83 protein-coding genes, 1 pseudogene and 1 CRISPR repeat array are annotated in these 88365 nt (G+C 59.8%); of the genes and pseudogenes, 33 read left to right on the top strand and 51 right to left on the bottom strand.

Going from position 1 to position 88365, the window contains the following annotated elements; genetic code table 11:
• Positions 1–40: 40 nt before the first annotated feature.
• Positions 41–3830: a CRISPR direct-repeat array (repeat unit 29 nt; unit sequence ATTTCAATTCCTACTGGTCCGATTGAAGG).
• Between the two features lie 193 nt (positions 3831–4023).
• From cas2 to J4D99_RS20580, 7 genes are all read right to left on the bottom strand, one after another.
• Entirely contained in the window at positions 4024–4287 is a 264-nt protein-coding gene (cas2, locus tag J4D99_RS20610; protein ID WP_208133638.1) for a CRISPR-associated endonuclease Cas2, read from the bottom strand.
• Position 4288: 1 nt separating this feature from the next.
• Positions 4289–5299, bottom strand: coding sequence for a type I-B CRISPR-associated endonuclease Cas1b (gene cas1b / locus J4D99_RS20605; protein WP_208133637.1), 1011 nt, complete (start codon positions 5297–5299; stop codon positions 4289–4291).
• Positions 5300–5422: 123 nt separating this feature from the next.
• Positions 5423–5926 (bottom strand): CRISPR-associated protein Cas4, encoded by a 504-nt coding sequence (cas4, locus tag J4D99_RS20600; protein ID WP_208133636.1) that lies wholly within the window; start codon positions 5924–5926, stop codon positions 5423–5425.
• 29 nt (positions 5927–5955) lie between these two features.
• Positions 5956–8268 (bottom strand): CRISPR-associated helicase Cas3', encoded by a 2313-nt coding sequence (gene cas3 / locus J4D99_RS20595; protein ID WP_236018776.1) that lies wholly within the window; start codon positions 8266–8268, stop codon positions 5956–5958.
• Between the two features lie 29 nt (positions 8269–8297).
• Entirely contained in the window at positions 8298–9242 is a 945-nt protein-coding gene (gene cas7p, locus J4D99_RS20590) for a type I-PGING CRISPR-associated protein Cas7/Csp1 (protein WP_208133634.1), read from the bottom strand.
• A 25-nt stretch (positions 9243–9267) separates the two neighbouring features.
• Positions 9268–11058: a hypothetical protein gene (locus tag J4D99_RS20585; RefSeq protein WP_208133633.1), complete on the bottom strand. Its 1791-nt coding sequence runs from the start codon at positions 11056–11058 to the stop codon at positions 9268–9270.
• Positions 10988–11707: a hypothetical protein gene (locus tag J4D99_RS20580; RefSeq protein ID WP_208133632.1), complete on the bottom strand. Its 720-nt coding sequence runs from the start codon at positions 11705–11707 to the stop codon at positions 10988–10990. Before J4D99_RS20580 ends, J4D99_RS20585 begins: the two co-directional genes overlap by 71 nt.
• A gap of 32 nt (positions 11708–11739) precedes the next feature.
• Here J4D99_RS20580 and J4D99_RS20575 point away from each other — a divergent pair, with 32 nt between their 5' ends.
• Positions 11740–11952, top strand: coding sequence for a helix-turn-helix domain-containing protein (locus tag J4D99_RS20575; protein ID WP_208133631.1), 213 nt, complete (start codon positions 11740–11742; stop codon positions 11950–11952).
• Here J4D99_RS20575 and cas6 read toward each other — a convergent pair whose 3' ends face one another.
• The gene (gene cas6 / locus J4D99_RS20570) at positions 11953–12519 is read right to left on the bottom strand and encodes a CRISPR-associated endoribonuclease Cas6 (protein WP_236018775.1); all 567 of its coding nucleotides are present in this window, start codon (positions 12517–12519) and stop codon (positions 11953–11955) included. It abuts the gene before it with no gap.
• Between the two features lie 775 nt (positions 12520–13294).
• Between cas6 and J4D99_RS20565 the strand changes: the two genes are divergently transcribed.
• From J4D99_RS20565 to J4D99_RS20540, 6 genes are all read left to right on the top strand, one after another.
• The gene (locus J4D99_RS20565; RefSeq protein ID WP_208133629.1) at positions 13295–14749 is read left to right on the top strand and encodes an ATP-binding protein; all 1455 of its coding nucleotides are present in this window, start codon (positions 13295–13297) and stop codon (positions 14747–14749) included.
• A gap of 185 nt (positions 14750–14934) precedes the next feature.
• Positions 14935–16383, top strand: a complete 1449-nt coding sequence (locus tag J4D99_RS20560) for an IS1182 family transposase (RefSeq protein WP_208133628.1) — start codon at positions 14935–14937, stop codon at positions 16381–16383.
• 469 nt (positions 16384–16852) lie between these two features.
• Positions 16853–17902, top strand: coding sequence for a Fic family protein (locus J4D99_RS20555; protein ID WP_236018773.1), 1050 nt, complete (start codon positions 16853–16855; stop codon positions 17900–17902).
• A 214-nt stretch (positions 17903–18116) separates the two neighbouring features.
• Positions 18117–18329, top strand: a complete 213-nt coding sequence (locus tag J4D99_RS20550) for a hypothetical protein (RefSeq protein ID WP_208133626.1) — start codon at positions 18117–18119, stop codon at positions 18327–18329.
• A 115-nt stretch (positions 18330–18444) separates the two neighbouring features.
• Positions 18445–18759 (top strand): antitoxin VbhA family protein, encoded by a 315-nt coding sequence (locus tag J4D99_RS20545; RefSeq protein ID WP_208133625.1) that lies wholly within the window; start codon positions 18445–18447, stop codon positions 18757–18759.
• A 90-nt stretch (positions 18760–18849) separates the two neighbouring features.
• Positions 18850–20034: a Fic/DOC family protein gene (locus J4D99_RS20540; RefSeq protein ID WP_208133624.1), complete on the top strand. Its 1185-nt coding sequence runs from the start codon at positions 18850–18852 to the stop codon at positions 20032–20034.
• Positions 20035–20285: 251 nt separating this feature from the next.
• On the opposite strand, the gene J4D99_RS20535 is transcribed toward J4D99_RS20540, so the two are convergent.
• A complete protein-coding gene (locus tag J4D99_RS20535) occupies positions 20286–20504 on the bottom strand; it encodes a hypothetical protein (RefSeq protein WP_208133623.1) in 219 nt (72 codons plus the stop codon).
• Positions 20505–20634: 130 nt separating this feature from the next.
• Between J4D99_RS20535 and J4D99_RS20530 the strand changes: the two genes are divergently transcribed.
• Positions 20635–21660 carry a replication initiation protein gene (locus J4D99_RS20530; RefSeq protein ID WP_208133622.1) on the top strand — a complete coding sequence of 342 codons (1026 nt, stop codon included), beginning with the start codon at positions 20635–20637 and terminating at the stop codon, positions 21658–21660.
• Positions 21661–21763: 103 nt separating this feature from the next.
• Here J4D99_RS20530 and traN read toward each other — a convergent pair whose 3' ends face one another.
• From traN to J4D99_RS20475, 11 genes are read right to left on the bottom strand one after another with little or no spacing between them, the layout of a single operon-like run.
• Positions 21764–22627, bottom strand: a complete 864-nt coding sequence (traN, locus tag J4D99_RS20525; RefSeq protein ID WP_208133621.1) for a conjugative transposon protein TraN — start codon at positions 22625–22627, stop codon at positions 21764–21766.
• 12 nt (positions 22628–22639) lie between these two features.
• Positions 22640–23833, bottom strand: coding sequence for a conjugative transposon protein TraM (gene traM / locus J4D99_RS20520; RefSeq protein WP_208133620.1), 1194 nt, complete (start codon positions 23831–23833; stop codon positions 22640–22642).
• A 9-nt stretch (positions 23834–23842) separates the two neighbouring features.
• Positions 23843–24457, bottom strand: a complete 615-nt coding sequence (traK, locus tag J4D99_RS20515) for a conjugative transposon protein TraK (protein WP_208133619.1) — start codon at positions 24455–24457, stop codon at positions 23843–23845.
• A 39-nt stretch (positions 24458–24496) separates the two neighbouring features.
• Entirely contained in the window at positions 24497–25609 is a 1113-nt protein-coding gene (locus tag J4D99_RS20510) for a TraJ family protein (protein WP_208133618.1), read from the bottom strand.
• Between the two features lie 44 nt (positions 25610–25653).
• A complete protein-coding gene (locus tag J4D99_RS20505) occupies positions 25654–26094 on the bottom strand; it encodes a hypothetical protein (RefSeq protein ID WP_208133617.1) in 441 nt (146 codons plus the stop codon).
• Between the two features lie 44 nt (positions 26095–26138).
• Positions 26139–26786 carry a hypothetical protein gene (locus J4D99_RS20500; protein ID WP_208133616.1) on the bottom strand — a complete coding sequence of 216 codons (648 nt, stop codon included), beginning with the start codon at positions 26784–26786 and terminating at the stop codon, positions 26139–26141.
• A 31-nt stretch (positions 26787–26817) separates the two neighbouring features.
• On the bottom strand, positions 26818–27465 hold the full coding sequence (locus J4D99_RS20495) for a hypothetical protein (protein WP_208133615.1): 648 nt from the start codon (positions 27463–27465) through the stop codon (positions 26818–26820).
• 30 nt (positions 27466–27495) lie between these two features.
• Entirely contained in the window at positions 27496–29982 is a 2487-nt protein-coding gene (locus tag J4D99_RS20490) for a TraG family conjugative transposon ATPase (RefSeq protein ID WP_208133614.1), read from the bottom strand.
• 27 nt (positions 29983–30009) lie between these two features.
• Positions 30010–30342 carry a DUF4133 domain-containing protein gene (locus tag J4D99_RS20485; protein ID WP_208133613.1) on the bottom strand — a complete coding sequence of 111 codons (333 nt, stop codon included), beginning with the start codon at positions 30340–30342 and terminating at the stop codon, positions 30010–30012.
• A 10-nt stretch (positions 30343–30352) separates the two neighbouring features.
• Entirely contained in the window at positions 30353–30670 is a 318-nt protein-coding gene (locus J4D99_RS20480; RefSeq protein WP_208133612.1) for a DUF4134 domain-containing protein, read from the bottom strand.
• A gap of 51 nt (positions 30671–30721) precedes the next feature.
• Complete coding sequence (locus tag J4D99_RS20475) at positions 30722–31501, bottom strand: hypothetical protein (RefSeq protein ID WP_208133611.1); 780 nt, start codon at positions 31499–31501, stop codon at positions 30722–30724.
• Positions 31502–31774: 273 nt separating this feature from the next.
• Between J4D99_RS20475 and J4D99_RS20470 the strand changes: the two genes are divergently transcribed.
• Entirely contained in the window at positions 31775–32779 is a 1005-nt protein-coding gene (locus tag J4D99_RS20470; RefSeq protein ID WP_309509642.1) for an alpha/beta fold hydrolase, read from the top strand.
• 109 nt (positions 32780–32888) lie between these two features.
• Here the strand turns inward: J4D99_RS20470 and J4D99_RS20465 are convergent, their stop codons facing one another.
• From J4D99_RS20465 to J4D99_RS20425, 9 genes are all read right to left on the bottom strand, one after another.
• Positions 32889–33749 carry an alpha/beta fold hydrolase gene (locus J4D99_RS20465; protein WP_208133610.1) on the bottom strand — a complete coding sequence of 287 codons (861 nt, stop codon included), beginning with the start codon at positions 33747–33749 and terminating at the stop codon, positions 32889–32891.
• A gap of 108 nt (positions 33750–33857) precedes the next feature.
• Positions 33858–35405, bottom strand: coding sequence for a c-type cytochrome (locus J4D99_RS20460; RefSeq protein WP_236018772.1), 1548 nt, complete (start codon positions 35403–35405; stop codon positions 33858–33860).
• Between the two features lie 122 nt (positions 35406–35527).
• On the bottom strand, positions 35528–36175 hold the full coding sequence (locus J4D99_RS20455; protein WP_208133609.1) for an RNA polymerase sigma factor: 648 nt from the start codon (positions 36173–36175) through the stop codon (positions 35528–35530).
• Positions 36176–36355: 180 nt separating this feature from the next.
• A complete protein-coding gene (locus J4D99_RS20450; protein ID WP_208133608.1) occupies positions 36356–37141 on the bottom strand; it encodes a LytR/AlgR family response regulator transcription factor in 786 nt (261 codons plus the stop codon).
• 14 nt (positions 37142–37155) lie between these two features.
• Positions 37156–38208: a sensor histidine kinase gene (locus J4D99_RS20445; RefSeq protein WP_208133607.1), complete on the bottom strand. Its 1053-nt coding sequence runs from the start codon at positions 38206–38208 to the stop codon at positions 37156–37158.
• Positions 38209–38351: 143 nt separating this feature from the next.
• On the bottom strand, positions 38352–39113 hold the full coding sequence (locus tag J4D99_RS20440; RefSeq protein ID WP_208133606.1) for a LytTR family transcriptional regulator DNA-binding domain-containing protein: 762 nt from the start codon (positions 39111–39113) through the stop codon (positions 38352–38354).
• Between the two features lie 32 nt (positions 39114–39145).
• Positions 39146–40747: a sensor histidine kinase gene (locus tag J4D99_RS22290; protein ID WP_208133605.1), complete on the bottom strand. Its 1602-nt coding sequence runs from the start codon at positions 40745–40747 to the stop codon at positions 39146–39148.
• 429 nt (positions 40748–41176) lie between these two features.
• Positions 41177–41878 (bottom strand): hypothetical protein, encoded by a 702-nt coding sequence (locus J4D99_RS22100; protein ID WP_208133604.1) that lies wholly within the window; start codon positions 41876–41878, stop codon positions 41177–41179.
• Between the two features lie 62 nt (positions 41879–41940).
• A complete protein-coding gene (locus J4D99_RS20425) occupies positions 41941–42726 on the bottom strand; it encodes a ParA family protein (protein WP_169533839.1) in 786 nt (261 codons plus the stop codon).
• Between the two features lie 696 nt (positions 42727–43422).
• On the opposite strand from J4D99_RS20425, the gene J4D99_RS20420 reads away from it, so the two are divergent.
• From J4D99_RS20420 to mobC, 3 genes are all read left to right on the top strand, one after another.
• Entirely contained in the window at positions 43423–43746 is a 324-nt protein-coding gene (locus J4D99_RS20420) for a plasmid mobilization protein (protein ID WP_208133603.1), read from the top strand.
• Positions 43743–44165, top strand: a complete 423-nt coding sequence (locus tag J4D99_RS20415; protein ID WP_208133602.1) for a relaxase/mobilization nuclease domain-containing protein — start codon at positions 43743–43745, stop codon at positions 44163–44165. The genes J4D99_RS20420 and J4D99_RS20415 overlap by 4 nt, the downstream gene beginning before the upstream one ends.
• A 585-nt stretch (positions 44166–44750) precedes the next feature.
• A complete protein-coding gene (gene mobC / locus J4D99_RS20410; protein ID WP_208133601.1) occupies positions 44751–46760 on the top strand; it encodes a conjugal transfer protein MobC in 2010 nt (669 codons plus the stop codon).
• 11 nt (positions 46761–46771) lie between these two features.
• Here the strand turns inward: mobC and J4D99_RS20405 are convergent, their stop codons facing one another.
• Genes J4D99_RS20405 through J4D99_RS20395 form a run of 3 tightly spaced genes read right to left on the bottom strand, consistent with a single transcriptional unit; the run spans position 46772 to position 48007 of the window.
• Positions 46772–47005, bottom strand: a complete 234-nt coding sequence (locus J4D99_RS20405) for a GDCCVxC domain-containing (seleno)protein (RefSeq protein WP_208133600.1) — start codon at positions 47003–47005, stop codon at positions 46772–46774.
• A 7-nt stretch (positions 47006–47012) separates the two neighbouring features.
• A complete protein-coding gene (gene merTP, locus J4D99_RS20400) occupies positions 47013–47633 on the bottom strand; it encodes a mercuric transport protein MerTP (RefSeq protein WP_208133599.1) in 621 nt (206 codons plus the stop codon).
• Complete coding sequence (locus J4D99_RS20395; RefSeq protein ID WP_208133598.1) at positions 47630–48007, bottom strand: ArsR/SmtB family transcription factor; 378 nt, start codon at positions 48005–48007, stop codon at positions 47630–47632. Before J4D99_RS20395 ends, merTP begins: the two co-directional genes overlap by 4 nt.
• A gap of 242 nt (positions 48008–48249) precedes the next feature.
• Here J4D99_RS20395 and J4D99_RS20390 point away from each other — a divergent pair, with 242 nt between their 5' ends.
• The 3 genes from J4D99_RS20390 to J4D99_RS22060 all read left to right on the top strand — a co-directional run bounded on the left by J4D99_RS20390 (position 48250) and on the right by J4D99_RS22060 (position 51092).
• Positions 48250–50460, top strand: a complete 2211-nt coding sequence (locus tag J4D99_RS20390; protein WP_208133597.1) for a DUF3945 domain-containing protein — start codon at positions 48250–48252, stop codon at positions 50458–50460.
• Positions 50461–50563: 103 nt separating this feature from the next.
• Complete coding sequence (locus J4D99_RS20385; protein WP_208133596.1) at positions 50564–50977, top strand: hypothetical protein; 414 nt, start codon at positions 50564–50566, stop codon at positions 50975–50977.
• Positions 50958–51092, top strand: coding sequence for a hypothetical protein (locus J4D99_RS22060; protein ID WP_255555168.1), 135 nt, complete (start codon positions 50958–50960; stop codon positions 51090–51092). Before J4D99_RS20385 ends, J4D99_RS22060 begins: the two co-directional genes overlap by 20 nt.
• Positions 51093–51133: 41 nt before the next feature.
• Here the strand turns inward: J4D99_RS22060 and J4D99_RS20380 are convergent, their stop codons facing one another.
• From J4D99_RS20380 to J4D99_RS20370, 3 genes are all read right to left on the bottom strand, one after another.
• Entirely contained in the window at positions 51134–51400 is a 267-nt protein-coding gene (locus J4D99_RS20380; protein WP_208133595.1) for a hypothetical protein, read from the bottom strand.
• 68 nt (positions 51401–51468) lie between these two features.
• Positions 51469–52584: a nucleotidyl transferase AbiEii/AbiGii toxin family protein gene (locus J4D99_RS20375; RefSeq protein ID WP_208133594.1), complete on the bottom strand. Its 1116-nt coding sequence runs from the start codon at positions 52582–52584 to the stop codon at positions 51469–51471.
• The gene (locus tag J4D99_RS20370) at positions 52581–53357 is read right to left on the bottom strand and encodes a DUF6577 family protein (RefSeq protein ID WP_208133593.1); all 777 of its coding nucleotides are present in this window, start codon (positions 53355–53357) and stop codon (positions 52581–52583) included. The genes J4D99_RS20375 and J4D99_RS20370 overlap by 4 nt, the downstream gene beginning before the upstream one ends.
• A 488-nt stretch (positions 53358–53845) precedes the next feature.
• On the opposite strand from J4D99_RS20370, the gene J4D99_RS20365 reads away from it, so the two are divergent.
• The 7 genes from J4D99_RS20365 (at position 53846) to J4D99_RS20335 (ending at position 59547) form a co-directional block, all read left to right on the top strand.
• Entirely contained in the window at positions 53846–54757 is a 912-nt protein-coding gene (locus J4D99_RS20365; RefSeq protein ID WP_208133592.1) for an ArdC family protein, read from the top strand.
• Positions 54758–55004: 247 nt separating this feature from the next.
• Positions 55005–55577 (top strand): Crp/Fnr family transcriptional regulator, encoded by a 573-nt coding sequence (locus J4D99_RS20360; protein WP_208133591.1) that lies wholly within the window; start codon positions 55005–55007, stop codon positions 55575–55577.
• A 137-nt stretch (positions 55578–55714) separates the two neighbouring features.
• Positions 55715–56086, top strand: a complete 372-nt coding sequence (locus J4D99_RS20355; protein WP_208133590.1) for a nuclear transport factor 2 family protein — start codon at positions 55715–55717, stop codon at positions 56084–56086.
• Between the two features lie 188 nt (positions 56087–56274).
• Positions 56275–57120, top strand: a complete 846-nt coding sequence (gene ygiD, locus J4D99_RS20350; RefSeq protein WP_309509645.1) for a 4,5-DOPA-extradiol-dioxygenase — start codon at positions 56275–56277, stop codon at positions 57118–57120.
• A 358-nt stretch (positions 57121–57478) separates the two neighbouring features.
• Positions 57479–57661, top strand: a complete 183-nt coding sequence (locus tag J4D99_RS20345) for a hypothetical protein (protein ID WP_208133589.1) — start codon at positions 57479–57481, stop codon at positions 57659–57661.
• A gap of 785 nt (positions 57662–58446) precedes the next feature.
• Positions 58447–58863: an STAS/SEC14 domain-containing protein gene (locus J4D99_RS20340; protein ID WP_208133588.1), complete on the top strand. Its 417-nt coding sequence runs from the start codon at positions 58447–58449 to the stop codon at positions 58861–58863.
• A 513-nt stretch (positions 58864–59376) separates the two neighbouring features.
• On the top strand, positions 59377–59547 hold the full coding sequence (locus J4D99_RS20335; RefSeq protein WP_208133587.1) for a hypothetical protein: 171 nt from the start codon (positions 59377–59379) through the stop codon (positions 59545–59547).
• A gap of 279 nt (positions 59548–59826) precedes the next feature.
• Here J4D99_RS20335 and J4D99_RS20330 read toward each other — a convergent pair whose 3' ends face one another.
• The 11 genes and pseudogenes from J4D99_RS20330 to J4D99_RS20280 form a co-directional block, all read right to left on the bottom strand.
• Positions 59827–60519: a GAF domain-containing protein gene (locus J4D99_RS20330; RefSeq protein ID WP_208133586.1), complete on the bottom strand. Its 693-nt coding sequence runs from the start codon at positions 60517–60519 to the stop codon at positions 59827–59829.
• A gap of 303 nt (positions 60520–60822) precedes the next feature.
• A complete protein-coding gene (locus tag J4D99_RS20325) occupies positions 60823–61968 on the bottom strand; it encodes a TlpA disulfide reductase family protein (RefSeq protein ID WP_208133585.1) in 1146 nt (381 codons plus the stop codon).
• A gap of 115 nt (positions 61969–62083) precedes the next feature.
• A complete protein-coding gene (locus J4D99_RS20320; protein ID WP_208133584.1) occupies positions 62084–62374 on the bottom strand; it encodes a DUF3861 domain-containing protein in 291 nt (96 codons plus the stop codon).
• 21 nt (positions 62375–62395) lie between these two features.
• Entirely contained in the window at positions 62396–63070 is a 675-nt protein-coding gene (locus tag J4D99_RS20315; protein WP_208133583.1) for an SDR family NAD(P)-dependent oxidoreductase, read from the bottom strand.
• 31 nt (positions 63071–63101) lie between these two features.
• Complete coding sequence (locus tag J4D99_RS20310) at positions 63102–63557, bottom strand: ester cyclase (RefSeq protein WP_208133582.1); 456 nt, start codon at positions 63555–63557, stop codon at positions 63102–63104.
• A 230-nt stretch (positions 63558–63787) separates the two neighbouring features.
• Positions 63788–64642 carry an alpha/beta fold hydrolase gene (locus J4D99_RS21935; protein ID WP_309509644.1) on the bottom strand — a complete coding sequence of 285 codons (855 nt, stop codon included), beginning with the start codon at positions 64640–64642 and terminating at the stop codon, positions 63788–63790.
• A gap of 49 nt (positions 64643–64691) precedes the next feature.
• Positions 64692–64931: pseudogene (locus J4D99_RS22285) on the bottom strand (epoxide hydrolase N-terminal domain-containing protein); the annotation flags it as partial.
• A 285-nt stretch (positions 64932–65216) separates the two neighbouring features.
• Positions 65217–66782 carry a M61 family metallopeptidase gene (locus J4D99_RS20295; RefSeq protein WP_208133579.1) on the bottom strand — a complete coding sequence of 522 codons (1566 nt, stop codon included), beginning with the start codon at positions 66780–66782 and terminating at the stop codon, positions 65217–65219.
• Between the two features lie 79 nt (positions 66783–66861).
• The gene (locus tag J4D99_RS20290; RefSeq protein ID WP_208133578.1) at positions 66862–68832 is read right to left on the bottom strand and encodes a M1 family metallopeptidase; all 1971 of its coding nucleotides are present in this window, start codon (positions 68830–68832) and stop codon (positions 66862–66864) included.
• Positions 68833–69143: 311 nt separating this feature from the next.
• The gene (locus J4D99_RS20285; protein ID WP_208133577.1) at positions 69144–69572 is read right to left on the bottom strand and encodes a helix-turn-helix domain-containing protein; all 429 of its coding nucleotides are present in this window, start codon (positions 69570–69572) and stop codon (positions 69144–69146) included.
• 187 nt (positions 69573–69759) lie between these two features.
• The gene (locus tag J4D99_RS20280) at positions 69760–70692 is read right to left on the bottom strand and encodes an alpha/beta hydrolase (RefSeq protein WP_208133576.1); all 933 of its coding nucleotides are present in this window, start codon (positions 70690–70692) and stop codon (positions 69760–69762) included.
• Between the two features lie 173 nt (positions 70693–70865).
• Between J4D99_RS20280 and J4D99_RS20275 the strand changes: the two genes are divergently transcribed.
• Positions 70866–71183: a winged helix-turn-helix transcriptional regulator gene (locus J4D99_RS20275; RefSeq protein ID WP_208133575.1), complete on the top strand. Its 318-nt coding sequence runs from the start codon at positions 70866–70868 to the stop codon at positions 71181–71183.
• A 16-nt stretch (positions 71184–71199) separates the two neighbouring features.
• On the opposite strand, the gene J4D99_RS20270 is transcribed toward J4D99_RS20275, so the two are convergent.
• Genes J4D99_RS20270 through J4D99_RS20260 form a run of 3 tightly spaced genes read right to left on the bottom strand, consistent with a single transcriptional unit; the run spans position 71200 to position 74953 of the window.
• Complete coding sequence (locus tag J4D99_RS20270; RefSeq protein ID WP_208133574.1) at positions 71200–71493, bottom strand: hypothetical protein; 294 nt, start codon at positions 71491–71493, stop codon at positions 71200–71202.
• Positions 71494–71534: 41 nt separating this feature from the next.
• Positions 71535–72545: a zinc-binding dehydrogenase gene (locus J4D99_RS20265; protein WP_208133573.1), complete on the bottom strand. Its 1011-nt coding sequence runs from the start codon at positions 72543–72545 to the stop codon at positions 71535–71537.
• Between the two features lie 11 nt (positions 72546–72556).
• Positions 72557–74953, bottom strand: a complete 2397-nt coding sequence (locus J4D99_RS20260) for a TonB-dependent receptor (protein WP_208133572.1) — start codon at positions 74951–74953, stop codon at positions 72557–72559.
• Positions 74954–75754: 801 nt separating this feature from the next.
• Between J4D99_RS20260 and J4D99_RS20255 the strand changes: the two genes are divergently transcribed.
• The 5 genes from J4D99_RS20255 (at position 75755) to J4D99_RS20235 (ending at position 79076) form a co-directional block, all read left to right on the top strand.
• Positions 75755–76396: a sensor histidine kinase gene (locus J4D99_RS20255; RefSeq protein ID WP_208133571.1), complete on the top strand. Its 642-nt coding sequence runs from the start codon at positions 75755–75757 to the stop codon at positions 76394–76396.
• Positions 76393–77175 (top strand): LytR/AlgR family response regulator transcription factor, encoded by a 783-nt coding sequence (locus tag J4D99_RS20250; protein ID WP_208133570.1) that lies wholly within the window; start codon positions 76393–76395, stop codon positions 77173–77175. Before J4D99_RS20255 ends, J4D99_RS20250 begins: the two co-directional genes overlap by 4 nt.
• Positions 77176–77575: 400 nt before the next feature.
• Complete coding sequence (locus tag J4D99_RS20245) at positions 77576–77800, top strand: helix-turn-helix transcriptional regulator (RefSeq protein ID WP_208133569.1); 225 nt, start codon at positions 77576–77578, stop codon at positions 77798–77800.
• Positions 77797–78126, top strand: a complete 330-nt coding sequence (locus J4D99_RS20240) for a HipA N-terminal domain-containing protein (RefSeq protein ID WP_208133568.1) — start codon at positions 77797–77799, stop codon at positions 78124–78126. The genes J4D99_RS20245 and J4D99_RS20240 overlap by 4 nt, the downstream gene beginning before the upstream one ends.
• 89 nt (positions 78127–78215) lie before the next feature.
• The gene (locus tag J4D99_RS20235) at positions 78216–79076 is read left to right on the top strand and encodes a HipA domain-containing protein (RefSeq protein ID WP_370551486.1); all 861 of its coding nucleotides are present in this window, start codon (positions 78216–78218) and stop codon (positions 79074–79076) included.
• Positions 79077–79304: 228 nt separating this feature from the next.
• Here J4D99_RS20235 and J4D99_RS20230 read toward each other — a convergent pair whose 3' ends face one another.
• Positions 79305–80288 (bottom strand): replication initiation protein, encoded by a 984-nt coding sequence (locus tag J4D99_RS20230; RefSeq protein ID WP_208133566.1) that lies wholly within the window; start codon positions 80286–80288, stop codon positions 79305–79307.
• A gap of 1087 nt (positions 80289–81375) precedes the next feature.
• On the opposite strand from J4D99_RS20230, the gene J4D99_RS20225 reads away from it, so the two are divergent.
• From J4D99_RS20225 to J4D99_RS20210, 4 genes are all read left to right on the top strand, one after another.
• On the top strand, positions 81376–81690 hold the full coding sequence (locus tag J4D99_RS20225; RefSeq protein ID WP_208133565.1) for a hypothetical protein: 315 nt from the start codon (positions 81376–81378) through the stop codon (positions 81688–81690).
• 151 nt (positions 81691–81841) lie between these two features.
• On the top strand, positions 81842–84166 hold the full coding sequence (gene topA / locus J4D99_RS20220) for a type I DNA topoisomerase (RefSeq protein WP_208133564.1): 2325 nt from the start codon (positions 81842–81844) through the stop codon (positions 84164–84166).
• Positions 84136–84546, top strand: a complete 411-nt coding sequence (locus tag J4D99_RS20215) for a hypothetical protein (RefSeq protein ID WP_208133563.1) — start codon at positions 84136–84138, stop codon at positions 84544–84546. The genes topA and J4D99_RS20215 overlap by 31 nt, the downstream gene beginning before the upstream one ends.
• A 280-nt stretch (positions 84547–84826) precedes the next feature.
• Positions 84827–85807 carry an aldo/keto reductase gene (locus tag J4D99_RS20210; RefSeq protein WP_208133562.1) on the top strand — a complete coding sequence of 327 codons (981 nt, stop codon included), beginning with the start codon at positions 84827–84829 and terminating at the stop codon, positions 85805–85807.
• On the opposite strand, the gene J4D99_RS20205 is transcribed toward J4D99_RS20210, so the two are convergent.
• Positions 85804–85971 (bottom strand): hypothetical protein, encoded by a 168-nt coding sequence (locus J4D99_RS20205; protein WP_208133561.1) that lies wholly within the window; start codon positions 85969–85971, stop codon positions 85804–85806. The two genes, J4D99_RS20210 and J4D99_RS20205, sit on opposite strands and share 4 nt — an antisense overlap.
• 511 nt (positions 85972–86482) lie before the next feature.
• Between J4D99_RS20205 and J4D99_RS20200 the strand changes: the two genes are divergently transcribed.
• Positions 86483–87595, top strand: coding sequence for an oxidoreductase (locus J4D99_RS20200; protein ID WP_208133560.1), 1113 nt, complete (start codon positions 86483–86485; stop codon positions 87593–87595).
• The last annotated feature ends 770 nt before the right edge of the window (positions 87596–88365 follow it).

Here is an 88365-nt window from a genome sequence, read left to right as displayed (position 1 = left end):
GGACGTTTAGATAATGACTATAGCCCAGCTTTTGCCGGCAATTTCAATTCCTACTGGTCCGATTGAAGGATTGAAGGCGGCGCGGGTTTCGGCTTCCTTGCCTACATTTCAATTCCTACTGGTCCGATTGAAGGCACCAGAGGAAGGCAACGAGAAGCCGCCCCCACCGATTTCAATTCCTACTGGTCCGATTGAAGGCGAGTTTTGAAAGCGGATAGAATAGCACCTTTCAAAATTTCAATTCCTACTGGTCCGATTGAAGGGGTACGGGCGCAGCTGGCCGACGTGGCCGCGCGCGTATTTCAATTCCTACTGGTCCGATTGAAGGCAGCCGCTTCAGCTTGGCGAATAGCGTCCCGTAGTTATTTCAATTCCTACTGGTCCGATTGAAGGACTGACCGCGCCTTGCAGTGGCTAGCCCTGCGGGTAATTTCAATTCCTACTGGTCCGATTGAAGGTGGCGAGCTGGGCGCGTAGGCTCTCAATTTCCTGCAATTTCAATTCCTACTGGTCCGATTGAAGGAGGTGGCCGCTACCTGGGGAAAGGCGCTGAGCACGCATTTCAATTCCTACTGGTCCGATTGAAGGGCGAGTTTCTGGCCAGCGGCACCGACTTCCACACGTATTTCAATTCCTACTGGTCCGATTGAAGGGAGGTGCGCCAGCCCAGGTAGGCCGGCGTGGGGCTCATTTCAATTCCTACTGGTCCGATTGAAGGCCTGCCAGCCCCAGGCGGTAGCGGGGCGGCTCAGCGATTTCAATTCCTACTGGTCCGATTGAAGGGGGTGGCGGTGTGAGCGGTTTGCTCATTTTCCCACTATTTCAATTCCTACTGGTCCGATTGAAGGGGCCCCCCTGAGCACGCAGCTGGCCTGCGTATTTCAATTTCAATTCCTACTGGTCCGATTGAAGGCCTGTTGCTGAATTTCCTGAGTGAGTTGCTGCTTCAATTTCAATTCCTACTGGTCCGATTGAAGGCATGAGCTGGCCACCGATTGCCGCCGCGTCGTGCTATTTCAATTCCTACTGGTCCGATTGAAGGGCCTACTGGCCACTAGCCGTGGTGCTCATGGCCCTAATTTCAATTCCTACTGGTCCGATTGAAGGATGATTGATACCATAGTACTGCGGTTTCACAAAATCATTTCAATTCCTACTGGTCCGATTGAAGGTTTGCTGCACCGACACCGGCACCACGTCGCCCGAGTCATTTCAATTCCTACTGGTCCGATTGAAGGAGGTACTCCGCAGCCTCGATTAGCTGCGGATAAATGATTTCAATTCCTACTGGTCCGATTGAAGGCCCGCCGCCGCCGTAGCCGCTACTAGTTATGGCTCATTTCAATTCCTACTGGTCCGATTGAAGGGCCTAAATCTGTACTCGTACTGCTAGCTATACTCCTATTTCAATTCCTACTGGTCCGATTGAAGGGACGGTGACTGGCCGTATCGGCTCCTCGATGAAAACATTTCAATTCCTACTGGTCCGATTGAAGGGCGTCTGGCGGGGCCGGGGGCGGGGCGTAGGCTTCGATTTCAATTCCTACTGGTCCGATTGAAGGGGGTAAGCTGGGCCTGCACGTCGGCTAGCTGGGCCTATTTCAATTCCTACTGGTCCGATTGAAGGGCTGGCCAGCGAGTAGGTGCCTGTTTTGCGCAGCGTATTTCAATTCCTACTGGTCCGATTGAAGGCACTAGCGCCGCCAGCAGACCCGGCGCCGTAAAGATTTCAATTCCTACTGGTCCGATTGAAGGCGCTACCATAGCGTGTAGCTTCTTAATGTCGATGTGATTTCAATTCCTACTGGTCCGATTGAAGGTTATTGAAGTCCTTGGTAGAAGGACGGCAATCAGCAATTTCAATTCCTACTGGTCCGATTGAAGGGCCGCCGGCGATGTGCAAACCACCGACCTCGAAAACATTTCAATTCCTACTGGTCCGATTGAAGGTAGGCCGCTCATCCTGCTGGCGCTGCTGGCCTGGCAATTTCAATTCCTACTGGTCCGATTGAAGGAACTGCTCAGCTCGATGGGACCACTTATAGCTAAGTATTTCAATTCCTACTGGTCCGATTGAAGGCCTGCAGCTGCAGCTCATGCAGATGCAGCTGCGCCTATTTCAATTCCTACTGGTCCGATTGAAGGGCACAGGCAGGATTTCCCAGGGTATTCATCACTGAATTTCAATTCCTACTGGTCCGATTGAAGGCCCGTTAATTCGAAATTGTTGCCAGCAACCAACAGCATTTCAATTCCTACTGGTCCGATTGAAGGCTCTATGCCTTATCGACGCCCCTACGCTTTATGTTCATTTCAATTCCTACTGGTCCGATTGAAGGCATTGGCGTAGCCCTGGGCCTGCGCTTCAACTACGCATTTCAATTCCTACTGGTCCGATTGAAGGCCAACGAATGGCAATTCTTATAGCCAAAAAAAGCCGATTTCAATTCCTACTGGTCCGATTGAAGGGTCACCGAATAGGCCGCCAGCTCGGGCAGCTCGGCGATTTCAATTCCTACTGGTCCGATTGAAGGCCGCTACTGGTCAGCTGTCACAGCTGAATACGGCATTTCAATTCCTACTGGTCCGATTGAAGGGACGGCCACCGGCCAAACCACGAACCCCGGTGACCAATTTCAATTCCTACTGGTCCGATTGAAGGGCTGAAACGCTTGCTAATATGCTCGGCCGTGGAAAAATTTCAATTCCTACTGGTCCGATTGAAGGTGGTGCCGCCCCAAGCAGCGTAGACCCTGAGCAGCTATTTCAATTCCTACTGGTCCGATTGAAGGGGCCGACGAAAAGCCGCAAGTTGACTGGGTAGACAAATTTCAATTCCTACTGGTCCGATTGAAGGGCAGCCCAGCGGGCAGCGGATAGTGAGTGCCCACCAATTTCAATTCCTACTGGTCCGATTGAAGGCCAGGCTTCGGCCCACCACGCGGCCCAATCGAGGCCATTTCAATTCCTACTGGTCCGATTGAAGGATGACCTGCGCGCCGATGGCTAGCCCGAAGGAGCTAAATTTCAATTCCTACTGGTCCGATTGAAGGGCGCGGCACGTTATCCCCCAAAGTATGTCGCCCTGATTTCAATTCCTACTGGTCCGATTGAAGGTCGTACTGACAGATACTCTTTTAAAGTGTATCACAAATTTCAATTCCTACTGGTCCGATTGAAGGTGCTAAGCAAGGCTAACGGCCTGCCTTGGCTATTAATTTCAATTCCTACTGGTCCGATTGAAGGCTGGCCTATTTCCCGAACTACGCCGCAACGGGCACATTTCAATTCCTACTGGTCCGATTGAAGGTCCGGCCGGCCGATGCGCCTGCCTGGGATAAAACGATTTCAATTCCTACTGGTCCGATTGAAGGAATGCCGTCCGCATCGGGCGCCACGGGGTCTAAGATATTTCAATTCCTACTGGTCCGATTGAAGGGATGTCGGTGCCGATGTCCTTGTTGCTGAGGAAGTCATTTCAATTCCTACTGGTCCGATTGAAGGTGAAGGTGTCCACTGCGCCATTGGCCCCAGCCAGCAATTTCAATTCCTACTGGTCCGATTGAAGGTTGGCGCCGCTTTCGCTGGACGTGGCCCCGGTCGGGTATTTCAATTCCTACTGGTCCGATTGAAGGTAAGCTCCGCGACTTCACGGCTGCTCATGCGGTTGGATTTCAATTCCTACTGGTCCGATTGAAGGAATAAGTGCGACCACAGCGGCCTACTGGCCGCAGGCATTTCAATTCCTACTGGTCCGATTGAAGGCGCCGCAGGTGACCCCGCGCCGGGGCGAAGAGGGCCATTTCAATTCCTACTGGTCCGATTGAAGGCCGTGCGCTTGGGCCCAAAAATATGTCTTAGCGCAGCAGAAACGCATTTTAAAAAACACCTTAAGTCGTCGGTCAGCGATAGGAGGAAAACCCTGTACGTGCGACGACTCTGTAAATCAGGTGCTTGCGCTGCAAGATTGATTAGTAGAGCCGAAGTTTAGGTGCTGAATTTTCCATCGACGCCTATACCATCCTACAGAAACGAGCCCAGCGGGCTACGCTCGCGGCCCCATACCTGCTTTTCCAGCCACTGTTCTGTGCGGCTTTTAAAGAGAAGAATGCTGTCCTCCTCCTTGTCCAAAAAAGAAGCCGCCTGCAGCAGCAACTCCTGCAGCTTCACGTCGCTGATTTCGCCCTCAAAGACGGAATTCTGTATCCAGTGCAGGTAGCGACGGCAGAGTTTGAGCAGCTTTCCTACGCGTTGCTGCTTCACGTCGTACACCAAAATTACGTACATTTTACCACCAGGCTTTGAAGGGTTTATATTCTTCTACATTCAGCAGATGCTTGGTCAGCTTGTAGCACTCCAGCTTCACTAAATGCTGGTAGCTCACCGGTCGTCCCAGGCCTCGGTGCAGGATTGTTTCTTTTAGGCGCTCTTCGAAAACGCGCACAAACGTCTTACGGCCAGACTCCTTTAATAAACAACCGCCTACGGCCACCTCAAAATCCTTGGGTTGAATTTCCTTCTTGTTGACCAGTCGGAAAATGGTGCGGTCCACCAGCAGGGGCTTGAAAATCTCAGCCAAGTCCAGCGCCAGTGAGAAGCGGCGGTGGCCCGGCTCGTGCAGGAAAGAAATCGTGGGGTTGAGCTGCGTATGATAAATCTGCGACAGACAGGCCGCGTAGCAGAGCATATTGCCGAAGCTCAGCAGCGCGTTCAACTCATTTTGCGGCGGCTGTGTGCTACGCGTGCCAAAGGCGAAGCCCGGTACATTCACCAGTTGCTCGAAGCAAGTATAGTACGTCTGCCGGATATTGCCCTCGTAGCCCATTATTTCGGGCACTGTGGTAGCGTGCGGCAGCGCCGATACGTACAGTTCCATCTGCGCAATCTGGGTGCCCACGTCGCGGCCCCGACCCTGGTAGTAGCGTAGGTTCTTGAGCAGGTTAAAGGCCGCCCCCTCCACCAGCCTGCGCGCCAGCACCAAACGCTTCTTGCGGCTGGTATAGTGCGAAGTTTGCGCCACCTGCACCTTGCCGGCCAGCAGGTACTCCTTGGCCATAAACGAGCCGGTGTAGTGCTCGTAGTAGTCAAAGAAATGCACCGACACTCCGTTTTTGCCCAGGAAATTATACAGCGCCGAGTTGGCATCAAGCGAGCCGAACACGTATAAATCGGCTACGTCGGCCACGGGTAGAAAGCGCGTCTGTCCCTCCCCGCCTTCCTCATCGTAGGCTGTGTACTTAAGCGTATTATCCTGCCGGCTCAGCCGGCCCGGATTGAACAGGTAGTACGTCTTCTTCACTGCAGATACAAATAGATTTTACGGATACGCCCGCCGGCTGACTACGCTTTTAGGTAGATTACTCAGCTTCGGAAGGCAAATCGGATAGAGGTAGGTAAGCAGCAGCTTACTCCTCCAAACCTGTTACTCGTGCACGTAGCAGAACTCGTAGTAAGCGCACTGCTTACAAAAGGGCTTGTCAATAATCGGGGGACACTGCGCATAGGCTACAACCTCAGCTACGCCGGCTTCCCAAGTCTCTATGTCGGCACGGTCTTGCTCCGTCAGCGTTACGTCTTGAGTGCGGCGCAGCTTCGGGTATTCCAGCACGCCCGTGGGACCTGCCACGCCGTGCCGCTCCAGCACCCGCAGATAGTATTTAAGCTGCGCCACACTGGCTTCCTCCAGTTTCTGACTCCGCTTTATTTCGTGCACCACCCTATCCACTGGGTCGTAAAAGTCAATCTTGATGCCGCCCAGCTGCACCTCCCGAAACCGCCGCGCCCGCTGCGGGTAGGCAGACAAGTGCAGTAGGGTACCGTCCTGCACGTGCTCATTATCCTGCTGAAAACTCAGCCCGCTGCCAAATAGCCACAGCTTGCGGTGGCAGATGTGGTAGTAGTTGATGTGCTTGCCGGTAATGTGCATGGGTAGGTAGTTACGGCTGTTTAAGAAGTCTATTCATCTTCTGGACTCGGCGCTTTATCAAAGCGTAATCCCTGAAATCCGTCATAATACTCGGCTTTTACTATCCAGATTACTTCTCGCTCTTGGCTAATGTGAATCACTACTTCTACCAGTTTGCCGGCTTCCAGTGCCCGTCGAAAATCGTAAACCGGTATTGTGATAGCATGAGGAAGCGCCCATTCTCGGAAGGCGAACGAGTTAGCGAAGCCCACCGGGTCGCCCTCACCCAAAAGCGCGGAGAAGTTAGTGGACGCATATACTACTTTCTGAGGCCCAATATCACGGCTCTTCCAAGTGTGCGTTTCTTCGTCGTCCTGCTCAGTTTCGGCTTTTGGTAGCAGAAGCCAGTTGGCTACTGCAGCAGTTTCCAGCGCCCTACGGTTAGCCCAGATTTCGGTGGTTTCTTCGGCTACTTTAGGATATAGTTCGTTTACTAAATCCACCAAGCGACGGGCTGAATACTCACCCGCTGCCAGTTGAATATCTGCCTGGTCGAGTACTGCGCTGCTTAACCAGCCCTGACCTTGCCGATAGTGCCCATAGGGCGCGGGATAAAAGTCTGTTATACCTTTTTTGTCGGTTTTCTGAGGCGTTACCAAGTGCAGTTCGCCCACTACATTTTGCTTCTTGTCGAATCGGTCCCGAAACCTTGATAAACGGCCTGCTCGTTGGGCCAGTCGGTCGGTCGGGCATAAGTCAGCCACCATCAGGTCAGTACTGATATTGACGCTCAACTCCCCAATTTGGGTTAGAATGGCTATGCCTGTCGGGTTGCCGTTTTTCCAAGCTTTAGGGCCAAGCATGGCCAGTAATCGACCCTCGACTTCTTTTTTATCCGGCTCGGTGAAGCGCGAGTGGTAAAGTACCACAGGATGCTTCATATCGGGCCGTTGAAACCAGTCCCAGTAGGCTTGCGCCCGCCCCACGGTATTTGCATAAATGATAAGCGGCTCGCCGTTCAGGCCCCGTTCCAACAGAACTGTAATGTCAGTTGGGTATTCGGCCGGCCCGGCCCGATGAAGCCCAAAACGAGTGCGGTCGTAGTCGGTCTGGTCTTCCCATATTTTCGTGGCCCGTAGGCCTGAAAGTGCATATAGTTCCAGGGCCGATGCGGGAAGCGTAGCACTCATAAGCAGCACTGGTACTCCCAATAGCCGCAGCACCCGCAGCAGCACCACCATATTTCGCTGCGTAAAATCATCGTAGAAATCGGCTTCATCAATCACGACGCACGCATGGGCGAGGTTCCAAAAAGTTGCGTGGTGGTCTTCGCGGGTAGCCGTCAGCGCCAGGCAAAGCTGGTCAATCGTCGTGACTGTGGTGGGTGTTTCGAGTAGGCGTGCGTAGTCGAGTTCCTGCTTCCACGCCGCCGCTGGCAGGCCTTGCCCGCGCTGTTCCTGCTCGCGTTGCTGAGCCACAAACCAGGCGCTGGAGTGGTACAGGCCGGTACTGCTCAAGTTTTCAGTTGTACTGATGTATAAGGCATTGGCTGTGAAGCGTGTGGGCATAGCCCATACCAGCCGGTCGGCGCGGCCCGTTGTAATTTGACGCCGTGCCCACAACAGGGCCGCGTCGGTTTTGCCCGCGCCGGTGGGTGCCCGCAACAGTGCAAACGGCTCGTCCCAAAAATGTGGAATAAGGGTTTGCACACCGGTTTGGCTGACCCAGGGAAATTTGTAGTGAAAAGCACTCAGCTGTGGCACAGCTGGCGTAGCCATACTCCGATGCGCTTCCCGGGCACTGGCGCGGTGGTCAGCCAGCCGCAGTACTGCCCGCAGGCCGCCGTATTCGTAGCGCCGGGCAATGGCCTGGTCAAAGTCAGCGGGGCGGTCTGGCCTCAACTCGGCGCTGAGCGGTAAAAAACGCTCGTACCAGAAAGGCTTAAACGCTGGGTCGTCGGCCCACCGCTTTTGGTAGCGAAAGCCGAGCTTGCCGTGGTGCGCCGCCACGGCGACGTACGTAAGTTTGGGCGGCCACTCATTGCGCGCAGCCTTACGCATTTTTACTAACGAAGCAAATTCGTGGCGCACCCCACTTTTTTGTAGGTGCAGGCCCTGTACTTTCCCAGTTCGCTGCGCCTGCTCAAAATCCTGACGGCAAGCCTGCTGCCAGGCCGGGTGTGCTTTTCCTGAGTCGTGCCAGCGGGCGCACGCATCAGCTAGCGCCAATAGATTGTGCCCCGTCCGAACGGCATACTTATAAATCAGAAACGGCCGGGCCGCCAGCACATGCGCGGTTTCGTCGCGCACGTGCTGCGTATGGTCAGCCAGGGTAGTTCCGTCGGGTTTAGCTAGCAGTTCCATAGGGCCAACGGTCAAGAGTAATTAGCCTGCTACTTGGCCGTTTTTTCGGGCTTCGTGCTTTTTTCAAAGTCGGCCGTGGTCTGCACCGCGGCGCCGGGAGCGGGGTCGTAGAGGTCATTGCTGGCCAAGAACTCCTGCGCTTTCTGGTAGGCCATAGCGGTGCTGTCGCCGCTTTCAGCGGTGTCGTCGCCTAGAAAGTACATGGCTCCCCGTGCTGCTAGCTCGGCCAGAATATTGCGCTGTTCAGCGGCCGTTGCTTTAAAGTAGCGGCTCGCCTTGCGCGACAAGCGCGTATCGAACACCAGCAGTACTTGCTGTGGCTCTCCACTAGTAGCATTGCGTGCTTGGTTGGCGTAGTCGGTCAGGGCGGCGGTGGCTTCCAGCGCCAGCCGGATGCGGCGCTTGCGCTCGGTTTCACTAATGTGGCGCACATATTCTGTGCGCACGTGCAATTCCTTTTCGTAGCTGAACCGCTTGCGGATGCCTACGGCGCTCACATCCACAAAAAAACTCATTAGCATCGTGTCGTTTTGCGAGAACTCGCGGGTGGCCACAGCTTGCCCACGGGAGTCGCCCTCTGCTTCCATTTTAAGGCGAATCAGCAGGTCGCGGCCAATGCTACTCGACTCCAGCGCCACCGCTGGTGTGGCCGAAACCGGCGCGGTACGCCGCCCCGAATAGGTTTCCTTCGACGTTTGCAGGAAGCCTCCTAGGTCGGCCCGTAGGTCGGTTTCTACGACGTTGGTGACGCCGTCGCCGTTCGAAACGTAGGTTTGGCCCCGACCTTCGTCGTCGGCATTGAGGCGGTCAAGGGCAGAAAACAGCGCGTGGCGCTGCATTTGGCCCGAAATGTACACGCGCCCGTCGGGCCGCCGCTTAATAGATGACGCATTGCCTAGCAGCTTTTCGCCCGCATTGGCGATGTGGTCGCTCATAGGGGCCAGCATCGTGACGAGAATGCCTTTAATAATCATGGGAAAGAAAGCAGAGGGTGAATTATTAGTTGTCAATTGAATGGTCGTAGTCTTCGGTGGCCGGCAGTTCGCTGTCGGCACTATTAGCTGCTTCTACTTTTTCCGCAACAGCTTTGCTTTTGCCCACGCTACGCAACCGCATGTAGGCAATCAGCAGGTGCTTAGCCTGCTCATGGGTAATTTCCCCGGTGTTCGCGGCATCGACAAAGCGGCGAGCCTCGTCGGGCGCTTCGTCCAGCGACATTCGCCCGGCCTGGGTAAGCACCTGCGAAATCATGGCTTCGGGCGATTTGGCGCTCAGGGCCGCACTTTCCAGCACAACTAGGATTTTTGCTTTACCTTCCTTGATTTGCTGGTCTTTACCTTTTTTCTTAGATGGAAAGTCTTCGGCCTCGGCCTTGGCCTCAAAATAGGCCGTGCGGTTCAGCCAGCGCCCAAGCTCGCCGGCCGACGCTACAATTTCAGGTTTCATGGTGCGGAAATATTCAGTAAAAAGTGGTTCAATATCAGCGGCGTATTCGGCCCGGAAGGCTATAAAATCAGTGAAGGCCGCCGTAGTGAAGCTTTGCAGAAAGCGGCCTGCCATCAGACAGAAGGTTTTGAATTCGGGTTTGCCAAACGGGGTTCCAGGATTACCCGCTTCCGAATAAAACTGGGTGCCTAAGTACAACGAATCCACGATTCTGGTCAGGTCATGGTCCAACGCTAGGCGCGTAGTGTGGTGGTCGAAGCGCACTTGATTTATCTGCTCGTAGGAAATAACGTGCAGCGGCTGTCCGGCTAGGGTAGCCAACACCTCCCGGCCCCGGCCCTGCTGCTTGGTGCGCCGCGCCCAGCGCCCGATGGCTCCCAGTAGTCCCACCGGCCCAAACGCGCCTGCATCGCGGGGCGCGTCGGGATAGTTGCCCGAGTGCAGGCGCGGCCGGCGAAACTCCGGCGCGGCAGGTTTCGCTGCTTTACCGGTCGCCTTAGGAGCGACCTCTACGGCAAGTGGCCGCTCCTTTGTGCACATCAAATCGATAGTTTCCTGCCCAAGCATTCCCTCAAAAACCGCTATAAATTCCCGTAGCTGTGGTAGGGGCAAATCGGGAATAATAACTGTATTTACCCCCGGCCATGAGGCAGGCTTTAGGTGCGTGACAGTAGCAATAACGGCGCAGGCTGCTTCCAGTAAGGTACCCGGCGGCGGGCTTTGCGAGGCCGTTCCATTATTGATTTTGGCAGTAGTCGGCGCGAAAGAGCGGCTGAGGGTAAACGTGGCCGATAGAGGTGTGCTTCCTTGCAGTAGCGTACTGACTTCCTGGGCATTGCGAAACGTGTCCTTTGCGCCGCCATCAGTCGTTACTAGAGTGGGAAACAAGTAAATGCCTTGCGCTGCTAGCCCCGCTGACTGCACTAGTTGCGGCTTGTCAGCTAGTTCACCCAATTTAATTGGCTCAAAACACAGAGTTTTATCATGCAACGAGTTATTCCAAGTACGCATCCTAAACTTTCCCAAGCCAGCTTCGATAGCCCGCACCAAAGCGGTACGTAAGGCAGCTTCAGTTATCGTTTCGGGCAATTGAGCTAAGTAGGTAGCCACTGCCAATCCGTAGCGAGGATAAGGGTGCAGTAGTTGCGCGCTCAGTTCCTCTACTACTAAACCATTGGTTTCCGCAATGGGGGCCGATAGCGTCGGGGTAAGCTTCGTTTGGTCAGGGCTGCCAAACAGTTCTGTTTGGCCCGCCGGTGCAACAGTAGATTTCTTAGTCATGCCAATCAAGTTCAATCCAGCCATCATTAGAGCCCAGATAAAGCGGTGCCGCTGGGTCAGCAATGGCCGCCCGCAAGGCTTTGGACAGCGCTGGAGATGTTTCGATGCCCACCTTATAAGGCCCCTGCGGCTCTACATAGCCGCGTAGCGTCGGGCTGGAATAGTATTGCGGAAAATAGGGTCGCAGCACAGTAATGCTTACATCATCACCTTCTTGAAAATCAGCTAGAACTTCCGCACCCTTGCGGGCCTTTGCCGCGTCGGAGGTAGTGACTAGTCCGCCCCGCTTGGCATTCATAAAGGGAATAACCTGCGCATCATAGTTGCGGCTGCCATCTACAAACGTTTTTCCTTTCAGATGCTGCGTCCATAGGTCGTCGTAGTGCAACAGCGGTGGCACCACTAGCACACCAAACCGCACGTGCCACTGCAGCAGGCTGCGAAAGCCTACGCCTGAAGACTGGGCTTTACGCTTGTGCTTTTTCTCCAGGGTCTTGATAAGCTGATTGCGCTCCACCTCACCTAAATGCCAACCCAAGGCATTTTCCAACGCACCTAAAAGCATTGCCTGCGTTGGTTCGGATTGGCTGACGTAGTACTTACCCGGCATTTTTGCCACCATTGACAAGGGTGCCAGAGCGCTAATTTCTAGTATCCCGCGAGCCGTATAATCAGGTGGAGGCAGCAGTAAGTCAAGTGGCAGATTATCCATAAATAGTCGGTTTATTATTGTAAATTCAGGGTATGACGACCTCACCGGAAAATTCGCAGCCCTCGGCATCAAAGTCGCCGACACCGTCGCCGAAGTCCGGCACTACCTCTGCCACGCTTAATCCCTTTCAGGGGCCAGGAGCCGAAGAGGCCTGGAAGCGGTTGCTGGCTCAACCCGGCCGGGTAGTCAGCCGCGAGGAGATGATACGCCGGGTGCAGGAGCAAGCCGTCGCCAGGAAGCCGTAGCTACTCCAGGCATCCGCAGCCGATGCCCGTGGAGTGGCCTACCCCCACGCACCAGGCGAATTTTAGTTGTTCTATCGTGCCTAACACCAGTACTGGGCACACACTGGCGCGGCAGCGGATGGCCTTGTATTGGAACGTCTTGGTTTTGGCCGTGGCGATATAGGCTGGGTCGAAGCGCACGGTTGCCCCCGCATCGTCTAGGCCTGCTTGGCGGAGCTTGTGGCGCAGGGTTTCGGTGAGTAGCTCGTCGGCGCGGGGGGCGCCGGGGAGCAGGTGGTGGGCGGGCTTGCCCTTTTCTACTTCGTCCTTGATAAACACCGGGCTCAGGACGCGGAAGTGTTGCTCGCCGGCCTCAAAGTCGGGCACCGTTTGGATGCGGGCATCGCGCACTATCAGGCCATGGTCGAGGCCGGGCTTACTGATAACCCCGGAAATGATTTCGTGAATGACCGTTGGGTCGTGGGCCGCAATGCTCCAGTGCGCTCCTTGCTCAAAGCGCAGGCCGCCGCGGGTGCCCCGGCCGCCGCGTAGCCACGAAAAGGAATATAGGGAAAGGCCGTCATGCAAACCAGGATTATGGCCCGTCCAGCGATGAAAAGCCCCTTTTAAGGCCGGTAAATGGTCGAAGGGGACCACTGAAGGAATATCTAGGTATAAATGGAGTCGCAAGGGAAATTAGCTAAAGGAGTTAGGGGGCAACTTGCTAGCCTGATTAGCGTCACAAGGTAGTGGGCCGGCCGCAGTATTCTATATTCTCAATCAAAAATATTTTCTGTCCATTACCGAACCCTTCCGCAATAGGGTCTGACCTTGCAATGAACTGGGGTAGAAGTCAAGGATATGAGGTGCGTTTTGCTGCATAAGCAGCTTGGTAGGGTACGCCAGATTGGCCGAGGGCGAAGACTTGCTCGAGTGGCTTGCTGCAGACGGCCATCAGGATCTTCTTCCCTTTCGCGACAAGTCCATCATACAAGCCTTGGCAAGCCGGGTACTTTAATCTTCGCCGCAATGCGGTACCAGAAGAGTTTACGGTGCAGGAAGTCCCCCTCCTCGTGCTACGCACCTGACCGCGTAAAGCACTTCTGCTACGGGCCCCCTACCCTTTTACCAGACGCGCACTGGCAGCCTCAAGCCGTAAGTCTGGTTAGCCAGGATTCTCGCAACTACGCCCAAGCTACTGCGCTGGAGCAGCAGCAGCTTTATGTAGTGCTTATGTAACAGAACAAGACACTTAACAGACACAACCCGCCTCAACAGCTCAAAATCGCCCTTTCTTATGTAGCGCTTATGTAACAGTCGCGTTGCGAATTGACTATATTTGTCAGTGATTTCCTCTTACCCCGTGACAACTATTGACCTTATTGCCCTGCTGGACCGCCTGCTGGCGCTACCGGCCGAAACCGAACTGCTGGAGTTTAAAACGGCCGGCACTAGCTTTGGCATTGACGACCTAGGCCGGTACTTCAGCGCCCTCAGCAACGAGGCCAACCTGCACCGGCAGGATCAGGCGTGGCTGGTATTCGGGGTGAACGACAAACGGCAGGTGGTGGGCACGCAATACCGGCCCAGCCGCCCCGGACTCGACAGCCTTAAGGGCGAAGTGGCAGCCAAGACCAGTAACAACCTCTCCTTCATCGATATCCACGAAGTGGCGTACGCAGGGCAGCGGCTGGTGCTGTTTGAGATTCCGCCCGCGCTGCAAGGCGTGCCTACTGCCTGGCAGGGACACTACTACGGGCGCAACGGCGAGCGCCTGACGGCCCTAAGTTTAGAGAAGCTGGAGCGCATCCGGGCGCAGGCCGCGGCTACCCGTTTTGAGCGAGAAATTGCGCTAAAAGGGCAGTCCGCCGCACGGGTGCTCGAGTTGCTTGACTACTCCGCCTTCTTCCGCCTGTTCAAGCTACCGCTGCCCACGACCCAGACTGGGCTGCTGGAAAAGCTGGCGCAGCGCGATATGATTCAGCTACGAGACGCGGCTTACGACATCACCAATCTTGGTGCCTTGCTCTTCGCGCAGCACCTGGGGGACTTTGAGCGCCTGGGCCGCAAGGCCATTCGCCTCATTTTCTACCAAGGGCGCAGCAAGGTGCGTACCCTGCGGGAAGTGCCGGCCCTGCGGGGCTACGCGCTCGAATTCGAAGGTTTGGTGCGGACCATCGGCCATCTGCTGCCGGGTAATGTCGAAACCAAAGTGATCCTGCGCGAACAGACGGCCCCCTCCTACCCGCCTCTGGTGCTGAGCGAGCTTATTGCCAATGCGCTGATTCACCAGGATTTCTTGGCTCAAGGAGCTTCGCCCCAGATAGACGTGTTCGAAAATCGCATCGAAATCACCAATCCGGGCCAACCCCTAATTGACGAGCGCCGCTTCCTCGACCACGCCCCGCGCAGCCGCAATGAACTGCTGGCCGGGGCCATGCGGCAGCTGGACATGTGCGAGGAGCGCGGCAGCGGCATCGACAAAGTGGTGCAGGAATGCGAAGAGCACCATTTGCCGGCACCCCGCTTCGAGTCTTCCGAGCAGTTTACCCGCGTGGTGTTGTTCAGTGCTCGGTCTTTCGGGGAGATGGACCGACAAGATAAAGTCCGGGCCTGCTACCAGCACGCCTGCCTCAAACAAGTATCTGGGGAAAGCATGACCAACCAGTCCTTGCGCGAGCGACTGGGCATTGCCGAATCCAACTACCCCGCTGCTTCCCGCATTATCACGGACACCATAGCGGCCGGTTTACTCAAACCGGTTGACCCAACCAGCAAATCCAGGAAGCATGCGCGCTACTTGCCCTATTGGGCCTAAGCCAACAGTCATACTCCATGAAGGGTCAGCCAGAAACGTCCAAAAAAAGTGCTTCTACGCGCCGTAAAGGGCCTATACAAAAGCATCCACTAAGGGCGCGTGGCTGTTGCAGAAGTGACCTAGCGACTAGGGATGTGCGTAGAGGCTAGATGCAAGGCCAAAAGCAGTTTACCGATAAAGTTGTCGTGCGCTTTCGCTTGTCCGAGCGCGTGCCGCGGCACAATCTCTACCGCCGCCTCGACGAGGTGCTTGACCTGCGCTTCCTATATGAGGAGACGCAGGCCCTCTATAGCCACACCGGTCAGCCCTCGCTGGACCCCGTCGTCTTTTTCAAGCTGCTGCTCGTGGGGCGGTTGGAAAACATTGCCAGTGATCGCCGCTTGCTGGACCACTGCGCCATGCGCTTGGATATTCTGCTCTTTCTGGGCTACGAACTGGATGAGGAGTTGCCCTGGCACTCGACCGTGAGCCGCACCCGTCAGCTCTACCCCGCTACCCTATTTGAGCACCTCTTCGACCGCGTATTTCACCTGTGCGTGGCCCAGGGACTCGTGGCAGGCGAGACGCAAGCCATCGATTCGGCCCCAGTTAAAGCGAATGCCTCGCTCGACAGCCTCTGCGAAAAACAAGAAGTTGCTCCGCCCGTCCTAACGGTAGCTGGCCAGCCCGCGCAAACGCCTACTTTGCCCGCCGCGGCCCCGCTCTCAGCTCCGGCCCATCAGTTGCGCCGGGAAGCGGCACGCAAAGCCAAGCATGGTCCCGAGACTGGAGCCTTAGGTGGAAAACGCCCCAACGCACGCCTAGTAAGCAACAAAACGCATTATAGTCCCAGCGACCCGGAAGCGCGCATCTCGATTAAACCCGGTAAAGCGCGGGCGCTCAATTACCTCTGTAGCTTAGCAGTGGACCCGGCGAAAGGCGTTATTAGCCACATCCAGGCTGATTTAGCTGACAGCCGCGACAGCTTACATCTACCCGGCTTAATCGAGCGTTTACAGAGCAGACTGCTAACTAACGAGGTGCCGCTGCGCGAAGTAGTGGCTGACACCAACTACTCGAACGGCTTCAACTACGCCTTTTTAGAACAGCGCGGCCTTACAGGCTGGATTCCAACTTCCAAGCTCTATAAACCCAGCATTGAGGGCTTTACCTACTTGCCTGAAGAGAATGCGTATCAGTGCCGAGCGGGTAAGCTACGGCCCTTTCGCAACTACGGCAGTACCCCTGATGGTGGCTGGCAGCGAAACTACCGGGCCGACTATAAGGACTGCACGCGCTGTCCGCTCAAAAGCTTCTGCACGCCTGGCGCGCCTCAACGCAAAATAACCCGCACCGCGTTTGACGTCCCTTATTCTCGGGCCTGGCAGCGGCAACATAGTCGACAGGGCCGGTATATGCGCCGCGTGCGTCAAAGCACGGTCGAGCCTGCTCTGGGCCAATTGCTGCCGCATTATGGTCTGCGGCGACTCGGCACCAAGGGCCAGGCGGGCGCGCACAAAACGATGTTGCTGGCCGCTACGGCTTACAACCTCAAGAAGCTGCTCAAACATCGGGTGAAACAGCCCCAGAGCATGGCTTTGGTTATTCAGCCAGACCACTTACAGGCAACAAATAGCCTGTTTTGGCGCGCTTAAAAGCGGTGCACAGGGCGTCATCAGGTTTGCGTAGCAACAAGGGAAGCGATTAATTACGGTGTCCTGAGTTCTGCAACAGCCACGCCCCATTAGTGGAAAATCAGCTTGTTACAATGATAGATATTACACAATGAGGTCCGATAAGGTCTTACAAGAGAAGGTTATCGGACCTTATTAATAAAAAAGCAAGGTTGCTTTTCTAAAGGCTGATTAAAGCAGGTTACTCCATCGTAGACATTAAAACAAGCTTGGTTATGATGTCTAGTTAACAAAACGGCCAGCTGGTGAGGCCTAAAACTAAGTAAACATCAAAATGAGGGCTGTATTAATGTTTGCTTGCCGAGCAGTAGGTTTGTGCTCCCTAATCGGTGCCAACCTATCTCTATACCAAGCCCTGATGAGCTACCCAATCAACCCGGACCGGAATAAGCCTTGGAATGCGTTGCCGGAATTACCCTTGGCGCCGGACTTGGTTGAGACGGTTGAAATTCTGAGCCAGCTGGTGAAGGCCCGGGCCGCGCTGGGAAGGCTGCAGGGCCGCAGCGCGGTGATTCCCAACCAAGGCTTGCTCATCAACAGCATCAGCCTGCAGGAGGCCAAAGCCTCCAGTGCCATCGAAAACATCTTTACCACCGACGACGAACTCTACAAGGCTTATAGTGAGCAGGCCACAACGGCCACTGAAGGTGCGCCGAAGGAAGTACTGTGCTACCGCGAAGCCTTGTGGCACGGGCACGAGTACCTGCGGGACCGGCCGGCCTTTGACCTGGAGTACTTCCCGCAGATTTATCGGCAAATCACGCAGGCCACGGACGGCATCCGGCCGCCGGTGGCGCAGATATACATCAAGCAGGGCGGTTCCGGGTCTAATGCGGGCAAGCCAGCCTACACGCCGCCCCGGGGCGCAGGTATCCTGGAGGCTAAGCTGGCCAACCTGCTCGACTTCCTGAACGATGACGCGCGCTACCCGTTGGACCCGGTGTTGAAGATGGCCATCGGGCACTTTCAGTTCGAAGCCATTCACCCGTTTCGGGACGGCAACGGCCGCACGGGCCGGGTATTCAACATCCACTACCTGACTCAGAAAGGGCTGCTGGATTACCCCATACTGTTTCTGAGCCGCTACATCATGGACCATAAGGCCGACTACTATGCCTTGCTGGCCGGCGTGTCGCAGCGGGGCGATTGGAATTCCTGGGTGTTGTACATGCTCCGAGCTGTCGAAGCCACGGCAAACCTAACCTACGATAAAATCAACGATTTAATGGCGGCCAAGGAGGCTATTCTGCAGGCCATCGTGACGGATACCCAGATGGAGCGTCCGGAACAGCTGGTCAATAGTCTGTTCACGCAGCCCTTTACCAAGGTGAAGCACCTGACTGATGAGCGCCTGTACGTGGAGAATACGGCTCGCAAATACCTCAACCAGTTAGTTGACATGGGGATTTTGGCCAAGAAAGTCATCTCCGGTCACCACTACTATCAGAATCTGGAACTGCACCGCATTTTGAGTGAATAATCGGGAGCTGGAAGTGGTTGCATCAGTTCCGACCAGGGATAGTAAATGATACCCCAAGGGGCGTTGGGGTACGAGTGTAGCTAGCGGTTACTGATAAAGGGTTCACCAGCTGCTTCGGACGACGGTCAGAATACCCGGCCCAAACAAGCCAGCGTGGTGACCAATCTCCTGGTAATTTCGTAAGCAGGACCAGGCTATCAATCCGCATAAACCCATGGAAATCAACCCGAGGTATGGGGGCAAGGAAGCGACTTGTGAACAGCGCCAGGCCCTGTCGGAGCGGGTTGCCGCATGGAATGCGACGCAGGGGCGAAAGCTGAGACCAGTGGCCGAGCAGCTTAGTCAGCGCTACATCGCCGGCGAACTGAGTCTAACTGAAATCAATGCGCAGTTAGACCGCTACTATTCAACTGGGCAGCGCAATTAAGTTGGCTGGCGTGTTGTTTAGCAAGGCACCCAGGCACTGCTACTTCTTGTGCTAGCCAGGCAGCAGGGGCCCAGCGGCTCAGCCCAATGCCTTTACTAGTACGTATCTTGTATTAATGGATAAGACTCCTTATTTCTCCGAAAACGAGCGCACCGAGCAGCAGCGCCGCGACGTGGTCAAGTTTGCGGTGGGCGTGTCGCTGAGCCAGAGTCAGCCGCCTTCGGCGCAGCTGGTCGAGCTGCAGAACCGCTACATTGCCGGGCAGATTGACCTGGAGCAGCTGGCGGCTGTGCTCGATGCCGAATACGGGCCCGCGCCCGGCCCCGACCCGCACGCCAAATACGCGCCGGGTGAAGGCCCGCGCGTGGAGCCGGCTCAACCCTACGAACCCTACCTGCAGTTTGACGAGCGCATTGTGAAGCTGACCTAACCAGCTGGCTTTGCCGTTTACCGTTCTTCCACTCCAAGCCTGGCGCGCGGCCTGGCTTTTTGCTGGACTTGCCCTGGCAGCTACCACCCTATGGCTGACCTCTTTATCAACCCCGCCGATGGGTTGCTCTACAACAATGTGGGCGCCACCAACGAGGCTCAGCTCGACCGCCTCGAAGCCGACCTGTCCATCAAGCGCCTGCTATTGGTCCGGGCGCAGGTAGGGCTGGCCACTCCCCGGCCGCCCATTGAGCCGCCGACGGGGCCGGCCTACCCCCTTCCCCCTTCTACGCTGCGGTTTGACGAGCAGTACCTGCGGGCCATGCACCGGTATCTGTTTCAGGACGTGTACCCCTGGGCCGGCGAAACTCGTCAGGACCGGGCGTTTCAAGGCTACAAGCCGGCTACGAATGTGCAGGCCGACCACCTGATGACCTATGCCAACCACCGCCGCATCAGTGCCGACGTGGAGGCGTTGGCCGCGCAGCTCACGGCCGAAAACAACCTGAAAGGCCTGACCCAGCCGCAGTTCGTGGAGCGGGCCGCCTACTACCTCGACCACTTGAACCATGTGCATCCCTTCCGCGAAGGCAACGGCCGCACCATGCAGGCCGTGCTGCTGCAGCTCGGCCACCAGGCCGGTTACCGCATAAGCTTTGAGAAAGTATACAAGGATTTCAACCTGGCGCGAGACACCAGTGTGGTGGGGATTTCCGCGAATCAGCACGAGAACCAGACCCGCCTGCGCTACCTGCTCGATGCCGCTGCCACGCCGCTGCCCGGGGCGGCCGGCCTGCTGGCCCGCCTACCCAGCCAGGCGAAACCCTTGGCGGCACCCACTTTGGAAGTAGCCCGCCTGGAGGCCCTGCGGGAGCTGAAAGCCAGCAGCCAGCGGGTGGGAATTTGCCACGCCGAAGAAACCGGAGCCGCGCTGCAAGCACCCAACGGCGCCGTGCTCACCTCGCCAGTGATGAATTACGTGCAGGCTGCCATCATGGCCCGGCCGGCGGCGCTGGGAGAGCAGGCCACGCTGGATGAGCTCAAGAGCGCCTACCTCGTCATTGCTCGCTCAGCTAAGCCCCAACTCATGGATAAAAGTATGCTGCAGCGTTTTACGCGGGCCATTCGCCAAGCTGTCAAGCTGCATCACCCGCAGCTGCTGGCACAACAGCAAGTCGTTCCGGCAACGCCGAGTGTCCCTTTAGCCACGATCACTCTACCCATTGCCGCGCCGCAAAAAGTGCCCAAGTCAAAGCGCCAACGCCCGAAGCTATAGCGGGGGCTACTGCTTCGAGAAATGAGTGCCATTTTTCACGTAGAATAGGAGGCTAGTAACCAGCCCGGGCAATTCAGCGCAAAAATGGGGTGCCATTTTTCACGTAGCTGCCCAAAGAGCTTTCCTCCTGCCCTACTTGGTGGGCGCTTTCCTGCCCTACCAGTCTTTGAAAAGCGTTTGGCAATTGGTGAAGGCCTGCTAACGACACCTTTTAGGGAACAGCTAGTGGTGCGTTTACTGGCTGGCAGAAGTCAGAAAGCCCTAAAAAATGCTGAAAACTCTTCTGTTTTCTTTAACTCTTCTTTATCTTCATTATTCAGGCGGGCATAACTCATTGAATTATAAATTTTTAACTTGATTATCTGCGTGAAAAACAGCACTGTGCAGCGTGAAAAACGGCACTCTACGACGAGAGGAATGGCACCATTTGCGTGAAAAATGGCACCGGGCAGCGTGAAAAATGGCACCACTGCGTGAAAAATGGCACTTCCAGCGGGAAAATGGATGATATAAACGTCGTTGTCGGGTTCATTACGTGAAGGGCAACTCCTACTCACGTAGGAGCTACCTTTGCGTAGTTCCTGACTTTGCCGGTAGTTTATGCAACCAGTTGTCTCTGAATACCCTCGGGCCTACCAGGCCAACGCGTTGGTACGCGCGCCGTTGAAACTTACGCACGTGGAGGCGCGCATCTTTGCCTTGGCGCTGGGCTGCATTCACCAGGGGCAAACGGAGCTGCCCGGCATTGTCATCCCCCTAAGTCGGGTATTGACTCAGAAAAAAGGCGGCAGTGTGTACGAGACCATTCGGGATGCCTGTAAAAGCCTGATGTCTAAGGTAGTCAGCATTGAATCACAGATGGGTAAGAAGAAGCGTTTTACGGCCTACTCCATCATTAGCTACATCGATATTAACGAGGGCACGGGCTTGCTTACCGGCAATTTTGCCCCGGAAATAAAGCCTTTTCTCCTGCAGCTGGCGGAGCAGTATACCCACGTCGAAATAGAGACGCTGCTCACCCTGCGCTCCGCGCACGCGCACCGACTCTACTGGCTACTAAAGTCCTGGGACGATGTTGGCCAGTGGGAGGTACCCTTCGATAAGTTGCGTAAGCAAGTGCTGGGGGATGACAACGATGTGACCTATACCTTGTTCTACGATTTTAAGCGCTACGTGCTGGAGCCCGCCATCCGCGAGTTGCACGCCTTGGATTGGCTGGTGGCCTACGAGCCGCTTAAGGAGGGGAAGAAAGTATCGGCCGTGCGCTTTACGATTCCGAAGCCACACAGTCAGCTAGGCGGTAAAGAATTAGCCCTTCCGGTTGCTGCTGGCAAGACCAAGCCGGCCGATAAGCAGATGAGTCTGGCTTTGGCGGCGGAGCTGCCCACGCTGCAGCAACGCATTGTTACCCGGTTGCAGAAGCTTAAATTAACACTAGCGCAAATCGAGCACGTGCTGGAGTTTATGGGGGACGATGAAGGGAAAATTGCCAAGCTGATGAAAGTAACTCACCCACTGCTACGGGATTATGAGGCAGGGAATAAAGTCTTTGATAATCTTGGGGGAGCTACCGTCAATCTGCTCAAAACGGAATTTCCAAGCCTATACCCTTCCTTGAAGCCCTAGTTCCAGCTAGCTGTTTCGAATGGAGAAGTGCCATTTTTCACGCTTTTGAGGGCCGTAGCAATTAAGCCACTTCGAAAAAGAACGTCGCTTTTAAGCAACCAGGCTACTGAAACGAGCGGGCTTTTAGCAGGGCTGAGTTTGCCAACCGGAGCTTGACATTGCGCCCGCCGCCTTTCTCGTACACCTCGATGATGAGTTGTTTTTGCTCGGGGATGGTGAATTTCTTGAAGATGTAAACCTGCTCCAGCTGCCCTTTGGCGTCAATCTTTTTCAGCCCACCGTTGAAGACGTAGATGGGCGTGATTTCCAGGGCCTGCTCGGCCGTGCGCCTGGCCACCTGCTTGTCCTGAATGTAGAATTTGACAAAGTCCACGTCGTAGGTTACGTTCGACTTGTTGGCCATGTGCAGCGGGAAAAACAGGGTTTCCTGCTGGTAACCCACGTTGCCGGCGCGCACGCTGAGTTGGTTGGCACTCTCGCTGGCCGAGGTGCCGCCCGCTGCCAGCGCCTGCCGGGAATACGCATCGAGGTTACCCTGCGGAATGGGCGAGTTAGATAGGATGGCCTCCCCCGGCGCCGACGAGGCCGCGCCGGCCGCGCCCAGGTCGAGGCTGAGCACCTTGGGGTCGTGCTGGTAGTTCACCACGAAGGAGTACAGCTTGCCATCGGAGGTGAGCACGGTCATATTCGACTCCGGAAAGCCGGCCGAAGCGGCTTTCACGCGCACGATGTTTTCCGCGCCGGTGGCCTTGGCCGCAAGCAGGCCCGAGCTGCCCAGGTCCACATAGGTGACCGGAAAGGGGAACACCAGATGAGTAGTTTTCTGGTCGCTGATGTAGAGCGGATAAGTCGGCAGCTTGTTGGCTTCCGAGTAGTGCAGCATCCGGGCGGCTGAGGTCTGGGCCCACACCGGGGCGGCAGCCAAGCCGAGCAAAAGGGCGCTGGTCGCAAATAGGGCGGTTTTCATGGGTGGGAGTCGTTAGTCTTTGTCTACTTTGAGCATCACGTGGTAGCCGGCCTTGAGGCGGACTTTAACCAGGCGGATTTTCTTCTGGCCAATGCCCTTCACGGCACTCATGGCCACGCCGGCCGCGGCGGTCGCGGGGTTGGCGCTCATGGTCATCAGGTCAGCCGCGCCCAGACTTTCCGCACCGGCCTGCTTGGCGGCATCGCGCGTAATGGCCCCGGGAATGTGCAGGCCTTCCAGCCCGTCCACGTCGTACACTTCCAGAGCCGCCGGAAACACACTGTTGCCCGATTTCAGCGTTTCAATGGCAATGCTGAGCCGCTCGCCGGTCAGGCTGCACTTGCCGTAGAGGAAGGTGTTGGCGGGCAGCGAATGGCCATTGATGACGGCCGACTCGGTAAGGCGCATTTTGACCAGCGAACCGCTCACGACTTCCTGCGATTCGTGGATAACGGCTGGTAGGGTATTGCCGTCGCCACCCGTGCCGGTCTCAGAATCGAAGCCTTGGAAAGAAGCCGTGCGCTTGCGCCCCGGCCCGTTGGAGCCCAGGCGCGATACCACGGCATCCTCGTCCACGGCGCGCAGCCGGGTGCTGGGTTTCTTCTTTTTAGGCGCCACGACCACCGCCCGAGGGACTGCCCCTCCCCCACCGGCGCTGGTCGACTGGGCCAGCAGCGCGGCCATTTGCAGCTGGGCCTTTTGCTCGGCCAGGTCGCGCTCATGCTGCGTGCGCATCAGCTCCATCTGTTCCTGCGGGGTGAGGGCTCCGGGCTGGGTCGCCGGGGTGGCGATGGTATTAACTCCTCCATTTAGCTGGGCTTGCTGCGCGGCAATCAGTTGCTGCTGGGCGGCGGCTACTGATTTATCCACCGAGCCATTGGGTCCGGCTTTCCCATCGACTCCAATGCCATAGGCCAGGCCGGTTCCTTTCGCCGTGTCCAATTTGGCATCGACCAAGCCCCGGTTCCGCATGGAATCCACCGGGCTGGCGTAGGCTTCGAGCTTGCTGGTGGTGATGGTGGCTTTTTCCGTTTTGGGCAGGTTGGTGTTGAAGCCGGTTGCAGTGTTCTGCGCTGCGGCCGGCGTGCCCTGCCCACCGCCGCCCAGGTAGAACATTACGGCTAGAAATGGCACGTCCACCACCGGCAGGAAGGTAGCCATCTTGCGGGTACGAAGAAATTGCGCGTCGTGCGGTTTGGTTTCCATGGGAGCGGATTAGCGGGGCTGGGTATTGAGGTCCTCATTTTTGAGCACCCGCCAGTTTTCCATCAGGAAGCCGTGGGGATTGTTTTCCGAGCGTGTCACGTCGCGCAGCGAGCATTCGGAGAGAAAGTTGCGGTTCGTAACCGAGGTGGCCCGGATGACCCGTTGGTGCCCGTAACAGCGGGCCACCAGTGGGTGCGAATTGGTCAGCACCACGCTGTCCACGGTCATTTCCAGGCTGATGTTGGCGGCAATCAAATCGTTGTAGAAGCCCTTCTCCTTGAAGTTTTCGTACTGCCGCTTGGCCGAATTGTCGGCCAGGTACAGCGCCTTGTTGACGTTGCTGTCAATGGCTTTCTGGTCGGGGTCGAGCGTGAAAAACAGCTCGTGAAAGCGCGTGACGTGGGCGCGGGCTTCCACCGGCCGGTTGGCCCGCGCATCCTGGGCCCCGGCTGTGAGCAGCTGCCCGCCTTCCAACACGTAGATGCGGTTGGCCGCTGCGTTGGTGGACTGAAATGCGAAGTAGGCAATGGTGCCGGCCAACACCAGCACCGCGACGATGAAGAGCAGCGCCAGCGTTTTGACCTGTTGGAAAGCCGAGTCGATGGTTTTAAGGGACGCGAACATAGCGAGATAGGAAAGTGGAAGGACGAAGAGCGGCTTCGGCTAGCCGCGGAGGCGGTTGATTCGCTCGCGCACCGCCGTGCCCGCCCGGTGGCCGAAGGATTCGCCCCGCGTGGCATTGCTGCTACTGCCCATGCCAGCCAGGCCCTGTCCCGCCCCGACGGCAGCTCCCAAGCCCTCGGCTCCGGTGCGCAGGCCCGCCCCTCCCGTGGCCCCGGCGATGCCGGCTGCCCCCGCCGTGTTAGTGGTGATAAAGGAGGTAGCGGCGCGGCCCACGCCCGAGCCCTCGATGAGCATATCGGCTGCCTTGGGCACCATCAGGTAGCCCACGATGGCCAGCACCAGCAGGCACAGGTAGCCAATGTCGGCCGACTCCACGCTGCCGCCGGCCTGTAGCTGCTGGATGTTGCTGTTGAGCATGGTAACCTGCACGTGGGCCAATACCGCCGCGTAGATGTTGGCCACCGGCACCCACAGCGAAATCGTGATGAAGTAGCCGAACCATTTCATCAGCCCGCCGCCAAAACCGGGAATGATGGCAATGCCGAAAGCCAGCGGCCCGGCCACGCTGAGAAGCACGAGCAGGAAAGTAGAAATCAGGCTAATAGCCAGCTTGGCGGCCAGTGCCCCTAATTCCAGGATGGATTTGGTCCACTCCCGGAAGTTTTGCCCAACCGAGTATTGCACCTGATTCATGGCCAGAGTGGCTTTGCGGCCAATGTCCAGCGCCCCAAGTCTGCCTAATTCGTCCTCGTATTTTTGATTAATGGCCATGTCCGACTTGGCTTTGGCGTCGGCCGCTAGTCGGTCCCGCTCACTCGTCAGCCGGTTCACTTCCCCCAGTTGCCCGAGGCGGATGGCATCCGTGCCATGAGCAACGGCCATCGTGATGCCGCGCAGGCCCGAGCAGAGTGGTACGAACAGCAGAATGGCCAGCCCGATGGCAAAGGGCCGCAACAGCGGAAAAAAGTCAATGGGCTCGGCCCGGGCAGTGTGGCCCCATACCCGGCTGCTGATGAACAACAGCGCTCCTACTCCGCCAATGGCGCGGCCCAGGTTGATAAATTGCGCGGTAAACGTCAACATCTCTGTGTAAATCCCCTCAAGCTTTTGCTCATAGAGGGCCATGTTGAGGTCAATTGAGGTCGGGTCCATGCGGGTTAGAAATGCGAAATGGAAAAGGCAATGAACAGTATCGCCTATTTGGGTAAGTAGTGTTCATTATGAATATTGGCTAGCCGCTTTGTAGCACGTTCTAGCAGGCTTTTCTCTTTTTCAGCCAATTCTCCAATCAGAGAAATTTGTGCTGGGTCCTTTGACTTGGACACGTCTAATTGGTCCAAGTCAGTAAGATTGGCTTGGCTTTTCTGGACGTAGTCAGCAAAGTATTCTTCGGATTCTTTGACCCGTTCTGGGGTCAGCTTCTCATAGCCGGTGAGCGCGTTTAGCTGCTTAGAGTAGTCCTTTTGTTGAGCCACGAGCTGTTCGTGCTGTTGGCGAATAATGGCCACCCGTGGGTCTGGGTTGGATTCTACTGACAACATGGTTCTAGGCGTGCCGGACGCATTCGTGCTTGGCGTTTCGATGGAGTTGCAGCTCTCTAAAAAGAGTCCTAGCGATAGGATAAAGACATATTTCATATTCAAAGGAGAGTCGAAAGAGAGGGAATTAATGGACAGTTGCGCTAGCGAGCGCTCATAAAGGCGCGCATGGATTCGCGGTCCTGCACCTGCTGGGCCTGCTGCTGCGCGATGGCCCGGCACTTGCTGCTGAAGTAGTTCATCAGGTTGTGCTGCTCGCTGATGCGGTCGGCGATGTTGTCGATGAATTCGATGCGCTCCGGGTCAGTCATCTTCGCCTTGCTGGCGCTGAGCACTCCGGCCAGTTCACCCATCAGGGCAATGTTCTCCGTAAGAATGCCCTGGCATACTGTCGAGGCTTCGCTGAGCTGGACAGGCGACAATTGCTTGGTGCGAAGCTCTGGGATGATGGCCGAAAACTGGTTAATCATCTCGCTCTGGTGGGTGTAGATTTCCCGAACCCGGCGGTAGTTGCGCACGCCGGCGCTGATTTGCAGCAGGCTGCTGTACCACTGGTCGTGCAGGGCCTGGGTCTTGTCGATAACGCCCTTAATCTGGCCGCTGACCTTGGTCATGTCGCCCGCCAGCACTTTGCCCTGCCCGAGCAGCGTGGTCGAAATGCCCTGGTGCACGACCTGCTTGCGGGATTGGTCCTCAGCAATCGGGGCCGAGATGACCGCTGGCAGTTGCGCGTAAGCCGGGCCAGCCAGCAGGGCCAGGCCCACGACGAGAAGTTGAGTGCTTGATTTCATAGGAGATAGCCTGGGAAAGTGGAAGTAGAGGTTAGCGGGCACCTATTAGCGCACTGAGGGCCTGCGCGTCCTGCGCTTGCTGCTCGGCCAAGTGCAGCTGCACGAGGTTGCGCTGGGTGAAGTAGTTAATGAGGCCTAACTGGTCGGTGATTTTCGCGTCGAGCTTGTCGATGAAGCGCATCCGGTCGGCATCAGTCATTTTGAGCATAGCCGGACTCACGATGGTCTGCAAATCCGAGAGCGTGTTGGCGCTTTCGGTCAGCATTTTGGTGTAAATCGTCGTCATGGCCGAAAGCTGTTCCGGGGCCACGTAAGGCGACTGGCGCAGCGTTTCAATGGCCGTCGAGTAGGTCTGAATGATGCGGCCCTGCTTCTCGAAAATGGATGCTACCCGCCGGTAGGTGCGCACTGCCGAGTTGACCTGCAGCAACCCATCGTACCAGGTTTTGGCCAGCTGCAGGTTCTTTTCCGAAAAGACCTTGGTCAATTCCTGCTCCTTCACGCCGGCCTTCACCAGCACGTTGGCCGCCGAGGAAAGTCCCTTCATGGTATTCTGCAGGCCCGTTTGCACGCCCGACTGCACTTCCAGCACCGGGGCCGTAACCACGAGCTGCGCCGAAGCTTTTAACGTGCTGAGGCAAAGAGTAGCTAAGCCTAGTAAGGTGATTCGCTTCTTCATGATTTTCCCCTTGGGTTCAGTTCAACTCCCCTACCCTTCGCGCAGCTCGGCGGCGTAGAGCTTGATGGCTGTGGGCATGTCCCCCGTTTGCTTGAGCTTCTCGAACAGCCGCACTTTCTCGGTTTCCTCGGTGGTGTAGGTCACGTATTCTTCCTTGGACACCTCGATGGCGTACACTTTCGATACGACCCCGCCCAGGCTGATGAACACCTCGGTGTAGCGGCCCCGGGTGGCCTTGTTGTCGCGGTTAATGCTCAGCACCAAGTCCTTTTCCTTGGGCGTAAGCGAGAGCAGCGCCTGAATCTCCTCGAAGCGGTTGATGAACTTGCGTTGGTCGAGCAGAATCTTGCAGTCCGAGTTGTTGATGATGGCATCCTTGACAATCTCGTTGCCGATGATGTCGTCGATTTCCTGCGTTACCACGATGGCCTCGCCGAAGAACTTGCGCACCGTCTTAAAGAGATACTTGATGTAGGCAGCCATCCCGGGCGTGGTCAGCGCCTTCCAGGCTTCTTCAATCAGAATCATCTTCCGCACCCCTTTCAGCTTGCGCATCTTGGAGATAAAGGTTTCCATGATGATGAGCGTCACCACCGGAAACAGGATGGGGTGGTCCTTGATGTTATCCAGCTCGAACACGATGAAGGGAGCCTGCACCAGGTCCAGCTCTTTCTCGGAGTTGAGCAGGTAGTCGTACTCGCCGCCCCGGTAGTAGGGCTTGAGCACGTAGAGGAAGTTGTCAATGTCGAAATCCTTCTCGCGGACCTTTTCCTCCTCCAGAATCTTACGATAAGGTCCTTTAACAAACTCGTAGAACGTGTTGAAGCTGGGCTGGATAAGCGCGTTGGCTTCCAGCATCACGTAATACAGGCTCACGGCCGTGGAGAGCGACACGTACTCCGACTGGCTTACGCTTTCGTCGTCCTTTTTCCAGAGCGCCTGCAGCAGCGTTTTGATGGATTCCTTCTTCTCCACGTCCAGCTTGCCCGAAATCAGGAAGGGGTTGAAGGCAATCGGGTCGTCCTCCTCGTAGGTGAAATACACCCCGCCTACCAGCTCGCACAGCCCCTTGTAGGAGTTGCCGGTGTCCACCAGCAGCACGTGCGCGCCCTGCTCGTAGTACTGGCGCACCATGTGGTTGGTGAAAAACGACTTGCCCGAGCCCGAAGGCCCGAGCACGAACTTGTTGCGGTTGAAGATGATTTGCTTCTTCATTGGCTCGTCCGAAATGTCAACCAACACGGGCATGCCGGTGAGGCGGTCGGAGAGCTTGATGCCCTTGGTGGCCCCGGTGCTGCGGTAGTTGGTTTCGCAGGCCCAGAAGCAGACGGCCTGCTCGATGAAGGTGTAGAAGGTTTCTTCCGAGGGAAAGTCGCCGGCGTTGCCCGGAATGCCGCCCCAGTAGAGCGCGGCAATGTCCACCGTATTCTGCCGCGGCTTGCAGTTCATGGCGTTGAAGGCCGCGTTGACCAGCTTGCGCACCTCGGTCAGCTCTTCCTCGTGGCGGGCCCAGGTGAGCACGTTGCAGTGCACCCGCACCGGGCGGCGCTTGTGGGCAATGAGCTCATTGAGAAAGGCATTGTAGTACTCGAAGTTGATGGCGTTCTGCCGCGAGTAGAGCGAGAGCGAGTTGAGCCGGTCCTTCTTCTGCTCGAAGGTTTTGACCGTTTTGGTGGTGTTATCCAGAAACACATACTGGTTCAGAATGTGGTTGGCCCCCAGCAACAAACCCAGCGGGGCGGCAAACGAAATGGGGAAGTCGGAATACTCGGTGCTGTATTGCTCGTAGCGAATGTCGGTTTCCACCGAGGTGGGCAAGTCATCGAGGTTGGCCACCGAGAACATCTGGCAGAACTCCGCCCCCACTTTCAGCCCTTCCGTCAAATCCAGGTCTACTTGCAGGGCCTGGTCGGACAGGTCCAGCGCCAGGTACTTTTCCAGCAGCCCGGCTTTTTCGGCCGTGCCGGCCAACTCATCCGAGGTAAGCCGGTGCGAGCGGATGTAGGGAGCGTTGGTGGGCCCCACCCCTTCCAGCGTGCGCACGAACTGGCCCACGTTGTCGAAAAAGCTCTCCAGCACTTTCGTGTCGAGCATGTCCTTGGGCACGATGTTGCGCCGGGCCAGCAGCCCCGAGGTGCTGCCCCAGTTGGGCCGCTCCGACGAGGTTTTGGTGAGGTAGAGGTAGCAGAAGTGGTTCAGGAACGGCCGCTCATTGAAGTGGCGCTCGTAGGCCGACGAGAGCAGCGTACGCTCGGCCTCGAAGCCGGGGGCGTATTTATCCTCCACGTACCAGTCCTGCTTGTGCACCACGCAGTGGTCGGGCAGCAGGCGCACGGCCTTCACGAAGGCGGCCTGCAGCTGGGCGTAGTCCTCTCGCGAGAGGGTGAAGATTTCGGGCAAATCCAGCCGAAACGCTACCGTTACGTCCGCATTCTTCGAGATGAGGCAATCCTTCTCCACCTTGTAGATGGGCTGCTTGGATTCCAGGGATACGGAGGGCAGAACCTTATTGCTCATAAGCGGAGAAAGCACCCTAGCCAGCCGCTAGGCGCGGCTGGTCTGGTCCTCGTTGAGGCGTTGGAATAAGCGGCTGTGCCGGTTGGTGATGTACCTGGGCGAGGAGCGCCGGGCGGCGGCTTTCATCAGCCCATGCTCGCCATACCGGCGGTTCAGGGCGAACACCCCGGCCCACATGCCGCCCCCGGCCAGGAAGGTGAGTAGCACCGTGAGCACCAGCGGCAGGCCCAGCAGGTAGCAGGTCACGAACAGGGCAAACACCAGCCCAATGCCGGCGGCCAGGAAGTAGATGTTGCTGCCCACCAGCCCCTTGAATTCGACGGGCTTGTTGATGCCGCGATTGAGGTCGTAGATGGGCATGGGTGGCGGCTTAGAGAAAGAACGAGCGCACCACCGTGGCCACGATGACCAGGAAAATCATCGAGCCAAACCACGAGACGGCCGTTTTCTGGGTGTCCTGGTCTCCGGCGTTCCACTTGCCGTAGACCTTGATGGCCCCCACCAGGCCCAGCACCGCGCCGATGGCGTACATGAGCTTGGTCAGCGGGTCGAAGTAGCTGGTGACCTGGGTGGTAGCATCCTGGATGCCGGCCGTGCCGTTGCCACCCCCGGTCTGGGCGTAGAGCAGCTGCGAACTGAATAGCAGGACCACGAGGGCCAGCGAGGTAATGAAAGGTTTCTTAGTCATGGCAAGGGAAAAGGAGTCTGAAATCAATGATTAGGGAGGAAGAAGGCCGCGCTACTCATCTTCGGGGCCGAAGAGGTCATCCAGCTCGGCGTGGTTGAGAGCCAGCTGCCGGGCCATTTGCTCGGCCAGGCTGGTGCCGGCCAGCTCGACCGGCGTCGCGGGCTGCTGGCCGGCTTGCAGCAGGGTCAGGTATTCGGCAACCGAAGCAGCGGCCACCAGCCGGGGCGGGTCTACGGGGGTGATGTCCAGCCGCGAAGCCACCGGCTCCTCGAACGTGGCCAGCGGCTCGTAGCCCTCCACTACCAGGGGCAGCTGCACGGTTTCGGGCTCCAGAACCCCGTCAACTGCCGTATCCGCCGCCACAGAATCCGGGGCCAGGTTATGGGCTTCGCGCCGGACCAGGGCCGCCAGGTGCTCATCGGCCTGGTCGGCTTCTTCAATGCGGTTTTCGTCCTGCGCCTGCGCCTCGTCGCCGGCGGCGGCCGTAGCCTCCTTTGGCGCGGTGTCGCTGCTGCTTTCGTCGTGGCCAGTGGCCGTGCCAGTGGAATCGGGCAGCGCCCCGCTGACCAGCGGCTCGGCGGCGGCTGGCACGTTTTGGGTGGCCCCAGCTACGGGACGTTCCGTGTCATCGGCTTCTTCCCAGACTTCCGGGGCTGCTGGCGTGGCCTTGACAAAAGCCGAGGTAGGGCGCACCAGTGAGGGAGGGGCCAGCGCCTTGCCGCTCACGCCGGCGAGCTGGGTGCCGGCCATCTTTTTGCCCGGCGTCAGCAGGGCCGTAAGTTCCACCCGGTAGTAGAGCAGGCCTACCACCAGGTAGTAGAGAAGAACCACAGCCAAAACGAAAAGGCCAAACTGGCCCCAGGAATAGGCACTGAGCATCGCGGGGAAATAGCGTGGCACCCCGGGCCGACCGGCCTGGGCGTGAGCTTGCCAAACCGTGATTTGACGCTACAAACCTATCCGGGCTATAAACCGCTTGGGTAGAAAGTTGACGAATGGCTAGAATTCGATGGTGAGGTGCAGCCCCAATACACGAACGGCACAGCTTTCAAACTTGAAATATTGAGAAAACTACCGCTTGCGTGAACATCAGGCGGAACCAACGTGCCGGGCCGATATGGTGAGCTATTTATTGCGCCCTTACGTTTAGGTGTTACACTTTTCCCTTCTTTAATGGACCTGCACTTCGTTCGCCGCGGCACCGGCCGCCCCTTATTACTGGTTCACGGCATCGGCGGCAGCTGGCGGTCCTGGAACACCATCCTCGACACGCTGGCGGCCGAGCGTGACGTCATTGCCGTGGACTTGCCCGGCCACGGGGACACCCCGAAGCTGGCCGGCCTCCATTCCATCGGCACCCTGGCCGATGCGGTGACGGACTTTCTGGCCCAACACGACCTGCTCGGCATCGATGCCGTGGGTAGTTCCATGGGCGCGCGGCTGGTGCTGGAGCTGGCCCGGCGCGGCGGCGTGCTCGGCGCGGTGGTGTCGCTGGACCCGGGCGGGTTCTGGCAGGGCTGGCAAGTGCCGTTTTTCTACCATTCGGTGTCCCTGTCCAAGAAGCTGGTGACGGCCCTGCAGCCGGTGATGCCCATGCTGGCCGGTTCGACCGTGGGGCGCACCGTGCTGCTGCCGCAGTTTTCGGCCCGACCGTGGGCTGTGGACGCGCAGGTGGCCCGTGACGAGATGTACAGCTTCGCCCACTCGCCCGCCTTCGACGAGCTGCTCGACCAGCTGGCGCACGGCGAAGTGCAGCGTCCCTCCCCCAAGGCCAGCATCCCCGAGCCCCTGGTCATTGGCTGGGGCCGGCAGGACCGGGTGTGCCTGCCCCCCCAGTCGGCCCTGGCGCTAGAAAAATTCCCGGATGCGCGCCTCTATTGGTTCGAGCACTGCGGCCACTTTCCGCAGTGGGACCAGCCCGCAGAAGCCGCGCGCCTGATTCTGGCCGTCACCAGCCGTGAGGCCTTTACCGATGCCGCCATTACCGGAGTAACATCAGAAAAATCAGAAAAGACGGCACCGGCCTTGCCCCAGGCCGCTATCGTGGGGGCCGCGCTGGTGCTGCTGGCCGGGGGCCTCTGGCTGTTGTCGGCGCGGCGAAAACCGTAACGGTCGCCCTGGGAGTAAGCGGACGCCAGCAAGTTGGCGGCTCCCGCTACTCCACAAAAAAGCCCCGGCTCCTTCGCAGGACCGGGGCTTTTCGAGATTGAGCATCCGCTTAGCTATTCTGGCCGGCGCGCACGTCCGCGCCGGTAGCAAAGGCAATCAGGTCATGGTTGAGCTTGTCCTTTTCAGTGATGAAGAGGCCGTGCGGGGCACCGTCGTAGGTGATGTAGGTGGCGTGGGGAAGGTGCTGGCTCATGCGGTCGGCGCTGTTTTTTATGGGCACCGTCTTGTCGTCGGCCCCGTGGATGACCAGGGCGGGTACTTTGATGCCGGCGAGGTCCGGGCGGAAATCGGTTTCAGCAAAAGCGTGGCCACAGGCCACCGTGGCCTGGTGCGAGCCCAGCGCCGCCATGCCGAACGACCAGTCCAGCACGGCCTGGCTCACGGGGTTGCTCAGCGGGCCGTCGCCGTAGAACTGCTTGCCGAAGGTTTGCAGGAAGCCGAACCGGTCCTTGGCGATGTTCTCCTGGATGTCGTCGAAGGTGGACTTGTCCACGCCGTCGGGGTTGTCGTCGGTTTTGAGCAAATATGGCGTCACTGACGACACGAAGGCGACTTTGGCCACGCGGGCCCCACCGTGGCGGCTCATGTAGCGGGCCACTTCGCCGCCCATCGAAAAGCCCACCAGCGTCACGTTCTGCAGGTTGAGCGTGTCGAGCACGGCCTTCAGGTCGTCGGCCAGCGTGTCGTAGTCGTAGCCTTCGAAGGGCTTGGACGAGTTACCGAAGCCACGGCGGGTGTAGGCCACCACGCGCAGGCCGTGCTTGGGCAGCTCGCCCAACTGGTAGGTCCAGGCCTCGTGGCTCTGGGGCCAGCCGTGGATGAGCACCGCCACGGCCCCCTGGCCCTGGTCGGTGTAATGCAGTTTGATGTCTTCGCCGTTGGCATCCTGGCCGGCTTTGATGTAGCTCATGGGATTGGGAAAAGGGTGAAAGATGGTAAATGGATTGACTGATTGAAAGGCTGCTTTGAGGCGGGTAGCGGCAAAGCCCTGCGCAGCACCCTACTGGCAGCCGCCACCCTACTTGCTGTCGGTGTCCAGACTTTTCAAATACGCCACCAGCTCGGTGCGTTGGGAAGGCGTGACGACGTAGAAAGGATGCGGGGCCGTTTTGCCGCGTTTGGGATTGAGCAGCTCGTCGAGACTGTGCACCGAGTCATCGTGCAGGAAAACCGGCTTGCGGGCCAGGTCCAGCAGCAGGGGCAGCGCGTTGCCGCGCGGGCCGCCGCCAGGGCTGGCATCCACCACCACCATCTTGTCGTCGAAGGTGCCGGGCGCGTTCTGAATGGGCGTCAGTGGGGCCTTGCGCTGGGCAATGACTTTGGGCGCGTAGCCGGGCCAGATAACGTTCATCGCCACCAGCTTCGACTGCACGGCCGCGCCCTGGTTGGTGTTGTGGCACGAGGTGCAGTTCTGCGCCACGAACAGCGCCCGGCCGCTGGCCACCAGCGCGGCACTGGTCACCACGCCCTTCGGGGCCTGCAGGCTGTTGACGTAGGCTTGCAGGTCGCGCAGCTTTTGCTCCTCCACCCGCTTGCCGGTGGGCGTGGGCGGCTCGCCGGGCTTGCCTTTGAGCGCGGCCGTGACGTAGGGGTAGCCCGTGACGCCTGTGGCGGCCAGCACCTTGGTATAGCCTGCCAGCATAGAGTCGCCGGCGGCGGCTCCCAGCGTGTGAATGAACTGCCGGCCGCCATCCGAAAGCAGGTTACTTTGGTCGAACAGGGCCGTGTACACCGTGTTGTTGAAGTCGTTCAGGTCGCTGTTCTGGCCCGACGAGCCGTAGGGCGAGGCCAAATCCTGCCGGAAAAAGGGCGTGATGTGAATCGGGTTGCCAACCCCGTCCGGGGAGTCGTCAAACGAGCCGATGGGATAGTACTTCGGGTTGCTGAAGTAGGCGTCAAACTCAGCCTCCGTTGATTTGGCCGTCAGGCCCTTAGCGGCCCGGCCGATGGTGCTGCCATTGGGCATCTGCAGCTGCGCAGTGGTGAAGAAGGCCCGCGTGTTGTCGCAGGTCGCCAGCAGCTTGCCCACGTTGAGGGCGTGCTGCGTCGGCCCATCGATGCGCTTGCCAATGGTGCCTTGGCCCGTCAGCTCGTACATTGACTTGTCGGTAATGGTGTGGCACAAGGCGCAGGTGACCCCTACCTTCGCGCCTTTGGGCACCATGCCAATGACGGCGTTGGCCTTCACCAGCGCATCGAGGGTGGCCGGGTCATTGAGCTTGGGTGCCTTCGCGGGCGAGTGGTCCGTTTTCACCTCACTGGCCAGGGCCGCTCTCAAGTCGGCCGGCATGGCCTCCACGTCGAAGTTGACGCCGGCTTTTAGGGCGTCGAGCACCGTCAGCCGGGCCGCTTTCATGCCCTGGGGCATGCGGGCGGCGTCGGTCCAGAAGCCTTCATCTCCGAAGGTTTCGTGGCGAAATACCTCGCGCCCCCGCTCAATATTGCCCACCTGCAAAGTCGTAGAAGGAGCCCCGGCCTGCGTGGTATCGGCCGGTTGGGACGTGGCTGCCTCGGTATTTGTCTGGGTTGTGCCCCCGCCCTGGCAGGCGGCAGCTACGACCGCCAAGCCGGAAACAAGCAGCGCGGGCACTCGGAAATGATGAAAATGGGCCATCGAGAAAGGCGTTATGGGTTAGAAGAAAATGTCAAGAGCGTACGATTTGAAGTATTCATTTAGAACACAGGTGCTTAATTGGAAAACCGGCTCAGCACCAGCAGGGCGGCGCGGGCGCGGGTTTTCACGGTAGCCAGGGGAATGCCCAACTGCTCGGCTGCTTCTACCTGGGTACAGCCGCCGAAATACAGCAGGTTAATGACCTCGCGCTGCCGGGGCTTGAGGTGCAGCAGCAGCTCGCGCAGGCCGATGTGCTCGGGGTTGAAGCTGGTCGCGGCCGGGGTCCGCTGCACCTCGGTCACATCGAGCGATTGGGTAGCGGAGTTGAAGCGATGCCGGGGACTGCGCATCGCGTCAATGGCCTGGTTGCAGCACACGCGCATCATCCAGGTGAAGAGGCGGCCCCGCGAGGCGTCGTAGCTAGCAATGCTGAGCCAGACTTTGAGCAAGCTTTCCTGCAAAATGTCCTGGGCCAAGGCTTTGTCGTGGACCACGCGCAGGATTACCGTCAGCAGGTTGTTGGCGTATCGGTCGTAGAGCATGCGCAAGGCCCGTTCGTCGCGGGCAATTAACTGCGCGATAAGGGCGGCTTCCCGGTCCTCGCCCGCCAGGAAAACCGGGTGAGGCGGTGTAATGGTGAGCAATGGCTCGCCGGAAGGTGCCCACTGCCTGGGGGCATCTGCCAGAGGGATGGCGGACTGAATAGTGGTAGCAACTGGCATGGCAAGGCCGTAGGGCAGATGACCAGGACATGATTCGTCGAATCCTTTTGTCCGTACTACGGAATGTTTCCCCCGGCATACGCATATTGGGCCCTTACATCAGCCGGGCTGGGACGGAATGGCCTTTACCCGGGACAGACTGCCCATGTCCGAACCTGCGGGGCCTAACGTCCCCAAACCTTAGGAAGCGAACTGCTTCAGAAACTGTTGAATGCTCTCGTTGCAGCTGCGCGAGGAGGTCAGGTGCGTGCCATTGTGCAGGGTGAGCAAGTATTCGCCGTGCGTCCAGGGGCGCAGTTCTTTGATGTACTGGGTGTTGACAATCAGGGAGCGGTGGATGCGAAGGAACAAGGCCGGGTCCAGCTGCCGCTCCAGCTGGCTCAAGGTGGAGCGTAGCTGATGCGGTTCGCTCTGCGCGTGGACGGTGACGTAGTTGCCGGTTGCTTCCAGGTACTGCACCTGGGCCACGGGCACGAAGTGCAAGCGGCCCGGCTGCTTGATAAGCAGCTGCGTTGGAAATGCTGTGGCAGCAGGGGCCGGTGGCAGCGTGCGCAGCAGGGCCTCCCACGGCGGGGGCACCGTGCCAGCCCGCTGCTGGCGGATGCGGTGCCGCAGGTGCGCCAGGCAGCGACTGAACCGGTCCGGGTCCAGCGGCTTGAGCAGGTAATCGACGGCGTGCGCCTCAAAGGCCTGCAGCATGTAGCGGTCATAGGCGGTGACAAAAACCACCAGCGGCAGCGCGAAGGCAGACAGTTGCTGCAAGACCTGAAGGCCGCTAAAATCCGGCATCTGCACGTCCAGAAACACCAAGTCAAGGGCGGCGTCCCCGGACAACGCCGCCACTGCCTCGGCCCCATTGGTGCATTCGCCCTCCACCACAAAGCCGGACGTGTCGGCCAGCAACTGACGAATGCGCCGGCGCGCCAGGGGCTCATCGTCGACAATCACGGTGCGGATGGTGTCCATGGTCAGCCGGAGCGTTAAAGTGTAAAAGGTAGCTCAATGTGGACCACCGTACCCTGGCCGGGGGCCGGACCCAGGGTCAGCACGTACCGCTCCCCATAGAGCGCCCGTAGGCGCTGCTCAGTATTGGCCAGGCCCACACCACGCGGGCCATCCGGCTTGGGGCCGGGGCCGGAATCCCGTACTTCCAGCACTAGGTCCTCGCCCTGCCGGTCGGCCTGAATGTGGATGGTGCCCATTCCCGTCGCGCTCAGGCCGTGCCGGACGGCATTTTCAACCAGCGGCTGGAGCAGCAGGTGCGGCACTATAGCCGGCAGCGCCGTCGGGGCCACTTCGAAGGTCACGGCCAGCCGGTCGGAAAACCGCACCTGCTCCATTTCCAGGTAGAGCTGCAAAAAGTGCATTTCCTGGGCCAGCGGTACCTGCTGCGCATCGGCGTGGTCGAGTACCATGCGTAGGAATTCGCCAAGCTTGGCCGTCACGCTTTGCGCCTTTCTGGGCTCGTCGCCAATGAGCGTGGCAATGGCGTTGAGGGTGTTGAAGAGAAAGTGCGGGTTGAGCTGCTGCTTCAGCGCCTGCAATTGGGCCTGCACCAGCTGTACCTGTAAGTGAGCGGCTTCCAGGTTGCGCCGCTGCCATTTGTCGTGGTAATCGAGGGCGTAGGCCACGAACAGCACCATCCAATAGATGGGAACCCAAAAGTTTACCGTCGATAATACCGCCGCCCACGAAACGGGGGCCGAAGAAATGCCCACCAAGTATAGCATCCCCAGAAACAGGGCCCGGTAAGCAATGGTAATGCCCACACTGGCCACCGCGTGCACCAGCAGGTAGGGCAGCCAGCGGGAACGGCCGGCCGTTAAGTCGAAGCGCGCGGCCAGCCCGAAAACCAGCGGCGTGAGCAGCGTGCCAATGAGGCCATAAATCAGGGGGGCCAGCAGCAGCGTGCGCCAGACAAGGGGAGCCGTTCCCGTGAGGGCCTGCGCATATGCCAGCACCAGCATAAAGAGCGTAAACAGTCCCCACGCCGCCGCGATGCGAAACCAGGTAATGCGATTTAGGAGAACCATAGACGAAGCCAAGTGCTGCTCGGTTAAACGAACGACTCCCCGCCGAAGTTGAAAATTCGAGTTTCATCATAACCATTCCATCCGCTGGCAGGTAGTGAGCTGGCCAGGTAGCAATGCTTTCCGGCAAAACGGCGTGCTTTCGCTTACCCCACCAGATGAATGCGGTTTTTAAGCTCATCCTTGCACGAGCGGCTCACCGGCACGTACTCCTTACCCAAGAGCACACTGCTCTCCTCGTAGGCCTGCACGTGGTCCAGATTCACGATGTGAGAGCGGTGGGTCTTGAAAAACTGGTCGGGCAGCTTCTGCTCCAGCTCCTTCATCGTGGAGTCGAACACGAAATTCTCCCTCACCGTGTGCATGCGGACGTAGTTCTGCAGGGCCTCGAAATAGAGAATGTCGGCTAGCAGCACCTTGACGTGGCCCGAGCCCTTGCGCACAAACAGGGAGTCCTTGAACTTGGGGCAGTGCTCGGCCGGCCCCAGCACCTGCGTGCCGGCATTTGCGGTGTCGGCAATGAGGCCGGTGGGCCCAGCCTGGTAGGCGTTGTAGAGGGCCAGCTCGACCTGCACCCGCAGGGAGTCATCGGTGAAGGGCTTGACCAGGTAGCCGTAGGGCTGGGCCAGCTTGGCGCGGTTCAGGGTGTCCGCGTCGGAGCGGGCCGTGAGAAAGACCACCGGCACCGCGAACTGCCGGCGAATGAGCAGGGCGGCCGCGATGCCGTCGCAGTCGCCGGCAATGTTGATGTCCATCAGCACCAGCTCCACGGGCTGCGTGGCCAGCACGCGCAGGGCGTCATCGCTGTTGTCGACGGGTTCGAGCGGGGTGTGCCCCAGTCGAACCAGCGTGCGTTCTATCTCAGCGGCAATCAGCAATTCGTCTTCAACAAGGAGAATGGTAGCCATAGGGTGGGATAAGGGACGCGCCGGGCGGCTCCTCATGCACGAGTGACCTCCAAGTGCGTGCCCGTGGGACAGGAACGGGTGACCGACAGCTTCGCTTTCAGCTGTTTGGTGAGCGTGCGGACCAGCTGCATGCCCAGCGAGTGGGCCTTCGCCGGCGCGTCCTCGGCCGGCATGCCGGCCCCGTCATCGGCGATGACGAGCTGAAAGCCCATGGGGCGGCTGGCGAAGGAAACGTGCAGGTGGCCCTGGGCAAGGCCCTGAAAAGCGTGCTTGTACGCATTGGTCACTATTTCGTTGACCACCAAGCCCAGCGTACTGGCCTCTTTGGGACTCATGATTACCGGGGCCAGGTCCATGCTCAGTTCGATGTTTTGCTCGCTTGTATCAAGGGCGACTTTCAGAGAATCAAGCAGTTTGCGCAGGTACTGGTCCATGCGTACTTCAGCCAGGTTGTCGGCTTGATATAAGAATTCGTGTACCATGGCCATGTTCTGAATTCTGTCCCGGCTGGCACTCAACGCCGCCACCAGGGCGGGCTCGGGCAGGGTGCTGGCCTGCCAGCCCAGCAGGCCGCTCACCAGCTGCAGGTTGTTTTTCACCCGGTGGTGAATTTCCTGCAACAGCACTTCCTTCTCGGCCACGGCCCGGCAGTTGGCCTGGTTGGCCACGGCCAGCAGCGCTTTCTGCCGCCGCAGCCGCCAGTACAGCCACGCCCCTACCCCGATGGTCGTCGTCAGCCCGCCCAGCAGCAGCCACAGCGAGTGCAGCTGCGCCCGCTGGCTGCGCTGCTCGAACTCGGCGGCCCGCTTCTGCTCAGTCAGCAGCTTCACGTCGTAGCGCACCTGCAGCTGGGCCAGGGCCTGCGCCTTGTCGTGACTGAAGAGCGAATCCCGCAGGTCCTGCGCCTGATTATCTAAGGCAAAGGAGCGCGCCGCGTGGCCCTGGTCGGCCTGGGCCCAGGCCAGGCAGGCCAGGGCTTCGGCCTGGTACTCGGGCATCGGGGTTTGCTGGGCTAGCCGAAGGGCCAGCTCGGCTGCTTGCTGGGAGGCGACCGGTCGGCCCATTTGCCGGTAGGTGCGGGAAAGTGCGAGCGCGGAGGCAGTAGCTGGGGACACGAACTGGTGGCGCCGGAAAAGCTGCAAGGCCCGTCGCATATTCGCAGCTGCTGAATCGAGTCGGGTGGGGGTCTGCGGCTGCAGCAGGGCGTAGGCTTCCCCTTTAAACTGGTACACGCTCCCCTGCCCCCGGGCGTCACCGGCCTGCTGCATCGGGGGCAAGGCCCGCGCCGCATAGTACAGCACGGAGTCGTACTGCTGCAGGACCGAAAAGGCAGTGGCCAAATTCAGCAGCAGGCCGCCGCGCTCCTTGGGTTTGACCTGGGTGGCCCGGCCCTGCTGGTGGTAAGCCACCCGCAGCCACCGCAACCCGGCGGCCGCGTCCTTGGTGTCCACGGCGAGCACTCCCAGACACTGCGTGAAGCGCCACTGGTCGGGTAGCGCATGGGCCTTGGTGAGTTCCAGGCCCTGCTGGCAGTAGGCAGTAGCCGCGACGTAATCACTTTGCCGCTCGCATTGGACCAGCAGCTGATAGAGCGTCTCGGAGGCGCCTGGCCAGTCGCGCCGACGAGTGGCCACCGCCACCGCCTGTTCCCCTACTGGGCGGGCGTCCGGGCTGGCCTGGGTGAATAGGGCATCGCTCAGCGCCCGTAGTGCTTGATAGCGGGCTATGTCCGGTAGTTGCCGCCGCTGAACCACTCTACGCAGCGAGTCAACTTTTGCGCTGTCGGCTGACAGAGCCATCTCTACCGGCAAAGTGGTCGCGCTGGCTATCGTACTGGCCAACAGTAGGGCCAGAACGGTCAAACGCTTACCGGCCGCCACGTCGCTTCGACGCTACGGTTGGGCAGGGAATAGAAGTGCTGCTAGGCATTACTGAGAGAAAATAGGGCCCCTCCCCTACCCTGCCCAGCGGGCAGGTAGCGAACGGGATAGGTTGAAAGAGCGAAAGGAAATCCGGTGGCCCACCGATAGACGGGCCGGTGGAAGTGCACCTAACGGGTAAGCCTACTTTTTAGGCGACATCATCTGGCGCAGCTGCCGTTGAAATGCTTTCTGAATCTGGGCCTCGTTCGCCGCCTTAAACTTGGCGAGTATATTGTGAATAACATCGGTCGAGGAGGCTCCCCCACCCAGCAGCAGGCCCATCTGCTGGAAAAACTGCTGGTGGCTGGCCGTGATGCGAATCTGAAAAGTCTTTTTCTCCGCCGAATCCGCAAAAAGGGAGGTTAGGTCCAGCTTGTCCTTACCATCCCCCGTGGCCGCTGGCGTCGGCGCAGCTTCCAGCTCCTCTTCTTCCTGGTCATCCTCAACGGATAACTCAGCCGCCGGAGTGGCCGGCGGTGCCGGTGCCACCACGGGCGGTGCTGTTTCTCCCTTTGGTTCTACTGGGGCTGCGCTGGTTGTAGGCTTGGGAGCAGCAGCTGACGGAGGCGCGGGCTCCGTGGCGGCCACGGGTGTGACCGGCACGGACGGTTCCGTTTTTGCTGCTGGCACCGGGGGCGCGGCTTCGACGGGCACTGGGGCCGGGTCCGGGGCCGAAGCCGCCGGCGTGGGCGTAGGCTCCGGACCCGGGGTTGGGGTTGGCAGCACGAAAGGTTGGCTGGTCCCCATGTGGCTGATGGCCGCGACGGAGCCCGTCAGGCGGGCCAGCTCAGCCATTTGTTCTTCCGGGGTGAGTTTGGGTTTCTTGATGGAGGCTTTGGCCATGATGAAGAGAGGATGCAGGCTTGAAATTTTAGAGGAAAAGCAGCGGCGGATGAGCTGTGAGGCTACGCGCCAGGGGCTGACTCGACGGCCGGGGCCGTAAACGCAATGGTTTTACCCGAGGGCGTGACGGCCCCCTCCCCTACCACGAGGGTCAGGATTTCCAGGATGAGCTGACCCAGGCCGAGGCGGTTGAGGTCGCGCTCCGGCAGCGGAAACATCGTGGAGCGGTTTTCCTTGTAGGTCATCAGCAGCTCCACCCGGCTCTTGAGCAAGGGTAAGCCTTTCTCCTGAAAAAGCTCCTCCGTCTTGTCATAAATACCCTTCTTCTCGGACTTTACAAACTTGTTCCAGAAGGCGTAGAAGCCCAGCAGGTTGGAATCTTCGTCGCGGGCCTGCACAAACTGGCCCAGAATGCCCATGTAGGACATGGTGGAGGCAATTGAGCCCTTGTCCGGCTCAATTGGCAGGAAGATGTAATCCACCAGCCGAAGCAGCTCCGGGAGGCCCACCACATTCACCGTGCCGGGCGTATCCACCAGAATGAAATCGTAGTCCTGCTCAAACAACCCTTCGATAGAGCTCACGGCCTTCTCCACGCTGGAAATGATGACCGGATACGGCGGGATGCCCTGCTTCAGCAGGCGGGCCTGAAACGGCGCTTCCGACTGCAGCCGGTTCTGCTCTTCGAGGCGGTAGGCGTGCAGGGAGTTCTGCGGGTAGTCGCAGTCCACCATGGCCACCTTGTAGCCATAGTAGTAGCACAGCGCCGAGGCCATGTGCGTGCCGATGGTAGATTTACCAGCGCCCCCCTTCTGGGTGGCAAATGCGAGTACGTGGGGTTGATTCATGCGAAGGGCCAGAGGGTTTGAAGACGTTGAATTGCTAGTTGCAAAGTGGCGTTGTGGCTTCACAACTTAAGGGCAATGGTGCAACGCCACAAAGTTGTCTTGCCACAAAGCACATAAGTTTCATCATTGCAAAGTTGCAAAGCACCAAAGTTTATGTGTGGCACTGTTGTTTAGTTGTACTGTGGCGAAGGTAATAAGTTGCGTTGTTGCAAAGCAACTTTATGGCAAAAGTTTTCCACTTCGTTTTGTGGTAAAGTTGCAATGTTGTTTTGGTGAATTGGTGCAATCAGCCATGAAATAACTTGTGTTTACTTTAACCCGGTAGCATGTTGTATAGTGGCAAAGTTGCAATGGTGTAGTGTGGCTTATTTGCCTGCTTGGTTGTCCAAAGCCCCGGTTATATTATTTGTGAAGTTGTCGGGTGTAAAGTTGCAAAGTTTCAAAGTTGTATTGTGGCATAAATAATTAATCCTAACTTAGTCCTAGCACCGTGCAACGCCCTCGTACCACCAGCTCGTTCATCGTCTAGCAAGCCATGTCATTGTCCGGACAAACTTCGTTTGCCCAAGTCAATGACACCGCCAAGTTCGCGGGCTCACATGGCTTGGCTTGCTAGTTTAGCGTATAGTATTTAGCGATTCGTACTTTTAAAGTAGTTTTAGTAAAGTTGGTTAAGCCAACGTCCCCAGAACCAACATGGAGCCAGAGAAACAAGCGGAAACTGCCGTTGACGCCGCCCGTACTTTACGCATTGACGTGCGGGTGAGCCCAGACGAGAAAAAGGAGTTGCAGGCAAAAGCTTCGGCGGCTGGTTACAAAAAAGTATCGGCTTATTTGCGTGATGTGGGCCGGGGGGTGGAGGTCAAAGAAAGTATCCCGCCGGAGCTGCGGCGACAGCTGGTGGGCATTGGCACCAACCTGAATCAGATAGCACGACTGGCGCAGGCGGGTAAGTCTTTTAGCAGCCACGAAGCGCAGTTAGTACAGGCGCTGGCCATTATCAGAGGGTACTTGGTATGATTGCTAAGACCACTACGGGTAATGATTTTGAGGGGGCGCTGACCTACGGCGCGGGGCAGCGTCAGGGCCGGGGCAAGGAGCCGGGGGAGGCCCCGCTTTTGGTCGTGGCTAATCTGATTCCGGGCACTCCCAGGGAGATGGCACAGGACATGCGGGCCGTGGCGGCGCATAGTAAAAAGATTCAGAAGCCGGTGTGGCACACGGTGCTCTCGTGGAAGGCGGGGGAGGTGGTCAGCCAGGCGCAAAAAGTGGCCGCCGCCCAGCGGTATTGTGAGCTGATTGGCGCGCCCATTGACTGGCACCAGGTGGTGGTTTATGAGCACCGGGATAAGAAGCACGCGCACGTGCACATCTACCTGAATCGGGTGCCAATTGATGGGGGGCCGGCATTGCGGACGGATAATAACTTCTACCGGTAGCCGGCTATCACCCGGCAGATAAGCCAGGAGCTGGGCATGGACCCTATTCCCGAGCGGCGGCGTAGCCTGCGGGCACTGGACCCCACCAAGGAAGCAGCGCGGGAGCAGGTGAGTCGGGCGTTGCAGCACTTGCTGGCTCAAGTCGATAGGGGAGGGGAGGAGTGGCTGACTTTGCAATTGCAAAAAGAGCTGATTGGAGTCCGGTATACTCACGATAAGGGCGGCGTCCTGCGAGGCGTGAGCTTTGAGTTGAACGGCGTGGCGGTCCGGGGGCAGGAAGTGGGCTACAAAGGGGCGCAGCTGCGCGGAGCCCTGAACGCGCCCAGGCTGCAGGCGGCATTAGGGCCGGAAGTTGAGCGGACGCCGGGCGTGGACACGCCAGTCGCATTGCCAAAGCCCAGTCCGCCCGAGCCCACGAAGCGTCCCCGCCGGAAGGGGCCCGCCCGGTAGCGGCCGGACGGGTGGGAAGGTTCATTCGTGTGCCCGGCGTGCACCTCACCGCTGACTTTGGACCGCTCGTCAAATAATCCACTTGGCGCAGTCCCGGCGGGAGTAAGTTGCTTGATTCACCAAGCGTTTCAAGCAATGGAAGATGAGAAAGGACTGCGGAAAATCATGGAGTTTATGCGCCTGTTTGCCATTGTGCTGCTGGGCATCAACATCTACTATTACTGCTTCGGCTACTTCAAAAGCATGGGCTGGACACCGGCCGTGGTCGGACATATTCTGGAGAGCTTTACCAAGAATACCTTCCTGTTTAAGGCGAGCTGGGTAAGTAAGACGCTGGCCGTGGTCTTTCTACTGCTGAGCTGCCTGGGCACGCGCGGCCGGGCCAATGACAAGCTCAAAGGAACTTCGGTGGCGGGCTACGCCGCTATCGGGCTGGCGCTGATTTATGGCTCGGACGTGGTGCGCGGCTTCTCGCTGGGGGCCGGGCTGACGACGGTGCTCTATGCCGGGCTGCTGTCGGCGGGCTTTCTGCTGCTGCTGAGCGCCGGGGCCTGGCTGAGTAGGTTATTTAACAATGATCTGATGAAGGACATCTTCAACAAGGCCAACGAGAGCTTCCCGCAAGAGGAGCGGCTGATGGAGAACGAGTATTCGGTGAACCTGCGCACTGAATACCAGCTACGGGGCAAACAGCACCAGGGCTGGCTGAACGTCGTGAATCCTTTCCGGGCTACGATGGTGCTGGGCACGCCGGGCTCGGGCAAGTCATTTGCCATCATCAATGAGTTCATCCGGCAGCACCTGGCCAAGGGCTTCTGCATGTACATCTACGACTATAAGTTTGACGATTTGAGCCGCATCTGCTACAACACGCTGCTGCGCCACCAGGACAAGTTTGACAAGCCGGTGGGCTTCTACGTCATCAACTTCGATAACCCGCGCAAAAGCCACCGCTGCAACCCGCTGCTCCCGGAGCTGATGACCGACATCGTGGATGCCTACGAGTCGGCCTCGACCATCATGCTCAACCTCAACAAGAGCTGGATTCAGAAGCAGGGCGACTTTTTTGTGGAATCGCCCATCAACTTCGTGGCGGCCATCATCTGGTTTCTGAAGCTGTTTGAAAAGGGCAAGTACTGCACCTTTCCGCACGTCATCGAGTTTCTGAGCCGCGACTACGAGGAAATATTCCCCGTGCTGGCTTCCTACCCCGAGATTGAGAACCTGGTCAAGCCCTTCGTCTCGGCGTTTCAGAAGGATGCCATTGAGCAGTTGGAGGGCCAGATTGCCAGCGCCCGGATTCCGCTGGGCCGGCTGGCGTCGCCGCAGCTGTACTGGGTAATGTCGGGCAACGATTTCACGCTCGACATCAACAGCAACGAGGAGCCCAAGGTGTTGTGCGTGGGCAATAACCCCGAGCGGCAGGCCATCTACGGAGCGGCTCTGGGTCTTTATAATGCCCGGCTGGTGAAGCTGGTGAACCAGAAGGGCAAGCGGAAGTCCTCCATCATCATCGACGAGCTGCCCACCATCTACTTCAAGGGGCTCGACAACCTGATTGCCACGGCGCGCAGCAACAAGGTGAGCACCTGCCTGGGCTTCCAGGACTTCTCGCAGCTGGAGCGCGACTACGGCCAAAAGGAGGCCGAGGTCATCAAAAACACGGTGGGCAACGTGTTCAGCGGGCAGGTATCGGGCAACAGCGGCAAGTGGCTGAGCGAGCGTTTCGGCAAGATTCTGCAGCAGCGCCAGAGTCTGAGCATCAACATGCGCGAAACCAGCACCAGCCTGTCCACCCAGATGGACAGCATGATTCCGGCCAGCACTATTGCCAACCTCACCCAGGGCAACTTCGTGGGGGCCGTAGCCGACAACTTCGGCGAGGAAATCGACCAGAAGGTGTTTCACGCCCGCATTCAGGTGGATGTGAAGGCCGTGACCGCCGAGGCCAAGGACTACCAGCCGATTCCCGACATTACCAGCTTCATCAACCCGGCCACGGGCAAGGACGAAGCCGAAGAGATGATTAAGGCCAACTTCAATCGCATCAAAACCGACGTGAAAGAGCTGTGCGCCCGCGAGCTGCTGCGCATCGGGCAGGACCCGACGCTGCGGCACCTCATCAAAGAGAAAGCCGAGAAGTGACGGGGCGGCGGCTAGCTGCAGCAGCTGCCAGGTCCCTGCTGTTGGATGGGCGGGCAGGGCACCGTGCCGTAGGAGCAGTACAAGCAGCAGTCGCCGGCCAGGGGTTTGAGTACGGTGTGACAGCCCGGACACTCGTAAAAGTATTGGCAGGCATCGGTGGGCATCTGCTCGGTTTGCTGGTGCGCGCAGACCGGGCAGGTGAGCATGGAAGTAAGCTGCGGGATTTTGAGCGTAGGAGCAGGCATCCGGTAATTAGTTGCGGGTTATAATCTGGTAGCCGGTGCCGTTAATGGCTTGTTCCACCTGCGCGGACGGGGTTTTGTGCGCGTTGAAACGCACGTGCGCGGTGCCCTGCGCATACGACACGGAGACGGCCTGCACGCCCGGCAGCTGCTGCACCGCGTGCTCAACGTGCTGGGCGCAGGCCTCGCAGGTCATGCCCCCGATGCGGTAGGTGGCCAACTGCCATGCCGGCGTGACCCCGCTTGCTGCCGTGACAGCCGCCGCTGTGGGCGAGGCCGGGTACAGGCGCGCCCCGTAGTAGGGGAAAGCCAGCAGCAGTACCGCTAGCACGGTGACGATACTTAAAAACAGCTTGGTTTGGGTAAATGATGGCTTTGCATCTACCGCGCAGCCGCAGTCATCAGTGGCCGGGGCCGGCTTGAGTTTCTGGTACCACGCGAAGCCCAGCACGCCTAGCGTGAGCGCCACCAGGTAGGACCGAAAGTGTTCGAGCCAGGAAAGTGCCGAAGCGGAGGCACCCAGCCCCCCGACCAGGGCCAGCAGGGGCGTGATGCAGCACAGGGAGGCGGCCAGGGCGGTGAGTAGCCCCGCGCCGAGCAGCGGCTTACTGGGTGAGGCAGGCGTATTCATGGGGCTGGCTGAAGCGTTGGGGTGGCGGCGTGACCGGTTAACAGCGGGCGCAACAAGGGCAGGTGCAGTTCGCTAAGCGCGTAGAAAACTGTTTGGCCGACTTTGCGGTTCGTGACCACGCCGCCGTCCTTGAGTTTGCGCAGGTGCTGCGAAACGGCCGATACTGTCATGCCGAGCACGTCGGCGATGTCGCACACGCACAGCTGCTGCTCAGCCGCCAGCAAATACAGCAGCTTGAGGCGCACCTCGTTGCCCGCCAGTGCCAGGATGGTGGCCGTGGCCTCAAGGGACGGCCTCGCCAATGCCAGGCGCGCCTGGCATTGCCGGATGTAGTCAGCATCGGCAAAAACCCGGATGCAGGCGGTGGTCTCCATAAAAACACTTTTCGCAAAGGTAGTACTTGCGTGTTTAAGCAAGTTCTAAAATAAGCGAAGTTTTCGCCGAGCCATTCTGCCGTTCGTGTGGTGTGCCGGCACCTGGTGACCCAATTCAGACCACTCGTCAACTTTCTCCCCAGGGCCTGGTGGGGGCCGGTAGGTTTGCAGCGTCGAATTCCGGGCCGGCCGCGCCTGCGCCGGCCGGAAGGGCAGCTTTTATTCACCTACCCATTCCTCCTATGGCTGAGCAAGATGAAGTGAATACCCCCACGCCGGAGCGCTGGTACCTGAGTGCGGTGCCGACTTCCAACGGCAACCTCAGCGGCAAGGGCCTACAGCGGCAGCCCGCCGGGCATTCCCTCTATGAGATTCAGATTAATCCTGCTAATCCCAACCAGGCGGCCCTGCTGCCGGCGCCCGGTGCGGATGGCCAATTGCTGAATGCCTTCGACCACGCCCTGATGCGGGCCTTTACCACCAACCGGCTCCCCGGCCGGGAGGATAAGTTTCTCACGGTGGAAAAGCCCACGCTGCTGGAAAAGGTGGGCGATAACTGGAAAATCACCGAACAGGACCGCGTAGGCTACAGCGCCACCGAACCGGAGCAGCGGTTGCAGGTATTTGGTCAGACGTCCCCACAGGCTGCCCAGCAAGCCGAATTAACAACGCGGGCCGAGGAGCTGGCCGGCGAGGTGGCCACCACCACCGGCACCGTTCGCACGGCGGCGGAAGCCGAACTGGAAGGGGTAGCCAACCGCGCGCAGCAAGGCCCTGACGAAAGCCGGGCCACTTACGCGGATGCGTTACGCGACGAAGCCCGGGCGGAAGTAGCAGCAGGACCCGCCGCGTCGGAGCGGCAACAGCCGGTAGGAGAGGGGCCAGGCAGCGAGCAAACGTCCGTGGGTCCTACGCCGGCCGCGGATGCCGCGGCCGGCGCGGAGCCGGTCGGGGAACTGCGCATTACCTGGCAGCAGAAGGGCGACGAGGTGGCCCCGCTGCTGGAAATGCGGGCCTATCTTGACCAGCTCAAGGAAGCCGGCGTGGCGGTGGGCGCTTTGCAGCTGGAGCGCGACCCGGCCGGTAAGCTCAATGGCGGCTTCGCGGTGAGCTACGACCCCGAGTCGCACAAACTGGGCCAGCTGGAAGCGGCTCTGCAAGGCTTTCGGCAAGTGGGGAACGGCGTGGCTGTGCTGGAGAAACCCGAGCAGGCCGCCGCCCGCCGGCAGGAAGTGGGCTACGATGACGACTACGAGCCGCAGCGCAGCAAGCAGGTCCGCGAGGCCTTCGGGGTGAAGCAGTGGGACGCGCTCAGTGCCCAGCTCTCGGCCGTGCCCAAGCACGCCCTCACCGCTCCGGAGCAGGTGCAGCAGGCCGCAGCCGAGCAGCGGGTGCAGCAGCTGGCCCAGCAACAGGGCAAAACCACCGAGCAGGTTATCCGCGACGGCAAGAGCATTTTTGACATCGACACCAGCGGCAACCCCGCGTCGGCGTTTCTGAAAAACTTCTACGCCCACCTGAACGGCGGCCCGAAGACCCGCCAGAATCTGGAAGTCGACTATGAGAAAACCCGCCAGGATTTGCAGGCCCGCCTCACCCGGCACGCCGGGGCGGCCCAGCCGGAACTCGCGCCCGGCCCGCCGGTCCCGGATGCCAAGGCACCGGCCGTGGCTGCTGAGCCCGGCGTGAAGGCTGCCCGTCAGACCGTCGCGGTGCCGGCCCCGCCGGCGGCCCTATTCAAGGCCGATGAAGTGCCGCAGAAAGTGCTGGCCTCCCTTGGGCTGAATCTGGCTAAGTTAATGAGCGGCGGGCAGCTGCAAAAGCTGCTCAGCGGCGAGAAAACCGACTTGTTACCTCTGCAGGTAGCGGGCAAGGAGGGGCAGGAGCCCGTGAAGTTCGAGGGCAAGATGGTGCTTCACCGCGAGGCCGACGGGACCGCTACGCTCAAAATGGAATTGCCCCAGGAAAAGCTGGTCATTCCCAACGAAATTGGCGGGCAGCCCTTTACGCCCGAGCAGCGCCAGCGGCTCGAAACCGAGGGCAACGCCGGCCTGATTCGGGGCCTCAAAGACGAGCAGGGCCGCGAGTTCAACGGCTACGTAGCCGTGGACAAGGCCATGAACCAGGTCGTGGTGCTGCCCGAAAACAAAGTGACCCTGCACGACACCGTGGCCGGCGTTAAGCTCACCCCCGAGCAGAGTCATGACCTGCGCGAAGGCAAGGTGGTGGCGCTGGCCAACATGGCCAGCGGAAACGGCGGACAGAAGTTCGACGGCACCGTGCAGGTGAATGCCGCCAAGGCCTGCATCGAGGTGAAACCGGCCGCCCACGAGCTGGGCCAGCGCCAGGCCCCACGGGCCGAGCAGACGGTGAAAGGCACCACCCAGACCGTGACCCCGGCCCCCGTGAAGGTCGAAGTGCCCCAGGTGAAAACCCGGGGTCCCCGCCACTAGCCGGGCCTCCCTCAAAACCTCCATTTCTCACCCTACAAGCCCGGAAGCCTACTTCCGGGCTTCTTTTTTCTGCCTTCCATCCTTCAAACTAATCTGTTTTACCATGGAACACGAACTCACCTTCCAGAAGATTAAGGAGCAGGTGGAGCTGCCAACCTTAAGCGAGCTTTCCCTTGCGTATCAATTAGCGGCCAGCGTCCAGGAAGTGAAGTTTGAGACAAAATTCAGGCGCGCAGATACTGGTACCGTGAAAGATGTTGACTTAACCGCGACCGACAGCAACGGCGCGGTTGTTCACTACGAAGTCTACATGCCCAACAAAGACATGAAGGTCGAAGGCTACTTTGACCTAAGCCAGGATGACACCCTCTTCGCGGATAGAATCAAAGCAAAGATTCTGGATAAGTTCGGAAATGGGGTTGTCAATGAACTGGAAGGGTCAACCTTATTGGCGATAAACACCGCCTTCTTCGATACACTTCGTCTAAAAAAATGCTTTGTCGCTCGCAGCTGCTGACGATGCATGGCTGCGCACGCTCATCCCGGAGCACATGGCTGGGCTGCTGTTATTCGATGATGACTTCGAAACCCATGACTCTTTCACCTTTGTGCGGCGGCTAATGAAGGCCTGAGTGCAGACGCTAATAGGGTTGGGCAGTCGTCGGAAAGCTGCTTAAGACAGCGTGGTGCTGACTACGTGGCTGCGGGCTTCCGGGTCGCCCTGCTGGGTTTCGTGCTGCACGTAATATTCCAGCTTAGTTCCCGGCGCGAAAACGTCGGCGTCCAGATAAGGCGAGCGGGTATTCACCGCCACCCGCTGCCAGGGGCCAGCCTCACCGCCCACCCGGCGGAAGATGTGGGCCACTTCGAGTAGCTCTTTTGAGAAGGTCAGATGGCGGCCTTCCGGTGTTAGCACAAGGTCAATCTTAGCAGTGGGCATAAGGGAGGAGGATTGTGAGTGGGCTGAGCGACCATGCCCAGTAGCATAAGCAAAGCCTACGCAGCATTCTACATCGCTAGCCACGCCAGGTGTCCGTGCGCTTCGAGCAGGGCCACCGTGTGGTGCCAGTAGAACAGCGCGTCTCCCGGCACCGAGCGCAGCTTGTTGAGGTAGTTAAAGTCGGGATGCGGCACAAAGAAGGTGCGCGGGTCAGTGCCGGGCACTGGCCGAGGCAAGGGGGAATAGTCCTGGGTGAGCAATCGGGCCGTGAGATAAGCCACGCGGGCGGCGGCGGCCACGGCCTGGTCTTCGCGGAACGCCCCGTCGATAACGAAGTTGCGGAAGCCGGCAATGCCGCGGCGCAGCTCGGCCGGGGCCAGCTCCTTGGCCGGGGCCCGGTTGAGTTTCATCTGGGCCAGCAGCCGGGCCGTTTGCAGGGAATCTGCCAGCACATCCGCCGCGCTGGTTTCGGACAGGTGGCGGTAGCGCAGCTCCTTGGCCACGGTGGCAGCAAACGACTCGGCCACGGTGGCCACGTCCTGCACCTGGTCAAAGAGTACGCCCACGTCGAAGAGCTGCTTGATGATTTCCAACTCCTTCCCCTTGCCGTAGAGAATGCCGGTGGTGCGCGGGGCAAAGGCCGTGAGCTTGTCGCCGGCGATGGATTCAACGCTCGGGGCCGCAACGCGTAGGGGTTCGCCCGCTTGGTGCAGGAAGGGGGAGACCACCGGCACTTGCAGTACCTGCGGGTAGTTGTGCTCTTCAAACAGCAAATCGATGGCGATGGACCGCTGCGGGTGCTCGGCCAGCAGCTGCTGGTCCAGGGCCGAGTCGTAGAACACGTAGTAGTGGCCCCGCGGCACATCATCCTTGTGGCTGCGGGTGGCGTCGTACGCAAACGAGCGAAACGGCGGCTGCGCGCAAACCTGCGTCAGGGCCGCCTCAATAGCCGCCAGCTCGGCCTGGGTAACCAAATCCACGTCCACGGAAAAGCGCCGGGCCTGGCCCAGCACGAGCACCAGGCAGGTGCCCCCCTTAAACGTGAAGGGTAGCCTGGTCTCAACCAACCGCTCGACCAGGGTGAGGGCCAGAATCATCTTCTCCAGAATGGAAGGGTCCAGGCCGGGACGCTGCTGGCAGTGGTCCATCATCCACTCGCGGGTAAAAGAGGTCGTCGTAATCATGCGGGAAGCAGCGAAGAAAGGCCCACGGCCAGCAGCAGCTCGCGTAGGGCGGGCGCTTTGCCCCGCCGCCTGGCGTAGGAAAACAGGGTGCGGCCATCGATCCGGTACTGGCGGGCGGCCGTGCGGTAAATGGTGCGCAGTTCCTCGCCCTGGTAAGCCGCGAATACCGTGGGGTCGCTGAGCAGGTCCACCAGCAGCTTCTCCAGGCGCGGCACGGGCGTATCGGCCACGTGCTGCACGGGGGCGCGGCTCACCAGCGGCAGCACCAGCACGGCATCAGGGGTTTCGGCCACGTACAGCTCCAGCACGCGGGCATCGGGTTGCAGAAACACGCGCGCCCCCAAGCGGTCTTTCAGGGCGTAGAAAGTTGATTGCAGTGCTTCGGGCTCCACTTCTACCAGCTGCATCGTCCGCATCAGTTGGTGAGTGGTGAAGTCGTTCAGCCACTGGGTGGTCCACACGCAGCCACTGCGTAGGAATAGCTCGGTAGCAACCGCCCGCCACAGGCTCGTCAGCTCCGGCGGTACCAGCGGAGTGAAGTCGGCCACGAGGGCTCCATCCGGCAGCGCGTACACGCCCCGGCCCGCGTGAATTAGTTGGTTGCGCTGGGTTAGCCGATGCAGGTATACGTCGAAGGTGGCCTGCTTAAGCGTTGGGTTCAGCGTAGCCACCCGCGCCAGCAATTCCTTGCGTGAAAGCACGGGCTGGTTGCCAAACCAATTGTGAAGCTGGGCCTCTACGGTTGCCAGGAAATGCTCGTCAGACGAATGCATGATGCAAGATACGCCAATAAATGTTGATTGGTGGCATATCTTTCAAGATGCGATTAATCCTAGCGGAAGGTGGCTGCCCGGAATGCGACAGCTTGAATAGTTGCCAGAAGTGACAAATCCAGCGCTATGACCGTGGTGAGCGATGATGTGACGACTTTACCCGAAGGGTAGTTGGGTGAACCCATCCGGGCCGGGCTGTGCGAGGCTCCAACTGCGCCTGCGGTCCTGCGGACTACACCCCACCCATCCCTTGCGCGAGCCAGAGGAAAAAGCCGGGCGACGAATCAATAGCGGCTGCAACGAGCAGTGGGCCGATAATGCCTGAAAGAGCGAATAAAGAACAAGAGGGAAAAAATCAGAATCCATGCCAAGCCCAGCGGCATAAAGCGCAATAATTGACATTTTAATTTATAAATTATTGAAACATTAATACTGAATTTTGCGTTTAAATAGTATAAGTAGAACGCGACAAGTCAGCTTATTACGTCATGAAAGCCGTCACTTCTTCCGCTCCCCGTACCGACGTTTACGAAATCATTACCAACCGCATTATCCTGGCGCTGGAAAACGGCGTGACCCCGTGGAAAAAGCCGTGGAACGCGGCCCACGGCGCGCCCCGCAACTACCGTAGCAAGCACGCTTATCAGGGCATCAATGCCCTGTTGCTGGGGATGCTGGAGGTTGAGCAGCCGTACTTCCTCACGTACAACCAAGCCAAAGAGCTGGGCGGACAGGTGCGCCGGGGCGAGAAAGGCATGCCAGTTGTTTTCTTCACCGTGACCAAGAAGGACGACGACACCGGAAAAGAGCAGAAAAAGGCCTTTTTGAAGTATTCAACCGTTTTCAACGTGGCGCAGATTGACGGGGTAGCGTGGAAATTTCCCGAACTCCCCAGCCGCGAGCACACGCCCGAGCAGGCCGCCGAGCAGGTGCTGGCTGGCTACGTGGGCGGCCCCCGCGTGCTGCACAACGGCAGCGAAGCCCTGTACCGGACTAGTACCGACACGGTGACCATGCCCGCGGCCAGCGACTTCCACACGGCCGAAGATTATTACCATACCCTGTTTCACGAGCTGACCCACTCCACCGGCCACGCCAAGCGGCTCGACCGGGCCACGCTCACCGAGGTGGCCGCGTTTGGCAGCGAAACCTACGCCAAAGAAGAACTGGTGGCTGAGCTGGGAGCCTCATTCCTGAGCAATGCGGCCGGGCTGGACCTGACCCGCACCGAGCCCAGCAGCGCCAGCTATATCGCCAACTGGCTGCAAGCCCTGCGCAACGACAAGCAGCTGATTATCTCGGCGGCCAGTCAGGGCCAGAAAGCCGCCAACCACATCCTGGGCATCGTGCCCAGCTACGAAGCGGAGGAAGCCTCCGGCGCCGAAGCTACGCCGCAGTAAGGCCAACCCCCGCCCGCCGGAGCTATTCTGTCGGGTGGGGGGTAGGCGGGCAACAAAATGAAATGGCAATTGCAAAAACGGCAATTGCTAAAGAGGTACAAAACCTTTTTCAACAAGGCCCTACTTTGCCGTGTTAAGGTCACGGTTGACGGGGTCAATCAGTAGCCGGCCCCTTCCACCTGCAGCGGTGCGCTAGCAATGCCGCGTACCAGAAGGAAGGAAACCCTCAGGGCAACGCTCAGTTAACATGAATGCAGCTTCTCTGTACCAGAATATTGAGGCTAAAATTGGCCTGATTGCGGCTGATTTTGAGGTGATTGCCGCCCGTTTTACTCCCCGTGCCATCCCACGCCAGGCGCTGCTGACGGTGGAAAGCGAGAAGAACGACAAGATGTTCTTTGTCGAGAAAGGGCTGTTGTTTTCCTTCAAAACGCTGGTTGACGGCGAGCGGCAGGTGATTCAGTTTGCAAAAGAGCACTACTGGATGGCGGACCTGTGTAGCTTTTTTTCGGGCTCCCCGGCGCTGTTTTCCATCCAGGCCCTGGAGAAATGCGAGCTCTGGGAAATCACTAAACGCGATTTCAACCTGGTGTGCCAGCAGTTTCCCGCCATGGGAACATTTTTCCGCTTGAATTTCCAGACCTCCTACGTCAATACGCTGATTCGCTTGTCGGATGCGTATTCTACCGATGCGGAACAGCGCTACGTCCACCTGATGGAAACCCAGCCGGATTTGTTGCAGCGGGTGCCGCAGTACCTGATTGCCTCCTATCTGGGAATTCTGCCCTCTTCGCTGAGCCGAATCAGAAGCAGAGCGTAGCCGGTGATGCGGCTACCAACCGCGCAATAGCCGGACGGGATTATTGCGCAATTTCTTGGCCTAGGCGAATCAGTTGGGAAGGGGGAAGCGTGAAGCTTTGCACCGTCAATCTCCCACACCTCCATAACCCAACTGCCATGAGCAACAAAGAACTAGTGAAAACCGCCATGACGGCCCTGTTCGCCAACCGCGACCTGTCGGCCATCGAAAAGTACTGGGGCACCGAGTACATCCAGCACAATCCCCACATCGCCAGCGGGCACGAAGCGGTACGAAACATTGTCGCCGGCTTGGGGTCCGACTTCAAGTACGAGCCGGGGCTGGTACTGGAAGACGGTGAGTTTGTGGTTATCCACGGCCGCTACACCGGTTGGGGTCCCAAGCCCATGCTGGCCGCCGACTACTTCCGGGTGAAAGACGGCAAGCTGGTCGAGCACTGGGACGTGATGCAGGAAGAGGTGCCGCGCGAGCAGACGGCCGCCAAAACGGCCATGTTCCCGATTGAGTAGTCGACCGCACGAGCCCTCCAGCCAGCGCCGCTGCCTGACCTGCCGGTCGCTTGGAAGCCCGTTGCCGTTGGCAACGGGCTTTCTTGGGAAGGCCCCTGCCTGCCTAGCCGGAATCAAGCCAGAAACCGTCTCTGTTGACTCGTCGGCGCTCGTCGAATTTTCTACAAACTCCATCCCTTCCCGTTGCCATGCTGACCCTTCCTGCCCTCAAAAACCTGGCCGATAGCCTGCCCGAACAGGACGTGCCGATGCCCGTGCTCTTCATCGGGCACGGTTCGCCAATGAACGCCATCGAGGACAACGAGTTTTCCGAGCGCTGGCGCCGCCTAGGCCAGGAAATCCCGACCCCGAAAGCCGTGCTGTGCGTCTCGGCGCATTGGCTCACGCGCGGCACCTATGTCACGGCCATGAACTGGCCCCGCACCATCCACGACTTCGGGGGCTTCCCACGAGCGTTGTTCGACGTACAGTACCCGGCCCCCGGAGCGCCCGAGCTGGCCCGCGAGCTGCAGGCGGCGCTGGCCCCCGCCCCCGTGGGCCTCGACCACGACTGGGGCTTAGACCACGGCACCTGGAGCGTCGTCCGGCAGATGTACCCGCAAGCCACTATCCCCGTGCTGCAAGTAAGCCTGGACTACACGCAGCCCGCCGCGTGGCACTACGCCCTGGGTCAGCAACTGGCCGGGCTGCGCAAAAAAGGCGTGCTCGTCATCGGCTCGGGCAACATGGTGCACAACCTGCGCCTGCTGGCACTGCCACCGAATGGCAATCCCAACGGGGCCTACGGCCACGACTGGGCCCTGGAGATGAACGACGTATTCAAGCACAAAATTCTGTCCGGTGACCACCAGGCGCTAATTCACTACGAGCGCCTAGGCCCGGCCGCCACGCTCGCTGTACCGTCGCTGGATCGGCCGCCACGCTCGCTGTACCGTCGCTGGATCATTACTTCCCGCTGCTCTACGCCCTGGCGCTACAAGCTAAAAACGAAGCGCCTCTGCTGTTCAACGACAAAGTCGTGGCCGGCTCGCTGACCATGACCTCGGTCAAATTCGGGTAAGCGGCTATCCAACTACGCGGCCCTGCTGCGCTTGTCAAAGCCTATCTACCCCACCTCTAGTGTTCCTAGTAAAGCGGTCGTTTTGCGCGCTGCCCCGCCCGGAATTCAGGTCAACCCATTTTGGTCGACCAACTCGCTCTACGTTGTTTTCCGTTACTGTCCTAGTGTGCGCCCGTTTTCCCCAATAAACCAGCTAACCACCTACGCTCAACACCTGCAGATCCTGGCCGTGTTTTACCTGCCCCGTGTGCTAATGGCGGTCCCAGCCCTGGTCAGTGGGTGGTGGCTGATTGGCCGCGCCAGCCAGCTAGTGGGCTACGGCCCACCTTGATGTGTTGCGGAGTTCTTTTCTGCGCAGCCTAGTCAACCTCGTGCTGAAGGGACTGCTGCTGGTTTCGGTGGCCGACCTGGTGGGGGTTGAAACCACTTCGTTCGTGGCCGTGCTGGGCGGGGCTGGCGGTGGGGCTGGCGTTGCAGGGTACGCTGACCAATTTCGCGGGCGGGGTGCTTATTAGGGTGGAGCAGAAAACTCCGCTAAGGAATTCGGTTCTGCTAGTTCCTGATTGGCCCCTCGCTGCTACCAGCCCCTTGTCGTTCTTTTACGGCATGGAGGAGCTACTGCACCCTCGACATCCCCTGGATAAGTACCACCAGTTGCAACTAGACTTTCTGGCGGCGCTGCCGGAAGCACTCCGGGCCGAGCGCGCCCCTGCTGTTTCGGTTAGGCAACGCCAGCTACCGCTACCAGCAGCAGGCTGAGGGCGAGGTGGCGGAGAATGATTTTCATCATTGGCTCGCAGGCTTACCCGAGAAGATGCGGCTAGCCATGGAACGCGAGGGCTTCGAAGCGAGCAAGCACAGCGTGCCGCGGCGGCGGCCGCGCTCGAACGCCGCGACCTGGGGTATGATGCGTTCCTACAAGCCATCCTCTCCCCCGAGGACTGGGCCTATCAACAGGAATTGGCACAGTCATCAGCACCCAGGTAGTAACTCAGCTACGGGAAAAGGATAACGTTCGACGACTGATTTTTAGTGGTGAACTAAGCGTTTGGGCAAAAGTTTCGTGATAAGAACGGCCCCTCTTCCGGCGTATTTATACCTTATTGGCAGCATTCAACCTGCCTGACTTCCGATTCGGAGGTTTTTCTCTAGTTGTTTAACAACTCCCAGAAGTAGCTAGTGAGGGAAAGCTAGCGTTGAAGAGAGGCGCTAGACCGCGCTTTGCGTAGCGAATGCCTCAGTGGGAAACTTTTACCATCGGGTTCAGTTTAATGCAACTGCCCGTGCACCTACTTCTACCTTGTCTATACCTTCTGCTGCATTGTTCTACTACCGAAACCCTCTGGGCAGTATCCTCTACGACCCTGCGGGATTTGTAGTGCTGAACTGGACGGATGCCTTGTTAACGCCGGCTGAATTACAGTCCCTCTACTCGCACACCCTGCAGGCGCTCCGACATCACGGCACCTGCAAGCTACTCACCAACCAGATAGCTCGTCAACCCTTGTCGCCAGCGGAACAGAAGTGGATAATCGAGCAGTGGGTTCCGCAGGCTATAGCTGAATGTGCGTACAGCCATTGCGCCATTGTGGAAAGTACCCAAGCGGAGGGGCACCTCGCGGCGCGGGCCGTGGGGGAGGGGGTAGCGCATCACCCACTCGAGTTCCGGTATTTCCAGCAGGAAAGCGAAGCGCGGCAGTGGCTCGAAAACACATAAACTGGTCGAAAGAAGCGGGAAGTAGCGCACCTCCTTCGGTCAATTCCTGCGTTGTCTGCCGACCGATGCAGTGCCGGGCGTTTAGCCGCCTGGCTCGTTCGAGCCAGGCGGGAGCCTTTGGCCACCACGGGTTTTAAGCAACACGTTCCAACTGCTTTACCTCGACTGGGGGAGCAGGCCGCTGTGGGCGCAACAAGTATCCCGCATCATTCTTCTGCGGTAGCGCATCTGCGGGAAGCTCGGCGATGGGCTGGCTGGGCGTCAACGGCTTCGTCTGCGCCTGCCAGCGGGCGATGTCCTGGGTCGAGTAGGGAGTCCAGACCCCTTCGCGGTAGAAAGCCAGGCAGACGCCCAGTAAGCCAAATAAGACACACAAACCCATTAGAGGCGGCAGCGTAGAAAGTGAGTAGCGGTTGCGCCTTGTACCCCAGGCTCAGCGAAAAAGTTCAGACTTTTGCCCCAGCCATTTGCCGGCTTTACTTGGCTACAAGCTTCCACTTTAGCTTTCGTATCATGACCTGGCTGAATGGTATATTGAGTCTACTCGCGCTGAAATCCAGCTTATTGGCCGTGCTGTCTCACCGGCGCCATCAGATCTTGCTGCGCAAGTACGCCGCCTTACAGCGGCGCTACACGCAGGCCGAAGCCCAGCTCACGAACTTATGGGGACGTAAAAGCCTGTAGCCAGTTCCCAACCGGGACTCAAAGCGGCGGGTTTCGTCCTTGCCAATTTTATTTCAATTGGATACTCGCTCCCACAAATGCGTCATTACCTGCTACTGGGTAGTGGTCACACGGTGCGCGTCTACCTTCCCGATGCTCCAGCCCCAGCGGAAGAAGAACCCCGAGCAGCAGTACCAGAGATTTAGCTAAGACCTGAAAGAACGCTTACGGTAGATGCCGAGCGCACTACTGAAGCCGGAAGCGCTGCATAGGCGAAAAAGCAAAAGGTTTGGCAGTCCCTTATGAGAACTGGTCGCTAAGCAGGCTGTGCAGGTCAAGCAGGCGGCGTTCCACTTGAGCCAGCAGGTCTCCCGGCACGGGGATTTGGATGCCGTACCGGGTAAAGAGGTAGCGCACCAGGGCCGTAAGCTCCCGCAACTCCCCTTTGAGCAAGGCGTGCAGCTGCTCCCACTGTTCAGCGTGGGTGAGGCGTACGGCGAGGGCTTGACTGACTAGTGCCGCCAAGTGGTCGAGCACTTGCTGCTCCTCCGCGCTGAACGGACGAGGCTGGCGGTCGATAATGCAGAGCGTGCCCAAGGGCTGCTGGTCGGGCAGGCGCAGGAGTGCCCCGGCGTAAAAGCGCAGCTCGTTTCTTTCAGCCGCGTGGATGGCTTCGGGGGTAAGCGTGCTGCTGGTTTCCAGCAGCAGGTCGTGGTAAACCACGGCGTGAGCTTTTTGAATAGCTGAGGAGCATAAGGCTTCCACGCGGCGCTGGCGCTTATGGGCAGGCAGGCCTCGGTTGGCAGGGTAAAGCACTTGCTCTTCCTCGACTACGGCAATCAGGGAAATGGGCAGGCTAAAGACTTGCGCGGTGAGGGCCACGAACTCCTCGAATACCGGCTCGATGAGCAGCGGCAATACGTCGTAGGCGCGCAAACTGCGCAGTAGTTCGGGCTCATCGGCGGGCAGCAAAGAAGCAGGAGTGGTGAACATGAATCAAGTGGCGACGGGCAGTGCGTAGTGCAAACGTACCGCAGCGATTCCTGTTCTGACGGCCAAGCACCCGTTAGTTCACTGGTTCATCCTACTAAATGCCAAGCGCGCTTCAGCACGCTGGTGCGCGCCCATCTTGGAGGGGGAACCTAACGCAGGAGGCCAGTTAACGCCCATGCCGAATCCTTTTGGAGCTGCTTCAAAGCCAAACTTCTTAATTCTACTCGTTAATACGACTCCACTGCCACTTGTACGTAACGGCCACGATTGCTAGCCTGCGGGAACTCCGACAGTAGCCATTACTTAGTTTTCTCGTTTTTCAGCAGGCAGCAAGAGGTGCATCAACTTGGCTTCCAGCGCATCGCCGTGCAGATTCCGGGCAATGACCCTGCCATTCGGGTCCAGTAGAAAATTAAGGGGCAGTCCCTTCACCCCGTACAAATCGGCGACGGCGTTGTCAGTGTGGTTAATATCCGCGACCTGGGGCCAGGTTAAGTTATCGGCGCGAATGGCGGCCAGCCATTGTGCCCGGGCCGTGGGCTCTTCCACCGAGATGCTTAAAATAGTAAAGCGCTGATTTTTGAACCGGGCAAAAAGCTGAACCAGGCGCTGGTTTTCCTGGCGACTGGCGCTAAAGGACGCGCCCCAGAAATCCAGCAGCACGTACCGACCCCTCAACGAGGACAGCCGCACCACCGCGCCGCTGGTATCGGTCAGCGCAAAATCGGTGGCCACGCTTCCCAGCGCCACGTGCTTCATGCTGGCAATCTGCGCTCCCAGGACTTTGCCGTCTTCACTCGCCCGCAGGGCGGGTGGTAAAGCGTTGAAAATGGGAGCTACCTCTGCGTAATCAGTGTAATAAGCCAGCTGCGTAATAAGCGTTAAATTGAGAAAGGAGACCGGGTGCGCCTGGATAAATTCTTTTCTGATGCGGATGGCCCGCGCTACCACCTGCTGGTTCAGCGCATCGAGCTCTTTCTTAAAAGCGGTCGATTCTCGCTGGGCTGGGGTCGCGGCCAGGGTCCGGGCGGCAATGGCGGCCCGCGCCGCCGCCACCGGCTTGAGGGCCTGATTATAGGCCGCATTTTCCCGGTTAGTTGGGGTACCCCCGATGGTGGCTGTTCCAAGCGAATCTGCGTCATTGGCTAGGTGAATGACGCCAGGCTCCATAAAAAACGACTGCCGGTCGCTAGCCTTTTGCAGGGAGGTACCCGCCTTATCCAGCCGCAAAGTAGCCGGTGTGATGGCCTTAATCTTTCCGCGGAACTCAAAGAAGCCGTTGCGGATGGTTGCGGAGTCCACAATTTCCCGCCCGGCCTGGCGGTACTCCAGATAGACCTTGGCGGGCGAAGAAACATGGCCGATTTGACCCATTATCCGGAAATCCGTCGACTGCGCCAGGGCTACAGCCGGCAACAGGGTGAGTACTACTAGGCCTATTTTTTTCATGAATAGAGGGGTATGGTGCTCGGGCTAATGAGGTGGGCAGGTAAGTGACCCGGCGAATCCAATCGCCCGCTGCTCGCGGGCGGTTGGATTCGCCGGGTCTGGGGTCTAAAGGCAGCTATTTTTTCAGCTTTTCCATGAATACCCAAAAGGCGGGCAGCAACTCTTCAAACACGGGGTGGCGGCGGTTTTGCAACATTACCTCGCTGAACAGCTTCAGCCCGACGGCCAAGGCGGCAGCCTGCTGCGGATCGTTAAACGGGTTTTTTTCCTGCAGGCGGCGCACAATGCCGAGGATTTCATCGTGGTTGTCCACCTCCAGCTGCAGCGGGCTGGCGGTGGCTGCCAGCCCGCTGGCCAGCGTGAGCAGCTCGACCGTCACCCGGTACCGGTTGGCACGTTTTGCCATAGCGTTAGGGGGTAAGAGCGCTTAAAACGCTTCGGCGGCCCCAGCAGCAGCGTTCCAGAACAGGCCGCTGCCGGGATTCGTCACGAGGCCCTGGTAGATGCCCTCGGCGGCCTGCGCCGGCGTCAGCGGGGCCTGGTCGCCGCCCAGCTTGGTTTGCACCCAGCCGGGATGCATGGGCATCACCTGAATGCGGCGCTCGGCCAGGCGTGTGGCCAGCATGGCCGCGTACATGTTGATGGCGGCTTTGGAGAGGCGGTATCCCGGCCCGTTGGGTGCCGCGTTGCGGGGCAGCCCCATGTTGCTGGAGATGAAGACGACCTGTGCCCCCTCGTTGAGCTGCGGCAGCAGGGGCTCGGTGAAGAACACGGGGCCCGTGATGTTGGTGGCCAGGGTTTGGGTGAAGGCAGTGCGCTCGGGCGTGATTGCAAACACGTCGGGGGCCGCGCCGGCGTTGTTTACCAACAGGTCCACGCCCTTGGTGAGCGTGGCAATGCGGGCAACAGCCTGCGCGATGCTAGCTTCGTCAGTTGCTTCCAGGGCAATGACGTGGAGCCGGGGGTGGGCCAGGCCGGGCACCGTACCCGACCGGGTAGTGCCGATGACCTGGTAGCCTTCGACCAGGAGCTTCTGGGTTAGGGCCTGGCCGATGCCGCTGCTGATGCCGGTGACCACGGCAGTTTTAAATGGTACAGTCATGATACTTGCTTGCGGTAAAAAGAGGGTTTGCTCAGCCTTGGACCAGCGCCGCGCTGCTTTGCTGGAGCAGGCTGTACCAGTCTTCGAGGTGCCAGGTATGGGTCAGCTTCCCGTCTTTGAGGTAGTGGAACTCGTGCAGGGCGATAGCAACGCGCCGGCCTGAGGCCGGGATACCCATGATGTCGTGCTGGTGCGTGAAGGCGATTTCGGCCCGTACGCCGGCCCGCTCGTGGGTGCCGAAGATTTCGTGGATGTTGATTTCCACGTCGGGCAGTAGGCTGACGAACTGGCGAAGGATGTTCTTTAGTCCCTCGGGACCCGGTACCTGCCCCGGGCCCAGGGGAATATCCTGCCAGTCGGGGGCGCACACCTCGTCCAGCAATTCGGGCTGCTGGCGCTTCCAGGCGCCGTAAAATAATTCGATGGCCTGTCGTTCCTGGCTCGTCAGGGCAGTAGCTGGTTCGGGCAATTCAGTGGGTGTCGTCATGTTAGTAACTGGGGGGGTGATGGCTGACTTTTTCCTTTTATTCAGCCGGACAAAGGTCCGCCCCCCACCAGGGCGGCTGTGGTGAGGTTTTAAGGGGTTTTGGTTGGTTTTTAAGTATTTGACGAAGCTACTGCTAACCCCTCCCCGCCAGTGCCAGGCACCCAGCCCCGCTTGCTGCCTGCCGCAGCGACTATTCCTGCCAAGCAGGCTGGTGACACCTCGGGGTCACCTTAAAGGAGCGTCGCAAAAAAAGCCTTGATATCGGCGGCCAGCAGCTCGGGCTGTTCCAGGGCGGCGAAGTGGCCGCCGGCGGGCATCAGCGTCCAGCGCTGCACATTGAATCCCTTCTCCACGTAGGCCCGCGGCGGGGTTGGCAGCTCTTTCGGGAACTTAGCAAACGCGACCGGCACCCGCACGTAGTCGTCCTTGCCGAAAACCAGCGGCTGCCGGCCATTTTCCTTGTAGATGGCCATGGACGAATAAATGGTTTGCGTAATCCAGTAAAGGGTCACGTTGGCCAGCAGCTCGTCCTTCGTGAATGGCAGGCGGCCGTCGGGGCGCCTATCACTCCAGGAGTAGAATTTTTCGACTATCCAGGCGCACAGCCCCACGGGCGAGTCGTTCAGCCCGTAGGTGGCCGTCAGGGGCTTGGTGCCGTGCAGGGCCCCGTACGCACCCTCGCGGGCCGACCAGTCCGCCACGGTCTGCTGAAAGGCTCGCACCTCCGGGGTTAGCTCTTCGCCGGGCGGCAGGGAGGGTTGATAAGAGCCGGAAATAAAGTTGAGGTGCAGCCCGATGACGCTGGCCGGGTACTTGAGCGCAAGCCAGATGCTGACGCCCGCCCCCACATCCCCGCCCTGGGCCCCGTAGCGCGGGTAGCCCAGCCGCTGCATCAACTGGTGCCACAACTCTGCCACTACCGCCGAGGTGCAGCCCGGGGCCGGGCTCGCCGCCGAATAGCCAAACCCTACCAGGGAAGGAATCACCACGTCGAAGGAAACCGGTCCGGCCGCCGTGAGCAGGGGAATAAGCTGGAGCAGCTCCAAAAAGGAGCCGGCCCAGCCGTGGGTGAGCAGCAGCGGCACCCTGGCCTTTCACATGCACGAAATGGATGCGGAGGCCTTCAATTTTCGTCGTAAAGTTGGGGTAGGCGTTGCTCTCCGCTTCTACCCGGCGCCAGTCGAAGTCACGGGCCCAGTAAGCCACGAGCTCCTGCAAAAACTCCCGGTTGGTGCCGTACTTCCAGCCCGTCCCGGCCAGCGCGGCGGGCCAGCGCGTGTGGGCGAGGCGGGCTTTGAGGTTACGCAGGATGGCGTCGGGGGCGTGCGCCACGAACGGCAGGACCGGGGCGGATGGGTCACGGGAAGCGGGCATACTTGCAGGGCTGAGAAGGGGGGTAAGCGTGAGGACGCCGGCGAAGAGCAGGCCACTTTGCTTTACGGCCTCGCGCCTGGTTATCTGATTCTCAAGCATATTACATTTAAGAAAGAGCCTGCCAGCTTGCGAGGCTACGCGGTAGCTGCCCGCCACTGAGCAGGAAGCGATCCCGGGTAAGCCGCTCGCGTGAGCCCTCGGCCCGCGGCGTTGCGGGTGGGTTGGGCGATTGGGAATTGTCCGCCCCGGGAGCGGGCCCGGGAAACGGTGGTAGGGAAGAGCGACTTACTGCCCAATCCAGGCCTGGCGCAAGGCCAGCTGGGCCGGAGTCGGGTGGGCGGTTAGCCGGATGGTGTGGGTCGCCGGGTCGTATTCCAGGCCGACTTTGGCCAGGGTTTCGCGGAGCGGCAGCGACCGGCCATCCTCCAGGTAGTCGCGGAAGAAGGCCCGCATGCTGGGGTAGGTGAGCTGCGTCAGCACGTCGAACAGCTGCGTATCCCGGAAGGGCTGGTGGGGCCCGTAGCGGTGCAGCAGGTGCTGGGTCAGCTCCTGGGTGCCCAGCCTGCCCCCCGAGAGCTCGCGCAGTCGAATGTCGAGGCAGAGGTTGAACAAGGCGCCTTTGAGGTAGAAGTTAAAGAACTGGTCCTGACGGGTCGCAACCTGCCGGCTCAGCCGCGTGAGGGCCAGCGTATCGTTAAACTTGCTCATAGCCTGGGCTTTCGCTTCCAGCACCTTTATAAATTCTGGCAGCGTTTCGAGCTTTTCGCGGATGGGCATGTGAATGGTTTCGTACTCGGTCAGGCCTTCGTAGAGCCACAGGTGCTCGGAGAAGGCCGGGTGGCGAAAGTCGTAATGCTCAATTTCCTCGGAGTGCATGTGGAGCGGCGTAACCGTGTGAAAGAACTCATGGGCGGCGATGCCGCGCACAAACTCGTTTAGGTCCCCTACGCCGGGCGATTCCAGCAGGCACAGCGTGGAATGACTGTGCTCCAGCCCGTCACTGACCGAGCGGTCGGCCGCGCCCTGCGTCCGGTGGTAGAGGAGAAACGCATACTTTTCTACCGGCAGCGTGCCGCCCAGGTATGCCTGCTGGGCTTCGAGCATGGTGCGCAGCGAGCGGGCCACCGCCGGCGCGTAGGGCGGTTGATGGACTCCGGCGTAGAGCGCTACCAGCACCCGGGTTTTGCCCAGCCGCAGCCAGGCCGTATCGGGGCGGGCGTAGAGCACGGGGGCGTCTACTAATTCGCGGTAGGTGGGGGCCCGCACCCGGTCGATGGTGTCGTTAAGCGCCTCGGGCGTCAGGTAGGAAGCCCCGTACAAGCCCAGGGGCTTGGTGAATCGCACCTGGTAGGAGCGGGCCGGCTGGCCTTCGAGGTAGCCCACAAAGGTGTTGTAGTTGAGCACGAACGCACTGTCCGGGTGGTAGGAGCTGCCCGCCGAGCGGTAAAATACCGGCCGCTGGCCTTTGCCCGTGCGAAATTCCGCCCAGGTTGGGGCGACGGAGTAGGTGAGGTGGTGCAGCCGGCGGGTCTCGGCAATCGTCCAGGTGTTGGTATCCTGCCGTACCACCGTCAGCGGCCGGTTCTGTCGGTCAAAGGCCACCACGTCCCGCACGTACTGCCCGAAGTTCTGCACCCCGTAAATGCCGGGCACTACTTTGGGAATGACGAAGACTGCCGGCCCGGCCTGCACGGAGGGAACGGTCACGCGCACCCGGAGCCGCTGCTGGTCCAGGTAGCGCAGGTCTACCTCGTAGCGGTAACTGCCCGTTGCTCCCGGCCCCGGGGAAAGCGGAGAGGCGATTTTACAGGCCACCAGGCCCAGCAGCAGGGCGATGCTCGCTCTTCTCATGTAGTACTGGCTTAGCAGGTTGGCAATAGTAAGGTAGTCAGGTGTTGCCGGGGCACTTGTCCGCTCCAACGCGCCGCGCTTACGGGGCGAGGGTCTGCAGCGGCTGCCAGCTGTTATTGGCGCGGTTCACGTCGGGCAGGATGCCGGCCGGGTCCAGCACCACGGCGGTTAGCGGGGTGGTGGTAGAGACCCGAAACGTCCAGGTGCTGCCGCTCTGCCAGATTTCGACGGGCAGGCGCACGTTGCGCTTCCTGCCGCTAGCCTCCGTAAGCTCAGCCGTTACGGGCAGGGCGGCCTGGCCTTTGTTTTCGATGGTGACGAGCGCGCCCTGGGCTGGGTCCTGCTTTACGTAGGCCACTGAGGTCACGGCCTGGTCGAGCAGCCAGTTTTCGTAGAACCACTCGTGCCAGAACCAGGTCAGGTCCTCGCCCGCCGCGTTGTTCATCGTGCGAAAGAAGTCCAGGGGCGTGGGGTGCTGGTAGGCCCAGCGCCGGATGTAGGTGCGAAAAGCAAAATCAAAGCGCGCGGGACCCAGGATTTCCTGGCGCAGCAAGTAGAGGCCATAGCCTACTTTGTTGTAAGCCGCGAAGCCCAGGTTGCGGTGGTCAAGGGCATCGGGCACGGTATAGGGCGGGGCCGTGCCGGGGGCGCACAGCTCCTGTACCAAACTGCCTGCAACGCTGGCCGGGTCGTAGATGTATTTGTAATACTGACCGTGGTTGAAGTCCTGGGTCAGCAGCATTGTGACGAAAAATGTGAATCCCTCGTCCATCCACGCGTACTTACGCTCATTGGAGCCCACCAGCATCGGAAAAATACTGTGGCTGAACTCGTGGCTCACGTCGTTCCAAAGGTAGATTTTATGGAGGTCCGCGCGGCAAAACATGAGGCCGGGGTACTCCATGGCGCTGGCCCGGCCGGCTACGTTGGTGGCGACCGGCAAGTTGTATTCGGCCCACTGCCGCGAGTTGAATTCAATGCTCTTCTTTACGTACTGCGTACTGCGATTCCAGGCCGAATCCGTCGCTGCCTCGACCGGGTAAAGCGACATAGCCAATGCCTTACGCCCACTGGGCAGGTTGAGCTTGGCCGCATCCCAGACAAAGGCCGCCGAGGCCGCCCAGGCTACGTCGCGCGCCCGCTTGCACTTGAAGTGCCAGGTAAGGCGGCCGTCTTTACCGCCGGGGCGTGCGCCCGGCTGCGTTACTTCGGCGGGGCTGCGCACCAGCACCGTCTGGTCTGATGCCGCGGCCTGAGCCAGGCGCTGCTGCTGGGTAGCCGTGAGCACTTCGGCGGGGTTTACCAGCTCGCCCGAGCCGCCCACCAGGTAGCTGGCCGGCACGTTAAGGGTGTAGTCGAAGTTGCCGTAGTCAAGGTAAAACTCAGCCGTGAGGTAGGGCAGCGTGTTCCAGCCCTCCACGTCGTCGTAGACCGCCATGCGCGGGTACCACTGCGCCAGCTCGAAGATTTCCCCGTTCGGCGTGTTAAGGCGGCCCATCCGGTCGGAGCCGTTCATGGGGATATTGAAACGATAGGCCAGGTGAATGCGGAGCCTATCGCCGTGGGGCCGCAGGGGCTCGGGCAGGATGATTTGCAGGCGCGTATCGGTCACGCGGTATTGCGCTTTCACTTTCTGACCATGCAGCTCGATGGAAACGGCTTGCAGCGAGTCGCCCCCGGCAAAGCCGGGGTCCGGGTTCCCGTGGCGGGCGCCCGCTACCGGGGTTGTGGCAGCCCCCCGGGAGTCGGCCCGAAAGAGGTTCTGGTCGAGCTGGAGCCAGACGAAGGATAGGGCGTCGGGACTGTTGTTGGTGTAGGTAATCGTCGCGGTAGCGGTCAGGCGGGCCGCTTTTTCGTCGAGGCGGGCCGCTAGCTGGTAATCGGCGGTGTTTTGCCAGTACGTCGCGCCCGGCTGGCCACCGGCCGTACGCGTGGCTGGCGGAGCTTGGCGTAGGTAGGAGGGGTCGAACAGCGCGCGGGCGTTGTATGGCGGCGGGCTGACCGCTGGCAGGCCCGGCTGCGCCTGGGCGACCGGTAACACCAGCAGCATCGGACCTGCTGCCAGTCCGGCCCAACAGATATTTCGCACGAAAGAGGGCCGCTGCAAGGGCTTCATTTTTAAGGTACTGTTCGTTTAGGATGTGCGCGCCGCTGAAGTAGCGTGTCTGACCCTGTTCGCTGACTAGGCAGATAATTACCTTGTATCACGACTTCTCCGGCTCAGCAAAGCCTAGGGCCAGCGGGCTTCGTAGCTCCTGTCGCCGTCGGCTTGCCTGGCGTTTCAGCACTACCCGCGGTGCCGGTGCGGGCGGCACCGGGTAAGCTCGCGGGGGCCCGTTCCGAGGCTTCCGCCTGCCACCCTCAGGCTGCCAGGCGCAGCTGTGGCTTGCCATGGGCGGGCAGCAGCGCCGGCGCGGAGAGGCTTAAGCTCCGGCGGTACGCAGTGGGCGTCATGCCCACGTACAGCTTAAAAAACTTGGTGAAGTTGGATGTGTCGTACGTCAGGCGGCCTGCTACCTCCCCCACGGCCAATGAAGCGTCAGCGAGGAGGGCCTTGGCTTCCTCGGCAATCCGCAGCTCGTAAAAATGACACGGGTGAAAGCCGGTGTGTAGCTTAACGATGGTACTCACGTGCACCGGGTGCAGGCATAGGACCCCGGCCAGGTCCTTCAGATGCAGCATTTCCGGGGCCCGACCGGCCATGAAGTCGTCCATGTGTGCATGCATGACGCGCAGAAACGACTCGGTGATTTCGGCCTGCCGGCTCCGGTATTTCTTAGGGATTTCCATGGCGCTTCCTGCTGCTGTCGGGCTACTATTTTCCGGGTGCAAAGCTCCGGTTTTTAAGCCCGGATAATTGGTGATGATTTAAGTTCTTCTGGTTCGGCTGCCCTGGGCACGCTGGTGCAGCGGGACAAAAGCTCCTTTCCCACGGGGCGAGCCGGGTGCTCGCCCCGTGGGAAGGTGCCCGGGCGAACTAGGCCAGCTGCGCGGCCAGAAAGGCCCCGCCTAAATCCAAGGCCTTACTGGCGGCCTGAAAACCGTCGAGGTTGGAGGCAAACACGTGGGGTAGGCCTTCCCACTCGTGCAGCTCGGCGGGCACCCCAGCCGCTTGGGCCAGGGCCACGTAGCGAACCGAGTCGTCGAGCAGCACTTCGGCGTCGCCGACGTGCACCTGCACGGGCGGCAGGCCCGCCAGCTTGCCGTATACAGGCGATACCCGGGCGTCGTGCCCATCGTAACCTTGCAGGTAATGCCGGGCCAGGGAGCCCAGGGCATCCTTGGTAAAAATGGGGTCGGCCTCGGCCCGGGTCTGAAAGCTGGCCGAGGCCAGGGTCAGATCGGTCCAGGGTGAAAAGACCAGGGCGGCGCACGGCCGCACGGCCGCCGCTTCGTCAGTAGCCAGGGCCGCAGTCACCAGCGCCAAGCCGCCACCGGCCGAATCGCCGGCCAGCGCAATCCGGCGCTTACCCAAGGCCCCCAGGCCCCGGTAGGCGGCCAGGACGTCCTCAATGGCGGCCGGAAACGGGTGTTCGGGGGCCAGGCGGTAGTCGGGCACAAAGAAGTCGACCCCGACGCGGGCCACCAGCTGGCTCACGAAGTTGCGGTGCGCCTCGGCTGAGCCCAGCACGTAGCCACCGCCGTGCAAAAACAGCACGACGCTGTCCGTAGGCGCGCTGGCTTCGGGCCGGCACCACCAGCCCGCCACGCCGCCCACCCGGGCCTCCTCGTAGGTGACGCCGGGCGCGGCGGGCGTGTGCCGCATGATGTCGGCAAAGGGCAGGCGGGCCGCCGGGCCGTTGATTTTTCCTTTCATGGGCGCGGTGGCCAGCCGCATGGCAGTAATAGCCGCCTGGTCGGCAGCCGTGATGGAATGCCGGATAACGGCTTCGGGATGGTTAGCAGTCATACTAAGGAAGTTGTTAAATCGCCGGGAGGAGCTGTACAGGCAGCTTTGGCAAGCGGCGTAAGTGAAGGATGGCTGCAAAAGTCCCGTATTACTTTACTTTTGTCAAGTACCTACCTTTGCGTAGGGTACCTACCCCCCAGGTAAGAAAAATTGATAGTCAGCGTAAAAAAATTATGACTCCCGGCCAAAAAGATTTCCCGAATTGCCCCGTGCGCAAAGCCATGACCCTGATTGGCAGCAAGTGGAAAGTGCTGCTGCTGCAAAGCCTGCGCGACGGCCGCCTGCGCTACGGCGAGCTGCTGCGCCGGCTGCCCGACATCAGCGAGAAGATGCTCATCCACGAGCTCAAGGAGCTGGTGGCGGTGGGGTTGGTGGCCAAGCACGCCTACCCCGAGATTCCGCCCCGCGTGGAGTACTGGCTGACGGAGAGCGGCCAGCAGGCCCTGCCGGTGGTGGACAGCATCGTCGTGTTTGGCCGGCAGCACCTGTAGCCGGGGCCTGGTCAGGCTAGCTGCCCCGCCGGGACCGGAAATTCGGCCGGGGCGGTCGGGAGCGGAAGCGAAGTAGCGGCCCCGGTGGCGCGGACCGGTCGCCGGAAGCCGGCGGTTGCCGAACAGGGCAGCCCAGCGTGCCCAGCAGCACTATGTCGCACAGAAAGTCAAGCTCCTCGTCAAAGCCCCAGGCTACTACTGCCAGCAGGGCAGGCAGGAGCTGGCGGGTAAGCAAGCGTAGCAGGGGCACCAGCAGATTGGCGGGCGGAGTGGGGTGAGCTGGTGGCCGTAGACCGGGTGGAGGCAGCATACTGGGGTAGGGCGCCAGCGGCAGGGGCTTATGTGCTTCGTTCACGGTTCGAGCACGATTTTGCCCACGGGCCGGGTTTCGGTCAGCAGCCGGTGGGCCTCGGCTGCCTGGGATAACGGCAGGACATGGGTAATCAGGGGCTTGATTTTGCCCTCGGCGAGCAGCTGGAGCATGGCCTCCGCATCGGTGCGCAGGGCCTGCAGGTCGGCTTTCGAGCTGGGAAAGGACATGGTCACTCGCTTGCGGTTCGGCCGCAGCTTCAGCAGCCCGAAGCGCAGCATGGAGGCCGCCATCTTGCGCTTGGGGCTGCCGCCCCCCTCCAGGGTGGACGAAACCCCAAACAAGACCAGCGTACCCGTCTGGTTAAGGCACTGGTAGGAGCGGGTGAGCTGCGGCCCCCCAATGCCGTCGAGCACGGCGTCCACGCCGGCCCCGCCGGTCAGCCCCGCGATTTCCGCCACGAAATCGGTGGTGGTGTAGTCGATGGCAATGCCGCCCTGCGCCCGCACCAGGGCTTGCTTGCCCGTCGAGGCGGTGCCGTAGGCGGTGAGACCCAGCACCCGGGCCAGCTGCAGCACCGCCGTGCCCACGCCCCCGGCGGCTCCGTGGATGAGTACACGTTGGCCGGCCCGCAGGCGCGCATCGCGCGTCAGCATCCGGTAAGCCGTGGCGTAGTTCAGCATCGCCCCGACGGCCTCCGTGGGGGCCAGATGGGTCGGCAGGTGAATTAATTCAGCGGCGGGCAGGCAGATGTAGGTGGTGTAGCCGCCCTGCCCGGGCACGGGCAGCGCGGCCACCCGGTCGCCGGGTTTTACCCGGGTCACGGCGGCCCCCACCGCTATCACGTCGCCCACCAGGTCGTAGCCGGGGGTAAGCGGGGAGGGCGGGCCGCCGGGTAACGCGCCCCGCTGGTAGATGATGTCGCCAAACGCGACACCGCAGGCCCGCACCCGCACGAGCGCCTCGTGCGGCTGGGGCACCGGTACGGGCTCCTCGCGCAGCTGCTCGGGGCCGCCCGGCTGGTCAATCACAATCCGGTGGTTCAATAACATGGAAATGGGGGCTAGAAAGTGAGGCGGTAAAAGGGGATGGGCAGAAACCCCTGCTGGCAGGCCGTGCCCAGCCGGTTGGTGCGCGGGTTGTAGGCCTGCGCAAACACGTTCTGGTGGTTGGTGATGTTCTGCATGTCCAAGGCGATTTCGTGGGTCAGGTGGGCGCGGTTGAGCTTGTAGCCGATTTTCACATCGGCCCGGAAGTAGGCCGCCTGCTGCTGGCTAAAGGCCTGGTCGGAGCGGTAGCGGGCGATGTGCTGCTGGCTGGAAGCCGCCAGGTCGAGGGGCGTGGTGTACTTGCCGCCCGTCGTGGCTAGTTTCAAACTCAGGGTAAGCGTGTTGGTGCCGTGGCCCACCCGAAACTCCCGACCGGCCAGGGCGTTGGCTACGTAGTGGGTATTGAAGGGGGTGTTGCGCTCGATGCCGTCGCTGCCGGTGTATTTCGACTCGAACAGGGAAGTTGTGAGCAGGAAGTAATAACCCTGGGCAAACGCCCGCTCCAGCGTCAGCTCCACGCCGTAGTTGCGCCCGGTGCCCCGGCCGACGAGGTTGCCCCGGTTGGGGTCCCCGAAGTCGGCCCCCTGGGTCAGGCCCGAATAAGCGCTGGCCGTGCGCTCCACGGGCGCATCGAACAGGGCCTGGTAGTAGCCCTCCACCCGCAGGTGCAGGTTCTCGCTCAACTGGCGGTCGTACGCCAGTACGTAATGCTGGGCGCGCGTCAGGCCCAGCCCCTGGTTGGTGAGGCCATAGGAGCCATCGAGCTGCGGCGACTGGTAGAAGTAGGTGAGCAGGGGCTGCAGGCTGCTGTGCAGGCCATAGGCCGCGCTCAGGGAGCTGCCGGGCGTGAGCTGGTAGCGCAGCCCGGCGCGGGGCTCGACGGCGCTGCTGCCGTTCAGGGCAAAGCGCGAGGCGCTCAGGCCGGCGCTGAGCGTCAGGCGGTCGTTGAAGCGGTGCTTCCACTGCCCGTAAGCCTGGGCAAACGCCGTATTGCCGCTGGCCTCGCGCCGCACCAGCGGGGTAGGAAACGTCTGGGCGTCGTGGTAGCGGTACTGGAGCAGGTCCACGATGAAACCGGTGCTGACCTGGTTGCGGGCGCTGAACTTATGGGTTAGCGCGACGTTGGCCGACAGCTTGTCCTGGGTGTAGTCGCTGGCATTGTTCGGGATTTCCGCCCGCACCGCCCGCGCGCCGTCAAACAGGATGCTGTCGCCCTGGAAGGCCGACGTGGTGCGGGAGGCCGAGAGCGTGACCTTGCCCACGGTACGGTCGGTAAAGCGCTGCTCGTAGCTGGCGGCGGCAATGCCGGTAAAGTAGCGGACCCGCGTGTTGTGCGCCTCATCGCCGTACACGTCGGCCTTGGTCGTGTCCACGTCCCGGCCCAGAAACGCGATATTGGAGCGCCCGCCAAGGGTCCAGGCGCTGAAGCTGCCGCGCGAACCCACGGGCACGTCCACCTTGGCCGTAAAGTCCTGGTAGTTGGGCGTGCCGGCAATCTGGTAACCGACGGCCTTGAGCAGCGAAAACAGCGAGTAGCGGTAATTAACCAGGTACGACGCCTTGGACTTCGGGCTGAAGGGCCCTTCGGCGCCCAGCTCCAGGCCGTTGAAGCCGACCTGGCCCAGAAACTCGGGCTTCTCGTCGTTGCCCTTGCGTAGCCGCAGGTCGAACACCGAGCCCAAGGCGTTGGCGTATTCGGCCGGGAAAGCGCCGGTCAGGAAATCGGACTTGGCCAGCAGGTTGTTGTTGAGCAAACTCACCGGGCCGCCCGTGGTGCCGAGCGAGCCGAAGTGGTTGGGGTTGGGGATGTTGACCCCCTCCAGCCGCCACAGCAGCGAGGCCGGCGAGTTGCCCCGCACCACGAGGTCGTTGCGCGAGTCATTGGCGCTACTCACGCCGGCAAAGTTCTGGGCCATCCGGGCGGGGTCGCCGAGGCTGCCGGCGTAGCGGTTGGCATCAAGCGGCGAAAACGGCCGGGCCGAAACGGTGGCCATCTCGTTGTTGGTCACCCGGATATCGTCCGCCCGCCGGTAGGTTACTTGCACCTCGTCGAGGCGGGTCAGGCGCTCATTCAGGCGCAGGTCGAGCACCACTTCTTTACCGGCCGTCACCAGTACCTCGCTGCGCACCAGGTCTTCGTAGCCCACCGACGTAATCCGCAGCTGGAGGCGGCCCAGGGGCACGCCCGGCAGGCGAAAGCGGCCCTCGGCATCGGTGCTCACGCCCAGCGCGGGCGTTACGCCCACAACTACCACGGTCGCCCCAATCACGGGGGCGTTGGCCGCGGCATCCAGCACGGTGCCGCGCACGGTTTGGGTGACCGTCCCGGGCGGCGTCTGGCCATGGCCGGTAATCGGAAAAATGCCGGCAACTAGTAGCAGCAGGCAAAGAAAAAGGGACTGAGGGCTCATGGCTCGGGAGGAGTTCTGACGGATAAGCTGGACAAAAGTGCCGGCCTGGCCGAGCGTCGCAAGTCAGAATCTTAGTGAACCGGTGTTACACCCCAGGTGAACTGTCATAAAGCCGTGGCCAAGCGGAAGCCCTTGGTGCCCCGACAGCAGCCATGGCCGTCGTGTGGGCCGTTCGCGTAGCATCGGATTGGCAGCTGCCTAGCTCGGCCGGGCCCAGTACAGAAGCACTCGGCTTCGCAGGCGCTTTTCGCCGTTTGAGTAGCGTTTGTCCCCACTTCGCTCAATTAAGCGGCCGAAAGCACTTGGTAGTTTGTTCTTTTGGGGAATGTTTCGACGCTGGCCGCTGCTTCCCGCCCGGGTAACTACCTCCTGGTTACCGATGAGTTCCGCCGCCCCCTGGCGCCCGGGCTCCGGCGACGGCTTTTCGGTGGTACCGGCTTCGTGGCGGTGGCAGAAGGTGTGGCTCCGCTGGCTCGGCGTGGTGCTGGTCGGGGCCTTTTTTACCTGGGCCGTGCGTGGGCGCGCTGCGCTGCCGCTATGGCAGCAGGGCCTGAACGCCGTGCTAATGGCGACGGCCTGCTGGCAAGGGAATGTCTCGCTGTTTTTTCTGCTGCGCCGCTGGCTGCCCGGCTACGCCCGCACGGCGGCCCGCCTGCTGCTGCACGTACCCCTGGCCGGGGGCTACGTCGCCACCATCTCCCTGCTGGACGCCTGGCTGCTACGGTACCTGGCGGGGGGACGCCGGCCTCCTGGCCCGGCTACGGGCAGTTCGTGGGCAATGCCCTGCTCACGTCAGTGGTCATGCTCAGCGTCTACGGCAGTGGGTACTTCTTCTACGAGTGGCGCAAAACGTTCATCCGCTCGGCCGAGCTGGAGCGCGAAGGGGCCATCAGCCAGTTGGAAGCCCTCAAGCAGCAAGTCGACCCCCACTTCCTCTTCAATAGCCTGAACACCATGGCCGCGCTCATTGGCGACAATGCGCCGGCCCAGGATTTTCTGGGGTCGCTGGCCAGCGTTTACCGCTACGTTTTGCTGAGCAAGGACCATTCCACCGTCCCCCTGAGTCAGGAAATGACCTTTGCGGAGGAGTATCTATACCTGAACCGCATCCGGTTTGGCGAGGGCATTCAGGTCAGCCGCGACATTGCTCCCGCCGCCCTGCGCCGGCACGTGCCGCCCCTGGCCGTGCAGCTGCTGCTCGAAAACGCCCTCAAGCACAACGCCTTCGACCGCGACGCGCCCCTGCGCATTTGTATCCGGGCCGGTGAGGACGTGCTGCGCGTCACCAATAATGTGCAGCCCAAAACGATGCTGGAATCCAGCACCCGGCAAGGCTTACGCAACCTGGTAAACCGCTTCCGCCTGCTTACCGACCGACCGGTCGACATTGTGCACGGGGACGATGAGTTTGCCGTGACCCTGCCCTTGCTGCCGGCCCCATGAAAACCATTATCATCGAAGACGAGGCCCTGGCGGCCACCCACCTGCAGCTGCTGCTGCGCCAGCACCCCGCCGTGGAGGTGGTAGCCGTGCTGACGAGCGTGCGGACCGCCATTGCCTGGCTAAGCCAGCACCCGGCTCCCGAGTTGATTTTCGCCGACATCCAGCTCTCGGATGGGCTCAGCTTTGAGGTGTTTGAGGCCGTGCCCGTGCGCAGCCCCATCATCTTTACCACCAGCTTCAACGAGTACGCCCTGCAGTCTTTCACCCTACTCAGCCTCGACTACCTGCTCAAGCCCATCCAGGCCCGGGAGGTAGCCCGGGCGCTCGACAAGCACGCCTACTGGCGCGCGCAGGCCACCGAGCAGGAGCAGGCCGGCCTGGCCGACGCCCAGCTGGCCAAGGTCCGGCAGCTGCTGGAGCGGATGGCGCCCACCCCGCCGCGTTACCGGCAGCGCTTTCTGGTCGAAACCGGTGAGCAGCTGCTGCCGGTGGCCGTCGCCGACATTGCCTACTGCTTTACCCAGTATGACGTGGTGTACCTCGTGCGCCACGACGGCCGCCGCTTTGCGCTGGAGCACAAGCTGGAAAAGCTGGAAAGCCTGCTCGACCCGGCCGGGTTTTTTCGGCTCAACCGCCAGTACCTGGCCTCCTCCAAGGCCATCCACAAAATACATTCTTATTTTGGGGGCAAGTTAAAAATCGAGCTGCTGCCAGCCCAGCGGGAGGAAATCGTGGTGAGCCGCGAGCGCGCCCCGCTGCTCAAACGCTGGCTGGAATAAGTAGCTACCCGGCTGCGGCCACTGGACGCGGGGCCGGCCAACATAAGGTTCGCACAACCTTGCGCGGTGATGAAGCTTTATTCCCCGTCAGCTGACAGGCTGATTGGGACCCGCCTTTACTGAAGTTATCCGCCTTGAAGCAGCTGTTTGGCTATGTCCTTTCACAACCTTAGAGAGCATCAAAAAGTGTGGGGCAGTTCTGCTTTTCGTTCTTCTATACGGAGGCGGAGCAAATTGATGCTTGGCCCTAAACGGGACTGCCCCACACTTTTTGATGCTCTCTATTGCTAAAAAAAGCATACCCGTCCGGGTGTAAATATCACGCTTATTCTTACTTTTATACCTGAACGGGTACTATGGTAACTCACTGCGGACTATTGCCCCCGAACGGGTATATTTTATGCTTTCTTCCTTGAGCGCTTTTGTCAAACAACGCCGCAAACTTCTGCAGCTCTCCCAGCCCGACCTGGCGGCCAAGGCCGGGGTAGGGCTGCGGTTCGTGCGCGAGCTGGAGCAGGGCAAGCCCACGCTGCGACTGGATAAAGTGAATCTGGTGCTGCGCCTGTTCGGCCACGAACTGGCGCCCGCGCCACTCGACCGCAGCCGTCTGGCTGCGCAGCTATGAGAAAGGCCGAAGTACACCTGCACGGGCAGCTGGCCGGGCACCTGACCCAGGATGAACAGGGCTACACCTTTGCCTACACTCCCGATTACCTGCGGCTGCCCACCGCCGAGCCGGTTAGCCTCACACTGCCACTACGCGCCGCGCCCTACGTGGAGCGCACGATGCTGCCGTTTTTCGACGGCCTGATTCCCGAGGGCTGGCTGCTGGAAGTCGCCGAGCGCAACTGGAAGCTCCGCGAGCGCGACCGCATGGGCCTGCTGCTGGCCTGCTGCCGCGACTGCATCGGGGCCGTGAGTATTTACCCGCTGTCAACCGACGAGGCATGAGCCGCTGCCTCTATTGCTACCAACCCTTACCCGAGGGCGCCGCGTCTGAGTACCACCCGGCCTGCAGTCGCAAGATCTTCGGCCAGGCCGTGCCGCCCGCATTTCCCTACACCGAAGCCGAGATGCTGGCCCTGGCCGAAGCCGTCGTGCGCCAGCACATTACCGTGACCGGCGTGCAGCCCAAGCTCTCGCTTGGCCTGACCCCGGCGGGCGGCGCCGGGCAGCCCGCGCGCTTGACCATCGTGGGGGCGCTCGACGGCGAGTACATCCTCAAGCCGCCCACGGCCCGCTACCCGCACCTACCCGAAGTGGAGGACCTGACCATGCACCTGGCCGCGCTGGCCCGCCTGCCCACGGTACCCCACGGACTGCTGCGCCTCGAAGGCGGGGCGCTGGCCTACGTGACGCGCCGCATCGACCGCCAGCGTGGCCGGAAGCTGGCCATGGAGGATATGTGCCAGCTCACCGAGCGCCTGACGGAGAACAAGTACGACGGCTCGCACGAGCAGGTGGCGAAAGCCATCCTGAGGTATTCAGCCAACCCCGGCCTGGACGTAGTCAACTACTATGAGCTGGTGCTGTTCTGCTTTCTGACCGGCAACGCGGACATGCACCTGAAGAACTTTTCGCTGCTGCAAACCCCCGGCCGGGGCTACGGCCTGGCGCCGGCCTATGACCTGGTGGCCACGGCGCTGGTCAACCCCGCCGACACGGAGGAGCTGGCCCTCACCCTTAATGGCAAGAAGAAGCGGCTGCGGCAAACCGATTTCCGGCAGGCCGCCCAGCGGGCCGGCGTCGACGATAAAGTGCTGACGGGAATCCTCGCCCGCTTGACGAAGGCAAAGTCCGACTGGCACGCGTTTATCGAGCGCAGCTTCCTGCCGCAGGAGCTGAAAGAACAGTATCACGAGTTACTGGGTAGCCGGTTTGCCCAACTAGCTAGGCCATAACAGCGGCGGCCCAGCCTAAAGCGAAAATGTATATTTCCAATCTGAGCGAAAGGTTGTTTGCGGACGGGGTAGGCGTGATAAATAGCTACTCCGACGCTAGAATCACGGATTTTGGAATAAGTCGAAGATTGATAAGTATAAAAAAGTATAAAAATACAATTGCACTTTGTGCTTTTTTAGACTTTTAAATGAGTCGTCTTTATACCCACTTTTTCGACCGGTCACGTCTTATACCATTCCTTTTTTCTCCGGGGCAGTTAGTGGCTTGCGCAACCCAACCACGGTAAGAAAAAGCCCCCCCGGGTTTGAAGCTGCCTTTACCTTACCCGTCTTCAGCTTGTAGCAAAAAGCAAACAGCTCGTCCACCATGCGGGCTTCCCCGAGAATCTGCTCCACGAGACGGACATCCCGGATATCAAGCTCCGCCAGCCGCTGGCGCGCCATCTGCAGCCGGGAATCATCCAACGGCTGCTCGAAGGGCAGCGGCAGCTGCTGCGGCTCCTGCTGCTTGATTTGAAAGCGGATGCTCTCGAAGGAGCGCCCCTTTTTCACGAGCTCGTAGCCGATGTGCAGGTCGGTGTTCTGGTTGATTTGCGTAACGGCCACGTCAAGCACGTACTTCTGAAACATGGAGACTTTGGTGTACTGCTCCGGCTCTACGCCCTTGGGATCCTTCAAGGCCAGCATAACCTTCAAATCATGCAGCGTGAAGGTACGGGTTTCGGACTTGTCTTTCCACTGCGAGGCAATCTGGTAGATGCGCTTGGCGTATTTGCTACTCAGGCTAAAGGCCGCCTGCAGGCGAAAAGACGTGAAGTTGCGCTTCAAGTCAATCAGGTAGGGCCGAATCTTCTCCGAGATTTCCAGTTCAATCACCCCTTCGCCCTTGATGTATTCGGCCGAGGCCAGCAGACCGACCTGCAGGATGCGCTTGTTGTCCTCAATCACGTACTCGCGGGAGCGGAGGGCGGAGGTGGCTTCCAGAAACTGCTGGTAGTTCCACTGCCGGCCCGTGAGGTGCTGCAGGTCGAGGACTTTAACCCGGTAAAAGGTACCCACGCGGTCCTCCTTCTTGAGCAGGGAGAGGAGATAGAACACAATGTCCATCTCACAGGCCGTCATCTCGTAGCGGGCCGTGGTAATAGCGTTATGCTGCCGGATTTCGAGCCCGGTCGAGGTAGCTATACCAGCTACAGTATCAAGGACTTGCATAGGGTGGGAAGGCTTGCAACGGAAGCAAAGATAAACGCAGGCAGACAAAAAGAAAGCGGAAAGGAAAGTTTTCCCTCTAGACTCTTTCCTTTCACTTATAAAACCTTTCCTTGCGGCTTATAAAACCTTTCCTTTCACTTATAAAACCTTTCCTTGCGGCTTATAAAACCTTTCCTTTCACTTATAAAACCTTTCCTAAGTGCCTTGTATCCTGCTGACATTAAACATATTATGAGCCCTACAAATAGAACAAATAACTAACAAATCTCACAAAGTTGTGATGCGCTTCAAAAAACAGCTTTTAGGATGTTCGGAGAACAACTGACGAAAAACCACGAAGACAAAAAACAACAACGGAGAAAACCGACCCAATTACAAAGTGATTGCACTTTTCAAATATTTTATATGACTTAGCTATTTACCCCCCATCTGTAGGTCGGCCACACTCTTTAGACAAAAGGTATTACAGCCCGATAAAGGAGGGGCAACCTTCTGAGCACCGCCACCTTGTCCACCAAAGGAAAGGCTTTATAAGTCTGGCTCCAGCTGCCGGTAAGCAGCTGGAGCGCACCCGAGAGCAGGTGCATTTACCCCAAAAACCCACCATCCGTTCGCTAAAAGAAAGGTTTTATAAGCGAAAGAGCAGCCGTTACGCAGCTTTTTACTAACTTCTGATCAGCTAAAAGAAAGGTTTTATAAGTCTAAAATAGCTTTGCACCAGGTTGGAAGCCAGGTTGTGGCTAACAAAAGGAAAGTTTTTATAAGCTTGGAACAATCTCCTACTCACGAACATCCTTTGCATAGCCACCCAGTAAGCTCTCTAGCGCCTGAATAGCTGTCTACTGGTGGAATTGCTTTACCAAGCGCTACCGCTGAATGAATGTCTTCTCCTACGCTGAGCTGTACCCCATCTGGCAGCGGGCGACTGAGCAGCAGGCCCGCGCGGACAGCGTGCTAGTCTACTTCGCCCGCCTCATCAGGCTGAGCAGCGTAAAGATTGTCTGGTTCAAAGCCCCCGCTTTTTGTCTAACCGAACTGCGGGGAAGCCGGAGCCGTAATGTTGCAAAAATTGACTAATCTTTGCCTCGTGTCAGACCTCTTTGCGCCCCCGGCTATGCTCAAACCAAGTTCCTATAATTCGCTGGCCGAACTGATTCACGCCCTGGGCATGCGCAGCGATACGGCCCGACACATCGGCATCTCGCACAACACCCTGAACGTGCGCATGGCCAAACCGGGCAGCTTCACGCTGGATGAGCTGGTGAAAGTGGCCGAGCTGGCCAAGTCCGACCTGCTCACCATGACCAGGCTGGCCCAGAAGCAGATGGACAACCCCGTAGAGCCGCCCGCCCCGGCGCTGGGCCGCCCGCGCTTCAAAAAGAACCAGACCGACGCCAGCTAGCTTTTAGTCAGCCAACGCCTAGCTTAGGCAGCAGCTGAACTACCATTCGTAGCCAGTTTCTGCACTTCACCTCCGACTTTTTACCACTCATCCTTTTTTCTCCCGAGGGCTAATCTGGCTTGGTAGTTTCGCTGCGTACTAGCTACCCAGCATGAAGCTTATTATCGTCGAAAGCCCCAACAAGATTAAGAAAATCAAGGGCTACGCGGGCCCCGATTACGAGGTGGCCGCCTCGGTGGGCCACATCCGGGATTTGCCCGTAGGCGGGGGCGACATTGGCATTGACCGCGAGCACGGCCACGCCCTGAAATACGTCGTCAGCGTCGACAAGAAGGCCGTGGTGGCCAACCTGCGCCGCCTGGCCAACGCCGCCGGCCCCCAGGGCGTGTACCTGGCCACCGACCCCGACCGGGAGGGCGAGGCCATTGCGTTTCACCTCTGCGAAGTACTAGGTCTGGACCCACGCACGACCAAGCGCATTGCCTTCCAGGAAATCACCGAGAAAGCCATTAAGGCCGCGCTGGCCGCGCCCACCACGGTGGACCTGCACCTCGTGCACGCCCAGGAGGGCCGCCGGGCCGTGGACCGGCTGGTGGGCTTCACCCTCAGCCCCGTGCTCAACCGCAAGCTGGCGGCCAGCCTCTCGGCCGGTCGGGTGCAGTCGGTAGCAGTGCGCCTGGTGGTGGAGCGGGAACGGCAGATTCAGCAGTTTACCGACACGTTTACCGTGCCGGTGGTGGCCACTCTGCAGACCAGTCACGGCGAGCAGTTGCGCGCGCGCCGCACGGCCGCGCCTTTCGCCGCGCTCGAGCAGGCGCAGGCCTACTTGTCGCAGGTTGGCCGGGGCGCGGGCTTCGGCGTGCTGTGCGTGGAGAAGAAGCCGGTGGAGCGGCAGCCCGCCCCGGCATTCTCCACCTCGACGCTGCAGCAGGAAGGCGTGAAAAAGCTGCGATTTACCGTGCAGAAAGTATCGGACCTGACCCAGAAACTGTTTGAGGGCGGCCACATTACCTACATCCGCACCGACAGCGTGAACCTGGGCGAGGAGGCCACCCAGCAGGCCCAGGCGCAGATTACGGCGCAGTTCGGGGCTGACCAGTTTCAGGCCCGCCAGACTAAAAACAAGGACGGGGCGCAGGAGGCCCACGAAGCCATTCGCCCCACCCACTGGGAGCAGGCCAGTGCCGGCGACACGCCCGACGAGCAGGCGTTATACCGGCTGATATACACCCGCGCCCTGGCCTCGCAGATGCTGGCCGCCCAGTACGACCAGACTACCATAACTCTTGCGCCGGCCGCCGATGCCGCTAACACCTATACCAGCTCCACCCGCGTGCTCACCCGCGCCGGCTACCTGGCCGTGTACCAGGACGCCGAGGAGGAAGGGGAGGAGTCCGACGATGAGGTGGAAACGACGCTCCAGCATCCGGTGCAGGAAGGCGAGGCACTGACGCTGGTAAAGCTGGAGGCCCGCCAGATCTTTGCCCGGCCCGCCAGGCGCTACAACGAGGCCACTCTGGTCGCGGACCTGGAAAAGCAGGGCATTGGCCGGCCGAGCACCTACGCGTCTATCCTGCGCACAATTTTCGCCCGGAAGTATATCAGCACCGGCAGCGTAGCAGGGAAGAAGCTCACCGCGCAGGTCCTGACCTGGCAGAGCGGTCAGCTGACTACCAGCCAGCGCAGCGAAACGCTGGGCGCCGATAAGGACAAGCTGCTGCCCACGGCCACCGGCACCGAGGTCACGGAGTTTCTGGAGCGCAACTTTCCCAAGGTGATGGACTACAAGTTCACCGCCGGCTGCGAAGCCGTGTTCGACAAGATTGCCCGGGGCCAGCAGACCTACCAGCAGTTCGTGCCGATGTTCGACCAGAACCTGCTAAGCTGGGTGGCCGCCGCCGACCAGCTCACCCCGGACCGGGCCGAGCTGCAAAAGCGCCCCATCGGCCACTTCGAAGGCGCGGAAATGCTAGTGGGAACCGGCAAAAACGGCCCCTACATTCTGCATGCCGAGAAGTATTACAACCTTCCCGAGGACGTCAGCCCCGCGCAGCTGAGCGAAGCGCAGGCCCGGGACCTTATCACCCAGCGCCGGGCGTCGGCTCCCCGCGAGGTGGGCCTGCACGATGGCCAGCCGGTAATGGTAGGCCAGGGGCCGAAAGGCGTGTACCTGAAGTGGCGCGAGCAGTATTTCAACGTGCCGGCCGGCATATCGGCCGCGGCCGTTACGCCGGCGCTGGCTGTCAATTACCTCCTCAAAGCCCAGGCGGAGGCCGCCAAAAACGTGCTGGCCACCGTGGGCAAGTACACCATCGGCCGCAACGAGTGGGGCCTCTATGTCACCGATGGGGAGGTAAAGGCGAAGTTTAAGCCCGACTGTACGGAGGAGCAGGCCCGCGCCACCACGGCCGAGCAGGCCGCTGAAATGATTAAAAGCTACAAAGTATGGAAGAAGAAAAACGCGGGCCGGAAGTAGCGCCCCTGAGCTTTCCCGACCTGAGCCTGGCTCTGCCCTATCAGGAGGCGCTGCGCTACGCCCAGAGCCGGTTGAAGATGATTGCCCGGGGCGGGTTGCTGCCGTTTTGTGAGGCCCACAAGTTTCCCTACACCACCATTATCAACCTGAAAAACGGCAACCTGAAGAAGGAGGAGCCTCGTTTGCTTAACCGCCTGCTGCGCAGCCTTAACGTGCCGAACGAATTGCTGCAGTTTCCGCCAGATAATCCAAGTCAGCAGTTCTTGCTGCCGGATGGCGAGGCGCTGGCCACTTTCCAGCGTCAGCTGGCTTATTTTACTGCCAGCAGTCCAGTACCAGGAGAGCATCAAAAAGTATGGGGCAAGCCGGTTTTGGGCTAAGCAACGGTTTGTTCCGTTTCCCTCCAGCCCAGCTGAAAAGGTAGAACTGCCCCACACTTTTTGATGCTTTCCCTCTAGGCCGCAGGGCTTGCTATCACCTGGCATCTTGCTTTTGAATTCTGTCCGGCATCACTCTCCGGGGTGGCCCCGTCTTCGACCGCGTGCAGTATACCGGCCAACTTTGCCGACCACTGCCCACAACCGGATTTACTTTATTCTCCGTACAAGCGCAAAACCCCTGCTGGCGCGCAGTAGGAATTACCCTTAACAAGCAAGCAACGTGGAAAAGCGCAAACTGGGGCCAGTGGGCCTCGAAGTATCGGCCCTGGGCCTGGGCTGCATGGGCATGAACCGTGGTTATGGCCCCGCCGCCGATGCGGCCGAGGCCACCAGACTCATACGGGCTGCGGTGGACTTGGGCATCACCTTTTTTGACACCGCCGAGGCCTATGGCGAAGCCAATGAGCAGCTAGTGGGCTCGGCGCTGGCCCCGGTGCGCGAGCAGGTAGTTATCGCCACCAAATTCGGCTTCAAGGAAGGCGACCCGTCACTGGGCCAGGATAGCCGGCCGGTGCGCATTCGCCTGGTGGCTGAGCAGTCGCTCAAACGTTTGGGGACCGACCACATCGACCTGTTTTATCAGCACCGGGTAGACCCCAATGTACCAATGGAGGACGTGGCCGGCGCGGTGCAAGACCTGATTAAGGAAGGCAAAGTGAAGTATTTTGGCCTCTCGGAGGCCGGGTCGGAAGCCATTCGCCGGGCCCATGCCGTGCAGCCGGTCTCGGCCTTGCAGAGCGAATACTCGCTGTGGTGGCGCGAGCCCGAGCAAAGTGTGCTGCCTACCCTTGAAGCGCTCGGCATTGGTTTCGTCCCGTTTAGCCCCCTGGGTCGGGGCTTCCTCACCGGGGCCATTACTGCCGACACGACATTTGCCAGTGGCGATATGCGCAGCTCCCTGCCCCGCTTCGCGGCGGAAGCCCGCCAGGCTAATCTGACTCTCATCACCTTAATAAAGCAACTTGCCGACCGCAAGCAGGCCACCCCGGCCCAGATTGCCCTAGCCTGGCTGCTGGCCCAGAAGCCCTGGATTGTCCCCATCCCTGGCACCACCAAGCTGCCCCGCCTTCAGGAAAACGTGGGCGCGGCCAGCGTAGCCTTGGAGCCGGACGACTTACTGCAGTTGGAGCAGGCCATCAACCAGGTTGCTATTCAGGGCGCGCGCTACACTGCCCAGATGCAGCAGGCGATTAATCGCTAGCACAGCCAGGACACCGGTTTCCTGCTCCGGTTGCTGGCCGTCGCGCAACAGGAGGAGTTGCTGGTGTCAATCACCGACACGGTGGCGAGCACGCCCTCAAACAGGTCCTTGGATAGGTCGGGAGTGTTTACCAGTAGGATAGTTACGACGATAAGGGGGCGCACGAGCGGAAGAGCGGAAACTAATGCGAAGGTTACTTGGCCACCAAAAGCGAACTGATTTGTCTTACCAAGTCCGTCACCCAGACGGGAATGAGCCGTTGATACGGAGATGAGCAAAAGCTACCTGCCAGCCGGGCCAGAACCTGCTTTTCTCAAAAATAGCCTTGCTAGCGTCTAAATGCACGTATGGTGAGACGCCCAGCCGCGCTGAAAATTCCTTAGCGTAGTTTCCCGTTCCTACTCTAGTGCGACCCCTAACCCGACAGCGGGGTACGCGTTCCCTTCCGGACAAGACAGGTGAAGGAGAGTCAAAGATTTTTCCTGCTCAGTTGCGTCTTGGTCCAGCATAGTAGGCGGTAGTATGCTCTGGAAAAACAGCCTTGGGCGTGATACCAAGCTTGGCTGAGAGCGGAAAGGCGACAGCACCACTGCGTAAAACAATGCGTCGGCTCAGCAGTAGTAGAGGGCATACGCCAGCGGCACTTTATTTCGACGCGGCCTTCTCCTTGATTCTATGCCTTCTGTATCCTCTGCCACTCCTTTTCCGGCCCTGTTCACCCCGTTCCAGCTGGGCCGCCTCTCGCTCACCAACCGGCTGGCCCTGGCCCCGATGACGCGCGCCTCGGCCAGCCCCGACGGCACCGTGACGCCGGCCATGGTAGCCTACTACACCAAGTTTGCCCGCGGCGGTTTCAGCCTGCTGCTCACCGAGGGCACTTATCCCGATGAGGCCTTTAGCCAGGGCTACCTCAACCAGCCGGGCCTCGCCAATGCGGCGCAGACGGCCAGCTGGCGGCCCCTGACCCAGGCCGTACACCAGGCCGGGGCCAAAATTATCTGCCAGCTCATGCACGCCGGCGCCCTGGTCCAGGGCAATCGGTTTGAGACAACCACCCTTGCCCCTTCGGCAGTGACCCCCAAGGGCGAGCAAATGAGCTTTTACGGCGGTCAGGGGGCCTTCCCCACGCCCCAGGCAATGAACCAAGCCGCTATTGCCCGCGTTACGGAGAGCTTTGTCGAAGCGGCCCGGCGCGCGGTGGCGGCGGGCTTCGATGGGGTGGAAATTCACGGAGCCAACGGCTACGTGCTCGACCAGTTCCTGACGGACTACACCAACCAGCGCACTGACCAGTACGGGGGCAGCCCCGAAAATCGGGTACGTCTGCTGGCAGAAGTGGTGCAGGCGACCCGCGCAGCGTTGCCGCCCGACGTAGTGGTCGGTATCCGCATCTCGCAGGGCAAAGTCAATGACTACACCCACAAATGGGCGGGCGGCGAGCCGGAGGCAGCCGTTATCTTCGGCGCCCTCCGCGCGGCCGGGGCGGACTTTATTCACGTGACGGAGTTTGATGCGCTGCAGCCGGCCTTTGGCGACAGCGGCCCGTCGCTGGCGGCGCTGGCCCGCCGTTACGGGCAGGTGCCCGTGTTGGTCAATGGCAACCTGAACGAGCCGGCGCAGGCGCAGCAAAGTATTGTGCGCGGCGAGGCGGATATTATTACCTTGGGCAAAGGGGCGCTGGCCAACCAGAACTGGCCCGAGCGGGTAGCCGCCGGCCAGGAGCTAGTGGCTTTCCAGCCCGAGAACTTCCTGTTTCCCCGCGCTACGCTCAAACCTCACGAGTTGTAGTAGACTGGTCTTTGGCCTGCGCGCCTTGTAGCCCCACAGCTAGACCACGGCTCCCCGCTGGCGCCCGACTCCGGGAACACGACAGGGCTTACATTTCAAAAATCCGACATTTCATTCCTAGCTTGTGAGGTCACTGTTGCTTCGAAAACCTGCTTGTTACCACTAGTGGTAAAACGTTTTCTGATGCCGCAAAAGCACTCGTTCACTTTTAATGCGTACGCTCTGGGGAACACGAGGCACGCAGGACAAAGAATAGCGGGTGGCTTTTTCGCCCGAATGAGTTAGTTGTCCGGCCGATTCAGAAGCCACGGTTGCATTACTAACTGGACCACTAAAAGCCCCATTTTCAGGTTGGAAATGGGGCTTTTACTTATGAGGGTGCAGGGTACAGGCGGTGCTCATTACTGGTTAGCGGGGTTCTTGTTGCAAAAGGGCGATTTTACACGCTAAGCCTTTTATCAAAAAGGGTAGCCCAAAAACCTGCTTAAAAAGGTCGATTCCAAGCAGCCCAGTAGGTATGCCAAGTTTATCAAAAAGGATTTCTTTTTTGATAAGCCTCGAATTTACTGTTGGTAATAAACAATGAATCAATCGGTTAACTGCTTAGCGGGTAAAAACGCCCTTTTGGAATAAGAACCCCTTAGCTGGTAGAATGCCAGGGGCTCAGGAAGTAGGGTGCGGGGCAGGTGGCTCAGAAAGTCACCCACAAGTGCCCTAGTGAGCTGCAAACCGGGTTGCCACTGGCTCGTTTGGGGGCTCAATATGGTGCA

The sequence above is a fragment of the Hymenobacter sp. BT559 genome (genome assembly GCF_017571525.1).
In the GTDB taxonomy this organism is placed as follows: domain Bacteria; phylum Bacteroidota; class Bacteroidia; order Cytophagales; family Hymenobacteraceae; genus Hymenobacter; species Hymenobacter ginsengisoli.
Note: the sequence above shows the minus strand (reverse complement) of the source record. Positions and strands in the feature narration are given on the sequence as shown.

Excerpts from the sequence above, each read along its gene's own strand:
- cas2 (WP_208133638.1), bottom strand. The coding sequence starts at position 4,287 with ATGTACGTAATTTTGGTGTACGACGTGAAGCAGCAACGCGTAGGAAAG.
- cas4 (WP_208133636.1), bottom strand. The coding sequence starts at position 5,926 with ATGCACATTACCGGCAAGCACATCAACTACTACCACATCTGCCACCGC.
- cas3 (WP_236018776.1), bottom strand. The coding sequence starts at position 8,268 with ATGGAACTGCTAGCTAAACCCGACGGAACTACCCTGGCTGACCATACG.
- cas7p (WP_208133634.1), bottom strand. The coding sequence starts at position 9,242 with ATGATTATTAAAGGCATTCTCGTCACGATGCTGGCCCCTATGAGCGAC.
- J4D99_RS20580 (WP_208133632.1), bottom strand. The coding sequence starts at position 11,707 with ATGGATAATCTGCCACTTGACTTACTGCTGCCTCCACCTGATTATACG.
- J4D99_RS20575 (WP_208133631.1), top strand. The coding sequence starts at position 11,740 with ATGACGACCTCACCGGAAAATTCGCAGCCCTCGGCATCAAAGTCGCCG.
- J4D99_RS20550 (WP_208133626.1), top strand. The coding sequence starts at position 18,117 with ATGGAAATCAACCCGAGGTATGGGGGCAAGGAAGCGACTTGTGAACAG.
- J4D99_RS20545 (WP_208133625.1), top strand. The coding sequence starts at position 18,445 with ATGGATAAGACTCCTTATTTCTCCGAAAACGAGCGCACCGAGCAGCAG.
- J4D99_RS20540 (WP_208133624.1), top strand. The coding sequence starts at position 18,850 with ATGGCTGACCTCTTTATCAACCCCGCCGATGGGTTGCTCTACAACAAT.
- J4D99_RS20530 (WP_208133622.1), top strand. The coding sequence starts at position 20,635 with ATGCAACCAGTTGTCTCTGAATACCCTCGGGCCTACCAGGCCAACGCG.
- traN (WP_208133621.1), bottom strand. The coding sequence starts at position 22,627 with ATGAAAACCGCCCTATTTGCGACCAGCGCCCTTTTGCTCGGCTTGGCT.
- traM (WP_208133620.1), bottom strand. The coding sequence starts at position 23,833 with ATGGAAACCAAACCGCACGACGCGCAATTTCTTCGTACCCGCAAGATG.
- traK (WP_208133619.1), bottom strand. The coding sequence starts at position 24,457 with ATGTTCGCGTCCCTTAAAACCATCGACTCGGCTTTCCAACAGGTCAAA.
- J4D99_RS20510 (WP_208133618.1), bottom strand. The coding sequence starts at position 25,609 with ATGGACCCGACCTCAATTGACCTCAACATGGCCCTCTATGAGCAAAAG.
- J4D99_RS20505 (WP_208133617.1), bottom strand. The coding sequence starts at position 26,094 with ATGAAATATGTCTTTATCCTATCGCTAGGACTCTTTTTAGAGAGCTGC.
- J4D99_RS20500 (WP_208133616.1), bottom strand. The coding sequence starts at position 26,786 with ATGAAATCAAGCACTCAACTTCTCGTCGTGGGCCTGGCCCTGCTGGCT.
- J4D99_RS20495 (WP_208133615.1), bottom strand. The coding sequence starts at position 27,465 with ATGAAGAAGCGAATCACCTTACTAGGCTTAGCTACTCTTTGCCTCAGC.
- J4D99_RS20490 (WP_208133614.1), bottom strand. The coding sequence starts at position 29,982 with ATGAGCAATAAGGTTCTGCCCTCCGTATCCCTGGAATCCAAGCAGCCC.
- J4D99_RS20485 (WP_208133613.1), bottom strand. The coding sequence starts at position 30,342 with ATGCCCATCTACGACCTCAATCGCGGCATCAACAAGCCCGTCGAATTC.
- J4D99_RS20480 (WP_208133612.1), bottom strand. The coding sequence starts at position 30,670 with ATGACTAAGAAACCTTTCATTACCTCGCTGGCCCTCGTGGTCCTGCTA.
- J4D99_RS20465 (WP_208133610.1), bottom strand. The coding sequence starts at position 33,749 with ATGAGCTACATCAAAGCCGGCCAGGATGCCAACGGCGAAGACATCAAA.
- J4D99_RS20455 (WP_208133609.1), bottom strand. The coding sequence starts at position 36,175 with ATGCCAGTTGCTACCACTATTCAGTCCGCCATCCCTCTGGCAGATGCC.
- J4D99_RS20450 (WP_208133608.1), bottom strand. The coding sequence starts at position 37,141 with ATGGACACCATCCGCACCGTGATTGTCGACGATGAGCCCCTGGCGCGC.
- J4D99_RS20445 (WP_208133607.1), bottom strand. The coding sequence starts at position 38,208 with ATGGTTCTCCTAAATCGCATTACCTGGTTTCGCATCGCGGCGGCGTGG.
- J4D99_RS20440 (WP_208133606.1), bottom strand. The coding sequence starts at position 39,113 with ATGGCTACCATTCTCCTTGTTGAAGACGAATTGCTGATTGCCGCTGAG.
- J4D99_RS22100 (WP_208133604.1), bottom strand. The coding sequence starts at position 41,878 with ATGGCCAAAGCCTCCATCAAGAAACCCAAACTCACCCCGGAAGAACAA.
- J4D99_RS20425 (WP_169533839.1), bottom strand. The coding sequence starts at position 42,726 with ATGAATCAACCCCACGTACTCGCATTTGCCACCCAGAAGGGGGGCGCT.
- J4D99_RS20420 (WP_208133603.1), top strand. The coding sequence starts at position 43,423 with ATGGAGCCAGAGAAACAAGCGGAAACTGCCGTTGACGCCGCCCGTACT.
- J4D99_RS20415 (WP_208133602.1), top strand. The coding sequence starts at position 43,743 with ATGATTGCTAAGACCACTACGGGTAATGATTTTGAGGGGGCGCTGACC.
- mobC (WP_208133601.1), top strand. The coding sequence starts at position 44,751 with ATGGAAGATGAGAAAGGACTGCGGAAAATCATGGAGTTTATGCGCCTG.
- J4D99_RS20405 (WP_208133600.1), bottom strand. The coding sequence starts at position 47,005 with ATGCCTGCTCCTACGCTCAAAATCCCGCAGCTTACTTCCATGCTCACC.
- merTP (WP_208133599.1), bottom strand. The coding sequence starts at position 47,633 with ATGAATACGCCTGCCTCACCCAGTAAGCCGCTGCTCGGCGCGGGGCTA.
- J4D99_RS20395 (WP_208133598.1), bottom strand. The coding sequence starts at position 48,007 with ATGGAGACCACCGCCTGCATCCGGGTTTTTGCCGATGCTGACTACATC.
- J4D99_RS20390 (WP_208133597.1), top strand. The coding sequence starts at position 48,250 with ATGGCTGAGCAAGATGAAGTGAATACCCCCACGCCGGAGCGCTGGTAC.
- J4D99_RS20385 (WP_208133596.1), top strand. The coding sequence starts at position 50,564 with ATGGAACACGAACTCACCTTCCAGAAGATTAAGGAGCAGGTGGAGCTG.
- J4D99_RS20380 (WP_208133595.1), bottom strand. The coding sequence starts at position 51,400 with ATGCCCACTGCTAAGATTGACCTTGTGCTAACACCGGAAGGCCGCCAT.
- J4D99_RS20375 (WP_208133594.1), bottom strand. The coding sequence starts at position 52,584 with ATGATTACGACGACCTCTTTTACCCGCGAGTGGATGATGGACCACTGC.
- J4D99_RS20370 (WP_208133593.1), bottom strand. The coding sequence starts at position 53,357 with ATGCATTCGTCTGACGAGCATTTCCTGGCAACCGTAGAGGCCCAGCTT.
- J4D99_RS20365 (WP_208133592.1), top strand. The coding sequence starts at position 53,846 with ATGAAAGCCGTCACTTCTTCCGCTCCCCGTACCGACGTTTACGAAATC.
- J4D99_RS20360 (WP_208133591.1), top strand. The coding sequence starts at position 55,005 with ATGAATGCAGCTTCTCTGTACCAGAATATTGAGGCTAAAATTGGCCTG.
- J4D99_RS20355 (WP_208133590.1), top strand. The coding sequence starts at position 55,715 with ATGAGCAACAAAGAACTAGTGAAAACCGCCATGACGGCCCTGTTCGCC.
- ygiD (WP_309509645.1), top strand. The coding sequence starts at position 56,275 with ATGCTGACCCTTCCTGCCCTCAAAAACCTGGCCGATAGCCTGCCCGAA.
- J4D99_RS20335 (WP_208133587.1), top strand. The coding sequence starts at position 59,377 with ATGACCTGGCTGAATGGTATATTGAGTCTACTCGCGCTGAAATCCAGC.
- J4D99_RS20330 (WP_208133586.1), bottom strand. The coding sequence starts at position 60,519 with ATGTTCACCACTCCTGCTTCTTTGCTGCCCGCCGATGAGCCCGAACTA.
- J4D99_RS20325 (WP_208133585.1), bottom strand. The coding sequence starts at position 61,968 with ATGAAAAAAATAGGCCTAGTAGTACTCACCCTGTTGCCGGCTGTAGCC.
- J4D99_RS20320 (WP_208133584.1), bottom strand. The coding sequence starts at position 62,374 with ATGGCAAAACGTGCCAACCGGTACCGGGTGACGGTCGAGCTGCTCACG.
- J4D99_RS20315 (WP_208133583.1), bottom strand. The coding sequence starts at position 63,070 with ATGACTGTACCATTTAAAACTGCCGTGGTCACCGGCATCAGCAGCGGC.
- J4D99_RS20310 (WP_208133582.1), bottom strand. The coding sequence starts at position 63,557 with ATGACGACACCCACTGAATTGCCCGAACCAGCTACTGCCCTGACGAGC.
- J4D99_RS20295 (WP_208133579.1), bottom strand. The coding sequence starts at position 66,782 with ATGAGAAGAGCGAGCATCGCCCTGCTGCTGGGCCTGGTGGCCTGTAAA.
- J4D99_RS20290 (WP_208133578.1), bottom strand. The coding sequence starts at position 68,832 with ATGCTGCTGGTGTTACCGGTCGCCCAGGCGCAGCCGGGCCTGCCAGCG.
- J4D99_RS20285 (WP_208133577.1), bottom strand. The coding sequence starts at position 69,572 with ATGGAAATCCCTAAGAAATACCGGAGCCGGCAGGCCGAAATCACCGAG.
- J4D99_RS20280 (WP_208133576.1), bottom strand. The coding sequence starts at position 70,692 with ATGACTGCTAACCATCCCGAAGCCGTTATCCGGCATTCCATCACGGCT.
- J4D99_RS20275 (WP_208133575.1), top strand. The coding sequence starts at position 70,866 with ATGACTCCCGGCCAAAAAGATTTCCCGAATTGCCCCGTGCGCAAAGCC.
- J4D99_RS20270 (WP_208133574.1), bottom strand. The coding sequence starts at position 71,493 with ATGCTGCCTCCACCCGGTCTACGGCCACCAGCTCACCCCACTCCGCCC.
- J4D99_RS20265 (WP_208133573.1), bottom strand. The coding sequence starts at position 72,545 with ATGTTATTGAACCACCGGATTGTGATTGACCAGCCGGGCGGCCCCGAG.
- J4D99_RS20260 (WP_208133572.1), bottom strand. The coding sequence starts at position 74,953 with ATGAGCCCTCAGTCCCTTTTTCTTTGCCTGCTGCTACTAGTTGCCGGC.
- J4D99_RS20255 (WP_208133571.1), top strand. The coding sequence starts at position 75,755 with ATGCTCAGCGTCTACGGCAGTGGGTACTTCTTCTACGAGTGGCGCAAA.
- J4D99_RS20250 (WP_208133570.1), top strand. The coding sequence starts at position 76,393 with ATGAAAACCATTATCATCGAAGACGAGGCCCTGGCGGCCACCCACCTG.
- J4D99_RS20245 (WP_208133569.1), top strand. The coding sequence starts at position 77,576 with ATGCTTTCTTCCTTGAGCGCTTTTGTCAAACAACGCCGCAAACTTCTG.
- J4D99_RS20240 (WP_208133568.1), top strand. The coding sequence starts at position 77,797 with ATGAGAAAGGCCGAAGTACACCTGCACGGGCAGCTGGCCGGGCACCTG.
- J4D99_RS20230 (WP_208133566.1), bottom strand. The coding sequence starts at position 80,288 with ATGCAAGTCCTTGATACTGTAGCTGGTATAGCTACCTCGACCGGGCTC.
- topA (WP_208133564.1), top strand. The coding sequence starts at position 81,842 with ATGAAGCTTATTATCGTCGAAAGCCCCAACAAGATTAAGAAAATCAAG.
- J4D99_RS20215 (WP_208133563.1), top strand. The coding sequence starts at position 84,136 with ATGGAAGAAGAAAAACGCGGGCCGGAAGTAGCGCCCCTGAGCTTTCCC.
- J4D99_RS20200 (WP_208133560.1), top strand. The coding sequence starts at position 86,483 with ATGCCTTCTGTATCCTCTGCCACTCCTTTTCCGGCCCTGTTCACCCCG.